Source organism: Rhodococcus qingshengii JCM 15477, assembly GCF_023221595.1.
Lineage (GTDB): Bacteria > Actinomycetota > Actinomycetes > Mycobacteriales > Mycobacteriaceae > Rhodococcus_F > Rhodococcus_F qingshengii.
This window is the reverse complement of the sequence record NZ_CP096563.1, coordinates 5,811,795-5,927,137: the sequence shown is the minus strand read 5'-3', so window position 1 is coordinate 5,927,137 and position 115,343 is coordinate 5,811,795. Positions and strand designations below refer to the sequence as shown.

102 protein-coding genes (2 of these 102 cut by a window edge) are annotated in these 115,343 nt (G+C 61.9%); 56 read left to right on the top strand and 46 right to left on the bottom strand.

All coding sequences use genetic code 11. The features are described 5' to 3' along the window. The 4 genes from M0639_RS27380 to M0639_RS27365 all read right to left on the bottom strand — a co-directional run. Window positions 1-461, bottom strand: partial view of a lipid-transfer protein gene (locus M0639_RS27380; RefSeq protein WP_020909545.1) — the beginning only. Its footprint begins 730 nt before the window's first position; only the first 461 of its 1,191 coding nucleotides appear in the window; the start codon lies at window positions 459-461; the stop codon falls past the left edge of the window. Beyond that, window positions 458-931 (bottom strand): Zn-ribbon domain-containing OB-fold protein, encoded by a 474-nt coding sequence (locus M0639_RS27375; protein WP_007730419.1) that lies wholly within the window; start codon window positions 929-931, stop codon window positions 458-460. Before M0639_RS27375 ends, M0639_RS27380 begins: the two co-directional genes overlap by 4 nt. Before the next feature lie 213 nt (window positions 932-1,144). Continuing rightward, window positions 1,145-2,872: an FAD-dependent oxidoreductase gene (locus M0639_RS27370; RefSeq protein WP_042921466.1), complete on the bottom strand. Its 1,728-nt coding sequence runs from the start codon at window positions 2,870-2,872 to the stop codon at window positions 1,145-1,147. Between the two features lie 33 nt (window positions 2,873-2,905). Further along, window positions 2,906-3,913 carry an AurF N-oxygenase family protein gene (locus tag M0639_RS27365; RefSeq protein ID WP_003943163.1) on the bottom strand — a complete coding sequence of 336 codons (1,008 nt, stop codon included), beginning with the start codon at window positions 3,911-3,913 and terminating at the stop codon, window positions 2,906-2,908. A gap of 277 nt (window positions 3,914-4,190) precedes the next feature. Here M0639_RS27365 and M0639_RS27360 point away from each other — a divergent pair, with 277 nt between their 5' ends. Beyond that, window positions 4,191-5,033 (top strand): SDR family oxidoreductase, encoded by an 843-nt coding sequence (locus tag M0639_RS27360; protein ID WP_371713755.1) that lies wholly within the window; start codon window positions 4,191-4,193, stop codon window positions 5,031-5,033. A gap of 111 nt (window positions 5,034-5,144) precedes the next feature. Here M0639_RS27360 and M0639_RS27355 read toward each other — a convergent pair whose 3' ends face one another. From M0639_RS27355 to lanKC, 3 genes are all read right to left on the bottom strand, one after another. Continuing rightward, window positions 5,145-6,383, bottom strand: coding sequence for an HNH endonuclease signature motif containing protein (locus tag M0639_RS27355; RefSeq protein WP_064075100.1), 1,239 nt, complete (start codon window positions 6,381-6,383; stop codon window positions 5,145-5,147). 62 nt (window positions 6,384-6,445) lie between these two features. After that, window positions 6,446-7,432 carry a hypothetical protein gene (locus tag M0639_RS27350; RefSeq protein ID WP_064233791.1) on the bottom strand — a complete coding sequence of 329 codons (987 nt, stop codon included), beginning with the start codon at window positions 7,430-7,432 and terminating at the stop codon, window positions 6,446-6,448. Window positions 7,433-7,858: 426 nt separating this feature from the next. Next, on the bottom strand, window positions 7,859-10,441 hold the full coding sequence (lanKC, locus tag M0639_RS27345; protein ID WP_064075043.1) for a class III lanthionine synthetase LanKC: 2,583 nt from the start codon (window positions 10,439-10,441) through the stop codon (window positions 7,859-7,861). Window positions 10,442-10,808: 367 nt separating this feature from the next. Here lanKC and M0639_RS27340 point away from each other — a divergent pair, with 367 nt between their 5' ends. From M0639_RS27340 to M0639_RS27330, 3 genes are read left to right on the top strand one after another with little or no spacing between them, the layout of a single operon-like run. After that, the gene (locus tag M0639_RS27340) at window positions 10,809-12,002 is read left to right on the top strand and encodes a thiolase family protein (RefSeq protein WP_030536138.1); all 1,194 of its coding nucleotides are present in this window, start codon (window positions 10,809-10,811) and stop codon (window positions 12,000-12,002) included. Window positions 12,003-12,030: 28 nt separating this feature from the next. Continuing rightward, window positions 12,031-12,792 (top strand): 3-hydroxyacyl-CoA dehydrogenase, encoded by a 762-nt coding sequence (locus M0639_RS27335; protein WP_003942978.1) that lies wholly within the window; start codon window positions 12,031-12,033, stop codon window positions 12,790-12,792. A gap of 13 nt (window positions 12,793-12,805) precedes the next feature. Further along, on the top strand, window positions 12,806-13,432 hold the full coding sequence (locus M0639_RS27330) for a TetR/AcrR family transcriptional regulator (RefSeq protein ID WP_054186993.1): 627 nt from the start codon (window positions 12,806-12,808) through the stop codon (window positions 13,430-13,432). An 86-nt stretch (window positions 13,433-13,518) separates the two neighbouring features. Here the strand turns inward: M0639_RS27330 and M0639_RS27325 are convergent, their stop codons facing one another. Together M0639_RS27325 and M0639_RS27320 are read right to left on the bottom strand one after the other, a co-directional pair. Further along, a complete protein-coding gene (locus tag M0639_RS27325; protein ID WP_003943212.1) occupies window positions 13,519-15,141 on the bottom strand; it encodes a long-chain fatty acid--CoA ligase in 1,623 nt (540 codons plus the stop codon). A gap of 101 nt (window positions 15,142-15,242) precedes the next feature. After that, on the bottom strand, window positions 15,243-16,928 hold the full coding sequence (locus tag M0639_RS27320) for a dihydroxyacetone kinase family protein (protein ID WP_064075042.1): 1,686 nt from the start codon (window positions 16,926-16,928) through the stop codon (window positions 15,243-15,245). A gap of 54 nt (window positions 16,929-16,982) precedes the next feature. On the opposite strand from M0639_RS27320, the gene M0639_RS27315 reads away from it, so the two are divergent. Further along, window positions 16,983-17,846 carry a patatin-like phospholipase family protein gene (locus M0639_RS27315; RefSeq protein ID WP_058038372.1) on the top strand — a complete coding sequence of 288 codons (864 nt, stop codon included), beginning with the start codon at window positions 16,983-16,985 and terminating at the stop codon, window positions 17,844-17,846. Continuing rightward, window positions 17,843-18,697: an LLM class flavin-dependent oxidoreductase gene (locus tag M0639_RS27310; protein WP_064075041.1), complete on the top strand. Its 855-nt coding sequence runs from the start codon at window positions 17,843-17,845 to the stop codon at window positions 18,695-18,697. The genes M0639_RS27315 and M0639_RS27310 overlap by 4 nt, the downstream gene beginning before the upstream one ends. Before the next feature lies 1 nt (window position 18,698). Here M0639_RS27310 and M0639_RS27305 read toward each other — a convergent pair whose 3' ends face one another. Further along, entirely contained in the window at window positions 18,699-19,709 is a 1,011-nt protein-coding gene (locus M0639_RS27305) for a threonine aldolase family protein (protein ID WP_064075040.1), read from the bottom strand. Window positions 19,710-20,044: 335 nt separating this feature from the next. On the opposite strand from M0639_RS27305, the gene M0639_RS27300 reads away from it, so the two are divergent. Both M0639_RS27300 and M0639_RS27295 read left to right on the top strand, forming a co-directional pair. Beyond that, window positions 20,045-20,575 (top strand): HNH endonuclease, encoded by a 531-nt coding sequence (locus M0639_RS27300; RefSeq protein ID WP_156525068.1) that lies wholly within the window; start codon window positions 20,045-20,047, stop codon window positions 20,573-20,575. Between the two features lie 19 nt (window positions 20,576-20,594). Beyond that, complete coding sequence (locus tag M0639_RS27295) at window positions 20,595-20,852, top strand: WhiB family transcriptional regulator (protein WP_064075039.1); 258 nt, start codon at window positions 20,595-20,597, stop codon at window positions 20,850-20,852. A 4-nt stretch (window positions 20,853-20,856) separates the two neighbouring features. On the opposite strand, the gene M0639_RS27290 is transcribed toward M0639_RS27295, so the two are convergent. The 7 genes from M0639_RS27290 to M0639_RS27260 all read right to left on the bottom strand — a co-directional run bounded on the left by M0639_RS27290 (window position 20,857) and on the right by M0639_RS27260 (window position 27,124). Continuing rightward, window positions 20,857-22,278: a DUF2252 domain-containing protein gene (locus M0639_RS27290; protein WP_064075038.1), complete on the bottom strand. Its 1,422-nt coding sequence runs from the start codon at window positions 22,276-22,278 to the stop codon at window positions 20,857-20,859. A gap of 80 nt (window positions 22,279-22,358) precedes the next feature. Continuing rightward, window positions 22,359-22,682 carry a DUF6292 family protein gene (locus M0639_RS27285; protein ID WP_003942947.1) on the bottom strand — a complete coding sequence of 108 codons (324 nt, stop codon included), beginning with the start codon at window positions 22,680-22,682 and terminating at the stop codon, window positions 22,359-22,361. A 69-nt stretch (window positions 22,683-22,751) separates the two neighbouring features. Further along, window positions 22,752-24,032, bottom strand: coding sequence for an NAD(P)/FAD-dependent oxidoreductase (locus tag M0639_RS27280; RefSeq protein WP_231915122.1), 1,281 nt, complete (start codon window positions 24,030-24,032; stop codon window positions 22,752-22,754). A 45-nt stretch (window positions 24,033-24,077) separates the two neighbouring features. Then, window positions 24,078-24,629 (bottom strand): acyl-CoA thioesterase, encoded by a 552-nt coding sequence (locus M0639_RS27275; protein WP_042451572.1) that lies wholly within the window; start codon window positions 24,627-24,629, stop codon window positions 24,078-24,080. Window positions 24,630-24,685: 56 nt separating this feature from the next. Then, on the bottom strand, window positions 24,686-25,489 hold the full coding sequence (locus M0639_RS27270; protein ID WP_064075037.1) for a class I SAM-dependent methyltransferase: 804 nt from the start codon (window positions 25,487-25,489) through the stop codon (window positions 24,686-24,688). Further along, window positions 25,486-26,142 (bottom strand): FadR/GntR family transcriptional regulator, encoded by a 657-nt coding sequence (locus M0639_RS27265; RefSeq protein ID WP_064075036.1) that lies wholly within the window; start codon window positions 26,140-26,142, stop codon window positions 25,486-25,488. Before M0639_RS27265 ends, M0639_RS27270 begins: the two co-directional genes overlap by 4 nt. A gap of 79 nt (window positions 26,143-26,221) precedes the next feature. Further along, complete coding sequence (locus M0639_RS27260) at window positions 26,222-27,124, bottom strand: Lrp/AsnC family transcriptional regulator (RefSeq protein WP_042921480.1); 903 nt, start codon at window positions 27,122-27,124, stop codon at window positions 26,222-26,224. 224 nt (window positions 27,125-27,348) lie between these two features. Here M0639_RS27260 and M0639_RS27255 point away from each other — a divergent pair, with 224 nt between their 5' ends. Then, on the top strand, window positions 27,349-29,064 hold the full coding sequence (locus tag M0639_RS27255) for an amidohydrolase (RefSeq protein WP_030536127.1): 1,716 nt from the start codon (window positions 27,349-27,351) through the stop codon (window positions 29,062-29,064). Continuing rightward, window positions 29,064-30,398, top strand: coding sequence for an MFS transporter (locus M0639_RS27250; protein WP_064075035.1), 1,335 nt, complete (start codon window positions 29,064-29,066; stop codon window positions 30,396-30,398). Before M0639_RS27255 ends, M0639_RS27250 begins: the two co-directional genes overlap by 1 nt. 112 nt (window positions 30,399-30,510) lie before the next feature. Here M0639_RS27250 and M0639_RS27245 read toward each other — a convergent pair whose 3' ends face one another. The 3 genes from M0639_RS27245 to M0639_RS27235 all read right to left on the bottom strand — a co-directional run bounded on the left by M0639_RS27245 (window position 30,511) and on the right by M0639_RS27235 (window position 33,216). After that, window positions 30,511-30,876 (bottom strand): hypothetical protein, encoded by a 366-nt coding sequence (locus M0639_RS27245; protein WP_007730475.1) that lies wholly within the window; start codon window positions 30,874-30,876, stop codon window positions 30,511-30,513. Between the two features lie 336 nt (window positions 30,877-31,212). Continuing rightward, window positions 31,213-32,079 (bottom strand): alpha/beta hydrolase family protein, encoded by an 867-nt coding sequence (locus M0639_RS27240; protein WP_225320177.1) that lies wholly within the window; start codon window positions 32,077-32,079, stop codon window positions 31,213-31,215. Between the two features lie 90 nt (window positions 32,080-32,169). Beyond that, the gene (locus M0639_RS27235; RefSeq protein ID WP_007730477.1) at window positions 32,170-33,216 is read right to left on the bottom strand and encodes a LacI family DNA-binding transcriptional regulator; all 1,047 of its coding nucleotides are present in this window, start codon (window positions 33,214-33,216) and stop codon (window positions 32,170-32,172) included. A gap of 248 nt (window positions 33,217-33,464) precedes the next feature. Between M0639_RS27235 and M0639_RS27230 the strand changes: the two genes are divergently transcribed. The 5 genes from M0639_RS27230 to M0639_RS34980 all read left to right on the top strand — a co-directional run bounded on the left by M0639_RS27230 (window position 33,465) and on the right by M0639_RS34980 (window position 38,688). Then, a complete protein-coding gene (locus tag M0639_RS27230) occupies window positions 33,465-34,919 on the top strand; it encodes an APC family permease (protein WP_064075034.1) in 1,455 nt (484 codons plus the stop codon). Continuing rightward, on the top strand, window positions 34,916-36,520 hold the full coding sequence (locus tag M0639_RS27225; RefSeq protein WP_064075033.1) for a N,N-dimethylformamidase beta subunit family domain-containing protein: 1,605 nt from the start codon (window positions 34,916-34,918) through the stop codon (window positions 36,518-36,520). The genes M0639_RS27230 and M0639_RS27225 overlap by 4 nt, the downstream gene beginning before the upstream one ends. A gap of 1 nt (window position 36,521) precedes the next feature. Continuing rightward, window positions 36,522-36,884 (top strand): cupin domain-containing protein, encoded by a 363-nt coding sequence (locus M0639_RS27220; protein WP_007730501.1) that lies wholly within the window; start codon window positions 36,522-36,524, stop codon window positions 36,882-36,884. Beyond that, window positions 36,881-38,326 (top strand): aminobutyraldehyde dehydrogenase, encoded by a 1,446-nt coding sequence (locus tag M0639_RS27215; protein ID WP_064075032.1) that lies wholly within the window; start codon window positions 36,881-36,883, stop codon window positions 38,324-38,326. The genes M0639_RS27220 and M0639_RS27215 overlap by 4 nt, the downstream gene beginning before the upstream one ends. Before the next feature lie 227 nt (window positions 38,327-38,553). Then, window positions 38,554-38,688 (top strand): hypothetical protein, encoded by a 135-nt coding sequence (locus M0639_RS34980; protein WP_257217603.1) that lies wholly within the window; start codon window positions 38,554-38,556, stop codon window positions 38,686-38,688. A gap of 14 nt (window positions 38,689-38,702) precedes the next feature. Here the strand turns inward: M0639_RS34980 and M0639_RS27210 are convergent, their stop codons facing one another. Next, window positions 38,703-39,356, bottom strand: a complete 654-nt coding sequence (locus M0639_RS27210; RefSeq protein WP_007730507.1) for a nucleoside/nucleotide kinase family protein — start codon at window positions 39,354-39,356, stop codon at window positions 38,703-38,705. 124 nt (window positions 39,357-39,480) lie between these two features. Between M0639_RS27210 and M0639_RS27205 the strand changes: the two genes are divergently transcribed. From M0639_RS27205 to M0639_RS27185, 5 genes are all read left to right on the top strand, one after another. Continuing rightward, window positions 39,481-40,074: a TetR/AcrR family transcriptional regulator gene (locus M0639_RS27205; protein WP_007730510.1), complete on the top strand. Its 594-nt coding sequence runs from the start codon at window positions 39,481-39,483 to the stop codon at window positions 40,072-40,074. A 45-nt stretch (window positions 40,075-40,119) separates the two neighbouring features. Beyond that, window positions 40,120-40,998 carry a crotonase/enoyl-CoA hydratase family protein gene (locus M0639_RS27200; RefSeq protein WP_223304467.1) on the top strand — a complete coding sequence of 293 codons (879 nt, stop codon included), beginning with the start codon at window positions 40,120-40,122 and terminating at the stop codon, window positions 40,996-40,998. Window positions 40,999-41,012: 14 nt separating this feature from the next. Beyond that, complete coding sequence (locus tag M0639_RS27195) at window positions 41,013-42,656, top strand: AMP-binding protein (protein ID WP_050656917.1); 1,644 nt, start codon at window positions 41,013-41,015, stop codon at window positions 42,654-42,656. 82 nt (window positions 42,657-42,738) lie between these two features. Beyond that, window positions 42,739-44,292, top strand: a complete 1,554-nt coding sequence (gene scpC, locus M0639_RS27190) for a succinyl-CoA:acetate CoA-transferase ScpC (RefSeq protein ID WP_007730514.1) — start codon at window positions 42,739-42,741, stop codon at window positions 44,290-44,292. A gap of 37 nt (window positions 44,293-44,329) precedes the next feature. After that, window positions 44,330-45,541: a PucR family transcriptional regulator gene (locus tag M0639_RS27185; RefSeq protein ID WP_042451559.1), complete on the top strand. Its 1,212-nt coding sequence runs from the start codon at window positions 44,330-44,332 to the stop codon at window positions 45,539-45,541. Here the strand turns inward: M0639_RS27185 and M0639_RS27180 are convergent, their stop codons facing one another. Continuing rightward, window positions 45,542-46,369, bottom strand: a complete 828-nt coding sequence (locus M0639_RS27180) for an SDR family oxidoreductase (RefSeq protein WP_003942902.1) — start codon at window positions 46,367-46,369, stop codon at window positions 45,542-45,544. A 164-nt stretch (window positions 46,370-46,533) separates the two neighbouring features. On the opposite strand from M0639_RS27180, the gene M0639_RS27175 reads away from it, so the two are divergent. Next, window positions 46,534-47,766, top strand: coding sequence for a PucR family transcriptional regulator (locus M0639_RS27175; RefSeq protein ID WP_042451555.1), 1,233 nt, complete (start codon window positions 46,534-46,536; stop codon window positions 47,764-47,766). A 4-nt stretch (window positions 47,767-47,770) separates the two neighbouring features. Here M0639_RS27175 and M0639_RS27170 read toward each other — a convergent pair whose 3' ends face one another. Beyond that, on the bottom strand, window positions 47,771-48,118 hold the full coding sequence (locus tag M0639_RS27170; protein WP_030536118.1) for a hypothetical protein: 348 nt from the start codon (window positions 48,116-48,118) through the stop codon (window positions 47,771-47,773). 225 nt (window positions 48,119-48,343) lie between these two features. On the opposite strand from M0639_RS27170, the gene M0639_RS27165 reads away from it, so the two are divergent. Next, the gene (locus tag M0639_RS27165) at window positions 48,344-49,429 is read left to right on the top strand and encodes a TerC family protein (protein WP_064075031.1); all 1,086 of its coding nucleotides are present in this window, start codon (window positions 48,344-48,346) and stop codon (window positions 49,427-49,429) included. Window positions 49,430-49,490: 61 nt separating this feature from the next. Here the strand turns inward: M0639_RS27165 and M0639_RS27160 are convergent, their stop codons facing one another. Next, window positions 49,491-50,537 carry an NADP-dependent oxidoreductase gene (locus tag M0639_RS27160; protein WP_042451682.1) on the bottom strand — a complete coding sequence of 349 codons (1,047 nt, stop codon included), beginning with the start codon at window positions 50,535-50,537 and terminating at the stop codon, window positions 49,491-49,493. A 373-nt stretch (window positions 50,538-50,910) separates the two neighbouring features. On the opposite strand from M0639_RS27160, the gene M0639_RS27155 reads away from it, so the two are divergent. Together M0639_RS27155 and M0639_RS27150 are read left to right on the top strand one after the other, a co-directional pair. Beyond that, window positions 50,911-52,176 carry a cytochrome P450 gene (locus M0639_RS27155; protein ID WP_064075030.1) on the top strand — a complete coding sequence of 422 codons (1,266 nt, stop codon included), beginning with the start codon at window positions 50,911-50,913 and terminating at the stop codon, window positions 52,174-52,176. A gap of 138 nt (window positions 52,177-52,314) precedes the next feature. Beyond that, entirely contained in the window at window positions 52,315-52,896 is a 582-nt protein-coding gene (locus M0639_RS27150; protein WP_050656919.1) for a PadR family transcriptional regulator, read from the top strand. Between the two features lie 121 nt (window positions 52,897-53,017). Here the strand turns inward: M0639_RS27150 and M0639_RS27145 are convergent, their stop codons facing one another. Then, a complete protein-coding gene (locus M0639_RS27145) occupies window positions 53,018-53,740 on the bottom strand; it encodes an IclR family transcriptional regulator (RefSeq protein WP_007730520.1) in 723 nt (240 codons plus the stop codon). Between the two features lie 280 nt (window positions 53,741-54,020). On the opposite strand from M0639_RS27145, the gene M0639_RS27140 reads away from it, so the two are divergent. Then, window positions 54,021-54,947: an alpha/beta hydrolase gene (locus M0639_RS27140; protein ID WP_030536114.1), complete on the top strand. Its 927-nt coding sequence runs from the start codon at window positions 54,021-54,023 to the stop codon at window positions 54,945-54,947. Window positions 54,948-54,952: 5 nt separating this feature from the next. Here M0639_RS27140 and M0639_RS27135 read toward each other — a convergent pair whose 3' ends face one another. Both M0639_RS27135 and M0639_RS27130 read right to left on the bottom strand, forming a co-directional pair. Further along, complete coding sequence (locus M0639_RS27135; RefSeq protein WP_030536113.1) at window positions 54,953-55,603, bottom strand: Dabb family protein; 651 nt, start codon at window positions 55,601-55,603, stop codon at window positions 54,953-54,955. Further along, entirely contained in the window at window positions 55,596-55,943 is a 348-nt protein-coding gene (locus M0639_RS27130; RefSeq protein ID WP_007730530.1) for a hypothetical protein, read from the bottom strand. Before M0639_RS27130 ends, M0639_RS27135 begins: the two co-directional genes overlap by 8 nt. A 241-nt stretch (window positions 55,944-56,184) precedes the next feature. Here M0639_RS27130 and M0639_RS27125 point away from each other — a divergent pair, with 241 nt between their 5' ends. Together M0639_RS27125 and M0639_RS27120 are read left to right on the top strand one after the other, a co-directional pair. Beyond that, window positions 56,185-57,072 carry an SDR family NAD(P)-dependent oxidoreductase gene (locus M0639_RS27125; protein WP_042921616.1) on the top strand — a complete coding sequence of 296 codons (888 nt, stop codon included), beginning with the start codon at window positions 56,185-56,187 and terminating at the stop codon, window positions 57,070-57,072. Window positions 57,073-57,119: 47 nt separating this feature from the next. Continuing rightward, window positions 57,120-57,983, top strand: coding sequence for an SDR family NAD(P)-dependent oxidoreductase (locus tag M0639_RS27120; RefSeq protein WP_064075097.1), 864 nt, complete (start codon window positions 57,120-57,122; stop codon window positions 57,981-57,983). A gap of 27 nt (window positions 57,984-58,010) precedes the next feature. On the opposite strand, the gene M0639_RS27115 is transcribed toward M0639_RS27120, so the two are convergent. The 3 genes from M0639_RS27115 to M0639_RS27105 form a co-directional block, all read right to left on the bottom strand. Next, window positions 58,011-59,507 carry an MFS transporter gene (locus tag M0639_RS27115; RefSeq protein ID WP_231915065.1) on the bottom strand — a complete coding sequence of 499 codons (1,497 nt, stop codon included), beginning with the start codon at window positions 59,505-59,507 and terminating at the stop codon, window positions 58,011-58,013. A gap of 154 nt (window positions 59,508-59,661) precedes the next feature. Next, window positions 59,662-61,125 carry a benzaldehyde dehydrogenase gene (locus tag M0639_RS27110; RefSeq protein ID WP_064075028.1) on the bottom strand — a complete coding sequence of 488 codons (1,464 nt, stop codon included), beginning with the start codon at window positions 61,123-61,125 and terminating at the stop codon, window positions 59,662-59,664. A 93-nt stretch (window positions 61,126-61,218) separates the two neighbouring features. Further along, window positions 61,219-62,109 carry a LysR family transcriptional regulator gene (locus M0639_RS27105; protein ID WP_058038355.1) on the bottom strand — a complete coding sequence of 297 codons (891 nt, stop codon included), beginning with the start codon at window positions 62,107-62,109 and terminating at the stop codon, window positions 61,219-61,221. A 124-nt stretch (window positions 62,110-62,233) separates the two neighbouring features. On the opposite strand from M0639_RS27105, the gene M0639_RS27100 reads away from it, so the two are divergent. From M0639_RS27100 to M0639_RS27085, 4 genes are all read left to right on the top strand, one after another. After that, window positions 62,234-63,601: an NAD(P)/FAD-dependent oxidoreductase gene (locus M0639_RS27100; RefSeq protein ID WP_003942969.1), complete on the top strand. Its 1,368-nt coding sequence runs from the start codon at window positions 62,234-62,236 to the stop codon at window positions 63,599-63,601. A 49-nt stretch (window positions 63,602-63,650) separates the two neighbouring features. After that, window positions 63,651-64,403: an IclR family transcriptional regulator gene (locus M0639_RS27095; RefSeq protein WP_003943227.1), complete on the top strand. Its 753-nt coding sequence runs from the start codon at window positions 63,651-63,653 to the stop codon at window positions 64,401-64,403. 98 nt (window positions 64,404-64,501) lie between these two features. Continuing rightward, window positions 64,502-65,692, top strand: a complete 1,191-nt coding sequence (locus tag M0639_RS27090) for a 4-hydroxybenzoate 3-monooxygenase (RefSeq protein WP_007730544.1) — start codon at window positions 64,502-64,504, stop codon at window positions 65,690-65,692. A gap of 322 nt (window positions 65,693-66,014) precedes the next feature. Next, window positions 66,015-66,884 (top strand): TIGR03619 family F420-dependent LLM class oxidoreductase, encoded by an 870-nt coding sequence (locus tag M0639_RS27085; RefSeq protein ID WP_050656934.1) that lies wholly within the window; start codon window positions 66,015-66,017, stop codon window positions 66,882-66,884. A gap of 44 nt (window positions 66,885-66,928) precedes the next feature. On the opposite strand, the gene M0639_RS27080 is transcribed toward M0639_RS27085, so the two are convergent. Further along, entirely contained in the window at window positions 66,929-68,251 is a 1,323-nt protein-coding gene (locus M0639_RS27080; protein ID WP_064075027.1) for a ClC family H(+)/Cl(-) exchange transporter, read from the bottom strand. A 114-nt stretch (window positions 68,252-68,365) separates the two neighbouring features. Next, a complete protein-coding gene (locus M0639_RS27075; protein WP_064075026.1) occupies window positions 68,366-68,986 on the bottom strand; it encodes a LysE/ArgO family amino acid transporter in 621 nt (206 codons plus the stop codon). 75 nt (window positions 68,987-69,061) lie between these two features. Between M0639_RS27075 and M0639_RS27070 the strand changes: the two genes are divergently transcribed. From M0639_RS27070 to M0639_RS27050, 5 genes are all read left to right on the top strand, one after another. Next, on the top strand, window positions 69,062-69,955 hold the full coding sequence (locus tag M0639_RS27070) for a LysR family transcriptional regulator ArgP (RefSeq protein ID WP_064075025.1): 894 nt from the start codon (window positions 69,062-69,064) through the stop codon (window positions 69,953-69,955). A 132-nt stretch (window positions 69,956-70,087) separates the two neighbouring features. Continuing rightward, on the top strand, window positions 70,088-71,560 hold the full coding sequence (locus tag M0639_RS27065; RefSeq protein ID WP_054826947.1) for a class I adenylate-forming enzyme family protein: 1,473 nt from the start codon (window positions 70,088-70,090) through the stop codon (window positions 71,558-71,560). An 85-nt stretch (window positions 71,561-71,645) separates the two neighbouring features. After that, window positions 71,646-73,493 (top strand): DUF3556 domain-containing protein, encoded by a 1,848-nt coding sequence (locus M0639_RS27060; protein ID WP_064075024.1) that lies wholly within the window; start codon window positions 71,646-71,648, stop codon window positions 73,491-73,493. Next, window positions 73,490-74,923, top strand: a complete 1,434-nt coding sequence (locus M0639_RS27055) for a phytoene desaturase family protein (RefSeq protein WP_030536102.1) — start codon at window positions 73,490-73,492, stop codon at window positions 74,921-74,923. The genes M0639_RS27060 and M0639_RS27055 overlap by 4 nt, the downstream gene beginning before the upstream one ends. 35 nt (window positions 74,924-74,958) lie before the next feature. Beyond that, on the top strand, window positions 74,959-76,248 hold the full coding sequence (locus M0639_RS27050) for a PucR family transcriptional regulator (protein WP_064075023.1): 1,290 nt from the start codon (window positions 74,959-74,961) through the stop codon (window positions 76,246-76,248). A gap of 107 nt (window positions 76,249-76,355) precedes the next feature. On the opposite strand, the gene M0639_RS27045 is transcribed toward M0639_RS27050, so the two are convergent. Next, the gene (locus M0639_RS27045; RefSeq protein ID WP_064075022.1) at window positions 76,356-77,660 is read right to left on the bottom strand and encodes an HNH endonuclease signature motif containing protein; all 1,305 of its coding nucleotides are present in this window, start codon (window positions 77,658-77,660) and stop codon (window positions 76,356-76,358) included. A gap of 116 nt (window positions 77,661-77,776) precedes the next feature. Between M0639_RS27045 and M0639_RS27040 the strand changes: the two genes are divergently transcribed. The 7 genes from M0639_RS27040 to M0639_RS27010 all read left to right on the top strand — a co-directional run bounded on the left by M0639_RS27040 (window position 77,777) and on the right by M0639_RS27010 (window position 89,268). Next, window positions 77,777-79,084: an SWIM zinc finger family protein gene (locus M0639_RS27040; RefSeq protein WP_064075021.1), complete on the top strand. Its 1,308-nt coding sequence runs from the start codon at window positions 77,777-77,779 to the stop codon at window positions 79,082-79,084. Further along, window positions 79,081-80,565 carry a DUF5691 domain-containing protein gene (locus tag M0639_RS27035; protein ID WP_064075020.1) on the top strand — a complete coding sequence of 495 codons (1,485 nt, stop codon included), beginning with the start codon at window positions 79,081-79,083 and terminating at the stop codon, window positions 80,563-80,565. The genes M0639_RS27040 and M0639_RS27035 overlap by 4 nt, the downstream gene beginning before the upstream one ends. Before the next feature lie 59 nt (window positions 80,566-80,624). Then, window positions 80,625-81,695 (top strand): ATP-binding protein, encoded by a 1,071-nt coding sequence (locus M0639_RS27030; RefSeq protein ID WP_031330719.1) that lies wholly within the window; start codon window positions 80,625-80,627, stop codon window positions 81,693-81,695. Then, entirely contained in the window at window positions 81,692-83,878 is a 2,187-nt protein-coding gene (locus tag M0639_RS27025; protein ID WP_064075019.1) for a DUF5682 family protein, read from the top strand. The genes M0639_RS27030 and M0639_RS27025 overlap by 4 nt, the downstream gene beginning before the upstream one ends. Then, entirely contained in the window at window positions 83,875-85,038 is a 1,164-nt protein-coding gene (locus M0639_RS27020; RefSeq protein ID WP_064075018.1) for a VWA domain-containing protein, read from the top strand. Before M0639_RS27025 ends, M0639_RS27020 begins: the two co-directional genes overlap by 4 nt. A 42-nt stretch (window positions 85,039-85,080) precedes the next feature. Beyond that, window positions 85,081-86,703, top strand: a complete 1,623-nt coding sequence (locus M0639_RS27015; protein ID WP_064075017.1) for an MFS transporter — start codon at window positions 85,081-85,083, stop codon at window positions 86,701-86,703. Between the two features lie 237 nt (window positions 86,704-86,940). Beyond that, on the top strand, window positions 86,941-89,268 hold the full coding sequence (locus M0639_RS27010; RefSeq protein WP_064075016.1) for a putative bifunctional diguanylate cyclase/phosphodiesterase: 2,328 nt from the start codon (window positions 86,941-86,943) through the stop codon (window positions 89,266-89,268). Between the two features lies 1 nt (window position 89,269). Here M0639_RS27010 and M0639_RS27005 read toward each other — a convergent pair whose 3' ends face one another. Together M0639_RS27005 and M0639_RS27000 are read right to left on the bottom strand one after the other, a co-directional pair. Then, window positions 89,270-90,394, bottom strand: a complete 1,125-nt coding sequence (locus M0639_RS27005) for a GGDEF domain-containing protein (RefSeq protein ID WP_063836244.1) — start codon at window positions 90,392-90,394, stop codon at window positions 89,270-89,272. A 121-nt stretch (window positions 90,395-90,515) separates the two neighbouring features. After that, a complete protein-coding gene (locus tag M0639_RS27000; protein WP_064075015.1) occupies window positions 90,516-91,955 on the bottom strand; it encodes an amino acid permease in 1,440 nt (479 codons plus the stop codon). A 178-nt stretch (window positions 91,956-92,133) separates the two neighbouring features. Between M0639_RS27000 and M0639_RS26995 the strand changes: the two genes are divergently transcribed. Further along, on the top strand, window positions 92,134-93,666 hold the full coding sequence (locus M0639_RS26995) for a PucR family transcriptional regulator (RefSeq protein ID WP_231915063.1): 1,533 nt from the start codon (window positions 92,134-92,136) through the stop codon (window positions 93,664-93,666). On the opposite strand, the gene M0639_RS26990 is transcribed toward M0639_RS26995, so the two are convergent. The 3 genes from M0639_RS26990 to M0639_RS26980 all read right to left on the bottom strand — a co-directional run bounded on the left by M0639_RS26990 (window position 93,642) and on the right by M0639_RS26980 (window position 97,373). After that, complete coding sequence (locus tag M0639_RS26990) at window positions 93,642-95,078, bottom strand: aldehyde dehydrogenase family protein (protein ID WP_064075013.1); 1,437 nt, start codon at window positions 95,076-95,078, stop codon at window positions 93,642-93,644. The two genes, M0639_RS26995 and M0639_RS26990, sit on opposite strands and share 25 nt — an antisense overlap. After that, complete coding sequence (gene gabT, locus M0639_RS26985) at window positions 95,075-96,448, bottom strand: 4-aminobutyrate--2-oxoglutarate transaminase (RefSeq protein WP_064075012.1); 1,374 nt, start codon at window positions 96,446-96,448, stop codon at window positions 95,075-95,077. The genes M0639_RS26990 and gabT overlap by 4 nt, the downstream gene beginning before the upstream one ends. A 118-nt stretch (window positions 96,449-96,566) precedes the next feature. Beyond that, on the bottom strand, window positions 96,567-97,373 hold the full coding sequence (locus M0639_RS26980) for an alpha/beta fold hydrolase (protein ID WP_064075011.1): 807 nt from the start codon (window positions 97,371-97,373) through the stop codon (window positions 96,567-96,569). A gap of 75 nt (window positions 97,374-97,448) precedes the next feature. Here M0639_RS26980 and M0639_RS26975 point away from each other — a divergent pair, with 75 nt between their 5' ends. Next, complete coding sequence (locus M0639_RS26975) at window positions 97,449-98,210, top strand: DUF2127 domain-containing protein (protein ID WP_064075010.1); 762 nt, start codon at window positions 97,449-97,451, stop codon at window positions 98,208-98,210. Here the strand turns inward: M0639_RS26975 and M0639_RS26970 are convergent. Next, window positions 98,194-99,333 carry a cation:proton antiporter gene (locus tag M0639_RS26970; protein WP_064075009.1) on the bottom strand — a complete coding sequence of 380 codons (1,140 nt, stop codon included), beginning with the start codon at window positions 99,331-99,333 and terminating at the stop codon, window positions 98,194-98,196. The two genes, M0639_RS26975 and M0639_RS26970, sit on opposite strands and share 17 nt — an antisense overlap. 7 nt (window positions 99,334-99,340) lie before the next feature. Next, window positions 99,341-99,802, bottom strand: coding sequence for a hypothetical protein (locus tag M0639_RS26965; protein WP_231915062.1), 462 nt, complete (start codon window positions 99,800-99,802; stop codon window positions 99,341-99,343). Between the two features lie 149 nt (window positions 99,803-99,951). On the opposite strand from M0639_RS26965, the gene M0639_RS26960 reads away from it, so the two are divergent. Both M0639_RS26960 and M0639_RS26955 read left to right on the top strand, forming a co-directional pair. Continuing rightward, window positions 99,952-100,398: a cupredoxin domain-containing protein gene (locus tag M0639_RS26960; RefSeq protein WP_054800577.1), complete on the top strand. Its 447-nt coding sequence runs from the start codon at window positions 99,952-99,954 to the stop codon at window positions 100,396-100,398. Between the two features lie 81 nt (window positions 100,399-100,479). Further along, window positions 100,480-102,270 carry a CocE/NonD family hydrolase gene (locus M0639_RS26955; protein WP_064075008.1) on the top strand — a complete coding sequence of 597 codons (1,791 nt, stop codon included), beginning with the start codon at window positions 100,480-100,482 and terminating at the stop codon, window positions 102,268-102,270. A 33-nt stretch (window positions 102,271-102,303) separates the two neighbouring features. Here the strand turns inward: M0639_RS26955 and paaI are convergent, their stop codons facing one another. From paaI to M0639_RS26935, 4 genes are all read right to left on the bottom strand, one after another. Then, the gene (paaI, locus tag M0639_RS26950; protein ID WP_047269444.1) at window positions 102,304-102,672 is read right to left on the bottom strand and encodes a hydroxyphenylacetyl-CoA thioesterase PaaI; all 369 of its coding nucleotides are present in this window, start codon (window positions 102,670-102,672) and stop codon (window positions 102,304-102,306) included. A gap of 66 nt (window positions 102,673-102,738) precedes the next feature. Further along, the gene (locus M0639_RS26945) at window positions 102,739-103,050 is read right to left on the bottom strand and encodes an EthD family reductase (protein WP_007730606.1); all 312 of its coding nucleotides are present in this window, start codon (window positions 103,048-103,050) and stop codon (window positions 102,739-102,741) included. 6 nt (window positions 103,051-103,056) lie between these two features. Then, window positions 103,057-105,099 carry a phenylacetic acid degradation bifunctional protein PaaZ gene (gene paaZ, locus M0639_RS26940; RefSeq protein ID WP_064075007.1) on the bottom strand — a complete coding sequence of 681 codons (2,043 nt, stop codon included), beginning with the start codon at window positions 105,097-105,099 and terminating at the stop codon, window positions 103,057-103,059. Window positions 105,100-105,187: 88 nt separating this feature from the next. Further along, on the bottom strand, window positions 105,188-105,799 hold the full coding sequence (locus tag M0639_RS26935; RefSeq protein ID WP_007730612.1) for a TetR/AcrR family transcriptional regulator: 612 nt from the start codon (window positions 105,797-105,799) through the stop codon (window positions 105,188-105,190). Window positions 105,800-105,906: 107 nt separating this feature from the next. On the opposite strand from M0639_RS26935, the gene M0639_RS26930 reads away from it, so the two are divergent. The 9 genes from M0639_RS26930 (at window position 105,907) to paaK (ending at window position 113,559) form a co-directional block, all read left to right on the top strand. Then, window positions 105,907-106,635, top strand: a complete 729-nt coding sequence (locus M0639_RS26930) for an enoyl-CoA hydratase/isomerase family protein (RefSeq protein ID WP_007730615.1) — start codon at window positions 105,907-105,909, stop codon at window positions 106,633-106,635. Continuing rightward, window positions 106,632-107,489, top strand: coding sequence for a 3-hydroxyacyl-CoA dehydrogenase family protein (locus tag M0639_RS26925; RefSeq protein WP_007730617.1), 858 nt, complete (start codon window positions 106,632-106,634; stop codon window positions 107,487-107,489). Before M0639_RS26930 ends, M0639_RS26925 begins: the two co-directional genes overlap by 4 nt. 27 nt (window positions 107,490-107,516) lie before the next feature. Next, window positions 107,517-108,302 (top strand): enoyl-CoA hydratase-related protein, encoded by a 786-nt coding sequence (locus M0639_RS26920; protein ID WP_029256503.1) that lies wholly within the window; start codon window positions 107,517-107,519, stop codon window positions 108,300-108,302. Between the two features lie 92 nt (window positions 108,303-108,394). Continuing rightward, entirely contained in the window at window positions 108,395-109,363 is a 969-nt protein-coding gene (paaA, locus tag M0639_RS26915; protein ID WP_007730621.1) for a 1,2-phenylacetyl-CoA epoxidase subunit PaaA, read from the top strand. Then, entirely contained in the window at window positions 109,360-109,677 is a 318-nt protein-coding gene (paaB, locus tag M0639_RS26910; protein WP_020909477.1) for a 1,2-phenylacetyl-CoA epoxidase subunit PaaB, read from the top strand. Before paaA ends, paaB begins: the two co-directional genes overlap by 4 nt. A gap of 28 nt (window positions 109,678-109,705) precedes the next feature. Further along, window positions 109,706-110,623 carry a 1,2-phenylacetyl-CoA epoxidase subunit PaaC gene (gene paaC, locus M0639_RS26905; protein ID WP_007730623.1) on the top strand — a complete coding sequence of 306 codons (918 nt, stop codon included), beginning with the start codon at window positions 109,706-109,708 and terminating at the stop codon, window positions 110,621-110,623. 50 nt (window positions 110,624-110,673) lie between these two features. Beyond that, entirely contained in the window at window positions 110,674-111,132 is a 459-nt protein-coding gene (gene paaD / locus M0639_RS26900; RefSeq protein ID WP_047269445.1) for a 1,2-phenylacetyl-CoA epoxidase subunit PaaD, read from the top strand. A 4-nt stretch (window positions 111,133-111,136) separates the two neighbouring features. Continuing rightward, a complete protein-coding gene (paaE, locus tag M0639_RS26895) occupies window positions 111,137-112,216 on the top strand; it encodes a 1,2-phenylacetyl-CoA epoxidase subunit PaaE (RefSeq protein WP_064075006.1) in 1,080 nt (359 codons plus the stop codon). Window positions 112,217-112,257: 41 nt separating this feature from the next. After that, on the top strand, window positions 112,258-113,559 hold the full coding sequence (gene paaK, locus M0639_RS26890; protein ID WP_064075005.1) for a phenylacetate--CoA ligase PaaK: 1,302 nt from the start codon (window positions 112,258-112,260) through the stop codon (window positions 113,557-113,559). A gap of 2 nt (window positions 113,560-113,561) precedes the next feature. On the opposite strand, the gene M0639_RS26885 is transcribed toward paaK, so the two are convergent. Further along, on the bottom strand, window positions 113,562-114,185 hold the full coding sequence (locus M0639_RS26885) for a LysE family translocator (RefSeq protein WP_042446415.1): 624 nt from the start codon (window positions 114,183-114,185) through the stop codon (window positions 113,562-113,564). Window positions 114,186-114,277: 92 nt separating this feature from the next. Continuing rightward, a protein-coding gene (locus M0639_RS26880; RefSeq protein ID WP_064075004.1) for a globin domain-containing protein crosses the window boundary here: on the bottom strand, window positions 114,278-115,343 show its 3' portion. It continues 128 nt past the right edge of the window; only the last 1,066 of its 1,194 coding nucleotides appear in the window; the start codon falls outside the window, past its right edge; it ends in the stop codon at window positions 114,278-114,280.

Below are 115,343 nucleotides of genomic sequence, written 5' to 3'. Positions count from 1 at the left end.
ATGCGACGACGCGCGTTGAGCGCGAAGTACGCCGGGTTGGTCATACCCATGAGGCGGAAGCGCAGCCAGTCCGGGTCGTCCCAACGCTCACCGGCGACGGGAGCGAGGAAGCCCTTCGGCGTGGTGTCGGCGCCGACGACCAGGGCAACTTCGCTGAGGCCGGCCAGGATTCGTGCGCGAGCGGTGTCGAGTGCCTGGGCTCCCGTCGCACACGCGGCGTACGACGTGGCGACGCGAGCGCCGTTCCAGCCGAGTGCCTGGGCGAAGGTGGCTCCGGCGACGTATCCGCCGTACCCGTTGCGGACGGTCTCGCCGCCGACGATGAAGTCGACATCCTGCCAATTCACACCCGAATCGGCGAGCGCGGCGCGAGCGGCCGCAACGCCGTATTTCACGAACGACTGCCCCCACTTGCCCCAGGGGTGCATACCGACACCGAGTACTGCGACGTCCTTGCTCATGACTGCAACTCCTGATCGGCGGCGACAGGCTTCCAGCGCCACGTCGTACGTACTCCGGTTTCGTCCGTGTACAGCGGCTCGACAACCAATTCGACGGTATTGCCGACCTTGAGATCGTCGACGCCGAATCCGTCGGCCACCTGGCCGAGGATGACGATGCCCTCGGGCAGTTCGACTGCTGCGAGAGCAAAAGGCTCGTACGGATCCGAGCGCGGGATGTACGGCGGCGGGGGCTGGTACTGCGCGTCGGTGTACGACCAGACAGTGCCGCGGCGGGAGAGTTCCACGTCGTCGAACTCCTCGCTGAAGCAGCTCGGGTTCTTGCAGAACGTCGCCTCACGAGGGAAGGAAATGGTGCCGCAGGATTGGCACTTCGTGCCGATCAGAGCAGGTTCGTCGCCGGTGGTGAACCAACCCTCTACTGCAGGCGTCACACTCCCGTTCGGCGCCGGCGTTGCAGTCTCGCTCATGCAATCCTCATCTGGTTGGCGAGCCTGATCCGGGGGGATCGTGGGCCCGCTGTGCCGCTTACTGGAACAGGTTGCAGTATTACACGATTTCGGCCGCTGACGGGCAAAAATTTTCGCTGAGTGGGACGCTGCCGGAACGCAGACGGCCCCGCCGGGCAGACGAGTCTGCAGGCGGGGCCGTGTGCGTGAAAGTAGCTGTTTACCTGTAGCGGATCAGCGAGCGCGAACGGGTCGACCGAATCGACGCGTCGGTTTCACCCGGGCCGCAGCGTCGAGGATGGAGGTGATCTCGACCTGATCCAGAACCTTTTCGCGGACACGGTCGTGCGCAGCGCCGCGTTCCAGTTCCGCCTTGTCGATGGCATGCCAGCCCTCGCGGTCGACGACGTCGGACTGTCGCGCCCGGACCAGACGATCGACTGCGGAGTCGTCGGCGACCGGGTTGGTCAGGCGTCCGTCGTTGAAGTCGTCGACGAGCATCCTGATCGTTTCCTGCGCGCAGGACTTGTTGGTGCCGATGAACCCACTCGGTCCGCGCTTGATCCAACCGGTCGCGTAGACCCCGGTGGCGGGATCACCGTTCGGAGCTTCGAGGACTCGGCCGTTCTCGTTCGGAATGACCGACGCACGCTCGTCGAACGGGACGCCGGGGATGGGCACTCCGCGGTAGCCGATCGAGGTGAGGACCAAGCCGGTATCGATGGTCTCAGTATCGCCGGTTGCTTCGATCTGCACGGTTCCGTTTGCGTCGACAAGAGCGTTGCGAGCGAACTCGATTCCGCTGACCTGATCGTCGCCGGTGATCGAGGTCGGCGTGAGCAGGTAGCGCAACGTGATGCGCTTGTTGCCGACGTCGACGTGATCGCGGTTCTTCAGGGCTTCGAGGAGACGCAACTTCTGCTCGACGGCATGCGGGAGTTCGCCGCGTTTTGCCAGTTCTTCGGTGGCCGAGTCGAGAACCATGTCGTCGGGTCCGACAGAGAGTTCGATGTCCGGCAGTGCCATCAGGCCGGTGAACTCGGGGACCGTGAACGCGGACTGCGCGATTCCGCGTCGACCCACGATGACAACTTCTTCGACGCGACTCTTCCGCAGAGCGGCGAGTGCGTGAGCGGAGATGTCGGTACCGGCCAACTTCTCGGGATCGGCCGTCAGAATGCGAGCGACGTCGAGCGCGACATTTCCGTTTCCGATGATGACCGCGCGGCGATGTGAGAGGTCGAAGACGTCGTCGGCGTGATCGGGGTGGCCGTTGTACCAGGCTACGAAGTCGGTGGCCGAGGCCGTGCCAGGCAGATCAGCGCCCGGAATGCCGAGACCACGGTCGGACGAAGCGCCGACTGCGTAGAGCACCGCATGGTGATTTTCGAGCAGTTCGCTGTGCGAGATGTGCTTGCCGATCTCGACGTTGAGGTAGAACTCGAAACCCTTTTGTGCGGCGATCTTGTCGAACAAGCGAGTGACCTGCTTGGTCTTCTGATGGTCCGGAGCAACGCCGGCGCGAACCAAGCCGTAAGGCACAGGAAGGCGATCGAAGACGTTGACCTGCACGTCAGGCTGAGTCAGCAACTCGTCCGCGGCGTACATCGCCGACGGTCCGGAACCGACGATCGCAACGCGCAACGGCGGTCGGCCCTTGTCGACGTGGGCTGCCGGGATGACCTTGGCGAGAAGCGGCCTGGGTCGCTCTTCCTTGTAGAAGTCCGCATTGATGGACAGGAAGACTCGCTGCGGGTCGGTCAGCTTCGACTCGGGGACGATGGCGTCGACCGGGCAGGCCGAGACGCATGCGCCACAGTCGACGCAGGCCTGCGGATCGATGTGCAGCATCTCGGCGGTGAGGAAGTCCGGCTCGTCCGGCGTCGGATGGATGCAGTTGACCGGGCAGGCGTAGACGCACGAGGCGTCGCTGCAACAGGACTGCGTGACTACGTGTGGCATGGCGCTATGAGTCCGATCTCGACTGTCCGGGAGCTACGCGGCGGCGTTGTGCGAGCTGCGGTGAGGTTCGCTACGGAAGCGTGATGCGCGGCCGTCCATCTTGCAGGCCTTCCACACCAGGCGCGAGGCACGGTTCATCAGACCGGTGTCGGTGGCCAGCATGCGGACGTCACCGAAGTAGTTGCGCAGGGTCTGGCGCGACTCGGGCAGATCCCAGAACAGGTCCTTCTTCACGGACTTCGGGATGTCGAACTGCTTCCAGAAGGACTTCGGCGGGATGACGATGGCGTCACAGAGAATGCGCATGACGATCGGGAACAGCAGCGAGAGGACGAACCGGTTCGGGCGTGACATCAGCGGGATGCGACGGCTCAGAAGCTTGTGCGCGAACGAGATATGACGCGCTTCCTCGGCTACGTGGATGGCCATGACCGACTGCATGATCGGGTGGATCTGGCCGCCGGCGCGCAGGATGCTCTTCTGAATGTGGTCGATCGGCTCTTCACCGGCGAGGACACCGACGAAGAACAGTTCGGGGAACGGACCCGCAGCGAGGGGGATGAAGGGTGCAAGCATCTTCATCGGACGGCTCATCCCGGGAGCGTCGGCACCGATGCGGTTGACCATCTCCTGGAACATCATCGTGTGGTTGCACTCTTCGACCGACTCGTGCGTGCAGTAGCGCGCCTCGGCCGAATCGTTGGGTAGTGAGAAGACGTACTGCATCATGCCGCGGATCAGAATGTTCTCGAACTGGAGACCGACCTTCGCGACATTGGCCTGGCGCCACATGCCGATTTCGATCTGCCTGGCCTCGGACTGCGACTGGTACCACGGGTGTGCACCCAGCGGGTCAGTCTCGGCCGGGAGGATCCAGCGGCGATCGTTCGGGACGACGGCAAACTCGGGGGAGTCCCAGTCGATGTCGAGGTACGGGTCGAAGTGCTTGTGCACCGAGCCCTCGGACAGGAGTCGAAGCGTCTCGTTGTACGAGTCGTCGGATGCTTCTCCGCGCTTGTCGAGCGGCGATGTGAGCGTCATGGCGTCTCCTCTTCGTTTCGGTCACCGCTGGTATTTCTCGCGGTGTTCGGTGGAATCGAGGGCCGGTTGTGTGATCGCTGGCACTCGGTCTGGATTTAATGTAACCCGAGGTATCAGGAAAAGCTAGTGGCAGATACTCCTGAATCCCGACGAATTCTTGACACGGCCGAAACGGCGCCATAACTTACTTTTGAGTAATTTCCGCGGTGCGTCCGAAGTGGGCTATTCAGGGACGGGTTCGCACCGAATCGCACGCGAAGATCGAACCGAGGCCGACGTGATCAGATCGATTCTCAGCAATCTTGCATTGAGACCGCCGACGCGTCTGCGCTCCCTTGTTCCGTCTCGCGGCGTCACGCTTTCCGACAAGACCATCGTCCTGACGGGAGCCTCGTCGGGGATCGGTGAGGCGACAGCTCATCTATTGGCTCGTCGGGGAGCCGAGATGATCCTGGTCGCGCGCGGTGAGGAAAACCTCGAACACGTACGGGACGAGATTCACCGCAGGGGAGGATGGGCACACATCGTGCCTGCGGACCTCTCCAGCGGTGAAGCCGTCGACGAACTCGCGGAGACGATCGCGGATCGATTCGGGTCGGTCGACATCCTCGTCAACAATGCGGGTCGCTCGATCCGGCGTACCGCGTTGGATTCGGTCGACCGATTCCATGACTACGAGCGCACCATGGCGCTGAACTACTTCGGGCCGACAAGACTGACGCTGCGGCTACTGCCCGCGATGCTCGAGGCGAAGTCCGGACACATCATCAACGTCGGAACCTGGGGAGTCACTGCGGGCGTGATGCCCAGGTTCAGCGCCTATCACGCGTCGAAGTCTGCTCTCAGTGCATTCGGCCGAAGCCTCGGCGCGGAATGTCACGGCACCGGTGTCGATGTCACCACAGTGCAATTCCCACTCATACGAACACCGATGATCGCGCCGACGGCGGATTACGTGAGCCAGCCGGCGCTGACGGCCGATCAAGCTGCATCGTGGATCTTGAGGGCGATCAATACGCGTCCCGTCGAGCTGTATCCGCGGTACGCGGGGCTGTTACGAGCGATTGACGTTGTATCCCCTTCTGCCACTGACGCTCTCGTGCGAAGGGCTGGGATCTGAGGGGCTGGGATTTGAGGGGTTGGGATTTGAGGGGTTGGGATCTGACCAGAAACGTGCACCAGCACCGGGGCATGGTTCGTCCCCGGTGCTGATGTATTCGATTGTCGCGATTCACGCCGCTGTGGGTGGGCTGTTCCCGCCGATCGGCTGTTGATACGGATCGATCGACATCGGTGGATAGAACACCGTCTTTCGATCCGGTCCGATCTCCACCCGCCATTCCGTGTGGTGCATCGTCCGGTGGTGATGACCGCACAACAAGATCAGGTTGTCGAGATCTGTTGGGCCACCATCGTTCCAGTGAACAATATGATGGGCATCGCACCACCCCGACGGAGTCCCGCACCCCGGAAACGCGCACCCGCCATCCCGGACGGCCAGTGCTCGCCTTTGCGGAACCGTCGCTGTTCTCGCTTCCTTGCCGCAGTCGAGCGGAACACCGTTCTCATCCAACAAAATTCGCGTCACGGTGCAGTCGCACGCCAACATCCGCGCGGTATCGATACTGATGGGGCCCACCCAATCCGTCCACGCGAAACCCAGTTCCTGAGTCGACGGCAAGAGGTCCTTCAACGCCTTGAGGTCCGTCATGTCTTTCGCGCTGGCGGTGACCGTGATGTGCGGTTTCACTCCGCCCTCGATCGGACCCAACCCCGCCCGCTCGTACCGGCGCAACAACTCGCAAAAGCCGTCCGCACGCCGTAGCGCCGGAGTGCGGGCGTCTTTGACGCCGTCTTTCTCCGGCGTCGGCGCAGACAGACTCGACAACAACGTGATCAACCGGGCCCCGTTGATCGCATCCAGATCACCCTTCACAGTGACCCGCCCGTACAAGCCTTTCGAGGCGTAGAACTCGTTACGTTCGGAATCCTCGCCGACCGGGACGCCGTCCTCGCGTTTTCCGTACTGCTTCTCGATCCGCCGAATCGCCGCCCGCACCGCATCGCAATCCGCAATGTTCTTCGACGCCAACGACAACAAAATCCCGCGAGCCTTGTCCACATCCGCCAGGGTCATGTTCTTCGGCGGATGCTGACAAAACGACGCCACCTGCCGCGCCTTCAACGCATCCACGTCACCGCGATGAAACGCATCCGCGACAACAGGTTCGAGCATCAACAACCGCGCCAACCCGACCAGCAGACTACACTCACCGATCTCCAAATTCGTCGAACCATGCAACCACTGCGCGATCGCCCGAAAACCCTTCCCGCCGAGAACTTCCCGGGAAAACATCTCCACGATCAACAACACCATCCGCGACTGCAACTCGTGCCGGGCGCGCACCAGATCGAGAACCTCGCTCTTGAGGCCCTCACCATCCAGTTGCCACGCATCCCGACTGTCCATGCCGAAAGCATAATCGAACAAAGTTTCGAACACAAGAGAATGTGGATCGAAAATTGCTGCTATCAAATCGATTTCGACATTTCGGACAGTCGGCTATAGGCGGGTCGCCGACGTAGTCCACGTGCGCCGACGAGTGCGAGCGCCACCATCAACCCGGAGCACAACAGCATCACGGCAGTCTCGATGAACTGAAACTGCCAGTACCGGCTCTGTGGGTGATAGATCACGGCATAGTGATCGATTCCCTGTTCTCGAAGGCAGTTGTCGACCTCGAGGTCTTGCTGCTTGCGATCGGAATTGTCTGAGCCCCAGCACATTGTGTAATCGGCGTCGATCATGTTGCCATCCGTATCGGCGAAGCCGGCATCGATGACCCACCTCGAGTCGAGATTTTCATACGGCGACGGTGGATATTCCGCTGCACGTGCCAGTCCGTCGATGGGTTGCACTTCAGTGTCGGGGGCCAAGTAATGCTCGCGCATCGTCGCGCTCAGTGCGACGGGCACGATCAAGAACGCGAGAAGAGTCATGACCATCGCGAAGACGGTGTTGCTGATGAGCAATGCGGCTGCGCTGCCGGTAGTCATTGCTAAAAAGGTGTAGGCGCCGACGACGATTCCCGTCGTCTGAAAATTGGGGAACTCCATCAAGGAAAACGAGGTGGCCTCATTTGTTGCCGCCTGTCCCCGGCCAAGCGTCTGGGTCCAGCCGAGCACCATGCCCAGGACTGCCATCGCAAGGGTGATGGGAACGAAGACCACCAGGACCCGCAAGAAGTACCATCGAACAAGGCTGGTGGACTCGAGAAAATCGAGGTGTTCGGGACCCTGCTCGAAGTCTCGGGCGAATGTGGTGACGCCGACCAGCATTCCTGAGGCGAACGGTAGTAGGAGTACGAGAAGCGTCGTCAAGGTGAGAGCGGTGTCGGCACGGCAACCGCCACCTCCGTCGTACCAGCGTGAGCAGATGTCGCCGAAGTCCCAACTCTCGCCCGAACGCTGAACGAACCAGCCCGAAAGTGCGGCTGTCAGGATCAGTAGGAATATCACCGCCGATGACCATACGATCTGCCCTCGGCATTGCCGCCAGGTCGCGCACATCATCGGCGAATGCAGCTCGGTGAAGTGTGTATGCGTCTCATGGTGAAACAATACTGTCCGTTTGACGATTCGCACTGATTGCGAAAGCCGATACCCCGGACTTGCTCCGAGGTATCGGCCTGAGGTCAGAGGCAGAAGAAACTGAGGGAACTGATTGCCGGTTCTGCTCGAGTTGGCCGGCATCTCCGACGTTGCCGGCGGCGACTGACAGATCTTGAAGGGAGAGAATAGCGTCCATTGTCATTTCCTTTGTTGATCGGCGTTCTTGCCGATGGATTTGATCGATCGAGTTTGCTTGCGGTGTTGATTTAATTCCAGGTTTTTCGCCTGGTACTTCTGTGCTCCAATCTGCCGTGGGTGATAACTTCCGAACAACTAGGCGATGTGGCAGTTCGACGCGCACATCAGTGGAAACGACTGTCGGGCAGTTGCCGATCGGGTATATCGGAGCAACGCCAGTATTCCTGCAGATCCGGTTGCCCAGTCTGTCGAGAGTCTCAGGTTCTGTTCACCTGGAAAGTGCAGGCCTCCTGCGTGATTGAGGCTGTGCAAGCCCAGAAGCTGAAACTGCTGTGCAAGCGTCTGTTCACAATCGGCGCCGGCGTATGGAGTCTTGGAGAGTTCGCTGAGAAACAGAATCAGCCCGGCTCGCCCGTTGAGTAGTCCGGCTTGGGCAGTGAATTCGACTGTGGCGGCGCGGGATATCGCACGCACCGCAGCTGCGTAACGCGGTTCGTCGACATGGCGCAGAAGTTGTAGAAGTACCAGGCCCACACCGACAGACCCGGATCCGAGATACGGCATCGTCCGGCGCTCCTCTCTCAGCTGCATCGACCCGTCAGGGCACATCGACATCACAGACAGATCGATGTCGACGAGCTGGCGTGCGTGTTCCAGCGATCGAGGATCACCACTCAGTTCGTAGTGGCGAGTCCAGAACAGTGCTTGTCCGCTCGGTCCCCGCATCAGCCCACCTCGGCCGGCCACTGCCCAAGGTGTTCCGCCGGCGTCGCGGACATGCAAGCGAGCAGCTGAAATTCGTTCGCGCAGAGTCTCGGTCACGACAGCGAGAGTGGGTGACACAGTCGGTCGTGAAACCGATTCCTCGAGTAGGAGGCAACCGATTCCGGAAAGGCCGCTGAAAAGGCTGGAGTCGATGTCGTCGAGTGGGGCTCGACGCAAAGTCTCGACCCACCTGTCGGCTGTCGAATGTCGCCCGTGATGCCGAAATGTATGCACCGCACCCGCGAGCCCGTCGAAGAAGCCGAACTTTGGTTGAGTATCCGAATCAACTTGATGTTCAGTCCATTCCAGAACTGACTCCAAGGTGTCTGCGGGAAGTACATCGGCGAGCAGGTTTCCGCACGAGCCGTGAGCAATGCCGTAGCCGTTCACTTCGAACTGGGCGATGTCACCGGGAAAGAGTCGATCAGGGCGGGAGAGATCAAGCGAGGCGAGGATGCCGCAGCGCAATAGAGCGGCCGTGCGTTGCAAGGTTTCGTTCGACGACGTGTCCCAACGATGCGGGCGATTCTCCGGCTCCGGCGCCTGTACGTCGAGCATCGAATAGAGCGAGGCACCGAAGGCACGAGGAAGATCGAATCGAGACACCGCATAGTCGATGAGTTCGGGAATCTTGTTGCGATCGAGAGGGAACAATGTCGTAAGTGGGACAAAGAGTCCCAGCTCGATGCATCCCAACGAGTATCGATCCGCCGCGATTCCTGTCAACTGTCGAGGTGCTGTGTATCCGGGGGCTCCGGTGGACCGGGGCGGATGCTCGTCGATGTTGTGGGCCATCTCGAAGTCGATGATCCGAATACCGGACGGTGAGCACATGACGTTGCCAGGGTGAAGATCGGCATGAACGATTCCGGCGTTGTGGAAGCTCTCGACTGCGGTAGTCAACTGTTGTGCAATGTCGAGTGCCCAGGTTCTGTATTCCGTTCGGGAACTGAGTGTCTGGTCCGCGCGTATCAGTGGGTGGCGGAGCGCAACTTCCTGATTCAGGGGAGTGCCGGCAGCGCGCTCGGTGACAAGGAAGTGGTGTCCCTCGCGCTCGAACAACCTGATCGCAGAAGGTGCGTACGGGTTGTCGGCAAGGTGAGTCAACTTGTCGTACTCGTTACGGATGCGGTCGATTGCGTACCGGCCGTTGGCGTCCGGGGCGGTAAAGGGACGGCCTTCTTTGATGACCAGATCGATGCCGGCGTCGTCGAACGCGGAGTAGATCCCCCCGCTGTTGCTGAAGTGCAGGGCTTCATTGATCGAATAGGGGAATTCGTCATGTGATTTCAGCTTGTCTTGCTGCGCGCGAACGAAGTCCGGGATTTGTACCCAGTCCGGAGTTCTGAAGGAAGTGCCGCGCACATCGGGTTCGAGCGATCCGTCAGGACGCCGAATTGCGGGGACGCGATCGCCGAATGAATCGTAGGTCTGCATGGGCAGATACGCGCCGTACCGTAAGTAGAGCGGTCCCCGGTTCCATCGCACATCGCTGAGGATGTACGGCCCGTCGGCACCGGTGACAAGCGTGTCTAGTTCGGTGATGACACGTTGTGTGGCAACACCATCCGCCGGATAGATCGTGATGAATTTTCCGCTGGAAGTTCGATTGGCCTGCTTGCTGTTGGACAACATGAGGTCTGCTGCCGTCCGAAGAAATTTGAACGGCACATGATTGTGACCGCAATACACGGAAACGGTATCGAGCAGCTCCTGCGCGTTGGCTCGGGTAGCGGAGCAGTGAATCTTCCATCCTTGTTCTGGCAGCAGACCGTCGGGCGGTTGGAAGTAGTTCCACGGTCCACTTTGGGGACCGCGCCGCCAGAGCGACCAATCCACCGACTTCGCGGGGATAAAGTGCTGGTCAGTTGATGTATCTGGTCGGGTGACCGTTCTGATTCGGTCGTAGAAATGCGGGTCGGCACGCGTGAAGGCAACGTATCGCAGGTCCACGCCAAACCTCCCGGTCAGTCCCCCTGCGGTTGTCATCGATTGGTGCCACGCCCCGAATCCCCTGTGGCTTGGATTGCTTGTGGCGGAAGGTTATCCGATTCCGGACATTTCGGGCGAAGATTGAAAACCTATCATTCGAAAGTACTAATGAAGGGTGTGGGCCAGGCGAGGTCACTGATCGCCCAGCTTATAGTCGGCCACATTTGTTTCGAGTTCGGAGGCGCCTCTTGACGAGGGGATCAAGTCGGTGGTAGTTCTTTAGCGAGCGCTAAGTCAGGGTGCTCCCTCGATCTCGGTCCGGTGCCCGGCGCCACGAAACTCGGGTGCCGGACCGCCCCAGCAATGCACGTCCTCGAAGGGAACGAAGATGACCAAGGCAGTGATCGTCGATGTAGTCCGGATCGCGTCCGGCAAGGGAAAGCCGGGCGGAGCACTGTCCGGGACGCACCCTGTCGAACTGATGGCCCACGTTCTGCGTTCCATCACCTCGCGAAACGGCCTCGACCCCGCCCTGGTGGACGACGTGATCGGCGGTTGCGTCGGCCAGGCCGGTGAGCAGGCGCTCAACATCACCCGCAGCGCGGTCCTGTCGGCAGGGTTCCCCGAGTCGGTACCCGCCACCACGATTGATCGCCAGTGCGGATCAAGTCAGCAAGCTGCGCACTTTGCGGCGCAGGGCGTGATCGCCGGGGCCTACGACATCGTGATCGCGGCAGGCGTCGAATCCATGAGTCGTGTCCCGATGGGTACCACGACGATGGGGAAGGACGCTTCCGGTCCGGGCGTCGCGGCTCGCTACCCCGAAGGCCTGGTCAACCAGGGAATCTCTGCAGAATTGATCGCCGCCAAGTGGAAGCTTGACCGCGACGCTCTCGACGCATTCTCCGCGCAGTCCCACCAGCGGGCAGCAGAGGCAGCGGCGAAGGGGCTCTTCGACAAGGAGATTCTGCCGATCTCGGTGACCAACGCCGCCGGTGAGACCGTCTCGCATATCGTCGACGAGACGGTTCGCGCGTCTACTACCGCCGAGGGACTCGCCGGTTTGAAGCCGTCGTTCTACTCGGAGAAGTACGCGCAGCGCTTCCCCGAGGCGCAGTGGTCGATCACTCCCGGTAACTCGTCGCCGCTCACCGACGGCGCGTCCGCAGCACTGATCATGAGCGAAGAAATGGCGTCGAAGCTGGGGCTGACGCCGCGAGCTCGTTTCCATTCCTTCTCCGTTGCGGGCGATGACCCGATCTTCATGCTCACCGCACCCATCCCAGCCACCCACAAGGTGCTCGCTCGCGCGGGTCTGAGCATCGACGACATCGACACCTACGAGGTCAACGAAGCCTTCGCTCCCGTTCCACTCGCCTGGGCTCACGAGTTCGGCGCCGACCCGGCAAAGCTCAACCCGTGGGGCGGCGCGATTGCACTCGGCCATGCCCTGGGGTCCTCGGGTACTCGTCTGCTGACCACGATGGTCAACCACCTCGAGGCCACCGGCGGACGCTACGGATTGCAGACCATGTGCGAGGGCGCCGGCATGGCCAACGCCACAATCATCGAACGCATCTGAAACACATAACCTTTCGAAAGGAACTCTCATGATCGTCAACGACAGCGTCGCCGTCGTCACCGGTGGAGCATCCGGCCTCGGCCTGGCTACGACCAAAGCCCTTCTTGCCGACGGTGCCAGCGTCGTCATTATCGACCTTCCGTCGTCCAACGGTGAAGCCATCGCCAAGGAACTTGGCGACCGGGTCCGCTTCGCGGCTGCAGACGTCACCGACGAGGCTGCGGTCACCGCGGCACTCGACGTGGCCGAGTCCCTCGGACCCCTGCGCGTGGCAGTCAACTGCGCCGGAATCGGCAACGCAGTCAAGACGGTCAGCAAGAAGGGCGCTTTCCCGCTCGACGCGTTCAAGAAGGTCATCGACGTCAATCTTATCGGCACCTTCAACGTCCTTCGTCTTGCTGCGGAACGTATTTCGAAGACCGAGCCGATCGACGGTGAACGCGGCGTCATCATCAACACCGCTTCGGTCGCAGCGTATGACGGCCAGATCGGGCAGGCTGCGTACTCCGCGTCGAAGGGTGGCGTCGTCGGTATGACGCTTCCCATCGCCCGTGACCTCGCGTCGCTGCTGATCCGCGTCAACACCATTGCACCCGGCTTGTTCAAGACCCCGTTGCTGGCCGGACTGCCCGAAGCAGCCCAGGCGTCGTTGGGTCAGCAGGTGCCTCACCCCTCTCGCCTGGGTGATCCCAGCGAGTACGGCGCGCTTGCTGCGCACATCGTTTCCAACCCCATGCTCAATGGTGAGACGATCCGCCTCGACGGTGCAATCCGTATGGCACCGCGGTAATTTCGGTTATCACATGACTGGCGAGGTGGAGTCGGTGAGCTCGGTGGCAGTGGACTGGAGGTCCTTCCCGCCGCTGGTGATGACCGACATCCTGACGGCTTCGCTCGAACTGTTCGACGAGAACGGTTACCACGGCACGACGGTGCGCCAGATTGCCAATCGTGTCGGGGTAACCGTTCCCGCGCTCTACTATCACCACGCGAACAAAGAGGCAGTTCTCGTCGCTTTGTTCGAGATCTCGATGAGTGAGCTGAATACCAGAACCGAAGCGGCAGAAGCGGAGGCCGGCGAAAATCCGGTACGACGCTTCGCCTTGGTGGTGGAGGCGATTGTTCTCTATATGACCCACCGGTCGCGGCATGCTGCGTTGGACACCGAGATCCGGCATGTCTCACCGGAAAGTCGAAGTCGGTACGCCGCCAGTCGTAAGCGGCTCGAGTTGCTGATGCGCAGGATCGTCGACGACGGTGTGGCATCGGGAGATTTCGCGGTCACCGATACCGAAGAGACCGTCCGGGCAATACTCGGTATGGCGCAGTCACTGCCGCGTTGGTTCCAGACCGGCGGTCCGATGTCACCGTCGCAATTGGCGCAGAAGTACGTCGACATCGCTTTTCACACGGTCGGCTATCGGCCGTAAAATGCATCGCTCGTGAACGAAGGTGGGCAACAGGTCGAAAATCTGTTGCCCACCTTCAGTATTCATACTTCGGCATTCACTCGGTGTCAGAGTCGCGTAACTTCGAGTCCACCCTCGTGGTAGTCGGCGCGAAGGCGCTTCTTGTCGAACTTGCCGACGCTCGTCTTCGGGACTTCCTGGACCACAGCCCAGTTCTCGGGCAGCTGCCACTTGGCAACCTTGTCCGAAAGGTACTGTTGCAGTTCGGACATGGTGGTTTCGGAACCAGCGCGAAGAACAACCGCAACCAACGGGCGCTCGTCCCACTTCTCGTCCGGTACGCCGATGACGGCAGCTTCGGTGACGTCGGGGTGACCCATGACGGCGTTCTCGAGGTCGACCGAGGAGATCCATTCGCCGCCGGACTTGATGATGTCCTTGGAGCGGTCGGACAGGCTCAGGAAGCCGTCGGCCGTGATGGATCCGACGTCGCCGGTCTTGAGCCAGCCGTCGTTGAACTTGTCTTCCGCGTCGACGCCGTAGTACGACCCGGTGATCCAGGGGCCGCGCACTTCGAGCTCGCCGACGGAAACGCCGTCGTGTGCAACAACTTTGCCGTCATCGTCGATGAGACGTGCCTCGACGGATGCCGGGAATCGCCCCTGGGAGTAGCGGTACTTCCACATCGCGTCGCCGGTGACACCGGCCGGCGGGCGGGCAACGGATCCGAGCGGGGAGGTTTCGGTCATGCCCCAGGCATGCAGGACCGAGACGTTGTGATCGGCTTCGAATGCGTGCATGAGGGCCGGCGGTACCGCGGACCCACCGATCAGAACCTCGCGCATCGAGGAGATGTCCTGCGGGTTCTGCTCGAGGTAGAGGTGCAGGCCCTGCCAGATGGTGGGGACGGCTGCGGCGAACGTCGGCTTCTCGCTGGCGATGATCGCAGCCAACGGGGCAGGCTGGAGGAAGCGGTCGGGCATGATCAGCGAAGCACCGATCATGAATGCGGCGTAGGGAAGTCCCCACGACATGGCGTGGAACTGAGGCACCACGGCGAGTGCACGATCGCCCTGCGCGAGGTTGGGGCCGTCGCTCATGCAGACCTGCATGGAGTGCAGGTAGATCGAACGGTGGGAGTAGACGACGCCCTTGGGGTCACCCGTGGTTCCGGACGTGTAACACATTGCGGCAGCGCTCAGTTCGTCGACCTCGGGCCAGTCGAACTCGGTGGGCTGATCGGCGATCAAGCCCTCGTAGGTGTGAACCTGCACTCCCTCGGGAGCTTCGAGTCCTGCAGTGGAGGAGCCGGTGACGACGATGTGCTTGACGGTGGTCAGCGACGGAAGCTGCGGAGAGAGAAGCGGAATCAGGGACGGGTCGACGATGATCACGCGGTCCTCGGCGTGATTGGCGACATGGATCAACTGCTCGGGGAACAGACGAATGTTCAGGGTGTGGAGCACAGCGCCCATCGAGGGGATCGCCAGGTACGCCTCGAGGTGCTCGGAGTTGTTCCACATGAACGTGGCGACTCGCTCGTCGCCCTCGACGCCGAGCCCGCGCAGGGCGTGCGCAAGCTGAGCACAGCGCTTGCCGACGTCAGCGTAGGACACACGGCGCGGGCCGGACTCGGTCCACGTGACAACCTCGGAGGCGCCGTGAACGGAGGCGCCGTGGCGGAGAAGTTGAGCAATGGAGAGGGGGGCGTCTTGCATGGTGCTCAGCATGGGCTGCTCCTGTGTGGTGTGTGAGACCGGTGCTTTTGCCCACGGGTCGTCACAAACGATGTGCTGTGGCTGCCAGATTAGTCACAGCCCCGAAGTGCTCGCTAGTGACCCACTGCACTGGCGAAGAACCACGCTATGAGTAGCGCTCCCGGATCGACTACTCCGCGAGCGGCTTCGCCCACATAACTTGCACGTCCGCGGTTTGCGAGCATGGTTTCGGTCGACTCCGCCCCGGCCGCTGCGGCTTCCGCTGCGCTCGCCAGCGCAGCATCTCGATCGGCTTCCGAGCTCACGGATTGCTCCAACGACTCGACCGCCGGAACTATCGCGTCGACCATCGTCTTGTCGCCGACGCGTGCGCCGCCGAGCGAGGTGATGTTGTCGAGTCCCGCTCGCGCTGCAGCCGCGATCGCGCCGAGGTCGAGTTCGGAGTCCGCCGAGTCTGCGGCAACGCGGAAGAAATGCCGGAACCAGATGCCGAACAATGCGCCGGAGGTGCCACCGGCGTGGCCGAGGTACGCCTGTGAGACTGCATCGAATATCGTTGCGGTGGAGTACGTGTCACGGATCGCCGAGATGTCGAGTTGATCCAGTGCGGCCACCATGTTGGTCCCGAAATCGCCGTCGCCCGCTCGTCGGTCGAGATCGGTCAGTGCCGGTTCCTGATCCAGTACCTTCTCGGCCCAGTCTGCAATCCAGCTTCCGACGAAGCTGCTTTCGGCGGTGCGTGAGGTGTCGGGTGTGAATGTGGGACCGAATGATTCGCGCGTGCCCATTCCGCTGTACTCACGCGCTATAGCATTCGGCCAGGCGGGCGCTTTTGTTGGTGCGTCCCATAATTCGAGGATTTCTTTGTCTGTGCGAACAAGGGTGATGGACGCGCCTGCCATGTTCAATGCAGTGACGAAGGTTCCGATCAGTGTCCGCTCGATGTGAATTCGCTGTTCGTCCAGATAATCTCCGAGTTCGGCGAACAGTAGTTGCAACTCCAGCGGGTGGGTGGCGCCGAGACCGTTGACGACGGCGATGACGCGGTCACCTTCGGCGAGACTCAGGGACTTGATGATCGGGTCCGTCAGCCGCCGCACCAATTCCGGTGCGGGCAGGGCGTCCACGCGTTCTGTGCCGCGTTCGCCGTGGATGCCGATACCGAGTTCCATCTGACCCGCCGGCAAGTCGAACGACGGCTCGTCAGCCCCCGGCAAAGTGCATGGGCGAAGGGCGACGGCCATGCTCCGAGCGGAGTGCGCGACGTGTTGTCCGATCCGGGTCACCTCGGCCAGGTCGTCGCCGCGGGCGGCGGATGCGCCGCAGACCTTCTCCACCACGATGGTTGCCGCAGTACCGCGTCGCCCCGGGCCACTGCCGTCTGCGCGTTCGGTCGCGACGTCGTCGTCGACCAGGACGACGTCCGTATCGATCTTGTCCTCGCGTAGCAACTCTCGGGCGATACCGAAGTTCATCACGTCGCCGGTGTAGTTCTTCACGATGTGAAGGACGCCGCCGCCGGCGTCGGCAGCCTTGGATCCCTCGTGGATCTGAAGTGCATTGGGTGAGCTGAAGACCAATCCGGGGCAGACGGCTGTGAGCATTCCTTCGCCGATGAATCCGGCGTGCATGGGTTCGTGGCCTGAACCGCCGCCGGAGACGAGCGCGACCCGTCCGCGGGGAAGTGGCCTTGCGCGTGTGAGGTACCCAGGGTCGGGATTCCACGCGATGTCGTCGGTGGATGCGGTCAACCCACGGAGTGCGTCGGGAACAAATGTCTTTGCGCTGCGCATGAACATCACTTCAGAGTAGGTCTAACGTCGACTTCGGGCACGGATCACGATCGACGAGAGGTGGACGGCGTGAAATTGGGGTTGGTACTTGCCGGTGGCGGCGTTGCGGGAATCGCCTGGGAAACAGGTTTTCTGTTGGGCCTTCAGGACAAATCACCGGACACTGCAGCTGCGCTGCTGACGGCGGACGTGTTGATCGGCACTTCCGCAGGTTCCACGGTGAGCGCTCAGATAGCGAGCGGCGTGACACTGCAAGAGCTTTTCGACGCACAAACAGCGGAGGCCACCGGGGAGCTCGACCCGAAGGTCGATGTCGAGGTACTCGGTCAGATGTTCGTCGACGCGATCGCAGGATCGCAGGACCGGGCCGAGCAGCTCCGTTTGCTCGGCGAAGCAGCGATGAGAGCCGATACCGTCGAACCTGCCGTGCGTCGCGCGGTCATCGAGGCGAGGCTGCCCAATCGGTTGTGGCCCGACCGGGAGTTGCGCATCCCGGCGATCAACGCACAGACCGGTGAGTTGAGGGTGTTCGGCAACGCTGACGGCGTAGAACTGATCGACGCAGTCGGAGCAAGTTGCGCCGTACCAGGGGTGTGGCCGGTAGTCGTGATCGAGGGCGAGCGGTACATGGACGGCGGAATGGCGAGTGGCTCGAATGTTCATCTGGCTGCCGACTGCGATGTGGTCGTGGTTCTTTCACCCGCAGCCGACCCCGCCCCGAATCTTCTGGGCGGCAGTCTACGAGAGGAAATCGACGTGATGACGCCCTTGCCCGTGCTGCCTGTCTTCGCCGACGACGCCGTCGTCGAAGCGATCGGAACGAACTCGCTTTCACCGACAACCAGGCGCCCCGCAGCCGAACTCGGCCGCGAACAGGGCCGTCGAACCGCCGACGAGATCGCCGCGTTTCTGGTGACGGCATGAGCGCCGCACGGATTGCCGTCGTCGTGCGCCCGGAGCAATCTCCGGAAGATCTGGTTCGACATGCCAGGTATGCAGACGAAGTCGGTATCGACGAGGTCTGGTTGTGGGAAGACTGCTTCTTCGGCGGAGGAATAGCCACTGCTGCAACTGTATTGGCTGAGACCGATCGCGTGGGTGTGGCGATCGGTGTGCTGCCGACGCCGATGCGCAACACCGCGATCACGGCGATGGAGATTTCAGCGCTGGCCAGAGTTCATCCGGATCGACTACGGGTTGGCTTCGGTCACGGCGTTCAGAGTTGGATGCGGCAGATCGGGGCCAAAGCCGAATCGCCGTTGACCCTCCTGCGGGAGCAGTTCGGAGCGGTGGAGCGGCTACTGGGCGGTGAGTCGGTGACGGTGTCCGGTCGATACGTGAATCTCACGGACGTCACGCTGGCGTGGCCACCGGAGAAGGTGCCGCAGTTGCTCGTCGGCGCCACGGGGCCAAAGACTTTGGCGCTCAGTGGCGAGTTGGCGCAGGGCACTGTGCTCTCGGGTGGGTCGACCCCGGACGGCGTGCGTCGGGCGATCGCTCACATCGGGGCGTCGGATCACGAGGTTGTCGTTTACGTCATCTGCGCTTTCGGTTCCGGCGGTCGCGAGCGCGCCCTTGCCGAGGCCGCAGCGTCCGGTAGCGAGTCGCCGGAGGATGCGATTGCCGCGGGCACCGCGGCCGAAGTCGCGGCAGCAGCACGGCGATGGGTGGCAGCAGGTGCAACCACCGTGGTACTCCAACCGACTGTTGACGAGCCGGATGTCCGCGAGTTCATTCGCTTTGTCGCGCAGGAGGTTCAACCCCTGGTGGCGTAGCTCAGAAGGTTACCCTGGACAGAACCGCGTCGATGTCGGCGGTGCTCACGTCGCGATGCGTCACGAACCGGACCTTCCCGGCAACAGTGACCGCGCCGACGTCGACAGCGGCGAGCTGAGCAACGGTGGCCGACGGATCAGCTGTCGCGGCCAGAACGATGTTGGTGGCAGGTTCGTCGACGGCCCAACCGCGTTCACGAAGCCCCGACGCGAGGCGCTGCGCGTTGTCGTGATCGTCGGAGAGGCGAGCTTGTGAGCGCAACGCGACGATGCCGGCTGCGGCCAGCACTCCGCCCTGACGAACGCCGCCACCGAGCATCTTGCGGATCCTTCGGGCTTCGGTGATCAATTCGGGTGATGCGGCGAGTATCGAGCCGACCGGCGCACCGAGTCCCTTACTCAGGCACACCTGAACGGTATCGGCGCCGGAAGTCAATTCGGTGGGCGAAACATCGAGTGCAACAGCGGCATTCCAGAGACGGGCGCCGTCGAGGTGAATCTTCAAGCCGCGTGATCGCGCTGCGTCGACCAGCTTCGTCCATTCGGTCGGATTCATGACGGCACCGCCGGCGAAGTTATGAGTGTTCTCGAGACAGAGCAGCGTGGTGTTCAACGCGAAGTACGGGCCGGGGGAGCCCGTCGCCTTCACGACCGTCTCGGGGGTGGGACGTCCGGGTCCGCCGTCGTGCGGCAACGCCATCGGCATTCCCTGGGCGAGCCAGGCCGCGGTGCCCAATTCGGAGCCCAAGACGTGAGAGTGTTCCGGTGCCAGGAACTGATCGCCGCGGTGAAGGTGCAGCATCAGCGCAATCAGGTTGCCCATCGATCCGCTCGGCACCCACAGTGCCGCCGGTAAACCCAGAGTGTGCGCCACCTCTTCCTCGAGCGCCGCCATGGTCGGGTCGTGATCGAGGACGTCGTCACCGACCTCGGCGTCGGCCATCGCCTTCCGCATCTCCGCATCAGGCTTGGTGACGGTGTCCGAGCGTAGGTCGATGTACGACGAAGTCATGGCTCATTCGATCAAGCCGCGTGTTCCGGCGTCAAACCGCGGTATTTCCAGGACGGCTCTTCCGGCCTGATAAATCGATATCGCTGAGGATGCCTTCCGTGTGATGATGAGCGTCGGCAATCGCCGGTGACGAGAACAAGAAGTGGAAGGGGACAGGCATGCGCGACTGGAAGCAAGCGTTGCACCTGCGCGGGCACTCACCCCGCGGTATTTCCCATCCCGCATTCGGGGAACAGAGCGGCGCTGGATATATGCCGTTCCCCATTTCTTGCATTTGCTCCTGACCCGTCTTCGTGTCCAGGAGTTTCACTCCTCGACACGAACTGAGAACTCTCATGCGGAACCCGAACCGCGCACTTGCTCACAGTTGGATGAACCGCGCCGTCCGGGTACTCAACGCCACGTACGAGTACCTCGGTGAAGTGAGCGCCGATCGTGCGGTCGTCCTGATCGCCACCGGTTCCGCGCAGTCCACCGAAGACGTGACCCCGATATTTCCGGTGCGCTCCAAGCACGTCGAAATCCCACTGCCGAGCACGATCCTGCTCGCCGAGTACGTGTACGTTGCTCACCGGGTGACGGTCACCGATTCCAGTCGGGCCACTTTTGCCGGTGTCTTCGATCGGGACGGTCGTCAATGTGCGTACTGCGCCGCCCGGGCAACGACCATCGACCATGTCCAGCCGCGGAGCCGTAACGGGCCCAACACGTGGGGAAATCTGGTGGCGTGCTGCAGTTCCTGCAATCAGCGCAAGGCGGATCGCACTCCGGCCGAGGCCGGTATGCGGCTGCTGTGGGAGCCGAAGGCACCTCGGCGCATCGAGAAAGTGCAGCAGAAGATCTGGCGCGAATTGAGTCGGACGTGACAGTCGAAGGGAGCCAGTGATGTGCGCTGACGAAATCTCCAATTTGGCTGAGCTTTTGCCGATCTCGGACGACCGGACGTGGTGGCAGGCGGAATGCCGAGGAGACCCCGAGCCGGACCGGTGGTTTCCCTTTCCGTCCGAGGGATACGACTACGCGACCGACGTGTGCAACAGGTGCCCGATTGTGGAATCGTGTCGTGAATTCGCCTCTGCCACTGGCCAGACCGGAATCTGGGGAGGAGTGAAGTTCGAGCAGGGCAGGATCGTCGCGGCGTGAGGGATCAGATTCCCGGCTCCGCGGCGATCGTACCGGCCGATACCGCCCGGCACAGAGCGTCGTGGTCACGTTCGGTTTGATCGGCGTAGAGCCGAGCGAACCGGGTGAGGGCGGTATCGACCGCGTCCGAGGTTCCCAGGTAACCGGAAATCAGTGACGCGCCGCTGGTTCGTGCATGCCCCTTGGCCAGTAGGCGGCCGCAGATCGCGACGTAATCGGTCAGCGCTGCGGCGTCGATATTGTTCAGGTCCACAGAACCTTTCATGTTCCGGAACTGACGGACGTAGTACTGGCGGTCGTCCACGGTGCACCAACCGAGCAGTGGATCACTGACCGTCTGGAGAGCTTGCTGGTATTCCGCGACGCGTCGTCCTTGATGGTCGTGCCAGGCCGAGTCACCGTGCACGAAGGGCGCAACTACGGATCGGCGAGCCTGTTTGAGCTGCAAGAAGAGGACGTCGTCCGGGATGCTCCCTTCGCACAGGGCGACATAGGCGCGCAGAGCGACACTCCCGACTCCGACAACCCGGTGCGCGGCGTCGATGACGTTGTATCCCGAGACGACTCGGCGCCAGTGTGGTGCAAGGGTTTCGAGATACTCGTCCAGACCCTCCAGGAGGAAGTCGGTGTCCTGCGGCGTGAGTCGTGTTGTGAGCGGCGGGTTCTCGACCAACTGGCGCCGTCCGTGATCCTCGACGGTGAACCGCGGCACCGCATGGTCACTCGTACGCCGCCGGGCGCGCTCCGCGGCGCGCCTGATCTCGGCCAGCAACCCAGGATCGGTGACGTGGTCGGTGAGTCCGTCGAGATCGACCCGGTCGAAGGAGCGATCGAACAGCGGACGCTCGGAGAGCTTCGCCAAGTGGAGGCGATACGCGGACACACACGAGGTTGTTGCTGTTTCGCATTGAGCTTCGGTGAGACCGTTCTGTCGACCGGCCACCCAGATGCTCGCAGCCAGCCTTCGTAGATCCCATTCCCAGGGGCCGGGATGTGCTTCGTCGAAATCGTTGAGGTCTATGACAAGTTCGCGTTCCGGAGATCCGTAGAACCCGAAGTTTCCGACGTGCGCATCTCCACAGATGACGGGAGTGATGCCGGTGGACGGCAGCTGCGCCATGTCCTCTGCCATCAATCCGGCGGTACCGCGCAGGAATCCGTATGGCGAAGCGACCATTCGCCCCACACGGATCGGAACCAACCAGTCGAGTCTTCCCTCGTGTGCCGTGTTGACCTGATCGACCGGGTCACGTCGATCGGATGGGGGCGTCCAGTCGCCGAGCGACGATCGCGCCACTCGCTTGCGCAGGCCTTTCCCGATCTTGCGACGCTCACTGCGCGGCGTCTGACGCGCCCGCAAAGTTGCCCTGCCGTCCGGTTCGTTCTCGAGAGCCAGCTGACCGGCAGGCCTGTTCAGCGGGTCCATGTCGGGCTCTCTTTCGTCGGGCGTGCGAAACTCGCGCTCGATCTTATGCCCGCCGGATTGTGCGCCGCGCGACGAGTTCCTTAACTACCCGCCTGGGCAATCAACTCGACAGCGCGGTCGGCGCACAGTTCAGGATCCGGCATTCTCCCGATACCGAGGCATTCGACAACGGCGAACGACGCATCCGGTGTGGTTTCCACGCCGAGCGCCCACCCGAAGTAGTGATTCCAGGCGAGTACGGCTCGGTGGCCACTGTGCTGCGGAATCTCGCTGCCCAGAACGAGTACTGCGTCGAACGCGGGGCCGTCGCACCAGATGACCGATTCGGCGAAGGTGGAGCTGGCGACGGCGACTACGTACCTGTGACAAGTCGATTCACTCGGAATGGCGATGTGTGCACGCATGGTCGCTCCTCCGGCTCGGTTGCGATCGGAGGGTTCCCCGTTGCCGGCGCCGAAAAAACGCTTGTCAGATTACGTCCCGGCCACAGATCTACGACGCAGACGGTGCCTGAGATGTTTTTGTGCTGCCCGCGCGACCGAGCGAGTCGAGAGATACTGTTCGGCCGGTATCAACCGGGAACCGAACAAGTAGAACCTTCGGGCTTCGTCGTGGTCGTGGGTGGCCGCGGAGATGAGCAGACGTTCGATCGCGGTGAACTTTCGCCCACCGGCGTAACCGCTCATGTAGTCGATGTGATTCGTCATACTTGCTCTGGCGCTACGGTATTCGGTCAATGCAGCGGTCACGTTCCGATGTGAGTCGAGTGTGTCTGCCGGCGTCTCCGTCAGCATGTGCGCGGTCGCATCGACCAGCATCTGAGCGGTCTCGAGTGCCCACGAGCATCCGATACCCCACAACGGGTCGTTGGTTGCCGCAGCGTCGCCGATGAGTGCGAACCCGTTACCTACGGGTTCGGTGAGGGTTGTGGAGAAGTGTTTGGTACCAACGATCTTCCCGACGATGTGCTCTCGCCGAACAAGCGGAGCGCCGGGTAATGCGTTGGCGTACTCGAGGAAAGCAGTAGACAGGTCGTCAGCGAACGAGCCGAGCTTGTCGAGGGCAGGGAAGACGACCAGCACGCTGATTCCGCCGTCGTTGGGGAGCAGATAGGCGACGTCGGGATCCATGAACCACGACAATGACGTTTCTCCGCCGGGTCGTTCGAGTCCGGAGAGTTGGGCGAAATAGCTGAAACGCCCGTTGGATGCAGTCACGGAGTCGCAACGAGCGGATCGTGCGACGGTCGAATCCTTGCCGTCCGCTCCGACGGTCAATCGTGCTTCGACAGTGAAGACCGAACCCTGTTCGGTGCCGTAGACGCCTGCAGTAGTGCCGTTCTCGGTCAGCAGTCCGGAAACGCGATACCCGAGAAGAAGGTCGACGTTCGGGTAGTCGTTCGCGAGTTGGCGCAGTAGGGGGTCGAGAGTTTCCCTTCGGACGTTGAACCCAGGTGGCGGTGAGTTCTCTGCCGCGTCAGGGGTGATCACTCCCCAAGGGGTCCAGAATGTCGGAACGGTTTCCACCATTCCCAGGGCGAGCAGTTTTTCCGTGGCGCCGAGTCGTTGCAAGATCGGGGCACCGCACGGTTGCAGGTGGTGAGTGCACAGGACTTTGTGCGCCCGGATGTCGGAGCGAGCGTCGAGAAGCGCTATCCGCAGACCTTGCTGGGCGTACATGATTGCGGCCGCGCATCCCGCGATGCTCGCGCCGACAATCACAACGTCATACTTTTCCCGTGCCTTCGAAGTCACTCGATCAGCTTAATGCATAAGGTTATAACTTAAATATGACTGGATTCAGTCATCGTGTTCGGGCGTTAAGTCCCGAACTGCGGCCCGGATGGACTGTTCACGAAGCTCGTTCTCTCTGCGCAGTTCACGACGCCGACGCCCGGCCTCGAATCGCTGCCTCGCGATTGTTCCGGTCGGCCGGAGTTGGGGTACCTCAGCCGGTTTCCCGTCGCTTCCCATCGCCACCATCGTGAAATAGCAACTATTGGTGTGTCGAGATTTTCCGAGAAGAATGTCTTCGGTTTCGACTCGAATTCCGATTTCCATCGAGGTGCGCCCGGTGTAATTGACGGAAGCGCTGAACGTGACGAGTTCGCCGACATGCACCGGTTCGCGGAACACCACACGATCCACCGACAGAGTCACGACGTAGGTCTGGGCATATCGACTCGCGCACGCATAGGCAACCTGGTCGAGAAACTTCAGAATCGTTCCGCCGTGCACGTTGCCCGAGAAGTTTGACATGTCCGGCGTCATGAGGACGGACATGGACAAGGTTTGTTTCGATGCTTGCTGCGAGGCTTGCTTCAATTCAGGTAGGGAGTTCGATTCAGACATCGAGCGGGCCTCTCCGGGTCGGTGGACGGTGAAGAGACCGTATCCGGCCAAGAGGGTTACCCGCGCGTTCGGAAGAGCGCGGTGTCAGAGTTCGGGACAGTGCCAACGTGGAGGATGTATTCGCTGGTGGCGACGGGTCCGGCCGCGCTCGACCTGAGATAGGGCTCGAGCGTCGAGCGGAGGTGCGCTGACATCGAAGCCCAATTCCCTGTGCTTCGAACGGCCTCGCGGAAGTTCTTCAACGCCGGTGCCTGGTCGCACAGTTCCTCGACGGGATCCGATCCGGCTGGTAGTTGCCACTCGAGCAGGTGGGAGGCCGAGCTCACCGACTCCAATCCGGCTGCTGCCTTGTCGAATTCGCTCGAGCTCGACCATGTCGTCGGTAGTGGTGTGATGCCATTCCACGCCGAGGCGGCCTCCCGGCGGAGTGCTGCTGCCCACCCGTTCTCCGACCACGTTGCGACGCAGATCTTTCCGCCTGGCCGGGTCACCCGCATCATCTCTGCGAGGGCGATCGCAGGGTTGGGACAGAAGATGATCCCGAAGATGCTGACACAGGCGTCGGCGCTCGAATCCGACCACGGCAGAGACTGTGCATCGCCGATCGTGAAAGTGGGTTCGGTAGTTCCGGGGCGAGGAATCCAGCGTTCGCGCGCGACCTCCAGCTGGCTGGCGGAGAGGTCGAGTGCGTGGACCGCGATCCCGGACTGGGCCGCCGGGAGCGTAAAGTTCCCCGTTCCGGCGCAGACGTCGTACGCCGTGCTCACGTGCCCGATCGAGCGCAGCGCCTCTGTCGATGCAGGTGAGAGTTGTTCGGCAAGAGGGGAATATGCCGCACCGTTCCAGTTTCCCCGATTCACGACAAGCTCCTTTCGACTGCGTCGATGACCGTATCGAGCGCTGCGCCTGCCGCACGCGCTGCTTCGCCGGGGTTGCGTTCCTCGATGGCAGCGATCAAGGGTCGGTGCTCGTCGATGTGGAAACCTGGACCGACACTGACGGCGGACAGCGAATCCGTCACGGCGGCAAGGACTCCCCGGTAGACGTCGATCAGTGCGGAATTGTGGGACGCCTCGACGATCGAAAGGTGCAAGGCCATGCCGGCTTCGGCAGTGAAGCCGCCGACGTGACCAGGGTGGGCGTTCCAGGCTGCGTGTATTCGCGCGAGATCTTCTCGGGTGCGGTGCTGCGCTGCAAGTCGCGCGGCTTCGACCTCGAGTCCGCGTCGCACGCTCAGTACGTCGAGAACGTCACCTCTGGCGAGCCTGCGCCCGAGTAATCCTTCGACCGGCGACGCCGCCATGACGTACACGCCGCCACCGTGGCGTACGGACAGAACTCCGGCGTGTGCAAGCGCCCGTACCGCTTCGCGCATGGTGTTTCGGGCGACTCCCAATTCTTCGACCAATGCGGTCTCCGGCGGGAGTTTCGATCCGACGGGCCATCGGCCGGTCGATATCGCCTCCTCGATCGCCGCAGCGACGATGTCTACCTTGCGTCCGGAGTCGGACATGTGTGCCACCTCGGGTAAGTGAGTCAATGACTTTGCCCGAGGTTAGCGTGCTCTCACGAGTGGGTCAATGACTTGGGAATTATCCGCGTACGTCCAGGCTGCGGGCGTAGTGCTCCTTGAAGACCTCGAGATGCGCCCAAGATTCCAAGCCGCTGACACCGTCGATGCCCCGGATTCGCTCGGACAGGGCATGGAGGTCGTTGGACGAGTTGGCGGCGACCGTTGCGATCACGTCGTATCGTCCGAGGGTCCGGGCGAGGAATTCGATTCCGGGCAGCGACTCGATCTCCGATACCGCGTTGTCGTCCCGTGAGCCCAGATTGACGCCGATGCCCATCGCCAGCGTTCGGCCACCACCTCGCCGCTTGACGACAGCGCCGACGCGCAGTGCCGTGCTCGCGATCAGATGATTGACCCGGTTGCGCACGGCGCTCGGCGACAGTCCGGTGTGTTCGGCCAGCTCGAGAAAGGGCATTCGCCCGTTGCGCTCGAGCAGTTCGATCAACGCGACATCTGTCGAGTCGAGTCGGATATCGGCTTGTAAAGCGGTCTCGGGCATGAAGATTCCCTTGATGACGTCGACGTAGACCAGCGTGCTCACGGATCGAACGCCACGTTGTGAGCGGAGTTCGGCGATGGCACGGTACAGATCGTCGTGACTGGGCACCCGAAGTTCCGCAATCACGTTGTACTGCCCGCTGACTGCCGAGATGTAGACGGCGGCCTCGGATGCGATCAACGCGTCCAGCACCGGGGTCATCGGTCCGGACACCGCGATCGAGACGTGTGCAAGCGCCTTCAGCCCGAGAAGTTCGGGGTGCGCGACGGCCACTACGGACACCGTTCCCGAGTCGAGTAGCGCCTGCACTCTGGTAGACACCGCCGCTCGTGGGGCGTCGACCGCCACGGACAGTTCGCGGTACGTCGCTCGCCCGTTGCGCTGAAGTGCGGCAATGAGCTTGGAATCGAGATCGACCGTCATGGTTGCCCCAACTTTTCCAGAGATTTTTCTGTATGAGCTTCCTATTAGAACAGTCGCATGTGGCCATGGATGATGTGGATAAGTGCAGAAATGCTCGAAAACTCATACAAAAAAGTTGTATACCGCCTGGTCTGAAACTTTGATGCATTGCATAGCTCCAGGTCAGGGCGTAGTTTTCGCTCAACACGCAGTGACCTGCACCACCATCTCGACGAAGGACCACCATGCGCAAGTTGCACACGCACGAAGCCTCGCCTCTCGACGCCACCGGCACGATCTTCACCGGCGCCAAGATCCACACCGTTGACGACAGCACGGTGGGAGCCGAAGCGTTCCTGGTGTTCGGAAACCGCTTTGCAGCGGTGGGAACGCTCGAGGAATGCCGCACGGAGGCGCGTCGGCTGAGCACTCGCACAACCGCGGTGGTCGAACTCGACGGCGCCACCGTCGTCCCCGGCTTCGTCGATCCACATGCACACCCGTTGATGTACGGGCAGATGCTCAGCTGGGTGGACTGTGGGCCGGAGAAGGCACATTCCATCCCCGGAATCATTGCGCTACTTCAGGAAGCGGCGCTCACAGCACCTGCGGGTGTCCCGATTCGTGGTTACGGCTACGAGCACCGCAACCTGATCGAAGGACGTCACCCGCTCAAGGAAGAGCTCGATCAGGTGGCCACCGATCGCGAGGTCTACCTCATGAACGCGAGCGGTCACGGCGGCGTCGTCAACTCCTTCACTTTCGACAAGCACGGTATCGACGCGAGCACCGAGAATCCGGCCGGTGGCGAGTTCTTCCGAGATGAAGACGGCGAACTCACCGGTGAGCTCTCCGACGCCGCGTGCAACATTCTCACCGGCGTCAACGGAGTGAAGGTCGGCCATCACGGCCCCAACTTCCATCTCGAGGACGAGCCGGAAGAGCACCTTCGCCAGCTGTCGGTCGCTCAGGACAAGTTCCTGGCCGGTGGCGTCACCACCATCGGTGACTGCCAGGTGACCCGGCGTGAATTCGACATGTACCTGCGTCTGGCCGAGCAGGATCAGCTCAAGACCCGCGTCAGCATGTACATGCTCAGCCACCTCCTCGATCACGTCATCGACACGGGAATGCACGGAGCCTTCGGCAATTCGCGGCTCGCGTTCGGCGGCATCAAGTTCTACGCCGACGGCACACTCGGAGGCTGGACCGCATACTTCCCCGACGGCTACGTGGGCGACCCGTGCCGCACCGGGCAGCTCTACCACGAGCCGGCGGACTACTCGGAGCTGATTGCCAAGGCACATTCGGTGGGTCTGCAGACCGCCACGCACGCTCAGTCACCGACCGCCATCGACATGGTGCTCGATGCCATCGAAGCTGCGCAGAAGGCTCACCCCGACGCCGACGCTCGTCACCGCATCGAGCATTGCGGACTCCCGACGGCCGAGCAGATCGCAAGGATGAACCTGGCCGGCGTCTACCCGGTGAACCAGCCACAGCACTACTACAACTGGGGCGAGGGCGTCACCGCTGCGATCGGCACTCCGGGCGAGCGGTTCAACCCGCTCGGCGAGTTCATCGCTGCCGAAGTTCCCGTGACCATCAGCTCCGACGCCCCCGTCGCAGAGCCGAAGCCGCTCGAAGCAATTCAGGCAGCCGTTACTCGTGTGACGCGTCAGGGCCATCAGCTCGGCTCCGATGCACTCCGCATCACCGCCGACCAGGCATTGCAGGCTCATACCCTCAACGGTGCGCGTGCGCTGGGCCGCGAAGCAGAGCTGGGCAGCATCTCGGTCGGCAAGCGGGCCGACTTCGTCATTCTGGGCGCGGATCCCCTCGAGGTTCCGGCCGACGCGATTGCGCAGATCGAGGTCCGAGAGACCTGGATCGACGGCGAACTCGCACATTCAGGTCATAACCACCTATTGTCGAGCACTTCGACCACCGAGGAAAAGTAATGAACCGAGAGCAACAGATCGTGAAGGCCCGCAAGGCGGGATTTGCAGCCTTCGTCGGTACAACTATCGAGTGGTACGACTTCTACGTGTATGCCACGGCAGCCGCCCTGGTGTTCGGTGACATCTTCTTCCCACCCGGAACCGACCGCCTGACCGGCGTTGCGGCGGCGTTCGCGACATACGCCGTCGGTTTCTTCGCTCGCCCGCTCGGCGGAATCGTGTTCGGCCATGTCGGTGACAAGATGGGCCGACGCACCGCATTGGTGGTGACTTTGACGCTGATGGGTGCAGGCACGTTCCTCATCGGCATGTTGCCCACTTACGCGTCGATCGGGTTCTGGGCGCCGTTACTGCTGGTACTGCTCCGCTTCGTCCAGGGCTTTGCCGTCGGCGGCGAATGGGGCGGCGCGGTCCTGATGGCCGTCGAGCATGCACCCGAGGACAAGAAGACCTTCTACGGCGGTTTCGCTCAGCTGGGCAACCCGGCCGGCGCGCTCCTGGCCACAGGTTTCTTCAGCATTCTCTCCACCTTCGGCGACGACGCTCTGCGCGAGTGGGCTTGGCGTCTGCCGTTCCTCTGCTCGGCGCTGCTGATTCTCGTCGGCTTGGTCGTTCGCCTGAAGGTCGAAGAGTCCCCGGTTTTCGAATCCGAGGTGAAGTCCGCGGACGTACCGGAAATGCTCCCGCTCAAGTACGCGCTGGTGACCAACTGGCGCCCGATCATCCTGGGCATCGGCATTCTGCCCGTCGCAGTCGGCGGCTACTACCTCGTGACGACCTTCATCACGGCATACGCAACCGACCCCGATGTCGGATTGTCGGAGACGTTGATTCTCAACGCCCTCAGTGTCGCTGCAGTGGTCGAATTGATCGCGACTCTCGGCGTGGCGTGGCTCGGCGACAAGGTGGGACGCGTCCGCGTCGTCATCTGGGGCCTTGCGGCAGTCGCGATTCTCGCAGCGCCGCAGTTCCTGGTGCTGAAGTCCGGATCCGTGTTCCTGATCTTCCTGACCTTCGCTGTCATGCGACTGGTGCTGGCGGCCACGTACGGCCCGATCGCCGCCGTCCTGTCACAGATGTTCAAGCCGCAGGCCCGCTACACGAGCATTTCGTTGGCGTACCAGGGCGCAGGCGCGATCTTCGGTGGGTTGTCTCCGCTGGTGTCGACGCTGATGTACAAGGCAACCGGCAGCATCTGGCCGGTCATCGCACTGCTGATCGGCATGTGCGTCCTGAGCATCGTCTGCCTGCTCTTCGCTCCTCAGCATGTGGACGAGGCGACCGATACCGAGGACGTCCGGCCGGACCTCAACAAGGAATCGGCTTCCGCCTGACTGCCGAGAGTCGGCTTCCGCCTGACAACTGAAAACACGACAGCCGGGGCAGTACACGATTTCCGTGTACTGCCCCAGCTGTCGTTTCAGGTCAGTTGTCGTTCAGCGCCGGTTACGCGCCGACGAGATGGCGATGAAAATGATCGCTGCGTCGGTGGGCCTGGCTGAGATTTCTGATCTCACGCAGCCAGAAGTGAGACGCCAGCGTGTTACTGCTTCCGTAACCAGTGCCGGACGTGTCTTCGTCGATCAGGGCGACAAGCGCTTTGATCAGGCTGGTGACCTTGAGGTTGTTGGTCTGAGAATGTCGGAGCAACAGCTCGGCGGCTTCGTCGGTGCTGCAACGGTAGAGGGTGCAGACGATTTCGATACCGCGCTCGCGGATCCGGCCCGAAGTAGTCGGGATCCGTAGACCGTTCGTCGAGTTGCTGTTCGTCTGGTTGTTCGTGTCGTCGGGGTGAATCATGGTGTTGATCAAGGTATTCCTTTGAACCGCAGGGTCTTTGGGCCCGTGCGGTGTGTAGCGCATGTTGATACTGGTGCAGTCGGTACGCGATTGGCGGCGGACTCCGTCGGAGCCTTCGGCCTGGTCAACAATCTGCGGGACTGATGAAAGTGCGTAGTGATCAAAGGCGCGGATTTGCACCGAACTGGAAGTCTGCCCCTGGAACGAATACTGGAACTGTTGTTCCGGGCGAAGCGACCGGCTGCCTGACTGACGGCTGCCCTCTGATAACCCCACCGTACGTCATCGTTGGAGTTTCAGCTAATTCTATTTCGAGCGGCTGAGAGCACTGTGGCCCGTATTACCTGCTCAAGAGGCATTTATGTGGCCGATTATTGCTTGCTTGGTGGTAGCCCAGGCGTCGGTCGTCGGGTTGCCGAACTCGCCGTGGCCGACGCCGGGAAGTTCGATCAGATCGACCACGTCGCCTGCTGCTCGGGCGGCACGGGCATAGCGCCGACTCTGTTCGACCGACACGACCTTGTCTCCGAGTCCGTGGATCACCGTGACGGGGAGGCCGGTGGGGAGGTGCTCGATCGGTGATGCGATGCGGTAGCGATCGGGATGATCGGTAGGCATGCCGCCCAGAAGATTTCGAACAAATCGATCTTTGCCCGCGGTTGCGGCGAGCGTCATGTCGAAGACGCCGGCCATGATCGTCGTCGAGCGAACCGGCACCGAGAGGTTTGGTTCCGGGGCGTCTGCACCCTGTTGGGATCGCGATGCGACCCAGGCGGCAAGTTGTCCACCCGCGGAGTAGCCGGCGATGTGTATACGGCTCAAATCCAGTCGCCCGGAGGCCTTTTCCTGAACGATGCCGGCCAGGGCGTTGGTGGCCGTAACGGTATCGGAGAGCGTGGTCGGCCAACCACCCTGACCGCCGACGCGTCTGTATTCGATGTTCCAGACCGCAATTCCGTACGGGGTCAGGGTTTTTGCCCACGCGCCCGCGTATTCGAGATTGCTCTTCTGGGCCCATCCACCGCCGTGAATGAGTACGACGACCGGCAGGTCACCGTCCGATCCTTCTGGAAGATACAGATCGCCGAAAGTGTCTGCGGCCGCGGCGTAGGCGATGCGGACCGGAGCGACGTCGCGGTCGAGGCCGGTCGCACTGCTGACAGATGCGAGGAGGGCGAGTGCACAGACCAGCACTACGGCGAGATACCCGGCCAAGCGGTCGCGGGAGCGGTGCGCGATGACCTGATTCCTCTCGGCAGGCGACGGACGATAATTCGGAAATCAGTCTATCGGTGCCAGGTGAATTTATGGTGTGAGCGAATGGGCCGTGCTCGCTCGCACGCGGAGTTCGCTACGCGTATAGCTCTGAACTGGGGGTTCGTCACCGTTGACCAGAGCCAACAGTGCATCTACGGCCGCTGCCGCCTGTTCTTGGGGGAAGAAGTCGAAGGCAGTGATCGGGGGCTGGGAAACCAGCAGGGCGGGTTCGTCACTGTCCTGTGCAATCAAGACGTCACCCGGAATCGACAGCCCGAGATCGAGGGCCGCTCGCGCCGCTGCCGGGGCGCAACCGAGAATCAACGACAGGATCGCGTCAGGCGGAGTCGAGGAGTCGAGGGCCTCGCGGGTGGCCGCATACGCGGCCCCGATGAGGCCTCCGACGGTGCTGGCGCCCGGAAACGACGTCAATTCCTCGCTGGTGCGTGGTGCCACCCCTCGGGCGCGGCACCACTCGAAGTAAGCGAAAGTCGTTGCGCGGGTCCACTCCGAATGCATTCCGGGAGTGAGGACGAAAATGTCCCTTGCGCCACGTTCGGCGAGGTGGTTCAGAAGAGTCTCCGTGGTGGAGACGAGGTCCGGTGAGGTGGAGTATCCGAATTGCCCGGATTGTCCAGGACCCACTGCGACAGAGGGGATTCCGATCTTCTGCAGAACCTCGACGCGCGGGTCGTCGACCATCGGGTCGACGACCAGTACGCCGTCCATCTCGATGCGCCGCAGTCCGTTCGGATCTTTCATCGACGGTAGTAGGAGGAGTGAGTGATCGGCGTGGAATGCAGCCTGGGTCGCGGCGGTCGCCACGCGCCCGTACCAGTCGAAATTGAGGTACTCGGCCGATGACAGTTGGTCGGGAGCGGGGAGCATCAGCCCGAGGGTGGCAGTCCGACCCGACCTGAGATTCTGGGCCGACCGATTGGCACGGTATCCAAGGCGGTCGGCAACCTCTTGAACCCGAGCGCGAGTGGCCGCGTCGACCCGGCCCTTGCCGTTGAGTGCATAGGAGACCGTGGACACCGCGACGCCGGCGGCGTTGGCGACATCACGAAGCGTCGGCGAAACAGGGGTAGCCACTGCGGATCGTTTCTACTCGTTGGTCGGTTTGTCTCCAGCCTATCGATCAATCGTTTCGGCATGTTGCGTGCACCGGTGAGGGGCACCTCAAAACAAAACGTCGAATCGTTTCAGCGCAGGTATTGACACTGATGAAACGATTCGGCACTCTCTTAGGAACACCGGGCGAACGTCGAGAGAAATTCGGGCGAACCTCGGGAAACCTGACCAGGCAGGCGCATACTTGCCTTAACTCGCGGAGCCTCCCCATGACCGAAAAAACCGACCCTCCCGGTGCAGGAACGCATTCTGAATCCGGTTCTCCCACGTCATCCTCGGGCCTGCGCGCCGGAACTATCAACAGCCGTCATCTGGTCTTCTTCGTCATCGCCGCAGCGGCGCCACTGACGATCCTGGTGGGATTCGCGCCACTGGGCCTGATGGTTTCCGGCGCTGCGCTTCCGGTGGGGTACGTCGTTCCCGGGATCGTCTATCTACTGTTCGCCGTCGGCTTCACGGCGATGAGCAGGCATATCCGCGGCGCGGGCGCGTTCTACGCCTACATCACCGAAGGGCTCGGAAAAACAGTCGGCGCAGGCGCCTCTGTGCTGGCTTACATCGGCTATCTCGGTGGCCAGATCGGATTCGTCGTCGCTTGCGGCATCTTTCTCTCGTCGACGATCGAGTTGTTCTTGGGAGTAACCGTTTCCGTCTACACCTGCGCATTGGCGGTCGCAGTTCTGGTCGTGGTGGTGGGATATCGCAGGGTCGATATCGGCGCGAAGGTGCTGGCCGTTTTGATGGCGCTCGAGCTCGGCGTCCTCGCAGTCTTCTGTGTGGCGGTTCTGTTGAAAGGCGGCCACGAAGGACTGTCGCTCGACAGTTTTTCGCCGTCGACCTTCATGACAGCCGGACTGGCGAGCGTCTTCGTGTTGACCTTCACCTCCTTCGTCGGTTTCGAGCAAACGGCGATCTACAGCGAGGAAGTTGTCGATTCCAAACGCACAGTGTCGCGTGCGACCTACACAGCAGTCACTGTTCTGGCTGTGGTCTACGCATTCTGTGCTTGGGTGATCGTGCAGGCCGTCGGCCCGAGTCGGATGGGCGACCTACTCGGCGGTGACCCGTCCGAGCTGATCTTCGATCTCAACAATGAATTTGCCGGCTCCATGATGACCGACGTGATGCATCTGTTGATCGTCACGAGCTTCTTCGCGGGTTGCCTTGCCCTCCACAATGCTTGCAGTCGCTATCTGCTCACCATGGGGCGCGCGAAAGTCTTTCCTGCCGCGCTTGCACGGGTTTCGCCGACCACTGGAACGCCGAGCGTCGCCGGAATCACACAAGGCGCACTGGTATTCGCGGCAATCGCCGGCTTTGCGCTGACGCCCGCAGACCCGTACACCCAAGTAGTCGTGTGGACGAATACACCAACGATCATCGGTGTGCTGGTGTTGCAGGTTCTCACTTCCGTCGCCGTGCTCAGGTTCTTCTCGCAGGATTCTCGCGGTGAAGGTCTGTGGCAGAGGTTGATTGCACCCTCGCTCGCTGCAGTGGCGTTGATCGTCGCGCTCGGATACCTCTTGATGAACATGAGTGACCTGACCGGGTTGACCACCGCGCAAAACTTCTTGTTGGCAGTGCCATTGCTGTTGGCTTTCGCATTCGGCATGGGACGCGGGATGCGCGTACGTGAACACTCGGTCGAGGAGTTGTCGGCATGAGCGAATACGCATGGTCGGTCCCCGGAGGGTTGGTCGAACGTCCCGGAATTGTTCCGGGCGCTCCCGAGATATGGGTCTATGCGGACAGGTTCTCGTACTTCGGTGGTGACACCGTCTCGATCCGAGTGCATACCACCGCAGAAGAATACGACCTCGAAATTGTTCGAGACGGCGCCCGGCCGCAACAGGTCGCGCAATACGTCGGTCTGCCGGGCAAGCAGCAGCAGACGCCTGCCGACGCGTACGCAGTGGGCTGCGACTGGTCGGAATCCCTTGCCGTCGAGATAGATCCGAAGTGGACGTCCGGCATGTACTTGGTTCTGGTCCGGATGCTCCACGAAGGGGTGACTATTGAGCGGGAGGGCTTCTTCGTCGTCAAGGCGCGCGAACCCGAGCATGCCGACTTCGTACTCATTCACACCACCAGCACGATGTTGGCCTACAACGACTGGGGTGGGGCAAACCACTACCGAGGTGTTCGGGACGGCTCCGGCGATGTGCCGACACCGATTTCCTCGACGCAGCGTCCCGTCGCGCGGGGGATGTTGCGCAAACCCGAGGGCGCAGCACGCAACATCCACACCGACACACCGGGAATCGGATGGATACCCCGTCACCCGCCGTACGAATGGGCGTGGGTGAACGGCTACTCGCGTCACCATGCGGACGCCTTCTGGGCCACTTACGAGAGGCCGTTCACGGTCTGGGCGGAAGAGCAGGGGTTCCGCGTCCACCACGTGACACAACACGATCTGCATAACGATCCGTCAGCGCTGCATGGATATTCATGCGCAGTTGTCGTCGGTCACGACGAGTACTGGTCCTGGGAGATGCGTGACCGCATAGATGATTTCGTCGAAGAGGGTGGTGGTCTGGCGCGATTCGGCGGGAACTTCCTGTGGCAGGTACGCCTCGAAAACGACGCACAAGTCTGTTACAAGAATCCGTTCGACGATCCGATGCGAGAAGTCGACCCGACCCGGGTGACGACGGCGTGGGATTCGCCCGAGGTTGCCCGACCGGGGGCGTGGACGATGGGATTGACCGGCATGGCCGGTGTCTACAATCGTTACGGTGCAACAACTCCCAGGTCTTCGGGCGGTTTCACGGTATACCGGCCGGATCATTGGGCGTTGAACGGAACCGACCTGTACTACGGAGACAACTTCGGGATCGCCCCGATCTGTGTTGCCGGATTCGAGATGGACGGCGTGGATTTCACGTTCCGGAAGGGCCAGCCGTATGCGACCGGCGTCGACGGCGCTCCCGAGGATCTGGAGATCATCGCGATGGCGCCGGCAGTTTCGGGTTCGCGGGACAAATGGAACGGGAAAGTTCCGATCGGTGCGCCTTTCGCCGAAGTGCAGGGAATCATCGAATGCTTCTATGGCAGTGAGCCTCCAGATCACCTTCGTGATCTCGAATACGGATCGGGAATGGTCGCCTGTCACAAGCGAGGTCTCGGCTCCGTGTTCAACGCAGGTTCCACCGAATGGGTGAACGGGCTGATCCATCACGATCCGTTCACCGAACGAATAACTGCAAACGTACTGAATCTGTTTGCTGCACGAATTTCCAGCTCCAACACGAAGGAAAAATGACATGAGTGTCAACGACATTCGAATGTTCGGGCCAGGGCAGGGGACGCGGTTCATCCCGGAATGGGGTGACGACGCGAGCCCGAACTGGTCGGAATCCGAATGGAGGTCGTTCGGAGATCCGAACGGGGAATACTTCGGCGGTGGTTGGGAAGGCGAGCCCGGCACGCTCTTGTGCGACCCGTATCCGTACGACGAGGTCTGCATCATGATCAGCGGCCGGGTGGCGCTGATCGACCTCGATGGAAACCGTCGCGAATTCTCCGCTGGGGAAGCATTTTTCGTGCCGCAGTCGTTTCGCGGTACCTGGGAGACGGTTGAGCCGTCGAAGAAGTTCTTCGTCGCGCTCCCCGGATCGCGCTCATGACGGTGGAAACTTCGATGACTGTCGCAGCGTTTGGTCACGTGATCAACGGAACGTGCGAGAGCCCGGCAGGTAGACTTTCCGTGCTGGTCGATCCGGTGACCGACAATGTATACGCCCGTGCTGCCGTCGGTTCCGCCGATGACGTCGACCGAGCCTGCCGTTCGTCCGAGAAGGCTGCGCGGTCCTGGCGCCGGTCCACCCCTGCGCGCCGTCAGGAGTTGCTGCTGGCCCTCGCGGACGCGCTGGAAGCAAACGCGAAATATTTCCTTGAGGTCGAATGCCGCAGTACCGGCAAGCCTCTCAGGCAGGTGCGAGACGACGAGATCCCGCAGTGTGTTGACTTTCTGCGGTACTTCGCTGGTATTGCCCGCTCTCTGCCGGGCGTTGCCGCAATGGAGTACACGGAGGGTGCTACGTCTTATGTCAGACGTGAACCCATTGGCGTGATCGGTGCGATCGCTCCTTGGAACTACCCGTTGATGATGGCGGTCTGGAAGATCGCGCCGGCACTCGCGACGGGAAACACCCTCGTGCTCAAGCCGGCCGAGGAGACGCCGGAAACCGCGGTGATGCTGGGAGTGCTTGCAGCGCAGATCTATCCGCCCGGGGTGTTGAACGTAGTGTGCGGCGATCGCGATACCGGAGCCGCGCTCGTCGCTCATCCGGTTCCTCGGATGATTGCGCTGACGGGATCGACGAGAGCGGGTATTTCGGTCGCAAAGGCCGCGTCGGAAGACGTCAAGCTGTTGCATCTCGAACTCGGAGGCAAGGCACCCGCCGTTGTTTTCGCCGACGCGGACCTCGACGGCGCAGTCGCGGGGATTGTTGCCGGGGCCTTTTACAACAGCGGTCAAGATTGCACCGCTGCGACGAGGATTCTCGTTCAAGAGGAGGTTGCGGAGGAGTTCACCGAGAAGTTGACGGCTGCGGCCGCGGACTTGAGGTTGGGCGGACCGGAATCGGGCGATTGTCTCGGCCCCCTGGTCAGCCGCGCTCACCGTGATCGAGTGGCGGAGTTGGTAGAGAGACGCTCAGCAAATACGAACGTATGTATTGGCGGGGGAAAGCCGGCTGGACCAGGGTTTTTCTATCTGCCGACTGTTATTTCCGGGGTGCAGCAGGAAGATGAGCTGGTCCAGGAAGAGATATTCGGGCCGGTTGTCACCGTACAGTCGTTCTCCACCGAGGCTGAAGCGATCGAACTTGCGAACGGGACCAAGTACGCTCTCGCGTCGAGCGTGTGGACGTCCGACCACGGCACCGCGATGAGGATGACGGCCGAACTGGATTTCGGCTGCGTCTGGGTGGGAGCCCACGGAATGCTCGCCGCTGAGATGCCTCACGGTGGCTTCGCCGGGTCGGGTTACGGCAAGGATCTGTCGGAGCTCGCACTGGCGGAGTACACGAGGGCCAAGCACGTCATGCATGTGACGAGCGTCTGACTCCTCGGCAATATCCAACGACGGCCATCTGCCCGCGCTGCGGGCCGGTGGCCGTCGTCGTGCCTCGGTGGACCTGCAAGCTGCTGTTTGAATATGTTGCAGTGCAACATGTTTAGAGAGAATTTTCGTTGATTCGGGCCGCGAATGCCGGTAAAGTGACGTGTGCAACATTGCGCACTTCGGCGCACATTCAACCCCACTTTCAGTTCTGACTCCAGGAGACTGCCATGGGTTCATCCGACACCGATCTCAAAGCGCTCGACAGCGTTATCACCGTCGCCGGTGCATTGGCGGCGATATTCGGCGGAATCGCCGGAGTTGCCGGGCTGGCCAATTTTCTCGGAACCGGCGGCGGTTCTTAGGTTTTCAGCTGACATCAGTGAGGCTCGGACCGTTCGATTCTGACGATCAGATCCGCGCGTGGCCTGACTGCGCTGATCAACTCGGCGTTCGGCTGATCTACCCGTTTCACCCACTCTGCAGCCGCTTCGGAACTCTTTCCGAAGCGGCTGTGGCGTTTCACCAAGCGCTTCGTCCGAGTTTCCTCCGGAACGTCGAGATACCAGACCTCGTCGAGTGCTGCTCGCACTTCCTGCCATCCACCACTGGGTAGGAGGAGATAGTTCCCCTCGGTGACTATCAGCGGTGTACATGGATCGACAGCCGTTGTGCTGCCTATTGATTCGTCGAACTCGCGATCGAAGACCGGAGCATAGACCGTCGAGTTCGAGGCTCGGAGTCGGCGTAGTAGAGCCGCGTAGCCGTCGACGTCGAAGGTGTCCGGTGCGCCTTTGCGTTCATGCCTGCCGAGTCGGTCGAGTTCCCGATTGGCAAGATGAAAACCGTCCATCTCGACGATGGAGCAACGAGAACCTAATTTCCGCACAATTGCCTGTGACACCGTCGACTTTCCGGCTCCCGGTGCGCCCGTGATGCCGAGGATTCTCCGACCGTCGTCGGTGATCAGGGAAGCAGCGCGTGAAGCAAGTTGGTCGAGCGTCAGCGAGACGGTCGGCGGTGAGGTCGTCACGTGTTGCTCCGATCAGTCCGAAGGGCCGGTGCATCGAGAGTACGCCGGAGGCTTTCGGCCATTGACAGTCTGAATGGACTGTGAAACTGTGATCCATGCCACTCGAGAAGTTGGAGGTGAGACCGTGACCCTGCGCGATGCGCAGCGCGAAGCGACGCGCCACCGGATTCTCGATGCGGCAACGGATTTACTGATAGCGGACGGTTATTCATCTCTGACGGCGCAGTCGGTGCAAACCGCTGCCGGAGTCAGTCGGGGCGCTCTGCTGCACCACTTTCCGAACATGCAGGAGCTCACTGCGGCGTTGGTGTCGAACATCGTCGTACGGAACGAGGTGGCGGTAAGAGCTGCCATGTCTCGGCAGGATTCGTCGGTTGACACGATCGAGAACTCGATCTCCGCTCTGTATTCGGCGTTGACTCAGCCGCCATTTCAAGCGGAACTCGAACTGTGGTCCGCAGCGCGGACGGATCCGGTGTTGGCCGAGGTGCTCCGGGAATCGGAGCGAATCGCCGGACGGGATCTGCGGCGAGTTGTCCACGATGCTTTCGGTCCCGAAATTGTTGCTTCCGAGAACTATTCGCAGATTGCAGATCTGACGGTGCTGATGCTCCGTGGTTTGGCGCTGTCCCGGGCAGTGCAGAAGAGCGACGCGTCTGCGCGTCGTTCGATCAGTCAATGGGCAGGCGTCGTTCGCCTGCTCCTCACCCAGAACTAGCGCAACTCGTTCCGAGCGAGGCGCGCTCTGTCGACAGGACCGATGATGACGGATTTTGCGACCCTGAAGTACGAGACGTCCGGTGGTAAAGCGTATATCACGCTCAACCGTCCCGATCGGCTCAACGCGATCGACGACCGGATGCCGTCGGACATTCGAAACGCGGTGGCAGCAGCCAATGACGACGACGAGGTCCGTGTGATCGTCTTGCAAGGTGCGGGCAAGGCGTTTTGTGCCGGGTACGACCTCAAGAAGTTTGCCGAAGGCGACCTTGACGGAAAGTGGAACCAGGGCCCGGTCTGGGACCCCATCAAGGACTTTCGCGGGATGAAGCAGAACACCGACGACTTCTTCACGCTCTGGCGATCGCTCAAGCCGACGATCTGCAAGGTTCAGGGATATGCGATTGCCGGTGGGAGTGACATCGCGCTGTCCTGCGACATGCTGATCATGGCCGACGACGCTCGCATCGGATACCCGCCTGCGCGTGTGTGGGGTTGCCCGACGACGGCGATGTGGGTGTACCGGCTCGGAGCCCAGCGTGCCAAGCGAATGCTGTTGACGGGAGACACCATTGACGGTGTCACTGCGGCTGACTGGGGATTGGCGCTCGAAGCGGTGCCGGCCGACGAATTGGACTCGGCGGTGGAAGCGTTGGCGGATCGCATCGCCGGTGTTCCGCTCAATCAGTTGGCCATGCAGAAGATGATGATCAACCAGGCGTACGACAACATGGGATTGCAAGGCACCCAGGTACTGGCAACCCTGTTCGACGGAATTACGCGTCACTCCCCGGAGGGGCGCTGGTTCAAGGATTTTGCCGAGCGCGACGGATTCCATGCCGCGGTTCAGTACCGCGATTCCGGACGCAAGATTCCAGACGGAGGCGGGCCGCTCCCCGCGTCCGACACCCCTCCTCGATAGAAAGTGGATGTGAGATGAGCAGTGTTCTCGAAACGTCGTACTTCCCCGCTGACGTGTCTGACCCGATAGAGGAGCAAACGGTGGGTGGGCTGCTGCGAGAGTGCGCCGCGGACTCGCCGAATCTGATTGCAATCAGAGAAGTGGTTCCGACGCAATCGCATTCGCTCTCCGGGGCGGCTGAAACCGATCGCACGTGGACCTTCGCGCAACTGCTGGACGAAGCGGAGGGGTGTGCGCACTACCTCTTGTCCCAGTTCGATCGCGGAGACAGGATCACCGTCTGGGCTCCGAACGTTCCGGAATGGATGATTCTGCAATACGGCGCCGCGCTCGCCGGGATGGTTCTGGTGACCGCCAATCCTGCGTTGGGTGCGGAGGAGCTGGCGTACGTCTTGTCGCAGTCCCAGTCTCGGGGGCTCTTCCACACCGGAAAGTTTCGCGGTGGCGATATGGCAGCGGTTGCATCCGAGGCGATTTCGATTTCGGGAGAAGAAGTTCTTGCAGTCAACTTCGAGGAGTGGGATCGCCAGGTTCGAGGTTGGGCGGGCGAACGGGGCGCTCTGCCCGAAGTCTCGCCTGACGACAATGCGCAGATCCAGTACACGTCGGGAACCACCGGAGTTCCCAAAGGTGCTCTGTTGCATCACCGCGGATTGGTCAACAATGCCGATTTTGTGAGTCGGAGAGGCCGATTCCCTGAGCGGGGTTCGGTTGTGTCGGCCATGCCGCTGTTCCACACCGCCGGGTGCGGCATCCTGGTTCTCGGCGCCGCGCAGCGAAGAATGTCCATCGGCCTGATCCAGTACTTCGATCCGACTGCGGTTCTCGATGCGGCGGAACGCTTTCACGCTGACGTGGTCAGTGGAGTGCCGACGATGCTGATCGCGATGATCAACGACGCCAGCTTCGCGAGCCGCGACTTCTCGGCCTGTTCGGTGGTCGTATCCGGCGGGTCGTCGGTCCCGCCCGAACTCGTCAGCACGGTGGAGTCGGCCTTCGGGGCGGGGTTCAGCATCGTCTACGGACAAACCGAGGCCAGCCCCGTCATCACACAGACCAGCCCGGCCGACACCCACGAAGACAAGTCGGAGACGGTCGGACTCGCGTTGCCGCAGGTCGAGGTGAAGATCTCCGACGTCGTGACCGGGGACAGCGTGCCGCTCGGCGAACAAGGCGAGATCTGCGCGCGCGGGTACCTCGTCATGACCGAGTACTTCCGTAATCCGGAGGCTTCGGCCGACACCGTGGACAAGGACGGTTGGTTGCATACCGGCGATTTGGGGACGATGGACGAACGTGGATACGTCCGGGTTACCGGCCGCCTCAAGGACATGATCATCCGCGGCGGTGAGAACATCTATCCGCGTGAGGTCGAGTCCGTGATCTTCACACATCCGAAGATTCTCGACGTGGCGGTCGTGGGTGTGCCCGACGAGGTGTGGGGTGAGCGAGTTGTCGCCGTCATCCGCTGGAAGGACGAGTCCGACCAACCGACCGCCGCTGAACTGGTCGAGTTCTGCACCGAGCGACTGGCGCGCCACAAGGCGCCCAAGGAGTGGTTCAGCGCGGAGGCGTTCCCACTGACAGGGTCGGGCAAGATCCAGAAATATCGAATTGCGAGCCTGGTCGGCGAAGGCGTGTACGGCGTCGTCAACTGATCGGTGCTCATAGCACGTCGGAGCGATTCTGTCTGGGTTATCCCCGTAAATCGCTTCGACGTGCCCTGTTTATCCTGGTGCCGTGAGTTCAACCTTCGGTGAGACCGGACACAACGCCACCTCCAACCGCATTCGCGCCACAGCGTTTGCGTCGAAGGTGATGTCCGCGTCCGACGCCGTGAAGTTCATCAACCCGGGCGACACCGTCGCGATCAGCGGTTTCGCAAGCGCCGGTACACCAAAGGTTGTCATTCCGGCCCTGGCCGAGCGCATTCACCGGACCCGCGGCAACGGATCGAACTTCACGATCAATCTCCTGACCGGCGCTTCTGTGTCCACCGAGACCGAAAGGCTGCTCGCGGAGGTCGACGGAATCGCGCTGCGCATGCCGTATCAGTCCGAGGCCACCGCACGTCGCCGGATCAACGACGGTCGTATGGACTACGTGGACATCCATCTCTCCCACGTGGCTCAGCAGGTGTGGGAGGGCTACTACGGCAACGTAGACGTCGCGGTGGTCGAGGTCGCCGGTATCACCGAATCAGGGGAATTGATTCCCTCCGCGTCGATTGGCAACAACAAGACCTGGCTGGACGTCGCCGACAGGGTCATCCTCGAAGTCAACTCGTGGGTGCCCGAGGCGATGGAAGGTATTCACGACGTCTATTACGGCACCGCGCTGCCGCCGCATCGCAAGCCGCTCGAGATCATTCGTGTCGAGGACCGGATCGGCCAGACCACGTTCCGAGTGGATCCCACGAAGGTTGTGGCCGTTGTCGAGACCAACTGCCGTGACAGCGCGAGCCCTCTCACTGCACCCGATGCCGTCAGTGAGGCGATCGCCGGCCACGTCCTGGAATTCTTCGACTTCGAGGTGCGCGCCGGACGGATGCCGGCCGATACGTTGCTTCCGCTGCAGGCGGGCATCGGCAATGTCGCCAACGCGGTGCTCGGAGGGCTCGATCGGGGGCCGTATCGCGGCCTGACCTGCTACTCCGAGGTCATCCAGGACGGGATGCTGAAGCTGATCAAGGACGGAACCGTCGCGCATGCGTCGTCGACGGCTTTGGCGCTCACCGAAGAGGGCATCGAAGAACTGACCGCGAACATCGACTTCTACCGCCACCACATCACGCTCCGTCCGCAGGAGATCAGCAACCACCCGGAGGTGGTGCGCAGGCTCGGAATCATCGCCATGAACGGCATGCTCGAGGCCGACATCTACGGCAACGTGAACTCGACGCACGTCATGGGGACGAAGATCATGAACGGAATCGGCGGCTCGGGGGACTTCGCCCGCAACGGCTACGTGTCCATGTTCCTGAGCCCGTCGACGGCCCGCGGCGGTGAGATCTCGGCGATCGTGCCGATGGTTCCGCACGTCGACCACACCGAGCACGACACTCAGGTGTTGGTGACCGAGCAGGGGTTGGCGGATCTGCGCGGTCTGTCGCCGCGGCGACGCGCGCGCCTGATCGTCGACAAGTGTGCTCACCCGGAATTCCGCCCACTGCTCCACGATTACATCGCTCGCGCCGACGCTCAACCGGGTGCGGGGCAGACGCCGCACATCCTGGGCGAGGCATTCTCGTTCCATCAGCGGTACATCGACACGGGTTCGATGCGCCTTTCGTGAAGCCAGGCAATGCTGCCGGCAGTGAGAGAATGCGAGGGTGAGCCGAACCGGGGTACCTGACGACGCCATACGCCGGGTTGCCGCGGCGGGGGCCGATGACGCCGGTGGCCTGCCCGTCGAACTGCTGGGTGATTTCCTCGACGTGCTCAGCGACGCTGTCTGTGAAGGGAAACCGCTGCAGCGTCGCCAGCTGCACCGCTTCCGCGCTCGCGGGGAAGAAGCAGCGCAGCAGGGTGTCGCCTTGCGAGCCCTGCTCGATCTGTATCTCTCCTCGGCCTGGCGTCTGTGGCGTGAACTGCCTGCTGTTATTGCGGCACAATCGGATCCGAATGCCGTCGTCGCGGCCGGCGAAGTGATGCTGCGTGCCGTCGACGATGCCGTCGCCGAACTGGCCGAAGGGTTTCAGTTGGCCAGACGTTCTCTGGTCCGCTCGCAGGTATCGGCACGCCGCGAGTTCGTCGACGACTTGTTGACGGGCGGCGCTGACGTCGTCGGATTGTTGGATCGCGCTTCAGGATTCGGTCTCCACCTCAGTGGTCCGCATGCCGTGGCGGTAGTGACCGCCGCCCGTGAGTTCACCGACGACAACCCTTTGGTGCGCGCCGTCGAACGTGCCGTTCTGGGTAGCAAGGGTGACGCCGACGCGTTGGTCGCCAGCAAGAGCGGCAAACTGGTGGTCGTTTTCGCGGCGCCGGATCGCGATGCCGTCGACCACGTGCTGGCAGGGATTCGGTCGGCTCTCGGACCGGGGACCGATGACGTTGGGCGAGTGCAGTTGCAGCGGCGTCCTTTGGACGGCACGTGGCAGATCGCTGTCGGGCGCCCTCGAACCACCGCTTCGGGCGTGGTGGCGTCGTACCGGGAGGCGCTGGACGCACTGGACCTGGCGCAGCGCCTGTCGTTGACCGCACCGATCATCGATGCTCGTGACCTGCTGGTCTACCGGGTTCTGGTCAACGACAGACCGGCGGTCACCGACCTGATCCACACCCTTCTCACACCGCTGCTCGAGGCGCGTGGTGGCGCTGGACCGATGATCGACACACTGCTCGCGTACTTTTCCGCCGGCGGCAATACGGCTAAGACCGCCCGAGACCTGCATTTGTCCGTCCGCGCCGTGACGTACCGGTTGGACCGCATCCGTGAACTCACCGGTCAGAACGTCAACGATCCCAACGACAGCTTCGCGCTCCACGCTGCCGTACTGGGTGCGAAGCTGCTCGACTGGCCGGCCACCGAGCTGACCTGATCAGCTTGCGCGGGCGCGTTCTTCGTAGGCAGCACGTGCCGCGGTGTCGACGTCGCCGAGAAACTGCGTCTCGACGCCGAACAGTCGGCTCAATGCCTCGTACGGCCGCCGGGGGAAGAAGCCCTGTGCCTGCACGAGCAGCCCGGACACCCGCGTAATACGTACGCGTGGACGCGGTTTGGTGATCAAGCCGACGACGGCTTCGGCGATTTCCTCCGGCTGAACCTCTCGGAATCCCTTCATTCCCGAAGTGCCCGAGGTGAGTTGGGTGTTGGTGAGCGTCGGCAGCACGGACGAGATGTGAACTCCGGTGCCACGAACTTCCTTGCGGACAGAATCGGTGAAGCCCAACACCGCATGCTTGGCGCCGCAGTACGTCGACAAACCGGGGCACGGGAGTTCGCCTGCAAGCGAAGCGATGTTGATGACGTGTCCACGTCCGCGCGGAAGCATCCGTCGCAATGCGAGCTTGGTTCCCGTGATCACGCCGAGGACGTCGATCTCGATGATGCGTCTGGTCACGGAGTCGTCCTCGTCGACGATCCGTCCGACCGGCATGATGCCCGCATTGTTGACCAGCACGTCGATCGGGCCGAGTTCACCTTCGACGGTGTCGAGGAAGTCGAAGAACGAGGCGGGGTCGGTGACGTCGAGGCGCCCGAACGTGCGGATGCCCAAATCCTTGGCTGCTCGCGCGAGAGTGGCTTCGTCGATGTCGCCGATCGCGACCGTCGCACCCAGGCTGATCAGCCGCTTCGCGGTGGCGTATCCGATGCCCCGGGCGCCGCCGGTGATGACCACTACCTGACCGTCGAAAGGTTTGTTCATTTACTCCAGCGTCTCCAAAGATAGGGGTTGGTTGCAGTGAGATGAATCTGCAGTGAGATGTGATTGTGGACCAGTCGAAACCGGGTTGCTAGGGCTTCTTGGCCGAAGTGAGACGATAGATTTGTGACTAAGTCACAATCAGGATGACAAGTCGGGGAGGCGCCATGGACACATCGGAGTTGGACGGCTGGATTGCAAATCTCGCGCCCATCTATCTCCAGCCGGAGGTGATCGACGGTTTCGTTCAACGCATCGACGACGCCATTGCGGTGGCCAATCCTGAAGTGGCGGGTGATCGGGAGCTACGACGCGATGTGGATGCGAGCACTGCGGCGCAGCTTCGCGTCATCGTGGCCGCGATCGCGGGCGGTTCCCAGGAGGTCACGCCGCCGCCGGAGTCGGTTGCGCTTGCACTCACCGTTGCCAGGCGCGGTATGGATCTTCGAGTCCTGCTCAAGATCTACGGTGCCGGACGCCTCGCGATGCTGGGCTTCGTCGACGAGTCGATAGAAGCACTTCCGATCGGTCCGGAACTCAAGCGCGCACTTCTGGTCCGAGTGTGGGGTTCGGCGATGAGATGGCTGGAAGTGACCACCGAATTGTTGGTGGCAACGTATGCGAAGGAGCGTGAGAGCTTGGCGCGCGGCGCTTTTGCGCGTCGGTCCGAGACGGTGCACGCGATTGTCGCAGGCGAAGCACTTCACTCCGATGAGGTGTCGCAGATTCTCGACTACCCGATGCGGCGCCACCACACTGCGTTTGTTCTCTGGACGGACGACACCGATCCGGCCGCCGACGTATTGGCCCGATTGGACTCGTATGCGCGTTCCTTTGTGGACGAGTCGAATGCCGAGCGCGTGCTGACGCTGCCTTCGGGGGCGCGCGAGGTGTGGTCGTGGGTCGCGCATTTCGACGACCATGAGTGGGCGGCGCTCGATCGTGCTCGGAATTCGGACCTCCGTGTCGCGGTGGGGGCCAGCGGTTACGGAATGGAAGGATTCGCGCGCAGTCACCGCGAGGCTCTCGCCGCGCAGCGCATCGCGGTCCGTTCGACGGGTTCGCCGGGGGTCACCGTCTACGAAGATGTTCAGGTTCCCTGTCTGCTCACCGAAGATCTGGACGAACTGCGTGCGTTGGTGGCCCGGGAATTGAAAGGACTCGCCGGCGCGGACGGTGTCACGACGCGTATCCGTGACACCGTTCGGGTCTATTACGAGAACAATTGCACTGCAGCCGCTACCGCCGTGGCGCTCGGTCTGCACAAGAACACCGTGCGGTATCGACTCGATCAGGCCGAAAAGCTGTTAGACCGCAGCGTGGACCAGCGTCGGCTGCCAACAGAGTTGGCGCTCATCGCGCTGGAGAGCTACGGAGCCGCCCTCCTGGCGAACCCGTGACTCGCTACTGCATGTCGTCGAGCCCGGGGAGCGAATAGCCGGAGCTGTCATCCCAATCGGCGGGGGTGTCGTCGAGTGAAACGTCCCAGTCTGCGTCGGGCACCGCTCGCCGGAGTTCGGTCAGAGCGTTGAACCAGTAGACGAGCGAAGGAATTACCTCGGTCGGGTCGCTCGAGATCTTTGTCGAACCGTTGAGCAGAGTGTCGGGGATATCCGACGGATAGAGGTCCAGGACCTCGTAGTCGAACGGAAATTCGTCGTTGTGGACGGCGATGAGTCGGTCGACTTCGGCCTTCTCGTCGTCGGTCAGCGGTGTGGTGCGGACGGCGGAGTAGTACAACGAGGTGCTCATGCTTGCCAGGCTAGAACAAGATGCCGTCCAGCGGCGGTTTCGGACGCAACACCCTCAGATTGCATGGTTTCGGCAATTTCAGGTGTGAAAGTCGTCGATATTTCGACCGGGATGGATAGAAGTCGGCAAGGAACACTGGAGAAGACGGCGAGACGGCCGTCCGAACCCAGTGAAGGAGCTCCCCGTGACCGCAGTCATCAGTGCCATTCGGGTAGGTGGTCAGCGATGAACGTTCCCATGTGGGCGTGGGCCGCGTTCGCCGCAGTCATCGTCGTCATGTTGCTCATCGACCTGCTCGCCCACCGCGGCGCGCACGTCATCGGCTTCAAGGAAGCGGCCTGGTGGAGTGCACTCTGGGTCGGTTTGTCTCTCGTATTCGCGGTGGTCGTCACCCTGACCTTGGGGGTGAACTCGGGCGTCGAATTCACCACGGCCTGGCTGTTGGAGAAGAGCCTCTCCGTCGACAACCTCTTCGTGTTCGCCCTGATCTTCGGTTACTTCAAGGTGCCCCGTGAATACCAGCACCGCGTGTTGTTCTTCGGTGTCATCGGCGCCCTGATCTTCCGCGGTATCTTCCTCGCCGCCGGCGTTGCCGTGGTCAGCAAGTTCACGGCCGTGCTGTTCGTCTTCGCCGCCATCCTGCTCTACAGCGCCTACAAGCTGCTCAAGGACGACGACGAGAACTTCGATCCGGGAACCTCGCTGGCGGTTCGCTTGCTGCGCAAGATCATGCCGGTCCGTGAGGAATACGCAGGAACCAAGTTCTTCGTCAAGGAAGCCGGAAAGCGCGTCGCAACACCACTGTTCGCCGTCGTCGTCGCCATCGAAGCTGCCGACCTCGTGTTCGCAGTCGACAGTGTCCCGGCAGTGCTGGCAGTGAGTGACGATCCATTCATCGTGTACTCCAGCAACGCGTTTGCGATCTTGGGTCTGCGTGCCCTGTACTTCCTGCTCTCGGGCCTGCTCGAGAAGTTCCACTACCTGTCCAAGGGTCTGTCGATCATCCTCGCCTTCATCGGCGTGAAGCTGATCATGCAGGCCAGCCACAAGGTGATCAGCACGTCGATCCCCGAGATTCCCTCACTGGTCAGCCTCGCGGTGATCATCGTGGTGTTGGCAGGCTCGATCATCCTGAGTCTCAAGAAGCCGCTACCGGAAGAGCCTGAGGCCGAAGAGGTTGCGACCGGTGATGCACCGATCGACCTCGAGAAGTCAGGTCCTGACGGCAGCATCGAGAAATCCGGCGTCCAGCTCGCAACCGGCGAGCGCGACGACGATGACGACAAGGTAGATGCTCGGCCCAGAGGCTGACGCCTGATCGGCTGAACGAATCGAAAAGGGAGACCACACAACGACGTGTGGTCTCCCTTTGTCAAATCATCACCAACTGCTTCCCCCGGTTGTGCCCCGAAAGCTGCCCGATCAAGGCCGCTGGGGCATTTTCGATGCCCTCGGTGACATCGTTGCGGTAGCGCAGTCCACCTTCGGCGATTCGAGCGGACGCCCACGCCCGGTACTCCGGGTACCGGTCGTAGTGGTCGTAGCAGATGAACCCTTCGATGCGTAGACGTTTGCGTAGTACAGGGCGTAGGGGAGGCCCGACTTCGCTTTCATCCTGGTTGTATTCGCTGATCATTCCGCACACGACGACCCTTCCGAAATCGGCCATGCGATCGAAAACCGCTCGCGTGATCGAGCCTCCGACGTTGTCGAAATAGACGTCGACGCCCTTCGGACACAATTCGTCCAACTGCTCGCCGATGTTCGCCGTCTTCCTATCTATGCAGGCGTCGAACCCCAATTCCTCCACAACGTATTCGGTCTTCTCACCCCCGGCGATTCCGATCACCCGGGCGCCCGCCAGCTTCGCGATTTGGCCTGCAACCATGCCGACTGCTCCGCCGGCCGCCGAAACCACGACTGTGTCTCGCTCTCGGACGTCGGCGACCAACCGCATTCCGCAGTGTGCGACAAATCCTGGCTGTCCTAGAATTCCGAGTTCATCTCCTAGGGAAGCTCGATTCTCCCTCGGTATGCGGTCCAGGGCAGCGCCTTTGATTGTGTGATAAACCTGCCAGTGCGTGCCGCCTCGAACCAAATCACCTGCCGCAAAGTCAGGATGCCGCGAAGAAATCACTTCGCCGACTGCGATGCCGTCCAAACCGGAGTGCGCAGGCACTACTCCAGCCAAGACGACGTCGCCGATACCGGCAACAGCTCCCAACGGCCCGGGGGCAGAGCTGGTGGACGGTAGGCGTCTTCGTATCGCCGGATCGATCGAAAGATAGTGGGCGCGGAACAGAACTTCGCCGTCCGCGGGCGGCCGGATCGGGACCTCGTCGATCCGAAAATCTTCTACGACAGGCAAGCCGCGGGGAGCTCGAACGACTCGCACAGCGCGGTTCACATATTCGGTCATGCGCAATTTCCAATCTGCTTCGACACCGGTTCGCATCACTTCTCGGGACGATTGCCCGGAATTGATCTCGCCGCCTTACTGATTCACGGCGAAGACGTCTGGGAATTCTGTCCTCGAGCAGCAAGGAGCGCACCTTCCCGCCCGCTCAGTGAGAATGTGGCAACCCGACGTCCGGAGCGCGACTTCATTTCCCATACAGCGGGCGGTTTGTTGGTTGCCTCGTAGTCCGACTGTGAAGCTCTGCGCAGTTCAGTTCAGTTCAGCGCAGCGCTGACGCTCGTCACCAGTGGTATTCGGCTGTGGATTTTTACGAGGGCGTCAATGATCTGCCAGATCTTGTGTGAGTGATTTTGTCGAGGACGAGAGGTTGACTATGACTTCGCCGGTGGGTTCGGAGCGTGCGGTTCATGACACAACGGATTGGCTCAGAACGGGATTGGTCGATCCAACGGAGCCAGGCTTCCTGTCCGATCCGTACGCGCGGTACGCGATTGCGCGAGAAGTTGCTCCGGTACAACAGCATTCGAATGGCGTATACATGCTTTTCGCCTACGACGACGTGAAACGCGCACTGGCGGACAAGTCGCTGAGTTCGTCGGAACAGTATGCACTCGAGGCACCGCGCAATATGCGGATCAAGGCGGCCGGTGGCAGCGACGCCTACTTGTTGCGCCCATCGTTGTCGAAGCTGGATCCACCGGACCATCTGGCATTGCGCAAGCTACTGGCGCGCCCGTTCACGCCCAGGGCAATCAAGCGTTACGACGCGCGGGCGAAGGAAATCGTCGACGAGTTGCTTGCCGATCATGGACGGGGCTCCGAGATCGAGCTGGTGACGGAAGTTGCTCATCCGCTACCGATTCGCCTTGTCTGCGAAATTTTCGGTATCCCCGTACCTGCCGACACCGATACGATGTTCGAGTGGACCCGTAAGGGACTCAACCTACTCGATCCGTTTCTGACTGCCGAGCAGACCAGCGACTACATTTCCGCTCAGCGTGATTTCTCGGCACACCTTCAGGACGTTATCGCTTGGAAGCGCAACAATCTTGGCGACGACATCCTGTCGGACTTCATCTCCGCCGGCGACGAAGGCGAGATAATCGGGCCGGATCAAGTTGCCGCTACCGTGCAGACTTTGGTCATCGCCGGACTGGACACCACAGTCAATCAGGTCGGTCTCACCATGAATGCACTTATGGGCCATCGTGATCAGTGGGAACGACTCGTCGACGACAGGGCACTGCTCGATCACGCGGTAGAAGAAGTCCTGCGCTATGAGCCGACGGCGCAGTTGATGATTCGCATTGCTCCCGAGGATTACGCGGTGGGAGATGCGGTGATTCCGGCCGGAAATCACATTGTGACGTGGCTGGCGTCGGCAAATCGCGATGAAACTCGATTCGGTCCGAACGCGGACAGATTGGACTGGTCGAGGTCAAATATCCGGGACCACATCACGTTCGGTCACGGTGCGCACGCTTGCCTCGGTGCGTGGTTGGCCCGGCTGGAGATCAAGACCATCCTGAAGGCGTTGATCGACAAAGCGCCGAAGACCGAGCTCGTCGACGGTGGAGTGACGTGGGGTGGCACGGCCTTTATCCGCGGTGTCTCCGAACTGCGATTGAACCTTTTCTGATTGCACGAATTCGTGAACAGACCACTCGGTGGGCAAGTCGGTGTCAGATGGTCGACGTCTTGTTAGTCTGGGCCGGTGCCTGATCCCGCAACTGCGTGTTACCCGGCATTGCCCGCGACAAGTTGGGCAGTGCTGGGAATGCTCACATTCGGAGAAGAACTCAGTGGCAGCGATCTGAAAAGCTGGGCCGACTGGAGCATCGGGTTCTATTACTGGAGCCCGTCGGTGAGCCAGGTCTATACCGAGCTCAAAAAGCTGGAAACGCTGGGATTCGTCAGTTCGCGGGAGGTTTCGGAGTCGGGTGGGCGTCGTCGACGAGTGTTCACGATAACCGAATCCGGTATCGAGGCTCTCAGATCATGGTCACGCCGATCGGAGATCGAAACCCCCGTTCTCAAACATGGAGTGATGTTGAGACTGTGGGTCGGCCACCTCAACGACCCCGATCAGCTCAAGTCGATAGTGCTCGATCACATCGACAACCTCGAGGCAAAGAAGCTCAAGGCAATCGAACACGCCGATAACTCGGAGAATGAACCCGCCTGGGCATTTACCGAGATGAGTCTGCGATGGATAGGCCGCCATTTTCAGATGGAGATCGACCTCGCCGCTCAGTTGCTCGATGACATCGATGAGGCCGCCGCTCGATTCGCGCAAGGCGACGCCAACGCTCTCGGCTTGCCGCAGCCCGTCAATGCCGGTAGTTGGAAGTTGATCTGAGCGTGCGGAGGTACAACTCCCCAGATTCTGCCCCACGCCAATAGAATTGTGCTGTCGAGGTTTTCGTGCCCAGTCTTCGTGCTTAGTCTTCGTGCCTAGTCTTCGTGCCTAGTCTTCGTGTCTACTGAGCTCGCATGCTTTCGGTGGTCCGGACGCCCGCATTTCGCCACAGGGAAGCGGCTGTTTCCCGAAGAAGCCCGGTGAGAGGCGAGTTTCGCTCGTCGAGCGGCATTTGTCGGAGCGGTCCGCAGATCGACAGCGCGGAGGTCGCGACGCCGATCGGGCCGATCGGAGTGGCGATCGTGCCGAATCCGTCGATCGGCGTGTCACGGCCGTATCCCACGCCGGTTTTTCGGACCTCGTCGGCCGCCTCTCCTCGCTCGTTGTTGAAGGTGTGGAGGACCCTGCCGACGAGAGTTCCGTCTGCGCGCGTGCTGAAACCGATCCGATTCGGAATCATGCTGGCGAAACGACCTGCCATGTGGGCGCGGCACACCACATTTGAGCCGTCGAGAATCGTCATCTCGACGATCAGTCCGGTACGCCGGTGCAATTCGTACAGGTGCGGATGCGCAGCTGAGTGAAGTCTGTCCTGGTACACGGCCAACGAGCCGAGTTCCACGAGCCGCAACCCGAGCGTGTAATCGCGGCCGCTGCGGTGCAGCCACCGAAGTTGGACCAGATGGTCGAGTATGCGGTGGGCTGAAGACCTTGGAAGCCCGGTTCGTCGGACAATCTCGGCGAGGGTGAGACGATCTCGACCGCCGAACGCATCCAGTAGCAGAGAGACTCGGTCGAGGAAGGCGTTCGGCGTTGCGGGATCGACCTCGAGCTGGAGCGACATGTGTTCCCTCTGCTATCCCGTAGTCAAGTTGGACAACTGCCCTGGACAAGGCTATTTCGATTAGGAATGATGACATGTTTTTTCTGCTTTGTGAAGAAGGCCACCCTGTGGATCGGACGCCTCCGGTGCTCGTCGGCGGAAACGGACCACTGATCGGGAGAGCGGGTTCCTTGCTTGGTGGTGGGCGATCTACGTTGACGTGATCACACGCCAAGTGGACAAACGCGGATGCCGGCGCAGACGTAGCGCCACCCGCCGGGCTGAGAGACCAGGAGACGATATGACGATTCAAGCGGAAGTCACCACGATGCTCGCAACCCTCAACGCTGGATTCCCGGATGTCACCAGTGTCCCGCCGTCGGAGCTACGAACTCTGATTCGGAACCGACGTGCGCCGCTGACGGGTCTTCCCGACATGCTTTCAGTCGAGAATCACGTAATCGACGGTCCCGGTGGAGATCTGGCAATTCGCGTCTTTCGTCCGCATGGAACCTCGAACGACGTTCCTCTCGTGGTCTTCGCTCACGGGGGCGGTTTCGTGTTCTGCGATCTGGACAGTCACGACGAATTCTGTCGATCGATGGCGCAGGGAGTCGGCGCAGTAGTGGTTGCCGTCGACTATCGGTTGGCGCCGGAGCATCCGGCACCGGCAGCCCACGACGACGTCTACGCCGCGGCGGCGTGGGCCAGCGAGCATGCTGCCGAATACGGTTCCGACGCAGGTAAAATCGCACTTGTGGGCGACAGTGCGGGAGGGAACCTCGCGGCGACCGTGGCTATTGCCGCTCGGGATCGGGGTGGTCCGGAAATCGCCCTTCAGGTTCTCATCTACCCCGTGATCGACGACGACTTCGAAACCGAGTCGTATCGGCTCTACGGCACGGGTCACTACAACACCACCGCAGCGATGGAATGGTACTGGCAGCAGTACGCGCCTGAAGGTCGCGACGACGCCCGTGTGATTCCTACGCGTGCGGAGACGCTCGCCGGTCTTCCGTCTGCTGTCGTCGTGACAGCCGAACTCGATCCGCCGTGTTCGTCAGGTGACGCGTATGCGCAGATGCTCGCGACGGCTGGCGTTTCGGTGCGCCATCATCGCTTCGAAGGATTGTTCCACGGCTTCCTCACTATCCCGTCTTTGTCGCTGACCGAGCCTGCGCGACAGAAGCTTTGGGCGATGACGCGCGAGGCGCTCGGTAGCGAGTAGGCAGATCACTTCACTGTCAGGAGTCTCTCGGTGAGATTGCCGAACGTGTGACAGATTCTGTCGTGGACCACGGCCTCGGGACATTCGGGGTCGAACCACCGGTCCACCACTGCCCAGTGAATCGGATGATCGAGGTACTGGGTCTGCAGTGAGCCGAGGTCGGTGAACTCCTGCTCCCAGACATGAGTCCATGGTGTGTGCCCGATTGCTGCGTCGACTCGGCTGAGACGCCAGGCGCAGATCGACGAGATATGGGTAGGCATCCTGAGCAGATCCCGTTCGAATTCCTCGAGTACGTCCTGGGGTGTGCTGGGGGATACCCGGATGAACAGCGCTCGGTACACCTGACCGGCGGCTTCGGCGCCGGAACGTCCCGTGGTCCCGGACGAGTACTCGGCACCGTGGAAGTGGTCGACGGCGGCGCAGCGCAGGCTGTCGTCGACCGCATCTCGGGCTGTCTGCCAAGCCATCTCGTCTTCGAACTGAAGATGGACGATCAGATCTCCGCCGTTGATGACGCCGGGAAGTGTCGTACAGACGAGACGACGCAGCGCGTTCGACGATTCGGCAACTGCGGCAATGTTCTTCACTGCAGCGGTCCACTCGTCGGCGCCCGCCCCGTTGGCGGCGTGCACGACTCTTGTCACGTTATACATTGCTCAGTCCTTCGATGTCCTTTGCTGCGGCGGCCATGGAGCGACTCCGTTCGATTATGAGCGGAGCCATTGCATCCCACCACTGCCTGAGGGTGGAGTCTCTGCGGCCCTGGCGCGTCATCGACCACCAGCCGGCCGTGCCGTCGACCGTCCAGGTGACGGTCAAGGTGTTCGGGTCTTGATCGCACCACAACGGAGGGCTGACGAGTACGTCGGCGAGTGTCATGCCGCGACGCTGTGCACTCGGCAAATACTGGTCGAGTAGCGCGTCGACGAACTGTCGACCGCATCCCGGTTTCGTGACTATCCGATCGATCACGTAGAGCGTTTCATCTGCCATTGGTGAAGATTACTTTCCCCTAACCCGTTGTGATGCTTTCGATCTCACACAGCGGGAGATAGCGAATTTGGTCATGTGCCCGGCATTTCGACACCTCCCGTCAGGCGGGAATCGTTGCTGTGCAACAGAATCGGATGATGCAACATGGCGGACAACGATTGCGTGAAATGCAGTCGAACTCAGGTCGAACACATACGTCATGTGTTCGATGTCGTGAAGTGGAAGAGCCTTGGAGGAGTAGTTGAATCACTCGCTGGTAGGGAAGACCGCGCTGGTGACCGGGAGCAGTCGAGGCATCGGCAGGGCGATCGCCAGGCGACTGGCGGCAGAGGGGGCAACCGTGGTCGTCACCGCACGGTCGACTCGGCCTACCGCGGCAGTCCGTGCCGACAGTAATGTCGTCATCGGCGGTACGTTGTCCGAGACCGTCGAGATGATCGAGTCGCAACACGGTCGTGCACTTGCCATTCCGGCCGATCTCGAGGATTCCGAGGCTCGCGACGGATTGATCGAGAAGGTCGTCTCGCGGACCGGAGGTATCGACATCCTCGTGAACAATGCCGGGTTTGCCGACTACGCGCCGATCGAGAAGATGTCGCTGGCGACGTTCGATCGGACCCTCGACCACTACATTCGCGCGCCGTTCGCCCTGTCGAAGGCAGCCATCCCCTACATGCGAGAGCGCGGCGCAGGCTGGATCGTGAACATCGGTTCCTCGACGGGACTGAATCCGATCAGGCCCTTCCGCGACTACAACAAGACGTCGGGTGACGTGATTTACGCGTCGATGAAGGCAGCACTGCACAGGTTCACACAGGGCCTCGCCGCGGAGGTGCTGGACGACAATATCGCGGTCAACTCGGTGGGACCTTCCACTGCGATCTCGACTCCCGGCGCCGACGCACTCATTCCGGATGGATACGAAACCGAGCCCGTCGAGTATCTTGCCGAGACGGTACTGGCCATGTGTTCTCTTCCCGCGGCCGAGCGGACCGGCCTTGTAGCGTTCAGTCTTCATTTTCCCTGGTATCAGGATCTGGTCGTGAAGGCGCTCGACGGGCAAGGGCTGATGCCCAGACGTGAGCCACCGACGTGGTGCAATCCCAACATTCTGCCCGAAGGAATCTGAAGTCTTTGTCGAGCAATAGTTTCGGCGACACAACCCGAGGAGTGGAGATGTCCCACGCTGAACGCCGGTTCGGTACCGGCACGGCCGTCGTGACCGGTGCGGGGGCCGGTATCGGTGCAGGGTTCGCCCGTCACCTTGCGCGGCTGGGAATGACGGTGGTCGTTGCCGACATCGACGAGGCGCGTGCGTCGCTCGTCGCCGAGGACATTCGCACGGCCGGTGGGAGAGCTGACGTTCATGGAGTGGACGTAGCGGATGCCGATGCCGTGAAGAGGATGGCGGACAATGTGTTCGATCGTCACGGCAGCGTCGAGTTGCTGGTCAACAATGCCGGAGTGGAGACGGCCGGGTTGCTGTGGGAAGTCAGTGGTGCGCGGTGGAGACGGTTGATGGAGATCAACGTCGACGGCGTCTTCTATTGCCTTCGTGCTTTCGTGCCATTGATGTTGAAGGTGGGTAAGCCGGCGTGTGTGGCCAATCTGTCTTCTGTCGGCGGGATCAACAGCGCCGCGGTGCAAGGACCGTACATCGTCAGTAAGTTCGCGGTGCTGGCGATGACCGAGAGCTTGCACCAAGATCTGTCGTTGGTCGACTCTCCGATTCAGGTCAGTGCTGTTGTTCCACACTCGATCCGGAGTGAGATCTTTCGTGCGGCCCAGCGTGACGCGCCGACTACGAACGTCACGGCAAACGCTGTCTTCGATGCAATGCAACAGGCGAACGTCGAATCCGGACTCGACCCGCTCGATGCCGCCGAGCACATGACCGAAGCAATAGCGCGTGGGGACTTCTGGGTGTTCTCCGACGACGACGCGTGTCGGCAGTTCACCGACCGCCGAGCCGCTCAGCTTCGAGACCTGCTACCTCCCGCCGATCCTCGCACAATGCTCACACGCATGGGCATCTCGTGAATGCGGAGCTGTTCGGAGCAGGCCTGTTCACGCGCTGCCGTTGACAGACGTCGACGCACTCTTGGGGAGGCCTGACCAACCCACCAGGCCGACCAGAGCGAAAGCTACGGCGGCAGTGACGAAGGTGACGGTGAAGGCGGATTCGCTGGGCAGAGCGGATACGCCCTCTGGCAGGTTCGCGATGGTCATCGAGGCGAGAATCGTAGTCACCACTGCACTGCCCATGGCGCTGCCGGTGGAACGGGAGATCGAGTTGATGCCGTTGGCTATTCCACTCTGGTGTCGCGGAACGCTCGACATGATGATCGCGGGCATGGCCGCGTAGCCCAGGCTCACGGCGGCGCCGATCACGATGCCGGCACCGATGACCGACGCGGTGTGCGTGTGGTCGTACGCGAGCCAGGCGAACGGCACCGCACCACAGATGGCGGTGAGTCCCAGGACGAAGCGTGGCCCACGCACTCTGATGAGCCGCCCACCGATCGGTGCTGCGATCAGCGAGGCAATCGCACCCGGCAGCAGGAATTCCACCGACGCACGCAGAATGCTGGCGTCGAATCCGTATCCCGTGAGGGCGTGGGGAAGCTGCACGAGATAGGAGATGCCCAGGAAGTTGGCGAACATTCCGAAGCCCAGCATGACCCCCGCCAGATTCGCCATCATCACGGGCCGGTGGACGAACATTCGCATGTCGACCAGTGGTTCGTCGACGATCTTCTCGATCCAGACCCAGACTGCGAACATCACGATCGAGCCCAGGAAAACACCGATGGTCACGGGTGAGAACCAACCCCATTGGTGGCCTTGCGAAATCGACAACAGGAGCAGAAGGAGTGCAGCGCCCAGGCTCAGCGCGCCGATGACGTCGACGCGCCCGCCGCTCTTGTGCTTGGTTGCCGGAACCAGCGTGATGACGGCGACGAGGGCAAGCAACGCGAACCCGGTGGCCATCCAGAAGGCGTTGCGGTAGTCGGCATCCGGAGCCGATGTGAGAAGTCCGGTGGCCACGAGGGCGAGCCCGCTGCCGAATGCGAGAGTTCCGCTGACCAATGCCATCGCGCCGGGAAGCTTGTGTGGGCGGACCTCTTCGCGCAGGACCGACAGAGCCAGCGGGAAGATGGCGGTGGCGGTCCCCTGGAGGACGCGTCCGAGGATGAGAAGTGGCAGGTTGTGTGCCAGTGCGGCGACGATCGAACCGATGACCATGACGACCAGAACGCCGACCAGCGTGCGCTTCTTGCCGTGCTGATCGCCGTAGCGGCCCAACAGGGGAGTGAAAACGGCGGCCGACAGCAACGTCGCCGTCGTCACCCAACTGATGCCGGCCGCGGATGCGCCCAGATCGGACTGAATACGCCCCAAAATCGGGACGGGCAGTGTCTGCATCATCGAGACGATCATCGCGGCCAGGCTGAGCGCCCCGATGATGACGGCCTCGCGGCGCGGCGATGTTACGACGGGTACATCCGGGGTGTCGTGGACCGTTGGCTGCGCAGCGCTGTCGGTCGTCACTGAATTCGTCAAGTGGGTCCTTCTCGGGAATTACAAGAGAAATTGCTTAATGTGCCGAAGTAATTTTCTCTGGATGGTAAGTCCGCGAGATCGATCCCGTCAATGCTGGTCAGTGAGCCCCTGGGGTCAGCTCGGTGTATTCAGGACCAACTCGGCGTGTTCCGGACTAGAAGGGGTAGACCGGGAGTGCGCTCTGCGCAGTCACCCACTGCGTTTCGGTGAAGGCGTCGAGGTTTGCGCCGATACCGCCGACGCGGCCAACGTTACCCGAAGACGCCATACCGCCGAACGGGATGACTGCTTCGTCGCCGACGGTCTGATCGTTGATGTGTACGAGGCCGGTGGGGATCTGTTGAGCGAGTTCGAGTCCGCGCATGGCGTCGGAGGTCAGAATGCCCAGTGACAGTCCGTACTCGGAATCGTTGGCTATGGTGATGGCCTGTTCGACGGTGGCGAAGGAGGTGACCGGTGCGACTGGCCCGAAGACTTCGTCGGCGAATGCCGGCGCGGTGAGTGGGGTGTCGGCCAGCACGGTGGGCCGGTAGAAGAGATCCTCGTAGGTGCCACCGGCCGCCAGTTTTGCTCCGGCCGCGATGCTTCCGGTGACCAGGGAGTGGATGTGGTCGCGTTGTTTGGCGTCGATGATGGGTCCGAGTGCGACCTGACCGGTGAACGGGTCGCCTACCGGAAGCTTGTCGGCGCGTTCGGCAAGGAGTGCGGTGTAGTCGGCGGCGATACTTTCGTGGACGAGCTGGCGGCCGGTGGTCATGCAGATCTGCCCCTGGTGCATGAAGGATCCGAAAGCGCCTACAGATGCGGCCTTTTCGAGGTCGACGTCGTCCATGACGATCAGTGCGTTGTTTCCCCCGAGTTCGAGGTGTGCTCGTTTGAGATGGCGGCCCGCCAGTTCACCGACAGCGCGTCCTGCCCGGGTCGACCCGGTGAATGCGATGACGCGAACGCTCGGATGAACCACGATTGCCTCACCGGCGTCAGCGCCACCCGGCAGCATGCCGAACACTCCGGCAGGCAAACCGGCTTCTTCGAAGATGCGGGCAAGAACCACACCGCCACAGATCGCCGTGCGCGGATCAGGCTTGAGGATCACCGAATTGCCCAGTGCCAGTGCGGGAGCGACTGCACGGATCGACAGAATGATCGGGAAGTTGAACGGTGCGATGACGCCGACGGTGCCGACGGGGACGCGACGAGAGAAGCTCAGCCGCGGTTGCTCCGAGCGCAGCACCTCGCCGACGGGGTGTGCGGCCAAAGCTGCTGCGTTGTAGCACTCTTCGGCAGCGGTGTGGGTTTCCAGTCCGGCTTTGGCGGGAATGCTGCCGGCCTCGCGGATTACCCATTCGCCGATTTCGTCGGCGTACTGTTCGAACAGTTGACCGGCGCGGCGTAGAACGGCGGCTCGTTCGGTGTACGGCCTTGCTGCCCAATCCTTCTGAGCTGCAGCAGCTTTTGTTGCAGCGGCTGCCACGTCGTCTGGTGTTGCCATGCCGACCGTCGTCAACTGCTTGCCGGTGGCCGGTTCGACGACAATACGATCGTCGGCGCTACCGCGAACCCATTCGCCGTCGAAGATCTTCGATTCCCACACAGGTTCGCTCAGCAAACGCGTCATGGCCGCTCCTCGGTAAAGGGATGCAACCGCGCGCCGCATCACATGGTTGTGGACCACGTTGCTCCGTGAGGGGAGTCGATCGCCATCGCACTTTCACTCAGTGAAAGACGGATTCATGGCGTCCTTGAGCGCTTGGATCAGATCGGCGAACTCGGTCGAGTGGGTGGCGCCGCTGCGGGTCACTCCCGAGACGGGAATTCGCAAGCGGCCGTTCGATTCTCGCATGAAGCTGATGCCGGCGCGTGGAGATTCGCCTGCGGTGATCGAATACAGCAGGGTCCAGGCGCGCGGGTTGGTGATCACGTCCAGCGTGGCTGTGTGATCGCTCGGAATTGCTGGGCCCAGTTGGACGCGTCGATCTATCTCGCGGAACGCGTCCTCGACCACCTTGTGAATGAGCACCTGGCTTTGGCGCGGCGGCAGGAGCAGGGGGTATGCGGCCAGATCATTGAGGTCGACGCTTTGCTGGCCGGCCAGGGGGTGCCGGCTCGACATTACGACCAGCAGATCTTCGACGCCGAGATCCAAGGGTTCGAGTCCGGGGCGGTCGACGCCGCCGCGAATCAGCGCGATGTCGGCGTCACCGGAGGCCACGGCGTCCATGCGGTGGGCAAAACTCTTGATGACGAACTCGACGTCCAGGTCCGGATGAAGTTCGCGCACGTGTGCGATGGCGTCCAGCGTCTGAGCGGCGAAGCTCATGTTTCCGGTGATCCGGATCCGGGCTCGTGGGTCGCGTGCGACGGAGTATGCCATCGTTTCGAGGCTGAGGACTTGCTGCGCGATGGGCACGAGTCGCGATCCTGCCGGGGCAAGGCGAACGGCTCGGGTCGAGCGTTCGAAGAGTGTCGCGCCAAGCTCCTTCTCCAGTCGGGCGACCTGATGGCTGATCGCCGACTGCGAGATGAAGCAGCGCTCGGCAGCGCGACTGAAGCTCAGTTCCTCGCTCACGACGAGGAAGTACTTGAGTTGGCGGAAGTCCATGAGGACAGCTTACTTATGAGCAATCGAGATAACAGTCTTGCGAATACTCCAGCTAGCTGGACCCGACCCATGATCAGTCCATACCGTAATAGTCATACTTTCAATTTGGTTGAGGAGATTTGTTGTGGATAGAACAGCTGCGGGTCGCGCTGACATCGACGCGACTGGACACGAGCAGACTCAGGTAGTCATCGTCGGTTCGGGATTCGGAGCCCTCGCCGCGGCCAAGACCCTCGCGAAGTCCAAGACGCCGTTCGTCCTCATCTCCGCCACCACCGAGCACCTCTTCCAGCCGCTGCTCTACCAGGTGGCGACGGGCGTTCTGTCGGCAGGCGAAGTTGCTCCGCCCATCCGCACGATCCTGCAGAAGTACCCCAACGCCGACGTGCGTCTCGGTCGCGTCGTCGAGGTCAACGCCGAAGAGAACACCGTCGTCTACGAGGCTTCGGGCACCCGCCACACTCTCGGATACCGCTCGCTCATCGCAGCCACCGGTGCCACCCAGGCGTACTTCGGTCATGACGAGTTCGAAAAGGTCACCTACAAGCTCAAGACCGTCGAGGATGCCGAGGTCCTGCGTAAGCAGATCCTGCGTTGCTTCGAAGAGGCTCACACCACCAACGACGCGCTGGTTCGCCGCAACCTGCTCAGCTTCGTTGTCGTCGGTGCAGGCGCGACCGGCGTCGAGCTCGCCGGACAGATCAAGGAACTGGCGCGTCGCTACTTCGCCAAGTCCATCAACAACATCAGCGCCGACGAGGTCACGGTCACCATGGTCGAGGGCGCGGGCGTTGCGCTTCCGGCCTTCGGCGGCAAGCTCAGTGAGTACACACAGGCCTCGCTCGAGAAGTCGGGTGTCGAGGTTGTTCTCAACACCATGGTCACCGCCATCGACGAGCACGGTGTCACCGTCTCTTCGGCAAAGACCAAGGAAGAGAAGCGCATCGACGCCGAGACCGTCATCTGGTCGGCCGGTGTTCGAGCCAACGACTTCGCCGCAGTGCTCGGCGAGGCGACCGGTTGTGAGAGTGACCGTGCAGGTCGTCTGCTCATCAATCCGGACTTGACCGTCGGCGGGTTCGCCAACGTCTTTGCCATCGGCGACATGACTTCGCTGAACGGTCTGCCGGGTCAGTCGCCCGTTGCAATGCAGGGTGGCCGTCACGCAGCGAAGACTGTGAACGGAAAGGTCAAGGCCGGAACGCCTTTCAAATACTTCGACAAGGGCAGCATGTCGATCATCAGCCGATTCAGCGCTGTGTGTCGCGTCCGCAAGGTCGAGTTCAAGGGCACGATCGCCTGGTTCATGTGGCTGGCCGTGCACGTGATGTATCTGGTGGGCTTCCGCAACCGGTATGTCGCTGTGATGTCGTGGTTCGGTTCGTTCATCGGTCACCGTCGTCCGCACTTCCACTACGCGCAGGAGCCGATGAAGATCGAGGCCACGCCGCCGGTGACCGAACGCGAACCGGAATTGGCGCACTCCGCGTAGCTCCGCACCGCCTGAACACGTTTCGCCTGATGTCAGTCACACTGTGTGAATGGCATCAGGCGAGCGTTCGTTGATCGGCCGGGCATTTATCGTGCTCGGTGCCTTCGACGCGAAATCGCCGCGGTTGACGCAGTCGGAGATCAGTCGTCGCAGCGGTTTGCCTCTGCCCACCGTCCACCGACTGTGTGGGCAGTTGGTGGCTGAGGGCGCACTCGAGCGTCGGAGTGACGGCAAGTACCAGGTCGGAGTCCGGTTGTGGGAGATCGGCGCTCTTGCTCCCGGCGCTCACGGCCTACGGCAGGTGGCGTTGCCGTTCCTCGAGGACCTGTACGAGGTCACCCGAGAGAACGTGCAGTTGGTCGTTCGTGAGGGCACCGAGGCTCTGTACCTCGAGCGCTTGTCCTCGCGTAGCGCCGTCACCGTGGTCGGCCGTGCCGGCGGAAGATTGCCGTTGCACGCGTCCAGCGGTGGATTGATTCTCCTCGCGCACGGCGGAACCGAGCTTCTCGACGACGTCCTTCGCGCCGGCCTCGAGTCGTTCACTCCCAAAACCATTACTTCCGAGCGGATTTTGCGAGCAACTCTCGACGAGATCAGGCGCGCCGGATTCGTGGTCTGTCGTGAGTATCTGAACGTCGGAACCCTTGCCGTCGCCGCTCCTGTCCGCGAAGCCGGGGGCAGTGTCGTGGCAGCGGTCTCGACAGTTGTTCCGGTGGAGCAGGATCCGGCTCCTTTACTGCCGGCGTTGGTCGCGGCCGCCCGTGGAATATCACGCGGGCTTGGTAGCGGTGGGTTTCGATAGCTCGTTTCGGTCTTTCACTGAGTGAAATTGCAGCTGTTCAGAGGAGTGATCGTGGTCGAGGGTGGTCTCAATCGTCACTCACCTCAGGAGCTCTCTGTATGTCTTCTTCACGCACCCAGGTCGGAATCGTCGGTGGTGGTCCCGCCGGGTTGATGCTCTCGCATCTGTTGCATCTGAAGGGAATCGATTCGGTTGTCCTGGAATGCCGCACCCGCGAAGAGGTAGAAGGCACCATTCGTGCCGGCGTGCTCGAACAGAACACGGTTGATCTCATGGTCGAGACCGGACTCGGTGATCGACTGAAGCGGGAGGGCCTCGAACATCACGGAATCGAGTTGCGATTCGGTGGACGAGGGCACCGAATCGCGTTCGACGAACTGACCGACGGGCGAGCAGTCACGGTGTATCCGCAACACGAGGTGCTCAAGGATCTGATCGCGCGGCGTCTCGCTGACGGCGGGGACATTCGATTCGGAGTGTCCGACGCGCAAGTACACGATCACGAATCGGATCGCCCGAGTATCACTTTTGTCGACTCGGACGGAAATGATCAGAAGCTCGAGTGCGCCCTGGTGGCCGGTTGCGACGGTTCACGCACCGGAACGCGAAAGCTGATTCCCGAACCGTCGATCCGAACAGATCATTTCCGCCAGTATCCCTTCGCGTGGTTCGGCATCCTGGCCGAGGCGCCGCCGTCGTCCGAAGAACTGATCTATGCCAACCATGAGCGCGGGTTTGCACTGATCAGCACACGGACGCCCGAGGTACAGCGTCATTACCTTCAGGTCGATCCGGACGACTCCGTGGACAACTGGTCCGACGATCGAATCTGGGACGAGCTGCACATGCGCGTCGACGGTGAGGGGGCGGAGATCAAGGACGGCAGGATCTTTCAGAAGTCGATCCTCCAGTTCCGCAGCTTCGTGTGTGAGCCGATGCAGCACGGCAACCTGTTTCTTGCAGGGGATGCGGCGCACACCGTGCCGCCGACCGGCGCGAAGGGAATGAATCTCGCGATCGCCGACGTCTACGCACTGGCGAAGGCAATGGACGGTTTCTTCACCTCGTCCGACCGAAAGATGCTGGACGGGTACACCGAAACGGTGTTGCCGCGTGTGTGGCGGACGCAGCACTTCTCGTGGTGGATGTCGTCGATGCTCCATCGCTTGCCAGACGACAGCGGTTTCGGGCATCGCCGACAGTTGGCCGAATTGGACATGGTCACGCGTTCGGTGGCCGGACGAACGCTGATCGCCGAGAACTACGTCGGAACTCCCTTGCATCAGTAGGCCGATTCGCAGGTTGCACGGTGCGAAATCAGGGGGAGTGGGGTGCCAGGTGTCACCAGGACCCCGAAGTTCTTGGTATGTGTCCGCCTGGCGGGAAGCCGCCGAGCCGAAGTAGCGGGAGCTTTGTAACCTCGAACACGTCCTTGTCCAACCGAGGGTGGCTGATGCTTCGACCGCACTGCGGGGGAGTTGTCGTATGACTGAGCGTTGCAAGAAGTGACTGTTCAGGATCCACTGTCTCCCAAGCCGATCGGTGCGAACCGACTTCGAGCTCATCGAGGCACTTCAGTCGCTCCGGTCAACTGAACAGAGGGATCTTCCGATGAAGTTCAGCCTCGCCGTGGCGATGATTCCCCTCTCTCAACTCGTTGCACTTGCGAAAGTGGCCGAAGAATGCGGCTTTTCTTCGATCACGATGCCCGACTCACTGTTCTTTCCCGAGCGGGGCGCTACCGGGTATCCGTATACCGCTGACGGTGTGCGGATGTGGGACGTGAAGACACCATTTGTAGACCCCATGATTGCCGCGGCCTTCATGGGACCCGGAACGTCGAAGATTCGCTTTTATCCGCAGGTGCTCGAGCTCAGCTCACGCAATCCTCTGCTGCTGGCAAGCCAGGTGGGGTCGGTCGCGAATTTGACAGGAGGCCGCTTCGGTCTCGGGGTCGGTGTGGGCTGGGCGCCAGAGGAATTCGAGTGGTGCGGCGCTTCCCCCAAGGATCGAGGCCCGCGAGTCGACGAGATGCTCGAGGTACTGCGACTGGTTCTAGGCGGCGGTATGGTCGAACATCACGGCAAGTTCTTCGACTTCGACAGGCTGCAGATGAGCCCGGCGCCGGTCGATCCCGTCCCCATCTACATCGGAGGACATTCCGCGGCCGCATTGCGCCGTGCAGCGCGAGTGGGTGACGGTTGGACCTCGGCTACAGTCTCTTTCGCTGATCTGCAAGCTCTCATCGCGAGGATCGGCGTCCTGCGGGTCGAGTACGGGCGCGCCGAGTCCCCGTTCGAAATTCAGGCCGTCTGCGCCGATCGCTTCGGTCTCGACGGCTCCCTGGAACTGGCCGATAGCGGAGTGACGGAATCGATCGTCATTCCTTGGGCCATGTACGGGCTCGGGTTCGACTGCGACCTGGAAGCGAAGAAAGATGCGGTACGCAGGTTCTCCGAGGAAGTCATCTGCAAATTCTGAAATTCACGTAGCGCGCCCGTGCTGCAATGACCCGTGTGCGGGGATCAATCCGTATGCGGGCGTTGCGGCTCCAACATCCGTTCGCGCAGACTGTCGTAGATAGGTGCCGACCCTGCCGACGTGGTGACGAATACCGCTGCCGCAGTGGCAGCGAGCATCGGGACCAGCGTCGACGTCACCGCGGTCATCTCGACCACGATCACGATGCCGGTGAACGGTGCGCGTACTACGGCGCCGAAGAAGGCAGCCATACCGACGGTGGCCATGGTGACCGTGAGCCCGGCGTCCACTCCGGGCACGAAGCTCGACAGTCCGGTGAAGATCGACCCCCAGAGCGCGCCGAGAGCGAGTAAGGGAGCGAACAGTCCGCCGGGAGTTCCAGCGGCATACGAGAGCGGGCCGGTGAAGAACCGAACCACCAAGTACAGCAGCAGGATCGGCAGTACGAAGGTCCTTCCGCCGACGATCATCTGTGCAAGAACGTCGCCGCCCCCACTGGCCAACGGGTCGAGGAACAGCGTCAGGCCGATGACGGCGCCGATCGTTGCGCCGATGACAGTCGGTGGGATCTTGTCGAGCCGTGCCACGATGTCGAGTAGTCCTAGAATCAGGCGGTTGTACGCAATACCCAGTAGCCCCGTGAGGATTCCGAAGACGACGAACAGTGGCAAGAATGCGAGTTGCGGTGTCGGGACGGTGCCGACCTCGAAATCGGGTTGATCACCGATGACGATCCGTGCACAGCCCACCGCCACTGAAACACCGAAAAGCGTTGGCAGCACGGTGCGCAGCCGGAACGAGTGCGTCACCTCCTCGCAGACGAACAGTGCTCCCGCGATCGGCGCGTTGAATGCGACAGCGAGTCCTGCTCCGGCCGTGGATGTTTGCAGCATGGCGACGTCGGGTTCGGTAAGGCGGGCTCGCCGTCCCGCTTCTGCTCCGATCGCCGCACCCATGTGCACGGTGGGGCCTTCACGGCCGAGAACCAGACCGGAGCCGATCGCCAAGAGGCCGCCGATGAATCTGGCGGGCACGAGATTGACTCCCGGCGGTTTCGCTTCACCGCGGGACACCGCCTCGACGTGCTGGATGCCGCTTCCCTTTGCGAGGGGCACTCGTCTGACGATCAGTACGGCAAGTACCGTGCACAGGGCCACCAGGAGGACCGGCACGAGCCACCCGACGTACGGAACGTGATGCGCCCAGTTCACGATCGCCTGACGAAGTTCGTCGGCCCTGATCAGACACCAACGGAACGCGCCGCCGACAAATCCGACCCCGACGCCGGCGACCGCAGCGAGTAGACACAGCAAACCCAGTCCGCGGAGGGAGTCCCGCGGTTCGGTGCCGCCATCGTCCTCGGTCATCGTGATCAGCCCTACCTGATGGTCACAACTCGCGACAGGTGAATTGAGCTTCCTCACCTTGGACGGTAACCCATCGCGCTACCCGCAGGGTCGGATCGAGGTTGTGCAGCCTGGTCACAATTCGACAAGCAGGCTGATTCCGAGAACTGCCATCATCACGGCGATCAGAGCATCGAGAACCCGCCACGCGTTGGGTTTCGCAAAAAGCGGCGTCAGCAGACGTGCGCCGTAACCGAGGGCGCCGAACCAGACCGCACTTGCCGTGATGGCACCGGCTGCAAACCACCAACGTCCGATCTCGCCGCGACCGTTGGCGATAGAACCCATGAGCACGACGGTGTCGAGGTACACGTGTGGATTGAGCCAGGTGAGGGCCAGTGCCATCGTGACGGCGGCAATCCTCGACCCGTTGCCATGTCGATCCGGTGCCAACGTCTGGGGGTGAAGTGCCCGCTTGGCGGCGAAGATCGCATAGCTGAGGAGGAAAACGGCGCCGGCGATACGAACGAACGTGATCATCGACGGTGCGTGTTCGAGGAGGGTCCCGATTCCGCCGACGCCCGCGAGGATCAGAATTGCGTCTGACAACGCGCACACTGCGACGATCGGGAGTACGTGCGATCGCGTCAGACCTTGGCGAAGAACAAACGCATTCTGGGCGCCGATTGCGACGATCAATGACAGTCCGACTCCGAAACCGACGAGGGCCGACGCAGGGTCGTTGGTGCTGAGCATGTTGTCGAGCCTGCCGCGCAGATATCATTCAGTCCAGCTAATGATTCTAAGGACACATCAGAGTAGCTTCAGATTATGTTGGATTTCGAGCAACTGAGGGCATTGCACGCCGCGGTCGACGAGGGAACCTTCGAGGCGGCGGCGCGGAAACTACACATCACGCCTTCGGCGGTCAGCCAACGAATCAAAGGTCTCGAGACCTCGGTTGGCCGGATCCTGGTGCAGCGCACCAAACCCATCCAGGTCACCGATTCCGGGAGAGAAGTCCTGCGTCTTGCACGTCAGATAGACGCTTTGTCGCGTGACACCGTGCGAGAGCTCGGCCTTGAAAATGGTTCAGGGATGTTTGCGCGTGTCTCGATCGCGGTCAATGCCGATTCGCTGTCCACCTGGGTTCTCGGGGCCCTCGCGGAGTTCACGCAAGAAGTCAGTTTCGATTTTCATCTCGACGATCAAGACCACACCACCGAACTGCTGCGCGACGGTTCGGTCATGGCTGCCGTCACGTCTGTTGCGTCACCGATTCAAGGGTGTACCTCCAGTCGGTTGGGCATCATGCGGTATCGGCCGATGGCGAGTGCAGAGTTCTGCCGTCGTTGGTTCGCAGACGGTGTCACGGCCGAATCCCTTTCGGAGGCGCCGCTGGTTGTGTTCAATCGCAAGGATCTACTGCAGGATCGGTACCTCGATCAAAAGGTCGGCCACCCCGCCGATCCGCCCCGTCATCTTGTTCCTTCATCGGCAGACTTCGCGGACGCCGTCAGGCGGGGATACGGCTGGGGATTGATACCGGACCTGCAGCGCGGCGACGACGATCGCTCCGGCGTGCTGATCGGATTCGATCCGGACTTCGTGGACGACGTTCCGCTGTACTGGCAGCAGTGGAAACTGTCGTCACCTGTCTTGCGCCGGATCTCCGAGGTGGTGACCAGACGCGCCCACGAGGTGTTGCATCAGCCGTCGAACTGATGCATACCGTACGTGTGGTGTTGTGCTCAGGGAACAAAGAACCTGGACAAGTTGATCCCCTGGGACCGTTTCTTCGGCCGCAGGACGCCGATAGTGTTTTGAGTCACACACGAATGAAAGGTGCTGACTCTCGTGGCGAACATCGGATATCTGGCTTGGGATCTTGCAGAGAAGTACGGGCAGAAGCCGTGCTTGCGGGACGACCACGTCGAACTCACGTATGAAGAGTTCGCAGATCGCACGGAAGCTGTTGCCGCGCAATTGGCCGGACTCGGAATCGGCCTCGGTGACGTGGTGGCGATCATGCTGCCCAATCGCGTCGAGTTGCTGATCGCGATCATGGCTGCCTGGCGCATCGGTGCTGCGGCTACACCCATCAATCCGATGTTCACCGCGAACGAAGCGGACTACCAGATCGCGGACTCCGGGGCCGAGTTGGTCATCACCGCCACTGCCGACGCACCCTCGGGCGGCCGAGCAGTGCTGGCCGTCGAGGATCTGGCGACAGTGCCGCCGACCGATCCCCGACCCGGAATCGATGTTGCAGCAGACGATCTGGCGTTGCTCATCTACACCAGCGGCTCCACCGGACGGCCCAAGGGAGTGATGCTGACTCATGCCAACCTGCAGTTCATGGCTTCGTCGATGGGCAAGAACATCGGTGTTACCGGCGCGGATCACTGCCTGCTGATTCTGCCGCTGTTCCATGTCAACGCGATCTGCGTCAGCGTCTTGACGCCCTTACTTGTCGGCGGACAGGTGAGTGTCACCGGGAAGTTCTCGGTTTCGAGATTCTTCGACGACGTCGCGCGGCTTCGCCCCACGTATTTCTCGGCGGTGCCGGCAATCTACGCGATGCTGACCTCACAGCCGGAAGACCCTTCGATCGACACGTCGTCCTTGAGGTTTGCCGTGTGCGGTGCGGCGCCGATCAGCAAGGAACTCCTCGAACGCGCTGAGCAGCGTTTCGGTTTCGTGATCGTGGAAGGTTACGGACTCACCGAGGGGACCTGTGCGTCGGCCTGCAATCCTGTGGACGGCGTGCGCAAACTCGGTACGGTCGGCCCGGCGTTGCCCGGCCAGCAGATTTCCATTCTTGCCGAGGACGGAACCTTTGCGCCCGCCGGGACTGCCGGAGAGGTGGTCATCAAGGGTGGCAACGTGATGCGTGGCTATCTGGGTAAGCCGGAGGAAACTGCGAAGACCGTCAAGGATGGTTGGTTGCATACCGGTGACGTCGGAGTCCTCGACGAGGACGGCTACCTGACCCTGGTCGATCGCATCAAGGACATGATCATCCGTGGGGGAGAGAACATCTACCCCAAGGAGATCGAAAATTCGCTCGCTACACATCCTTCCGTGCTCGAGGCAGCCGTCATCGGCGCTCCGCACCAGGTCTACGGAGAGGTGCCAGTTGCCTATGTCGTTGCCTACCCCGATGCACCCGTCACCGAAGACGAACTGCTCGAACATGTCACGGCCTTGCTCACCCGAGTAAAGGTGCCAGTGGCGATCTACGTCGTCGATGCGCTTCCCCGAAACCCGGTGGGCAAGATCGACAAACCTGGAATGAGACGAGCTTTGAGCGCAACTCCCGCTCACTAGTCACTTCCCCGTAATACCAGCACAGCTCGACGACGTCCGTCGAGTCGATCCGTCATGCCCACATTCCGTATTTCAGGAGCACATCATGGGATTCAAAGAAGGAAACTTCCCTCCCGTCGATCCGGCAACGTTCATGGACAAGCCGTTTCTCGAGCGTCTGCGTGACATGTCCACGCACTGGGTGGATTACGGCTTCGGTACGCCGAAGATGGTCCACACCGTCTACATCATGAAACTGTTGTTCCTCTACCTGGCAGCTGGAACAGCCGTTGCCACTTTGACTTCCGGCCTCTCGTGGTTCGACATCGGATCGTGGTGGAACCAGCCGATCGTCTACCAGAAACTCATCATCTGGACGATGATGCTCGAGATGCTGGGCTTGGCAGGATCCTGGGGACCGCTCGCCGGCCACTTCAAGCCGATGACCGGTGGAGTTCTCTACTGGCTCCGCCCCGGCACCATTCGTCTGCCACCGTGGCCGGGCAAAGTGCCGCTCACCTCGGGTGACACCCGCACGGTGTTCGACGTCTTCATCTATGCCGCCGCAGTCGCCAATCTCCTTGTTGCCGCTGTTCTCCCCGGTGTTCACACCACAGGAATCGACTCGGCAATCGCTGACAATGCCGGACTGGTGCGTCCGACGGTCTTGTACTCCTTCCTGGTACTCATGGTGATTCTCGGGTTGCGGGACAAGGTGCCCTTCATCGCTGCCCGTAGTGAGCAGTACCTGCCGGCGATCTTCTTCTTCACATTCCTGCCGTTCGTCGACATGATCCTGGCGCTCAAACTGCTGATCGTCATGGTGTGGATCGGTGCCGGCGTCTCGAAGTTCGGTCGCCATTTCTCGCTGGTGGTTCCTCCGATGCTCAGCAATACCCCGTGGATCCCGTCGAAGAAGATCAAGCGCGCCCACTACCGGAATTTCCCGGAGGATCTGCGGCCTTCACACCTGGGCGGCGGCGTCGCACACGTGGCCGGAACGATGGTCGAAATCGTCACCCCGTTGATACTGCTGTTCTCGACGAACAAGACCCTCACGATCCTCGCCGTGATCCTCATGGTCGGATTCCATCTGTTCATCGCGTCGACCTTCCCGCTTGCCGTCCCACTCGAATGGAATCTTCTGTTCGCCTATGCCTCGGTCTTCCTGTTCCTGGGATTCCCGGCATGGGACGGCTACGGACTCGGCGCCATGTCCTCACCGTGGATCACCGCGGGAATTGTTGCAGCCCTTGCCTTCTTCCCCATTCTCGGAAACCTTCGACCGGATCTGGTGTCCTTCCTGCCGTCGATGCGTCAGTACGCCGGCAACTGGGCATCCGCGACGTGGGCATTCGCGCCGGGCGCTGAAGCCAAGATCGACCAGTTCATCAAGCGTCCGTCGCCGGATACGCGCAATCAGTTGATGACGATGTACCCCGAAGATGTGTCCGATGTCGTTCTGCATCAGCTGTTGGGCTGGCGTTCCATGCACAGCCAGGGGCGTGCGCTGTTCTCTCTGATGATCAGGCACCTCGGCGACGACATCAACACGTACTCACTGCGGGAAGCAGAGTTCATGTGCAACTCCATCGTCGCCTTCAACTTCGGTGACGGGCACCTGCACGACGCGAAGTTGATCGCAGCCATTCAGCGTCGCTGCAATTTCGCACCCGGTGAGTTCCTGGTGACCTGGATCGAATCGCAGCCCATCCACAAGGGAACGCAGGAGTACCAGGTGATCGATGCCGCTCTCGGTGTCATCGAACGAGGTACTTTCAAGGTCGCCGACGCAGTCGCCGAACAGCCGTGGTTGCCGAACGGGCCCATTCCGTTCGACGTTCAGTGGACACTGGACGTACGGGCCGACCGCGCGGCAACGGATCCGCAGGTTGTCTCCGAACCGAAGATGCGTACGAGGGTCAGCGGTAGCGAGCAAGAGGTGAGTAAGTGACAAAGGCCGTAGTCGTCGGCAGCGGGCCCAATGGGCTCGCTGCCGCGGTACACCTCGCACGTAGCGGTGTGGACGTGCAGGTGCTCGAGGCTGCCGACCAGATCGGCGGAGGCACCCGCTCCGGTCCGATCGACGTGCCGGGGTTGATCCATGATCACTGCTCGGCGTTTCACCCGATGGGTATCGGCTCGCCGTACCTGTCCAAGCTGGACCTCGAGCGATACGGGCTGATCTGGAGATGGGCAGAGGTGGACTGCGCGCATCCGCTCGACAACGGGGACGCCGGGGTCCTGTACCGCTCGCTGGAGCAGACGGCTGCGGGGCTCGGCGCTGACGGGCCTCGATGGCAACGCATGTTCGGTGACTTGTCGACTGGGTTCGATGCGCTGGCGTCCGATCTGATGCGCCCGATCGTCAATGTTCCGCACCATCCGCTGCGGCTCGCAGCTTTCGGTCCGCGAGCGCTGCTTCCGGCAACGGTGACCGCCAAACTGTGGAAGACGGACAAGGGGAAGGCGCTGTTCGGCGGGGTTGCCGCACACGCCTTCTATCCACTCAACCGTCCGGCCACCTCGGCGGTGGGATTGATGATCACTGCTGCTGGTCACCGCTACGGTTGGCCGGTTGCCGAGGGAGGTTCGCGGTCGATCACCGACGCGATGGCTGCGATGCTCCTCGATCACGGCGGCAAGATCGACACCGGCGTTCGGGTTCGTACGGCCTCCGAGATTCCGGACGCCGATGTTGTTCTGCTGGATGTCAATCCGGGGGGTGCGCTCGAAATTCTGGGCGATCGACTCCCTGGTCGAGTGGCGAGGGCCTATCGAAAGTTCAAGCAGGCTCCCGGAGCATTCAAGGTCGATTTTGCGATCGAAGGTCATGTGCCGTGGACCAATCCGGACTGTGCTCGGGCCGGAACTGTCCATCTGGCAGGTGGTTTCGACGAAATCGTGGCCGCTGAGCGTGAGACGAATTCAGGCCGTATGCCGGACCGGCCGTTCGTGCTCCTAGGTCAGCAATACCTGGCTGATCCCACCCGATCCGCCGGGAACGTTCATCCTCTGTATGCCTATGCGCACGTGCCTCACGGTTACGCCGGCGACGCTACGGAGGCGATCATCCGTCAGATCGAGAGGTTTGCGCCAGGATTCCGGGAGCAGATCGTCGCGACGTCGAGCAGTGGTACAGCTGACCTGGCAGAGGACAATCCGAATCAGGTAGGCGGCGACATCATCGGAGGTGCCAACACCGAACTGCAGGTTGTCTTGCGTCCGCGCGTCGCAGTCGATCCGTACAGCACGGGGATCGCGGGCACTTACCTGTGCTCGGCCTCGACCCCGCCGGGTGCCGGAGCACATGGAATGTGCGGGTACAACGCAGCCGAATCGGCTCTGAAGTACCTGCGACGAAAGGGTGCGGAAGTTCTGTGAGTAGTCCATCGCACAAGGAGCGAGGCGCCGGTGCGATGCGGCGCCTCGCCCGAGTGCCTGCAGCCGCGGAGCCGGAAGTGCTTGCGGTGGTTGCCGAGTTGGCACGACGACTCGACGAGCGCAGCGCCGACATCGCGCGTGAGATGGCCTTCATGATGGCTCACGAAATCGACCAATTGGATGCAGACGCCAAATTGCTCGAAATGCTCGAGGCCAGCGTGCAGGGAAACATCACGACGATCATCCACGTATTGGCCAACGACATTCCGATCGATCATCTCCAACCCACCACTGCTGCAGTGGAATACGCGCTGCGTCTGGCGCAGCGGGATGTCCCGTCCAACTCCCTTGTCCGGGCCTATCACATGGGCCAAGGCGATCTGATGCGGATCTGTCACGACGAGATCAGCACACTGGATATTCCGGCGCGACTCACTTTGGCTGTCCTGAAACACACTTCGGACGTGGTCTACAGCTACATCGACTGGATCACGCTCTACGTCTTCGACGCGTACGAGCGGGAACGCAGTCGATGGATGGCAGCGCAGGGAAACCTCCATTCGGCCGCAATCCACGCCCTCCTGTCCGGCACCAACGCAGATACCGCTGCTTTCGAAGCGGAGACCGGGTACCGCCTCGGTCAGAACCACGTCGCCCTGGTGGTCTGGTCGACGTGGGATGCCGACGTCATGGGCATCAATACGCTGGACCGACTCGTACGTGATCTCGGCGCAGCGGCGGGAGCGGACAAGCCGCCGATCATCACCGCCATCGATCGACGCACGGTGTGGGCGTGGCTGCCGTTCGGTCGCCGGGTGCCTGCGCCGGATCCGGAGTTTCTCGCGGCGGCAGTGCCGTTGGACGGCGGGGCGCGGGTGGCAATCGGACTGCCGGGGTCAGGGGTCGACGGTTTCAAACGGTCCCACGAACAGGCAACCGCCGCCTATTCGGTTGCTGCCGTCCCGGATACACCGCAGCGACCTGTGGTGAGCTTCGGAGACCGCGGCGTCGCTGTGGTCTCACTTCTGTCCGAGAACATCGATTCGACGAAGTCATGGGTCTGGGAGGTGCTTGGCCCGTTGGCGGAAGATACGCCCTCTGCTGCATCCTTGCGGACGACGTTGAGTGTGTACTTTGCACATGGTGAAAGTCATCTGCACACTGCCAATCACATGAATCTGCACCGGAATACGGTGAAGTATCGCATCAACAAGGCGCTCGGCGATCCAGTTGCTGCCGGCCGAGACAAGTTGGATCTTGCTCTGGCCCTGCAGGTTTGTGAGTTGTTGGGTAGATCGGTCTTGCGCCCCGCGCGAACGTCGTGAGTTGTGGAAAGTTGTGGACGCGACACGGCCTGTGGGCTCCGTATCGGGGTTTGATGTCCGATGCGGAGCCTGGCCGTGTTCTGTTGTCGCCAAAGAGGTTTGACCCCTCAGGTTTTGAAGGTGGTGTTCGCCGGCCTGGGTTGCTGCCCGGGGTCGATCGAGGGCGGCGGGATGAACCAGGGTTTGTTGTCGGCGCCGATTCGGATTTCCCATTTCCCGACGAACCCTGATTTCCGGTGCATCAGTCGGTGATGTGAACGGCACAGCAGGACCAGGTTGTTCATCACCGTCGGGCCACCGTTCGCCCAGTGCCGGATATGGTGCGCATCCGTCCAGGCGGGCACGCACGTGCAGCCGGGGAAGGCGCAGCCTCTGTCTCGGGCGATCAACGCCACTCGCTGTTCGGCGTTGACCAACCTCTTTCCTGGTTTCGCATCGAGCGGTGCGCCGTGATCGTCGAGCAGAACGGTCGAGAGGAAACAATCACACCCGAGAAGTCGGGTCTGCGACACCGAGAGCGGCCCCAGCCACGGCATGTGCCCGACATCAAGATCCGACACAGCCACTCCACCACCATCGGGCGAGGGTGTGGCGGCGCAGTCTCGATACTCCGCCAAATCACGGGCGTTGATGTGCACGTTCACATGCGGACGCTGACCACCATCGGTACCAGTCTTGGCGCAATCGAGATAACGCCGGATCAGTTCGGTGAACCCGTCCGCCGTGCGTTTCGCCGCCGACCGAGCATCCGGCGTCCCATCCGGTGCCGGGGTCGGCATCGTCAGATTCGACAACGCCGACAACAGCATTTCACCGGTCAGGGCATCGAAATCGCCGCGCACCACCACTCGACCGTTCAATGTCGAGACGATCCGCAACTCGTTGAGATCGACATCCTCGGCGGGCGGGATCTCATCCGATTCGAACAACCGCTCCAAGGTCGCGATCACGTTCCGCACTTTCGTCGTCGTCGCTTCCACACCCGACGCAGCCGCCAACAACAAATCGATGCACTTCGGTAGCGCCTCCTCCGGCATCCCCTTCGGCGGTGACTCACAGAACGCCACGATCAACACGGCATGATCGAACGAGCAATCCCCGCCATCGAACCGAGCCGCCACCGCCGGAAACGGCCGCAAAGCTGCACCCAACGCGGCGATCTTTTTCCCGTCCCGAACCTGCAACATGGTGTTCGCCGCCAACCACGAACCGACCCCGCGGCTGGCGATCACCTGATCATCCGGGCGCATCGAGAGTTCGTCGACCACTGCCACCCGCACAGCCTCGAGACGAAGAATCTCCGCGCTCGCCGACACCGCAGCCGCACGTAACTCAGCAGCCGACAACTGCCACAGACGTCCGCGTAACCCCACCGCAGAACCCGAAACCACGTCCGACAACAAGACACTCATTGAATCCCCCGATCCCCTCCCCAAATCATACTCGAACATGCGTTCGAGTCAAGGGGTTATTCACCAACGAATCGGCCTGACTCTGTGATGTCAGCGGGTTGTCATACTGTGGTCGAGTGACTTCGCCGTGGACAGCTGGGCAGGTGGCGTCGGTAGCTCCGGACGCCGCATCGCTGGCCGCTGCGCGCAAGTTGGCTGGTTCGTGGAGCCATGCCGGCAACAGGGGTCTCGCGCTCTGGGGGCTGTGTCAGGGCAGCGGCTCGAAGCCGTATCAAGCAGTGGTCGACCTGAGGGGCCCTGCATACAAGTGCTCGTGCCCCAGTCGAAAGTTTCCGTGCAAACATGCTCTGGGGCTGTTGGTGGAATGGTCGGAAGGGCGTGTGCCGTCGGCGGACGAGCCCGCCGACTTCGCGGCAGAGTGGTTGTTGCGCCGCGAGGAGAAGGCCGAGACCCGCGGCGAAAGGGCTGAGACCGGCGACGAGGCTCCCAAGAGGGCTCCCGACCCGGCGACAGCGCAGAAGCGCGCCGACCGCGTTGCGAGCGGTCTCGTCGAATTGGACCTGTGGATCACCGATCAGATCCGCAGTGGTCTGGCAGCGATGGACACATCCTGGGCGGGCTTCGACGCAGTAGCTGCTCGAATGGTGGATGCTCAGGCGCCTGGTGTCGCAGGCACACTTCGAGCCTTGGCGGGCACCGTTGCGTCTACCGAGAACTGGCCTGAGAAAGTCCTCGACGAGTTGGCTCGGTTGCACCTGCTGGTTGCTGCGCATCAGAAGCTGTCCGAGTTGCCGGAAGATCTTGCCGATTCGGTGAAAGCACACGTCGGCTATCCGGTCTCAACCGAGAGTGTGATGGAATCGATTCCGGTGAAAGAGAACTGGATGATTCTCGGTTCCGGGATCACCGAGGAGAAGCGACTGTTCACCCGAACGGTGTGGATGCTCGGCAGGAATTCGAAGCGGTGGGCCATGCTGCTCGACTTCTCCCACGGGTCACCCAATTTTGCCACCGAAACGCCGCCAGTCGGGTTTCTGCTCAACGCCGATGTTCATTTCTATCCCGGTGCCGCGGCATTGCGGGCGCGGATAGGGGTCACGCACGGAGAACCGGAGCCCTTCACAACCATGCCGTTCGGAAGCATCGACACTGCGTTGCAGCAGTTTACCGATGCCCTCGCCGCGGATCCATGGTTGCGCTCGTGGCCGGCAGTGATCAGTTCGGTGGTCCCGTCGTTCGTCGACGGATCATGGTTTGTCGTCGACGAATCGGGCACAGCGCTTCGGGCAGAGGGTGATTCGGATCTTCTGTGGAAGTTGCTCGGCATTTCCGGCGGTTACCCGGTCACAGTCTGCGGAACGTGGAACGCGCTGGCTCTTACTCCGATCTCGGTTTTCACGGGAGGGCAGGTGATCGTGCTGTGAGTACATTGATCTCAGCGGCGCTCCTTGGGACAGCCAGAACAGCAACAACATTCGAGGAGCTGCCGGCTGAAGTGCGTGGCTACGCTCGCGAACTCGACGGCGATCCTGCCGAGATGCTTCTCGCAGGAGCAGCGTTGGAGAGGGCGTACCGCCGTGGCGGTGCGGGCTCCACCACGGCGGCGGTGCCGACATCTGCGCCAGACGATGTTCGATTCACGCTGCCGGAATCCTCATCGGCGCATCTGCTGTCGATGCTCGCGGCCAAGGCGACCTTGCTCGACGAATGGTTCGCAGTCGCGTTGGAGCACAATTACCGTGCGCCTGATCATCTGGTCGCCGAGTTGCTTTCCTTTGCACGTGCAAGTGAAGCTCACCGGGAGAGCATCCTGCAGATGGTCGGCGAGCGTGGTCGATGGCTTGCCGCGCAAAACCCCGAGTGGAGCAAACTCGTCCGAACCAGGGATGCCAACCCGGACGTGTGGCGTCACGGAAGTTCGTCGCAGCGCACACAGTGGCTGATGGACACTCGTCGAACAGATCCCGCGCTGGCGTTGGCCGAACTCCGAAAGTCCTGGGCCACCGAGCGGGGCGAACAGAAGGCTGCCTTCGTCGCGGCGCTGGCAAACGGACTGAGCGCGGATGATCAACCATTGTTGGAGGAAGCCCTCGACGACCGTCGCAAGGACGTGCGACGCGCGGCAGTGGAAGTACTCGGACAACTCCCCGAATCGGAGTTCGGGGAGAGAATGGCTGCTCGGGTTCGGAAATGGGTGCGGGTGGAAAGGAAACTCGTTCGGTCCACGCTCGTCATCGTCCCGCCTGAGGAAGTCGATTCAGCGGCGAGGCGAGACGGCATCGAAGACCGGCCGAATCCACACACCGACTATCGTGCCGAGTATGTGCGTCAGGCGATCAGTTCTGCGCCGTTGTCTCTGTGGAACAACATGATCGGTGGACCAGGCAAGGTCTTGGGGATGAGCGTTGACGAAAGCTGGGAGCCGATCCTTCACGACGCGTGGTCCACCGCCGCAGTCGCGCAGAACAATACGGAATGGGCGCTGGAACTCTTTCGTATGCGCGGCACCGCCACCGATCGACGCGTGCTCCCGTTGGTGCCGGCCAAGGCGCTGGCTGATCTGTTGAGGTCCGGAAACGGCGACGCCAATGTTCTGCACCCGGGCCGGGCAGCGATCTACGACGCTCTGCGAGGTCCATGGCCCGAGGACATCACCCGGGCAGTGGTGGCCCAGTGGGAACGAGTTGCGGCCAGACGTGCCGACGGAGGCGCCAAGGCCGGCGAATTCTCACGCTACAAGTACGTCGCATCGCTGCGCCTGGCCGAGACTCGATTTCCTTACAGCGCAGTAACTTTGCTGGAGCGTGCTGCGGAACGTGCACGTGACCCGGACTGGCGGCAGACCTTCGCCAGAACTGCCAGTGCCATCACCCACCGCAAGACTCTGCTCGAGGAGCTCAAGTGACTGACAGCGTAACCGTGCCCACCACGGAACCGGAAAAGCTCGCGCAACCGGCAAAGCTGATGCGGCCCCACGCAGAGCAGGAGTACGCGCTCGAACTCGAAGCACTGGCCGCGCAGGACACCCGTCCGCGTCCACCGTCGTGGAACTTGTCGCCCTGGGCCGTCGTGACGTATCTGTTGGGTGGCACTCTCGACGACGGAACCGTCATTTCGCCGAAGTACGTCGGTCCACGGCGGTTGATGGAAGTGGCCGTCGCAACTCTTGCCACCGACCGGGCGCTACTGCTGTTGGGGGTTCCCGGTACGGCCAAGACCTGGGTCTCCGAACACCTTTCGGCCGCAATCTCGGGTGCGTCGACGCTCCTGGTTCAAGGCACGTCGGGTACGCCCGAGGAAGCTATCCGCTACGGCTGGAACTACGCACGTCTTCTCTCCGAGGGGCCGACCGCCGGTGCGCTGGTGCCTTCTCCCGTGATGACGGCGATGGAAACCGGGAAGATCGCCCGCGTTGAAGAGTTGACGCGTATCCCGGCCGACGTGCAGGACGCCCTCATCACCATTCTCTCCGAGAAGACGTTGCCGGTGCCGGAGCTGGGCATCGAGGTGCAGGCAGCCAAGGGCTTCAACCTGATCGCTACCGCCAACGATCGCGATCGCGGTGTCAACGACCTGTCGTCCGCACTGCGTCGACGGTTCAATACCGTAGTCCTCCCTTTGCCGGCCAGCGAGGAAGACGAGGTGGCCATCGTGGCACGTCGAGTCGAACAGCTGGGCGCAGCACTGGAATTGCCGACAACCCCCGCAGCAGCCGAGGAAATTCGCCGGGTCGTCACCGTGTTCCGGGAACTGCGATCAGGCACGACCACCGACGGCCGCACCAAGTTGAAGTCCCCGTCCGGAACTCTGTCGACGGCGGAGGCGATCTCGGTGGTCACCAACGGTTTGGCGTTGTCTGCGCATTTCGGGGACGGCGTACTGCGGGCATCCGACGTCGCTGCCGGAATCCTGGGCTCGGTGATCAAGGATCCGGTCGCAGACAAGGTGGTGTGGAACGAGTACCTCGAGGCAGTAGTGCGTGAACGCGGCGAGTGGTCCGACTTCTACCGGGCGTGCCGCGAGGTCACCGGGTGACCATCGTGATTCCGGACCTGCGTGTCCGGGTCTTCGGTATCCGTCACCACGGCCCGGGATCTGCTCGTTCGGTTCGGCAGGGCCTGGAAGAGTTCTCGCCTGACGTCGTCCTGATCGAAGGGCCTTCGGACGCAGACCCGTTGGTGATGCTGGCGGCGTCGGAATCGATGGAACCACCGATTGCGTTGCTCGCGTACGCCACTGGCGAACCGTCGAAGGCGGCATTCTGGCCGTTTGCGGTGTTCTCACCCGAATGGCAAGCGCTGCAGTGGGCTGCGAAGAACGGTGTGCAGGCACGGTTCTGCGATCTGCCCGCCTTCAACGTGTTGGCGGATCAGGGGATTCGTACTGTCCGCGAGGGCGATCCTCTGTCGGAACTGGCCGCGGCCGCGGGTTTCGACGATACCGAACGCTGGTGGGATTCGGTGATCGAATCTAGCTCGGGCGCAGATTCTTTCGATGCGATCACCGAGGCGATGGAGGCGCTGCGTGAGACAGTGCCGATCGACGAGGAGACAGCGCATCGCGAAGCGTATATGCGTCAGGTGCTGCGAAAGACGTTGAAAGATGGCGCTGAGCGGGTAGCGGTCGTCTGCGGAGCCTGGCACGCGCCGGCGTTGGTCGGAGCCTTGGGGCCGGCGGCACCCGATGCTCGCATCCTCAAAGGAATGTCCAAGGTCAAGACCTCGCTGACGTGGGTTCCCTGGACTCACTCACGCCTGGCGTCGGCATCGGGTTACGGCGCCGGAATCACCTCGCCGGGTTGGTATCACCACCTGTTCACCGCGAACGACAAGACGATCACGCGGTGGCTCACCAAAGTTGCGCGGGTGCTCAGGGACGAGGACCTTCCGATCTCGAGTGCTCACGTCATCGAAGCTGTCCGGTTGGCAGATACGTTGGCGGCACTGCGTTCTCGACCCTTGGCGGGATTGTCGGAGGTCACCGAGGCAACGAGGTCGGTGATGTGCGACGGGAACGACGTTCTTCTGGATCTGATCACGCGAAGATTGGTTGTGGGCGAAGCGCTGGGCGCGGTGCCCGAGGAAACTCCGACAGTCCCACTCGAAGCAGACCTGCGCGCACGCTCGAAGACCTTGCGGCTCAAACAACAAGCGGGAGCAAAGACTCTCGATCTGGACCTGCGACGCGATATCGACGTCGAGCGTTCCCAGTTCCTGCACCGACTGGGGATACTCGAGATCGATTGGGGAACCCCGGCCGACAGTGAGGTCCGTTCCACCGGAACGTTCCGGGAGACTTGGGCGCTGCAATGGAAGCCCGAATTTTCGGTCTCGGTGATCGAGGCGTCGCTGTGGGGCACGACGGTGGTTGCAGCGGCAACATCACGTGTCGTCTCGAAGATCAACGAGCCGGACATCACTCTCGCGTCACTGATCGGACTACTGGAGAACTCGCTCCTGGCAAACCTGCCGGCAGCGTTGTCCGCTGTGCTGGAAAGTGTGAAAACGGTGGCGGCACTAGATCATGACGTGTCGCACCTGATGGCGGCGCTGCCCACGCTGACGCGAACGCTGCGGTACGGCGATGTGCGCGGAACCGACGTGTCTGCCTTGGTCGACGTCGCCGACAGCCTGTTGATCCGCATTTGCACCGGCCTCGCAGTCGCCGTCACGGGCCTGGACGATCCCAGTGCCGAGGAGTTTCGCGAACACCTCGACAAGGTTCACTCGGCAGTCATGGTTCGTGACGATCGCGATGCGAGCGCACGGTGGCTGCAGGCCATGGCCGGCGTGATCGACCGTGACGACGTCAACGGATTACTCGTCGGACGGTTGGTGCGGCTACTGCGCGACAGCGGTTCGATCACGGAAACCGCTGCAGCCCAGCGCTTGTCTCGGGCCCTGTCCGTGGGAAGCACGCCGACCGGCAAAGCCGGGTGGGTCGACGGGTTTCTCGGTGGAGGAGGGCTTGTGCTCGTTCACGATCGAGCGTTGCTCACGCTGATCGACACGTGGGTTCGCCAACTTCGTGAGCAGGACTTCATCGACACGCTTCCACTGCTTCGACGTACGTTCGGAGCGTTCGAGGCGGGGGAGCGTCGAGCGATCGGTCAGGCGGTCAGAGGCGGCCGACGCGTCGAAACGACAGTGGAGACCGATGCTCGACGCGGCAGAGCGGCAATGGCGGTCGTTGCGGACATCTTGGGGGTGGGCGCATGAGCGACGACGATCAGCGCCTTCGACGCTGGAGACTGATGCTCGGGGAATCCGCCGAAGAATCGACGGGTGGGCTGGGCCAACCGGGCGAGCGTCGAATGGATGCAGCTCTTGCCGCACTCTACGATTCGTCCGGCCCGACCAAGGGGCGACGCCGCTCAGCCGGATTGGGGGCGTCGGCTCCGTCCGTCGCCAGATGGCTCGGCGATATCCGGACGTACTTTCCCAGCACGGTGGTGCAGGTGATGCAGAAGGACGCGATCGACCGACTGGGTTTGGCGCAGTTGCTGCTCGAACCGGAACTGCTCGATGCCGTCGAGCCCGATGTGCATCTGGTCGGGACGCTGCTGAGCCTCAACCAGGTCATGCCGGAGGCCAGCAAGGCAACTGCTCGAATGGTCGTCGGCAAGGTGGTTCGGGAAGTCGAAGAGCGAATCGCGAAGAAAACGAAGGCCGCGGTGACCGGGGCACTCAATCGTTCGGCCAGAACGTCGAATCCGAAGTTGCGTGACATCGACTGGGACCGAACCATCCGAGCAAATCTGTCGCACTACCTTCCGGAGTATCGAACCGTCGTCCCCGAGCGGCTCGTCGGATACGGCCGTAAGTCGAAATCCGTGCAGCGCGACGTAGTCCTGGCGATCGACCAATCGGGTTCGATGGCGTCCAGCGTCGTCTACGCATCCGTGTTCGGCGCGGTGTTGGCGTCGATGCAGGCGCTGAAGACTTCGCTCGTGGTTTTCGACACTGCCGTCGTCGACCTGACGGACAAACTGTCCGACCCAGTCGACGTCCTTTTCGGGACCCAACTTGGTGGGGGCACGGACATCAACCGCGCAATCGCGTACAGCCAGTCACTGATCTCGCGTCCTGCCGAGTCGATGTTCGTTCTGATCTCGGACCTCTACGAGGGCGGTATTCGCAACGAGATGTTGCGCCGCATGGCCGCCATGAAGAACTCCGGCGTTCAAGTCGTGGTTCTACTGGCACTCTCGGACGACGGGGCACCGTCGTTCGATCACGACAATGCAGCGTCGCTGAGTGCCCTCGGGATTCCCGCGTTTGCGTGCACGCCGGACAAGTTTCCGGAACTGCTGGCGGTGGCTCTGGAACGCGGGGACGTGTCGGCTTGGGCGGATCAGCTCAGCCTCGAACAGCACTGACCGGTCTGCTTCGAGAACCTGAACACCGGGTACACCCGCACGATGGGTGACGGACAGGTTGCTGGTTCGACGACGCAGGCGGGTTCAGGACTGGTTCTCACGGTGTTGGCATCCAGCCAATTCCTGATGACCTTGGACAGTTCGGTCATGAATGTTTCGATGGCAACCGTCGCCGAGGACGTCGGCACGAGCATCACCGGTATTCAAACCGCGATCACGCTGTACACCCTGGTCATGGCGACGCTGATGATCACGGGCAGCAAGCTGGGGTCGATGATGGGTCGTCGCCGGGCCTTCGCGCTCGGCCTGATCATCTACGGCGCAGGTTCTCTGACAACGGCGCTCGCTCCCAATCTTGCGGTCCTGCTGATCGGATGGTCGTTCCTCGAAGGCGTCGGTGCGGCACTCATCATGCCCGCGATCGTCGCGCTCGTCGCCACCAACTTTCCGGCGCAGAAGCGCCCGGCTGCCTACGGTCTGGTCGCTGCCGCCGGCGCGATGGCCGTGGCGGTCGGGCCGCTGATCGGCGGCGCCGCGACGACATTTGCGTCATGGCGTTACGTGTTCGTCGGCGAAGTCGTGATCGTTGTCCTGATCTTGCTGGTGCTGAGCAAGGTGGTCGACGTCCCACCGTCGAAGTCGCGCCTCGACTACGTCGGATCGATCTTGTCCGTGGTCGGGCTGGGCATGATCGTCTTCGGCGTACTGCGCTCGAGCGAGTGGGGTTGGGTGCAGGCCAAACCCGACGGACCGCAGTTGGTCGGGCTTTCCCCGGTGGTGTGGCTGCTGATCGCCGGGCTCCTGGTCGTGTACGGATTCCTGCGCTGGGAGGGACGCCTGGCCGCTGCGGGGAAGGAGCCGTTGCTTGATCCGGCGATGCTGCGAAACCGCGAGCTCAGTGGCGGGCTGTCGATGTTCTTCGCGCAGTTTCTGGTCCAGGCGGGCGTGTTCTTCGCGGTCCCGTTGTTCTTGTCCGTAGTTCTGGAGCTCAGTGCCCTGGAGACGGGAGTTCGCATCCTGCCGTTGTCGGCGGCGCTCGTCGTGGCGGCGATCGGTATTCCGAAGCTACGGCCTACCGCGAACCCGCGACGCGTGGTCCGAGTCGGATTGTTGGTCATGGTCGTCGGCATTCTGATGCTCGTTGCAGGCATGGACCCCGGCGCCAATGCGGCGATCGTGATGATTCCCATGCTGTTCATGGGTTTCGGCTTGGGGTGCCTGTCTTCGCAGCTCGGAGCCGTCACGGTGTCCTCGGTCCCGGACGAGCGCAGCACCGAGGTCGGCGGGTTGCAGAACACTGCCACGAACCTGGGCGCCTCATTGGGAACCGCGCTGATCGGGTCTGTTCTCATCGCCACTCTCACGAGTTCTGCGATTGCCGGGATCGAAGACAACCCGGCAGTTCCGGCCTCGGTGCAGCAGCAAGCGAGCACCGACCTGGCCTCGGGCGTGCCGTTCCTTTCGACGACGCAACTTCGATCAGCTCTCGGTGACGCCGGCGTCACCGAGGCGACGGCGGACGCGATCGTGGATGTGAACGAAGACGCCAGGCTGGACGCGTTGCGTGTCGCCTTTGCCGTGGCTGCGCTGCTCGCGATCGCAGCGTTGTTCCCGACCGCTCGAATCCCCCGCGTCGCGGTCGGCGACAAACGTGGTTCGAGCTAAGAATCAGCAATCGCGGATCGACCTGGACGATCGACGGAACGACCTCTGGATATAGTGATCTGCGCACAATCGATTCGTCAGATGGCTACCGTTGTGAAGGAAACAAGCAGCGAGTCTGAAACACTGACGTTTCACCGGATAAGGGTTCGGTGGGGAGCCAGGGGAGGTTCGGATGGCCAGGCGAGCGGATTCGACGCCCGCTGATGGCGCCTGCGCAGATGTCGGGATGCCTCGCTGATGAGCCGTCCGAGTCGATTGGGCAGGCAAGATCCTGCTTCGGAGGCCGACTGCAACAGCCTGTTTCGCCGTCAGATAGACGAAGCTGCAGCCGTCGCGCCGTTCGCCAATCTTGCGTACATGGCGAGTTTGGTCGTGATTCTGACCTACACCGTTCCGCCTGGACGTCAGACGCTCAGGTGGTTGGGTGGCGCCCTCATCTTTCTCGTCCTCGCGAATTCGATCCGAGTATGGATTCCCCTTCGCTGGCGACCGTCGAAGCACACCCCGCGCTACGACTACGTGGGTCTGCTCGTCGAAGTGATCGTGGTCGCGACCCTCGACGTCACACTTTTCGCTCTGCTCTTTCACGACATGGACGTCTTCCGCGACTTGGTTCTGATCGCGACGATGGCCGGGATCATGGGCGCCGGGACCGTGACGTTCTCGAGTCTGAGATCGGTGAGCCTGACCTGGATCTACATTCACGGCCTCGGCGTCTTCACTGTTCTCGTCGTCCACGCCGAACCCCACTTTCGAATACTTGCGATTCAGTTGTGCATCTACATGTTTGCGCTCACCGTAGGAGCGGTCTATCTGTCGGCCTCTTTCCAGAGACGTTGTCTCGCAGAGTTTCAGGCGGAATCCGAGCGTCAGACTGTGGCGTTGTTGCTCGACGGATTCGAGGGCGGTTCCCGCGACTGGCTGTGGGAATGCGACACCAACGGCCGGTTCTCCCATACCTCGGCACGTCTCGCCGAGGTCGCAGGTATGACGGTGGACGAGTTGCAGCAACTCACCTTCGGGCAACTCCTCACCAGACTCCAGATCGCAGCGAGTCCGGAGGGGCGTGCGGCCGCGGCCCAGATGATCGACAAACTCGAATCGAGTGCTCCCTTCCGGGACACCGTCGTGCCGGTGCATGTCGACGGTAGGCGACGCTGGTGGTCTCTTTCCGGCAATCCACGGGTCCTCGAATCCGGCGTGATTCTGGGTTGGCGCGGTGTCGGTTCCGACATCACGGAGAGGTATGTCCACGAGCAGGAGATCCTTCGCCTTGCGGCCACCGACTCGTTGACCGGGTTGCCGAACCGTCGTGCGTTCGGAGTGGCACTCGAGGAAGCGATCGATTCCCGCGCGCCGGAGAAGCAGGTTCTCGTCGGGATTCTCGACCTCGACAACTTCAAATCGGTGAACGACACCCTTGGTCATCCGATCGGGGACCAATTACTTCTCGAAGTCACGAAACGCCTTCGCGACGTGATCGGTTCGGACATGTGCTCGCGGATGGGCGGTGACGAATTCGGGCTGATCGTCTGTACGTCTTCGCGCGACGATCCCGGTGTGATCTTCGATCGGTACCTGGAAGTGCTGCACGAACCATTCTTCGTCGAAGGCAATCGGATCGAAGTGCGGGCCACGATCGGTTACTCGAGCGCGCCCGAGGATTCGACGGACGCCGACGGATTGGTGATGCTGGCGGATCTGGCTCTGTACGAAGCGAAGTCGACGGGGCGCAATCGAGTGGGCAAGTTCTCACCGCTGCTGCGGGCGAGGGCATCGGCGCGGGCGACGGCGTTGCACGAGCTGGACAGAGGGATCGAGGAAGGGCAGTTCGATCTCCATTACCAGCCTCAGGTCGACACTCAGACCGGTGAAGTGGTGGCCTTCGAGGCTCTTCTTCGGTGGAACCATCCCAGCCGCGGCCTCATCGGGCCCAGCCAGTTCATCTCGGTGGCGGAGGAAACCGGAATGATCATTCCCCTCGGCGCGCAGGCAATGGCGATGGCGACCGCCGCTGCTGCGGGGTGGCCGACCGGAATTGGCGTCTCGGTCAACGTTTCACCAGTGCAGTTGGTGTCGCGAGAGTTCGGTGCGATGGTGAAGAAAGCGCTGACGGATTCGGGCTTGCCTCCGCAACTGCTGCAGCTCGAAATCACCGAGACAGGTGTTGTGGACGATCGCGCGATCCGGGATCTCTACAAGCTGCGTGAGCTCGGGGTTACCGTCGCACTCGACGATTTCGGCACCGGCTATTCGTCCTTCGCCACGCTCCAGAGACTTCCAATCGACGTTCTCAAGATCGATCGAATGCTGGTCACCGACTCGGACGATCCGAAGATGTCCGTGGTGAAGTCCATTGTCGAATTGGCCGCGGCCCTCGGTATGAAATCGTTGGCCGAGGGCGTGGAGACCATCGAGCAGTTCCGCCGCGTCCAGTGGGTCGGGTGTGACCTGGTCCAGGGGTACCACATCAGCAAGGCTCTGACCGCTGAGCGCGTCGATGTGTATCTTGCCGCGACGGACACGGAAACCGGGCGCAGCGTCCACCCACTTACGTGGCTGTGAATCAGATCTGAGCCGAGCGGATCGTATTACCGCCTGCCGCCTTCGCTTGATACATCATCGAATCCGCGACATTTGTCGCCGCCAGGATTGCGGAAGCACCGCCGCTCCACGCCTTCGATTCGGCGGTCATCATCACCGCTCCGACGCTCACCGTTGTGGGGATCGCGTCGGAACAATCCGACAGCGCCGCGTTTATCCCTTCGATCAACAGGGTTGTCGATTCGGGATCGCCGGCGATGACGGCCAGGTATTCTTCCCCGCCGGTTCGAGCGATGACTCCGCGTTCGCCGAGATGTGTGCTCAATCGGTTCGCGGTTCTCCTGATGACATGATCGCCTTCGGCATGACCGTGAAGATCATTCACCGTTTTGAATTTGTCGATATCGACGACGATGAAGGCGAGAGATGAAGAATCGTCTCGGGCGCTCTCGAAGAGATCGCCGACTGCCCCTTCCAGCCCCCGACGGTTGAACAGTCCAGTGAGGGGATCCCGGTCCGAATACTGGGCATCGCGGTAGAGAGTGCGCCAAGTCAGGTGCGCAAAAATGGGAACGAGAGTGACAGCTCCGAAAAGAACGGTGCCGCGGGCCAGAAGCGTCGTGATATCGACGTCGCCTTCCATATATGCAAGAACGAAAACGGTAGTCGTGACGGTCGTCGACCAAACGACATGAGCGACAAGCCACTTTGCGCTGACAAAAAGCGTCGCAAAGGTTCCGGTGACCGCAAAGACGATGCAACCGAACGTCCCGGACGAGCGATCCGGCACCAGGAGGACGGCAGCCGCGATCCCGAGATCTGCGAATATTCCGAATGCAAGCAACCCCCGGCGTCCGGGAAACGGTTGTGTGAACCAGCATGCGGCGATTCCCACACACGTACAGATCATGAAAATCGAAAGAGCTTTGCCGGGTGTGGTCGGCGGCGTATCCGGACCGATCAATTTGTAGAAAGCGGACAGTCCGAAGATGATCGTCATCATTCCGAGCAAGGTTCGGAAGATCGGAATGATTGCCCGGCCGGACCTCTGGTGCTTTATCCACTCGTAGTCGTGTGGTTCGTTGAACCATTCGTGAAGTGTTCGCCAAGAACTGTGCCCCTCGGAGGCGATGACAGGGCTCGGCATGCTGTCCATTTTGCCTTGAATTTAGGTAAAGAGAAAATCTATGTTCGACCGCTTCCATCGGATCGGCTCTTTTCGGGGAAGAGGTTCAATTATCGAGTCGAGCGCTTACTCGATGCTTGTTTCAAGCCTTCTTCGAACTGCTGTGTGCGTTGTTCGAGGCGGTCGCGAACGATCCGACTTTTCGCGTACGAGACTTTCTCACGCCGCAAGCGGCGAGGATGACCCCCAGCGCGACCAGGCTTTGGACGAATTCCGCGCGCGTGGGTTCGTTGAGACCCATTCCCACCAGGATCACGAGAATCAGACCAGTGACCACTATCGGCAGGCCGGGATACAACCAGACACGGAATTTCAGAATCTCGGGGCTTTCGCGTTCCCATCGGCGTCGGAGGCGTAGTTCGGATACACAGATCAGGATGTAAACGAACAAGCAGATTGCGCCCGACGAATTCACGAGGAACAAGAAAATCGTATCCGGCCAGATGTAGCCGGCCGCGATACAGAAGTACCCGGCCACGGTGCAGGCGAGTACGCCCTTCACCGGCACGCCGCGGCTGTTGGTCCGTGTCATCCAGGCCGGCGCGTCGTTGTAGACGGAGAGTGCGAAGAGCATCCGTGACGCCGTGTACAGGCCGGAATTGAGGCAGGACAGCACCGCGACCAGAACCACGAGATTGAGAATGTCGGCGGCGCCGGGAATTCCGAGCAGGTCGAGTGCGGAGATGAACGGAGAATCGCCGACGACGAACGAATCCCACGGCAGCATCGTCACGAGGAGGAAGGTGGCGACAACGAAGAAGGCGAGAATGCGGAAGACGACCGTGTTCGTGGCCCGCCTGATCGCTCCGGCAGGTTCGGCGGATTCCGCTGCGGCGATCGTGACAAGCTCGGCTCCGGTCATGGAGAAGATCACGGCGACAACGCCCACCAGTACGGGGGTGAAGCCGTTCGGCAGAAATCCTCCGTGGCCGGTCAGATTGCTGAAATCGACTTCACTGCCGGGCCAGATGCCGAAGACGAACAGACTGCCGAGCACGATGAAGCCGATGATGACGGCGACCTTGATACCCGCAAACCAGTACTCGGCCTCGCCGAAGTTGCTGACGGAGAGAAGATTGACCCCGGTCATCACCAACAGGAGTGCCGCTGACATGAGCCAGAGCGGGACACCATGGATCCACCGGGAGAGCAAGGTTGCTCCGACGACGGATTCGATGCCGACGACGATCACCCAGAAATACCAGTAGAGCCAGCCTGTGGTGAAACCCGCCCAGTCGCCCAACGCCATGCGGGCGTATTCGGTGAACGATCCCGTACACGGCTTGGCCACGGCCATTTCGCCGAGCATGCGCATCACCAGGAACACGATGATGCCGCAGATCGCGCACGTGATGACTGCGCCGGGGCCGGCCTGGTTGATGATTCCGCTCAGCCCGACGAAGAAACCGGCGCCGATGACGCCGCCCATGGAAAGCATGGTCAGGTGGCGCTTCTTCAAGCCTGTTTTGAGTGTCGAATGAACGCTGGCGGCTTCGGCTGTTTCGGTGCTGCTGTCGGGCATCTGGGCTCAGCTCCTATTGCATGACGCGATCAGTTCTTTCGGAGAGACGCTAAGCTCATCGTGTGATCCAGAACATGGACTTGATGTACAAATCTGAACTGGAAACTGTCAGTTCTGTCCACTGCCCATTTATCCACTGCCTTTCTATTCACTGCCTTCGGAGGTTCCGGTAATGCCGATGACTGTCCGGCGCCTGGCGGCCACCACCTCGCTCGGCCTCACGATCGTTGCCGGTCACGACGACGTGGATCTGTCGATCAGCTGGGCGCACGCAATCGAATTGCAGGATCCGACCCGTTGGCTCGCCGGTGGAGAGCTTGTCATGACGACGGGGCTGCATCTACCGCGTTCGGCGACAAAGCAATACGAGTACGTCGAGCGCATCGCGCAGACCGGTGCGGTGGCACTGGCGTTCGACACCGGCACCGTGCACGATAGGGTGCCGGACGCGATCATCAGGGCCGGCGACGAACTGGGTTTTGCCGTGCTTTCCGTCGCCAAGGAGACGCCGTTCATCGCCATTTCGCGGGCCGTGATCGACGAACTGACCGCCGACCAGATACGAACGGTGCAGGCGGTGGTCGACGCGCAGGAGAAGTTGGCGCGTGCCCTGCTCGACGGGGTGCCGGCTCTGATCACTGCCCTGGGTCGAGCCGTTCACGCAGCAGTCTGTGTTCTCGATCGGGACGGCGCGGTGCTGGCTCTGACGGAAGGTGCGAGTTCGTCTCTGCCCGAACGCATCAGGGAGCGATCAGGTAAGGAGCGCAGCCGGATCGTGGTGGACGACGACGGTCACCTGGCCATTCACCGCCTTGCTGTGAGCGGCACGCTGGCCGTGGCGTCCGAGGCCGCCTTGGATCAGTCCGAGCGATTGTTGGTGGGCCACACGGTGTCGCTGTTGACCATCGAGCTTGCCAAGCCGTTGCGGGTTGTCGATGCCGAACAGCGGCTGAGGTTGGCCGTTACGACGATGGTGCGCCAGGCCGGCGGTGACGTCGACGAAAGTCTGTTGCGGTACTTCGGATTCGAATCCGAAACCACGGTGGTGGCAACCGCCTTGACCGATGTCGGACCTTTGCTTGCGGCCACCGACATCACTTCAGCGGCCCTGGAAGAAGAGTCGGTGCCGTACCTGTTGGCCCCGCTGACTGACGGAACCGGTGTGTGGTTCGTCGTGAAAAGTGAAGTTGCGGAGAAGGTCACACGCAGTGTGTATGCGAGAGTACGGGAGAATTCACGCCGGAGTATCAACGGTGGAATCGGTGGGGTCCGGCCGATGAGCGGTGTTGCGGCCAGTCTGCGCGAGGCCGTCTCTGCTGCCAAAGTGGGGCAGGTCGAAGGACACACGCTCGTTCCGTTCTCAGAACTCGGGACTTTCAGTCTCTTGTTGAGTGTGCAGTCGAGCGAAGTTCTGCAGTCGATCGCGGCCGGTGGTCTCGGTGTGCTGGAAGGCTACGACGCCGAGAACGGTTCCCGTCTGGTGGACTCGATCGAAGCGTTCCTGCACCACAATGGTCAATGGGAGTCCGCTGCAGCGCAATTGGGTGTTCACCGGCACACGCTGCGTAACCGCATGGACAAGGCTGCCGAGTTGATCGGCCGAGATCTCGATTCCGCCCACACCCGGTCCGAGTTGTGGATCGCACTCAAAGCTCGTGAACTGCTGCAGGCGGAATCGAATTCAGATCACGCTCGGCCGCCCCTGAGATAGACGGTGGTGGTGTGAGTGAAGAACTCTCGTGCCGCGTCGCCTTGTTCCTTGGGCCCGTATCCACTCCTCTTCGCACCGCCGAAAGGTACGTGGGGATCAGCGCCCGCCGATTCCGAATTGACGTGCAGGATCCCCACGTCCAGATCGTCGACACCGGCAAGTGCACTGGTCAGGTCTTGCGTGAACAATGCTGCGGACAAACCGAATTCGCCCTCGTTCGCCAAGCGGAATGCGTCTGCGGTTGTTGCTGCCCGCTGCACCGCCAGTACCGGGCCGAAGAGTTCCTCGAACCACAGTTCGGTGCTCGACGGTAGTTCCAGCACTGTCGGTTGGACGTAGTAGCCCGACTGCGGCGCTTCGGCGGTGGCCACAACCCTGGCGCCGCCGTCGACGGCTCGATTGATCCCCTCGATGATCGACTGCTGCGCGTATGCGCTGACCACGGGACCTGTCGTGACGTCGGGATCGAGTGGATCTCCGACTCTCAGTTGCTTGACTTCAACGGTCAGCCTGGCCAGGAATTCCTCGGCGATGGATTCATGGAGCACCAGACGTGAAGTGGCCGTGCATTTCTGGCCGCTTGACCGAAATGCGCCCAGCATCACCTGCTCGACCGCAAGCTCGAGATCTGCGTCGGCAAGTACGACGGCTGCGTTCTTTCCACCCATTTCCGCCTGTACCGGAATTCCGCGCGCCGCAGCAGATCCCGCGATCTTTCGGCCGACGCCGGTGGAACCGGTGAAGGTGACGGCGTCGAGGTCCGGGTGATCGACCAGCGCTTCACCGGCCGCGCTGTCGGCGAGGATCATGTTCAGGACTCCGTCGGGTAGGCCCGCTTCGGTCAGTGCCTGCGCGAGACGGAAGGCCAGAAGGGGCACCGCGGCAGCCGGTTTCCAGACGACGGTGTTTCCGTACACCAAGGCAGGCGCAATCTTCCATGCCGGGATCGCGATCGGGAAGTTGAACGGCGTGACGACGCCTACCACGCCGAGAGGTTTGCGAGTGACGAGAATCTGCTCGCTGCTACGTGGGGAGGAATACACCGTTCCGGTCTCGCGGTCGGCGGCGTTGCCGTAGTAACGCAGAATCTGCGCTGCGCGGCGCACCTCTCCGATACCCTCGGCCAGCGTTTTCCCTTCTTCGCGGGTGAGTTCTTCGCCCCAGGCCTCAGCGTTGGATTCGATGATTTCCGCTGCGCGAGTGAGGTATGCGCCGCGTGCGGACATCGGCAGGCGGGCCCAGTCATTCGCGGCGATGCGGGCGACGCGAACACCGGTCGCCATTTCGGAGGCACCGGCGCGGCCTCCGGTGGCGACAACCTCGTCGGGACGGGCCGGGTTGGTGTCCGTCAGTGTGCCGTCGCTGCCCGTGACCCAAGCTCCGCCGATCAAGCTGCGCACTGCGACGCTCATCGGACTGCGGCCACAGCGTCGCGAAGAATACCGAGTCCTTCGGTCAGCAACTCGTCGGAGATGCTCAGCGGTGGGAGGAAACGGACGACGTTTCCATAGGTGCCGGCGGTGAGCATAAGGAGACCGTGCGTGTGGGCGTAGCTGACGATCTGGGCGACGGCCTCGCGATTCGGAGCCTTGTCCTCGTCGTGGACGAGTTCGATTGCAATCATGGCGCCGCGTCCACGAATGTCGCCGATTATGTCTGTGTCCGAAGCGATTTCGGACAAACCTGTGGTCAGAATGTCGCCGATGTCCTTGGCGCGGTCGAGGAGCCCTTCCATCTCGATCGTCTCGAAAACTGCCAGGGCGGCCTCGCAGGCAACGGGATTGCCGCTGTACGTACCGCCGATACCACCGGGATGCGCGGCGTCCATGACGTCGGCACGGCCGGTCACGGCGGCGAGTGGCATTCCGCCGGCGAGACCTTTTGCGGTTGTGATGATGTCGGGGACGAAGTCCTCACTCTCGCTGGCGAACCAGGCTCCGGTTCGTGCGATACCGGTCTGGACCTCGTCCGCGACGACGAGAATGCCGCGCTCACGGCAGAATTCCGAGATTCGCTTCAGGAATCCCGGAGCGGGAACGATGAAACCGCCCTCACCCTGAATCGGTTCCACGACCACAGCGGCTACCGATTCGGCGCCGATCTGAGTGTCGATCGCAAGACGGAACTGGGCGAATGCTTCGTCGGCCGCGTTTTCGGGGCCGCTCGGCCAACGGTAGGGGTATGCCATCGGAACCCGGTAGACCTCTGGTGCGAACGGGCCGAATGTGGCCTTGTACGGCTGGTTCTTGGCTGTCATCGTCATGGTCATCAACGTGCGACCGTGGAATGCGTGGTCGAAGACGACAACTGCCGGGCGACCGGTGGCGGCACGTGCGTATTTCACGGCGTTCTCGAGCGCTTCGCTGCCGGTGTTGAACAGCGCTGTTCGCTTCTCGTGATCTCCCGGGGTCAGGCGGTTGAGCGCTTCGCAGACCTCGAGGTACCCCTCGTAGGGGTTTGCGAGGAAACACGTATGGGTGAACTGACCGAGCTGGCGCGTGGTGCGTTCGACCACGCGCGGCGCACTGTTTCCGACGGTGGTCACGGCGATGCCGCTGCCGAAGTCGATGAACGAGTTGTCGTCGACGTCGACGACAACTCCTCCGCCCGCTGCGGCAACGTAAATGCTGGATCCGCTGGTCAGCCCGGCCGGTAGTGCGGCGCTCCGGCGCTTTGCCAAAGCGCGCGAGTTGGGGCCGGGCACTTCGGTGACGAGGCGTCGTATCTGGGGAAGGGTCGGTCCACCGATGCACGTTTCCGTGCCGTGCTCGAGAATGGTCATCGCAGTGCCTCCAGTCGTTTTCCGAACTGTAGGACGGCGATGAATGATCCGGACATGGCCGGATTGTCGAGTGGCTTCTATCTCATAGGACGCCGCGTCCAGCAGATTGTCCAGCAGGTTACTGTGCGAAACTGCCGAGGAATCGTTGCAACAGTGGGTTGTACACCTCAGGGGCTTCCCAGAACGCTGCATGCCCCACACCGGGAATCACGTGATACGTGCCCTCCCAGAGATTCGCGAAGGTCAACGACGCGACATACGACGTGTTCACGAACGGGTCCTCGGCGCCGTCGATCACCGCGAGAGGCACAGACGCCGTTGCAACCAGAGCCTTCTGATCCGATTCGCGGCCGGCGCCGAATGCGTCGAACATGATCTTGCGAGCGCGCCCGTCCGTGCGTATCGCGGCGTCGAGGGCAGCCTGCTCGAAGGGAACGGCGGTCATTCGTGCGTAGAGTTCGGCTTCTTGCGCGGTGATGACCTCGGTGCCGCCGATGGACAATCCGTCGCCGGCATTGAAGGCGTCGCCGAGCGTCTCGGGATTTGCCGGCGGCGTACCGGTGATGACGATTCCGGTGAGCCCGGGGAATTTCGCGATCAACTCGAGAGCGATGTGTCCGCCGAGCGACCAGCCGACGACAACGGCTCTTTCGACGCCGAGTTCGGTCAGAACATCGACGACGGCGTCGGCGTAACCGTTCTGCGTGTATGCGGCTTCGGGATCGCTGGCGTCCTCGGAGTCGCCGTGGCCGAGTAGGTCCAGAGTGATCATGCGGTAGTCGCCGGCCCAGTCGGCGTCGACCTGATGACGGAAGATGGAGCGGCTGGCCGAGTTCCCGTGGATGAAGACAACCGGAAAACCGTCGGTGGCACTGTCGTCGACTGCCATGACGCCATGCCGGGTTTCGATCTTGGTGGTTGTCATCGGAATCCTCATCGTTCGAAGTGCACGGTCAGCGGGTATCCACGCTACCGGGCATATGCGGCATAGAGTTCACCCGTGGACTTCGCATTGCGCTCGTGCAGTTGGCACGGTCACGAGACCTACGCTCCGGACGAACCGGAACTGCGGGATCGACTACATGTGGATACTGCGGTGGGTCAGGCGTGGCGGTGCCTACGTTGCGGCAACTTCGTCCCGGGAGCGCCCCGAGCATCGGGACCGGCGGACGCCGCCCCCGAGGTTCCGCGGGGGAGGCTGCTTCGCGACCGGTTGATCATGCGACTTCTCGCCACCGAGAGAATGTTCCGCGCTCTGGGTTTGGTTCTTCTGGCGATCGGTGTGTTCGAACTGAGATCGTCGAAGGGTCGCGCCGAGGACGCCTTCGAGAACGAATTGCCGTTGATCAGGCCACTTGCCCGTCAATTGGGCTGGAACATCGACGATTCCAAACTGGTCCATCACATCGAGCAGGCGTTTTCGTTGTCCGCTACGACGCTCACCTGGATCGCAGTCGGGCTGTTGGTCTACGCCGGCCTTCAAGTGATCGAGGCAGTCGGCCTGTGGATGGTCGAACGCTGGGGCGAGTACTTCGCGGTGGTGGCGACCAGCTTGTTCCTGCCCCTCGAAATCTACGAATTGACCGAGAAGATCACGTGGTTGAGGGCCGGGTTGCTGCTGGTGAACATCGCTGCCGTCGTATGGCTGATCTGGAGCAAGCGACTCTTCGGTGTCCGCGGCGGCGGCGCGTCGTATCACGCCGAACATTCGGAGGAGAGCTTGCTGACGGTGGAGAGGGCCGCGGTCAAGCAGGCTTCGTGAGACCAGCTTTCGACGCGGCAGCACCCGCCAGCGTTGCTGCACCGATCGTGATCATGGCGGCGAGGAGGATGGCTGCGGGTTCACCGTCGCCCATCACCCCCAATTGAGTGCCCACCGTAACTGCGGCAACCGGTACTCCCAGTTGCGCGGCGGACAGCACGCCGAGAGGGAGCGGGAGACCGAGGGCGCGTATCGCGGCGTGAACCACGAGAGTTGCTCCGCCCAAGACCAATCCGAGCCAGATGGCGGACGGATGGGTGACGAGGTCGCGCAGATTGATCGCCGCTCCCAACCAGACGAAGAAGAGGGGAGCGAAGAAGCCGTCGGTGATGGCGAAGAGCTGTTTGGCGAGGCGGCGGGGTTCACCGATCGCGGCAAGAACGAGCCCGAAGGCGAAGCCCGCGAGCATGATCGACACGTGAGTGCTCGACGCCAGCGCTGCCAGAGAAAAGAGGATCACCAGATTGATCCGGAGTTCGAGTGCAAACTTTCGTTTCTCCGAGAATTTGTGGAGCCTTCGCCAATGGCCGGACCGGTGGAAGGCTCGCAGTACGAAGAACAAGGCAACCGCACACGCCGCCACAGCCAGTGCGCCGACACCGGCACGAGGGGCATTGTCCGGATCGATCACCAAAGGCAGCGCGACAATGCAGACGGTGTCCGCGATCGCGACCTGGGCAGTCATCTGCAGAACCGAGGTTCCACCGAGCCCCAGCGAATCGACGATGGGGAGAATCAACGCCGCGGACGACGACGCGATCAGGACCGCGTACAGCGCGGCGTGACCGGTGCCGAATGCCGTCGCCGCACCGTAGCCGGCAACAACCGACAGGAGCCCGACGACAACCGAGCGAACGGCACCCTTGCCGATTGCCGCACGGACTGCCGGATCGCGGACCGGGACGTGCGAGCCGGCCACCATCATCGTGAGCGCGAACCCGATATCGGCCAGGAAGGTGAAAGTCCGGTCGGAAGAGTCCAGCAGCCCGAAACCGGTGACACCGAAGACGACGCCCGCGGCAAGTTCGCCGACCACCACGGGGACATGCCAACTGGCGCGAGCGCCGAGCAGCGGGCCGAGAATGCCGGCCAGCGCGACGAGGGCAAGGATGCCGAAGGTCATCGACGACCTACGACGTCACTGTCGAGGGAGCGATCTTTGCAGGGATGCCGGTGTTCTCGTCCACGTGGTAGCTCGCACAGACACGGTGGTAGCCGTCGGCGATCTGCGCCGGTACTCCGGCGCGGAAGTCTCCCTGCACCAGCAGGATCGGAGACAGCGCGATCCCCTTGCGGATCTTCTTCAGGTCCGCGGCAACGTGCGGGTTGTCGACAGGCAGCAGGGGTAGCCCGGCAGCCCGCAGGATGTCCTTGGCCTTCTTCGAGACCAGCGTCGCCGTCTTGAGGGCGTACACGAGAGCTTGGACCTGGACCGGCGTCGCGCCCAACTGGAGGTAATCGCGGGCTGCCGGGTAGTCGTGCTCGTCCGGCAGGTCCTTCCAGAGAACGGCAGGAGCCTTCTCGGCTACCTTCGGCTCTGCTGTCTTGGGAGCCTTCGGCTGGGCTGCCTTCGACGTTTTGATCTTGGCCATCTGTGCTGTGTCCTTCAGTGTCGGTCCGCGAGCGGAGCTGGTGCAGAAATCGTGCACCATCAGCGCCGCAGGCACCACATCGGAGCTGTTTGGCCCCCTAGACGGCGGGTAATCAGCAGACTGCGGGGGAACGAGCAGGAGGCGAAGCAATGAAGCGGATTCTCGCAGTGCTCGCAGCGCTGATCCTGGCGGTGTTCGCACTGACCGCGTGCAGTGACAACAACGATTCGTCGGACAACGATTCGGCCGATCACGACGGCATGGCGATGACCAGTATGCCGATGACCAGCATGCCGACCAGTATGTCGATGCCGAGCATGCCTCTGGGTATGTCGGCGCCGGGAGCGTCGTCGATGGGAATCGTGATCAGCGGCTTCGAGTACTCGACACCGGAGTCGGTGATGCCCGGTCAGGTACTGACCATTCAGAACAACGACACCGTCGAACACTCGGTCACGTCCGATACGGCAGGACTGTTCAGTGAGGACATCGAGGCCGGCGAGACGGAAACCATCACGGTGCCGAACGAGCCGGGAACGTACACGTTCCACTGCACCTATCATCCGAGCATGCACGGCACCTTGACGGTGAAGTAGAGGTCGGCTCGGTCTGGCGTGACTTTCGCGAGAAAAAGTTGGGGGCACGCGCCGGATTGACCTGGTGGAGAACAGATCCGGGTGTACGGTTTTCAGGTGCGCCGGAGAACAGCGATCAGTGTCGTCACGCTCGTGGTTTGCGCCCTCGGCTTTTCGCCGCCGGCGCTCGCGGATTCACCGAACGGCTCGTATTCGTCACAGCTGCTGTACTTCTCGGTCGATGTCGGGCCTGAACTCTCGACGCCGTGCACCGTCGTCGGTGAACTCTTTGTTCCCGATGGTGTCGACGCTGACAACCCAGCTCCCGCAATCCTGACCACCAACGGGTTCGGCGGTTCGTACAAGGACCAGATTCCTGCCCTGCAGAACTTCGCCGAGAACGGGTATGTCGGACTGACGTATTCGGGATTGGGTTTCGGCGGCACGAGTTGCAAGATCACACTCGACTCTCCCGCATACGACGGTATCGCCGCTTCCCAGTTGGTCAGCTTCCTCGGCGGCCAAGAAGGGATTGCCTTCACGGATCAGGCTCTGACGCAGCCCTATCCGGCGCTCACCGCGGTGGTTCAGGACTCCGTCGATCACACCGGTGCACCGTCGACGAACGACCCGCGGGTCGGAATGACGGGTGGTTCCTACGGCGGCGGGATTCAATTCGCCGCCGCGAGTGTCGATCCCCGTATCGACACGATCATCCCCATGATCACCTGGAACGATCTCTCGTATTCCTTGGCGCCCAACAGCACGGGAATCATCTCCGGTGTGTCGACAGCGGAGCCGGGAGCCGCGAAGGTGCTCTTTGCATCGCTGCTCTTCGGCGCGGGCATCGCGAATCCCGGTGTGGACGGTTACATCGCAGATCCCGCACGGCTACCCGGCTGCCCGAACTACGTCCCTTACATGTGCAACGCGATCGCCGAGGCGGTGGTGACCGGCGACATCGGACCGCAAGTAGTGAGTGAGCTCCGAGCGTCGTCGGTCTCGTCGTTCGTCGACCGGATCAACATTCCGGTACTGCTTGCTCAGGGGCAACAGGACACCCTGTTCGATCTGAACGAGGCAACCGCGACTTACGACGCGCTGAAGGATCGTGGCGTCGATGCCAAGATGATCTGGCATTCGTGGGGGCACAGCCACTTGGCCGCTGCGCCGGGCGAGTTCAGCTTCTCCGCACCCGACGAGGATACCCAGTACGAGACCGGTCGCTTCATGGACTGGTTCGATCACTACCTCAAGGACGAGAACACCGAGACCGGCCCGGAATTCGCGTATTTCCGCAACTGGATCGACTACGAAGGAAACGCGGCACCGGCCTACGCGACGTCCGACACCGTCGATGTCGGGACCGCTCGCGCCTTCCATCTGTCCGCTGACGGGGGACTGCTACCGGACGGCACGCCGGTGATACCGGGTTCGAAGACGATCGTCACCGCACCGGCTGGGCTGCCGACGGGCGTAGAGCCACTCAATATCAATCCGGCCGGAAACATTCCGAATGCACAGATTCCGGGAACCGAGGCGCTCTGGACCACTGCGCCGATGACCGAGGCGATGGACGTGGTGGGAGCTCCCACTGTGACGCTGCGTGTTGCGGCGCCCGGACAGCCGGTGGTGTTCGCGAAACTCTACGACGTGGCTCCGGACGGAACTTCCTCGCTGATCAACGGACTCATCGCGCCCATACGCATCAGTGACCCGTCGCAGCCGGTGCCGGTGACGATGCCGGCGATAGTGCACCGATTCGAGCCAGGGCATTCCGTGCGTCTCGCGATCACCGGTGGCGACATCAGTTTCCGTGGGGGACTGCAAGGTATGCCGGTGACGATCTTTGCCGACGGTTCCGGCCCCCTCGAACTTCCCGTCGTGGGCTGATACACCGTGGGCTGATACACCGTGGGCTGAATTTCAGCGGGTGATGGTTCGACTGTCGCCGCGGAACTCGGCCACGACGGCGTCGCCATTGCGAACGGTCACGTCGTAGATCCCACTTCGGCCGCCTCGAGCCTTCTCGGTGGCGACCGCGGTCAAGGTGTCGCCCAGACGGGTCGGACGCAGAAATCTGATGTCCGCGCGCGCTGCAACGGCTGAATCCTCGTAGCCGTTGCAGGCGAGCGCAAACGCGGTGTCCGCGAGCAGGAAAACATAACCGCCGTGTGTGATTCCGTGACCGTTCACCATGGTTTCGCCCACGGTGACGGTCACGGTTGCGCTACCGGGCGCCAGCTCGGAAATCTCGATACCGAGTGCCTGCGATGCCTGGTCCGCGTCGAACATCTCTCTGGCGGTGATGCTTCCTGTACTCACGAGACAACTCCTGTGTGATCGGGAAATTGCAGGGGTCTAGAGGACCGAGACAACTTCCTGGACATACATGTCGACCGTGCCGGTGGCAAAGTTTGCGACATCTTTTCCAGCGGCGCCCATCTCCGGGGACTTCAGGCCGCTCTGCATAGTCTCGAGATCGGGAAACTCGAGGTTGGCGACGGCATAGAAGACTGGATCGGAGCCGTCCAGCGTCGAGCACTTGCTGAACGTGAAGTCCGAGAGCCCTGGCACTGCGCTGGCGAGCGGGACGTGGATCTCGTTGTAGTACTTGTCGAAAGCCTCCGGATCGGTGGGGCGTCCGTAACACACTGCTACTCGATAGGTCATGTGCTTTCAATTCCCTTCGGGGCGAGTCTTGGCTACCAGAGTCAGGACGTCGTATGTCGCGACCGGATCGTTGTCCTGGTTCGTCACCACGGCGTCCCAACGAACCTCACCGTAGTCGGCGCTGCTGCGAGGTGTGATGGTCTTGGCTGTGAGGGTGACCGTCAGGCTGTCCTCGGCTTTGACCGGAGTCAGGAACCTGAGGCTGTCCACGCCGAAGTTCGCGAGAACCGGGCCGGGAGCCGGGTCGACGAACAGGCCCGCAGCGAGTGAGACAACAAGATAGCCGTGCGCGACGATGCCGCCGAAGAGTGGATTCGCCGCAGCGGCCACCGGATCGGTGTGAGCGTAGAAGGTGTCACCGGTGAACTCTGCAAAATGATCGATGTCTGCGAGTGTGACCTGGCGCGGACCGCCGACAACAGTGTCACCGATCTTCAACTCGGCGAGACTCTTTCGGAATGGATGTTCGGATCCGGTCGTGCGCTGCGATCCGGTGAACCAGCGCTCGCCGACTGCGGTGAGGACGTCGGGTGTGCCCTGTACGGCGGTCCGCTGCATGTGGTGCAGAACTCCGCGGATGCCACCCAGCTCCTCACCGCCGCCGGCACGGCCGGGACCGCCGTGTACGAGGACTGGAAGGGGAGAGCCGTGGCCGGTGGATTCCTTGGCGTCGTCGCGGTTCAGCACGAGCACTCTGCCGTGAAAAGCTGCGAGACCCAGCACCAGTCGACGTGCGATGTCGCTGTCGGCAGTGACCACCGAGGCGACGAGGCTTCCCTCGCCACGGGCCGCGAGTTCGATCGCATGATCGATGCCGTCGTATCCGATGACGGTGCTGACGGGTCCGAAGGCCTCCAGTTCGTGTACCTCGTGCGCATTCTCTTCCGCCCGGAGAAGGACTGGGGAAAGGAAGGCTCCTGACTGGCCGTCGGCACCGACCACGTCGACGTTGTCCGGGTCTCCGAATACGATAGTTGCCGACTTCGTCAGACCGCGAATGGATTTCAAGACCTCGTCACGCTGTTCGATGCTGGCGAGAGCTCCCATAGTGACGCCATCAGCATCGGGGTGTCCCACGACCACTTTGTTCAGTCGCTCGGATGCGGCATCGACAACGGCGTCGACCAGCGAGAGCGGGACCAGGGCGCGCCGGATCGCCGTGCACTTCTGGCCCGCCTTGACCGTCATCTCGGTGACGAGTTGTTTGACGTACAAATCGAATTCGGGCGTTCCTGGTACGGCGTCCTCGCCGAGGATCGACGCGTTGAGTGAATCGGCTTCGGCATTGAAATGGACACCCTTGCCGACGACGTTCGGGTGAGCACGCAGCGTTGCTGCGGTGTCGGCGGATCCGGTGAATGCCACTGAGTCCTGCCCGCCGAGGTGATCGAGGAGGCCGCGTGCACTACCGGAGAGCAGTTGGACGGAACCCTCTGGGAGCAAGCCTGACTCGATGATGCGCCGGAAGACGAGTTCGGTGAGATATGCCGTGGAACTGGCAGGTTTGACGATGGACGGCACCCCCGCGATGAATGCCGGTGCCAGCTTCTCCAGGAACCCCCACACCGGGAAATTGAAGGCGTTGATCTGCACGGCGACGCCGCGACGTGATGTATAGATGTGTTGCCCGAGGAAGGTTCCGCCCTTGCCGAGAGGCTCGACGTTTCCGTCCAGAAAGACTGTGCTGTCGGGCAATTCGCGCCGAGCCTTGCTCGCGTAGCTCAGCAGGGTCCCGAATCCGCCGTCGATGTCCACCCCGGAATCTCGCGTCGTCGCGCCGGTGGCAGTGGAGAGTGTGTAGAACTCGGCTTTTCCTGCCATCAACGTGAGGGCAAGAGCCTTGAGCGCACCGGCACGTTCGTGGAAGGTCATCGCGGACAGTGCAGGCCCGCCGACCTCGCGTGCGTACGTAACCATCTCGGCGAGGTCGATGCCGGTTGCGGAGATCCGGGCCACCTCCGATCCGTCCACTGCGCTCGGCAACGGGGTACCTGCGTCCGGTGCGGCGTACCACTGACCGGCCACATAGCTTTCCAACAGTCTGCTCACGACAACTCCATCTCACCGTACGTTCGGTCGGTAATTACGATCGCCCGGTAACGCCGCGTTGTCAAGGATTCGGCAGAACTGCCTGGAGTCAGGCCTTGCGAAGTCCGTCGAAAGTGACGGCGACGACCGCGTCGGCGATGTCGGAGACGGACTCACCCGCTCGGGGTTTGTACCACTCGATCAGTGAGTTGACGGTGCCGAACATCAGCTTGCTGGCGAGGGCTGGTTCGATGTCCGGGCGCAAGTCTCCCTCCGCTGCGGCGGACGCGACGAGACCTCCGACGAAGTTGTCGAATTCGCGCCGACGAGCTAGCGCGGCGCGCTCGACCGTCGTGTTGCCGCGGACGCGCAGGAGCAGGGTGACGTATGGAAGCTCTGCGACCAGCACCTCTACGCTGCGCCGGACCAGGTATTCGAGCCGGTCGATGTACGGACCGGTGGTGGCGCCCTCTTCGGTCGTGACCGCAAACAGGGCGTTGAGTGCACGCGAAAGGGCGAGTTCGAGAAGTTCTGACTTTCCGGACACATGGTGGTAGATCGAGGACTTCGTGATGCCGAGTTTCTTGGCGAGCACCTCCATGCTGGCGCCGTCGTAGCCCTTGTCGTTGAACACCTTCACGGCCACGGCCAGGAGCGAATCGAGGTCGTAGCCGGGACGTCCGGGGAGGCCGGTGCGTCGAGTGGGGCGTGCCGTAGTCATGTCCCCATCTTCTCAGTTCGGGCAAAGCTGTGCACCATCCTCGTTCTCACCCTTGCCAAACGACCGAATGTTCGGTTACTAATGGAGAAGAGCGAGAAGGAGCGAATGTGAACACCCTGCACGTGGACGAGCGCGAGGATCGCGTCGTGGTCACCCTCGACAGGCCCGCGCAACGCAATGCGATCAACGCGGAAATGATCGACGAACTGCATCAGGTTTGTGGACGCCTCGAACGGGATCCGAAGCTGCTCCTGCTTGCGGGGCGCGGCGACCACTTCGCAGGCGGCGCTGACATCGCGGAGCTCCGAGAGCGCGGACGAGAGGAAGCGTTCGCGGGTATCAACCGCACTCTGTTCGACCGAATCGGAAAGCTCCCGCTTCCCACCGTGGCCGCCGTGAGCGGCTACGCGCTCGGCGGTGGGGCAGAGTTGACCTACGCCTGCGACATTCGCATCGCGACAACGACGGCGGTCTTCGGGAATCCGGAGCCCAATCTCGGCATAATGGCAGCCGCCGGCGCCAGCTATCGACTGCCGAAGCTCGTCGGCGTCTCGATCGCGAAGCAGGTGCTCCTCGGTGCCAGGAACCTCGACGCCGAGCAGGCGCTACGAGCGGGCCTGGTTGTCGAGGTAACCGAACCGAACTGCCACGTCGACGCAGCGCATCGGCTGCTCGACCGCATTTCCCGACTGTCCCCGCTGGCACTGCGATTGACCAAGATCATCGTCGATGCGCCGGGATCGCATCCGTTTGCCGACGACATCGCCCAGGCCGTCCTGTTCGAGAGTTCGGACAAGCGCGATCGCATGACGGCCTTCCTGGAGAAGAAATCATGACTGAAGCAGTTGCACCGAAGACCGTCGGAGTCATCGGCGGTGGACGCATGGGTGCGGGTATCGCCCAGGTGTTCGCCAGTCTCGGCGGGGCGGTCACCATCGCGGAGAGTGGCGACACCGCGGCCGCGTTGCAGCGTGTTTCCGCCGGCCTCGACAGAGCTCACGAGCGAGGGAAACTCGACGACCAGGACCCCGCGACGGTGCTGGCGCGCGTGAGCACCGTGGACGCAGTGACCTCGTTGCCACCGTCGCTCGACCTGATCGTCGAGGCGGTCCCGGAAATTGCGGCCCTCAAGGTCGAGGTGCTCGCCGCTGCGGAAACCGTTGCCGGAGAAAGCACCGTGATCGCCAGCAACACCAGTTCCATGTCGATCGCCGAACTCGGCGCAGCGCTGACGGATCCGGGCCGGTTCATCGGTATGCACTTCTTCAATCCAGTCCCGGCGTCGCTGTTGGTCGAGATCGTCCGGGCGCCTCAGACCCGCCCCGAGGTTGTCGACTCGGTACGAGCATGGGTGTCGATGCTCGGCAAAGCCGAGGTGCTCGTCAACGACTCACCTGGTTTTGCAACCAGCCGACTTGGTGTCGGTCTCGGGCTCGAAGCCATCCGCATGCTCGAAGAGGGTGTGGCGGACGCGGAATCGATCGACCGAGCAATGGAATTGGGGTATCGGCATCCGATGGGCCCGCTGCGTTCGACAGATCTGGTCGGGTTGGATGTGCGCCTGGCGATCGCCGAACACCTCGCGAGCACGCTCGGTGATCGATTTGCACCTCCAGCACTGCTGCGAGAGAAGGTGGCTCGCGGCGAGTTGGGGCGCAAGACGGGACAGGGTTTTCACACATGGAGCTGAACCGAACTGCCTGCGAAAGGAACATCGATGACTGACGTGATTCGCTTGGAGATCGAGCGAGGTTTGGCGACAATCACTCTCGACCGACCCAAGGCCGCCAATGCCGTCAACGGCGAAATGAAGTCTCAGCTGCTCGAAGCGTTGCTGCAGGTTCACGCGGACGCAGAGGTTCGAGCGGTGTTGATTCTCGCCGAAGGCAAGAACTTCTGCGTCGGTCAGGATCTGGGCGAGCACGCCGCAGCGTTGGATGCTGATCCGGCGCACGCGATGGATACCGTCGAGGCGCACTACAACCCCATCGTCACGGCGCTGTCGACGCTCTCTGTCCCGGTGGTGGTGGGTATCGGCGGAGCCTGCGTCGGGGCCGGGTTGGGAATCGCGTTGGCCGGAGACATCCGTGTCGTGGGGGCTCGCGCGAGCTTTGCGACGGCATTCACCGGCATCGGTCTGGCCAGTGACTCCGGGCTCAGTCATGCGCTCGTGCACGCGCTCGGACCTAGCCGCGCCAGTGGCCTGATGTTGCTCGGCGACAAGTTCGACGCGCAGAGCGCGCTGGAGTGGGGCTTGGTTCATCGCGTGGTGGCCGACGAGGACGTCGCAGCTGAGGCTCGGGTACTCGCGCGTCGGCTTGCCGACGGACCCACCGCGGCCTTCGCCCACGTGAAATCGCTGATCCGTGCCGTTGCTCCTGGGCTTTCCCAGACGCTGGCGGCCGAGGCGAACGCACAGGTGGAGCTGGGTTCCACGGCAGATCATCGAGGCGCAGTCACGGCTTTCCTGTCGAAGCAGAAGCCGGTTTTCGAGGGCCGCTGATTTCTGGTGCGGCGAAAGATTCTCTTGTGTGCTGGGACACCTCGGTGCATACTAGTTACCAACCGATCATTCGGTAATAAAAGGTAGGTACGATGACCAACGTGGAAGCTCCACAAGACCTGCAGAACCTGTTCGACGAGACGATCGCGGCAGACCAGCGCATCGAGCCTCGCGACTGGATGCCGGACGGCTACCGCAAGACTCTGATCCGTCAGGTTGCCCAGCATGCGCACTCCGAAATCATCGGAATGCAGCCCGAGGGAAACTGGCTCACCCGTGCGCCTTCGTTGCGACGCAAGGCGATCCTGATGGCGAAGGTCCAGGACGAAGCCGGGCACGGTCTGTATCTCTACTCCGCGGCCGAGACGCTCGGTGCCGATCGTGGCGATCTGACCACCAAACTGATCGAGGGAAAGCAGAAGTACTCCTCGATCTTCAACTATCCGACGCTGACATACGCCGACGTGGGTGTGATCGGCTGGCTGGTCGACGGAGCTGCCATCTGCAATCAGGTTCCGCTGTGCCGCAGCTCCTTCGGGCCGTATGCGCGCGCGATGATCCGTGTGTGCAAGGAGGAATCGTTCCATCAGCGGCAAGGCTTCGAGCTGTTGGCGACGATGATGCGCGGCACGGAAGCTCAACGGGCAATGGTGCAGGAAGCCGTCGACCGATGGTGGTGGCCCGCTCTGATGATGTTCGGACCGCCGGACGACGAATCGCCGAACACCGAGCAGTCGATGAAGTGGCGCATCAAGCGGCACACGAACGACGAACTGCGGCAACGATTCGTGGACATGTCGATACCGCAGGCCGAGATACTCGGTGTGACCTTCCCTGATCCCGACCTGCGCTGGAACCCCGAGCGTGGCGCACACGATTTCGGCGAGCCGGACTGGAGCGAATTCATGGACGTGGTCCGCGGCAACGGAGCGGCGAGCGTCGAGCGGATCACCAATCGGAAAGCCGCACACGACAACGGGGCCTGGGTTCGCGACGCCGCGTACGCCTTTGCACAGCGCGAGAGACTCGCGCACGATCGCACGACTGGGGAAACATCATGAGCGAGAACGATCAGGTACAGGGCGATCAGGTGCGGGGCGAATGGCCTTTGTACGAGGTATTTCTGAGGGGAAAGCGCGGACTGAACCACGTGCACGTCGGATCCCTGCGCGCGGCAGACGACCAGATGGCGTTACGCCACGCGCGCGACGTCTACACCAGACGTAACGAAGGCGTGAGTATCTGGGTCGTGCCATCCGCGAAAATCGTGGCTTCGAGTCCGGCAGAAAAGGATCCGTTCTTCGCGCCGAGCGGCGACAAGGTCTACCGGCACCCGACTTTCTACGACATCCCGGACTCCGTTCCGCACATGTGAGAATCACTTCGACTTCGAGGACCAACAGATGAACGATCACGACAGTGCCTACGACGGCCTGGTCGACGGTGACGGCCACGGTCAGTGGGCGTTCGGAACGAGCTTCGACGACCCCCTCGCCGGCGTCGACACCACGGTGCCAGGCGATGTCGATCTCGGTGCGCTGGCGCGCTACTGCCTCATGCTCGGCGACGACGCGCTCGTCAGTTCGCAGCGACTCGCCGAATGGTCGACGCGGGCACCGGAACTCGAAGAAGAGGTAGCTCTCGCCAACGTCGGCCTGGACTTGATCGGGCAGGCCAGGCTGCTGCTGGCTCGCGCGGCAGCAGCCGATTCCACTGTGGTTCCGTTCATCTCCGATACGTCACCGGTGCCGGCTGAAGATGCGCTTGCCTTCTTTCGTGATCAGTTCGGTTTCCGCAACGTGAGACTGGTGGAACTCGCCAACGGCGACTTCGCGCACACGGTCGTTCGGCTACTCGTGTTCTCGACCTGGCGGCTGGCGCTGTTCGATCGGCTGCGCATGTCGCGCGATCCGGTTCTCGCAGCTGTGGCGAACAAGGGCGTCAAGGAACTGACCTATCACCGCGACTACGCGGCAAGATGGGTCGTCACCTTGGGCGCCGGCACGGCAGAATCCAAGCGTCGGACGGCCGACGCCTTGCTCGAGATCTTCCCGTTCGTGGACGAACTCTTTGTTCCCACTCAGGACGAACTCGTCTTGGCAGAAGTTGGCGTCGGAGTGGACCCGCGTACTGTTCGGCCGGAGTTCGACGCTGTTCTTGCCCAGGTCCTCCATGCAGCCGAAATGGAAGAGCCCCCTTCGCGTTTCTCCGGTTTCGTCGGCGGCCGCGGCGGGCGTGCCGGACTGCACACCGGGGCACTGGGGCTACTTCTCGCCGAAATGCAGAGCGTCGCTCGGGAGCATCCGGAAGGGGTGTGGTGACCGTGACTGCCGCTACCGTCTGTTCCGCGCAGGAGATCGTCGCCTCGGTGATGGATCCGGAGATGCCACTGTTGACCTTGGCCGATCTCGGCGTCATCCGATCGGTCGACGTCGAAGCGAACTTGGTCTGTGTGACAATCACTCCCACCTATTCCGGGTGTCCGGCGATGGCGACGATGCGAGACGACATCGAGCACAAGCTGACCGACGCGGGGTACGGCAGCGTCCAGATCAAGACTCAACTGTCGCCGCCTTGGAGTTCGGATTGGATCAGCGAAGAGGGGCTCGCGAAACTTCGGACGGCCGGGTACTCGGTGCCGGGGGCCGCGCCGCGTCGCACCTCCGGCCCGATCGCCTTGACCTTGACGGCCAAGCCGCGCGACATCCTGTGCCCCCAGTGCGGTTCGGCAAACACCAGACTGAGTTCGGAATTCGGTGCGACCCTGTGCAAGGCGCTCTATCGCTGCCTCGACTGCCTCGAGCCGTTCGATCACGTGAAGGAGATCTGAACAGATGAGTACCGCAACGACGAACCGGAACAAACCATTTCACCCGTTGACGGTCGCCGGTGTCGAATCACTGTGCGACGACGCAGTTGCCGTCACCTTCGACGTGCCTGCCGATATCGCCGATCAATTCGACTTCGGCGCCGGGCAGTCACTGACACTGCGGCGGATGATCGACGGCGTCGAACACCGTCGCTCCTACTCGATCTGTGCACCGGTAGGGGCGTCTCCACGGGTGGGGGTTCGCGAAGTAGCAGACGGACTCTTCTCCTCCTGGTTGGTGCGAGACGTCAAGGCCGGGGATCGAATCGACGTCCAGGGCCCATCTGGCAATTTTGTCGCCGATCCGGCATTGGGTGGACGGCACGTTCTGATCGCGGCGGGCTCCGGAATCACGCCCATGTTGTCCATCGCTGCAACACTGCTGGTGAACCCCGAGGCCGATGTCACCCTGCTGTACGGGAACAGGCGCACCCGTTCGGTCATGTTTGCCGAAGAAATCGCCGACCTGAAGGACCGGTACGGTGCACGCCTGGACGTTATTCATGTTCTCTCTCGCGAGCCGCGCGAGGTCGAGTTGTTCTCGGGCCGTCTCGACGCCGACCGGTTGCGCGAGATCTTCATCTCTCTCGTTCCGTGCGACCAGGTCGACGGCTTCTGGTTGTGTGGTCCGTTCGGGATGGTCAACGACGCCCAGGAAGTACTGGCCGGCTTGGGAATTGCCAAGGATCGCATCCATCACGAGCTGTTCTACGTCGACGACGTCGCTCCGCCGGTTGCAGTGCATCGTGAGCCCGGAATTGTGGGACCAGGCAGCGAGGTCACCATCACGCTCGACGGTCGATCGACCACCGCGACACTTCCGCGAGACCAGTCGATTCTCGATGCAGCGGAACAGTACCGATCGGATCTGCCCTTCGCGTGCAAGGGCGGGGTCTGTGGAACGTGTCGCGCCAAGGTCACCTGCGGTGACGTCGAGATGCGCAGGAACTACGCACTCGAAGACTACGAAGTCGACGCGGGTTTCGTACTGACCTGCCAGACCTTCCCTGTCGGTGAACAGATAACAGTCGATTTCGACGCCTGACCGCCCGCACAGCGCCCTCACTGAGCCCACCGGAGACAATCATGACCGAACTCGTCACTGCTACATCGCAAGACATCGAATTTGCCAGTCGGGAACGCATTTCGACGCTCCAACTCGAGCGGATGCGATGGTCCCTGATGCACGCGTACACCAATGTTCCGCACTACCGCAAAGCTTTCGACGACGCCGGCGTCCACCCGAGCGACTTGAAGGATCTGAGCGATCTCGCGAAGTTCCCCTTCACCACCAAAGCGGATCTACGTGAGAACTATCCGTTCAAGATGTTTGCGGTGCCCCAGGACCGGGTCTCGCGAATTCACGCGTCCTCGGGGACCACCGGTCGCCCGACGGTGGTGGGGTACACGAGCAACGACCTGAACAACTGGGCCGATCTCATCGCGCGCAGTCTCTCGGCCGGCGGCGTGCGGTCTTCGGACAAGGTTCACGTGGCTTACGGGTACGGTCTGTTCACCGGTGGATTGGGAGCACACTACGGTGCGGAGCGCTTGGGCTGCACGGTCATTCCCATGTCCGGTGGCATGACCGAGCGGCAGATTCAACTGATCGAGGACTTCGAACCCGACGCCATCATGGTGACTCCGTCGTACATGTTGACCATCGTGGATGCGATGATCAAGAAAGGCATCGATCCCTCGAAGACCTCACTGAGGGTGGGAGTTTTCGGAGCGGAGCCGTGGACCGAACAGATGCGTACCGAGCTGGAACAGCAACTCGACATGCATGCGGTCGACATCTACGGACTCTCCGAGATCATGGGCCCGGGTGTGGCAATGGAATGTGTGGAAACCAAAGACGGGCTCCATATCTGGGAAGACCACTTCTACCCGGAGATCATCGATCCGGTCACGGGCGAAGTGCTGCCGGACGGTGAAGAAGGTGAGCTGGTTTTCACCTCTCTCACCAAGGAAGCGCTGCCCATCATTCGCTACCGAACCAGGGACCTGACCCGACTGTTGCCGGGTACGGCGCGCTCGATGCGTCGGATGCAGAAGGTCACCGGCCGGACCGACGACATGATCATCCTGCGTGGGGTCAATCTGTTCCCCACACAGATCGAAGAGCTGATCTTGACCGTCCCCGCCCTGGCACCCCAATTCCAGTGTGTGCTGGAGCGTCCGGATCGGATGGATACTCTGACAGTGCGCGTCGAGGCTCGCCCTGACGCGGCGATTTCCGATCATGCGGCAGCGTCTTCGGCGTTGCAGAAGCTGGTGAAGAACAAGATCGGTGTCACGGTCGAGGTGAGCGTTCTCGAACCCGGCGGTCTCGAACGCTCGATCGGCAAAGCGCGTCGTCTGATCGACCAACGTCCGAAGGACTGAAACTACTCCAGGGCCATGCGGGTGGCGAAGATTCCGAGAATGCCACCAGCTAGCCATTTCTGAGCCCGCATCCACACCGGACGCGCCATGAGGAAGGTCGACACGGCTGCCGCACAGCACACGATCAACGCGTTGACGGTGACTGCGACCAGGATCTGCACGCCGCCGAGTACGAGTGCCTGTTGCCAGACCGGACCCGCAGTGGGATCGACGAACTGGGGGATCAGGGCCGCGTACATCAGCGCAATCTTGGGATTGAGCAGATTGGTGGTCAACCCCATCCCGAACAGACGGCCGCTACCGTGGCGGTCGACCTCGCCCACCTCGAAAGCGGACTTCCCACCTGGTCGGAGTGTCGACCAGGCGAGATAGGCCAGGTACAGGGCACCACCGATTTTCACCGCGGTGAACACCGTTGGTACGGCGAAGAGAACCGCCGTCAGCCCTGCACACGTGGCGGCGAGGTAGACCAGGAAACCGGTTGCGACTCCGCCGAGCGAGATCAAACCCGCCCGGCGGCCCTGGCTGATGCTGCGGGACACCAGATAGATCATGTTGGGGCCCGGTGTCAGAACCATCGCCAGGGCGATCAGCGCGACTCCCGTCATCGACGCTGACGTGATCATGTCGGTCTCCCACTACTCGATGCGTATGTTTCGTCGAGTACACAAGGGTTTGCAGTCGCGCGCCAAGGTCCAGTTCGCAGGCAGTGGTCCGCTCAGGTGTTGGCCCAGCTGTCGGGCCCGAAGACCTCGTAGTGGATATTCTGTGCCGGGACGTCCCTTTCGAGCAACGATGCGCGCATCGCCAACATGAACGGCATCGGCCCGCAAAGGAAGGCTTGGGTATCGGGCTCCACTGCAATACCTTGCAAATCCGCCCGTCCTTCGTGAACCGATCCGAACGCAACGTGCGTGCCGAGATCCTCGTACCAACGGTGCAGGGTTGCGGCGGGGATCTGGTCGACGAGTGTGCTGAGTTCTGCGCGGTGCGCGTGATCCGCAATGGATCGATCCGCATGGATGACAGATACCGAACGGTCAGCGCCGGTGTCCACGAGATGATTGAGCATCCCGATCATCGGTGTGCAACCGATTCCGGCCGACGCGAGCAGGAGCGGTGAGTTGTCGTCCGGCATGGTGAGATCGCCGAAAGGTGTGGTGACGGAGAGTTCTTGACCTTCGAATACGTTGTTGTAGAGGAAGTTCGACACTTCGCCATCGGGAGTTCCGGAGATTCGCTTGACGCTGATCCGCCAGTCTGCGCTGCTCGGTATCGAACACAGGCTGTATTGACGGATCTGGCGGGCGCCGTCGGGCAGCGTAACCCCGACCGAAAGGTACTGTCCGGGAGCGAAGGTGGGGAGTGCGCTACCGTCGAGCGACGTGAGCGTCAGTGAGACGGTGTCGGCGGACTGAAGAACTCGTTCGCTGATCCTTACCGTGCGCCAGACGTCACCGGCGTCGACGCCGGCGAGTTGGTAGAGGCCTCGCTCCATCGTGATGAGGGTTTCCGCCATCAGCCAGTAGACTTCGTCCCAGGCTGCTGCGACGTCGGGAGTGACTGCATCGCCGAGTATTTCGACGATCGCGGCAAAGAGGTGTTCGTGCACGATTGCGTACTGGTCGGGAGTGATTCCCAGCGACGCATGCTTGTGCGCGATGCGTGAGAGTATGAGATCGACCTTGGCGCTGTCCGGCTCGAGCTGAAGCGTCGCGAATGCCGCGATGGCGCCGGCGAGAGCCTTCTGCTGTTCGCCCTGTTTCTGATTGCCGCGATTGAAC

What these genes read in the sequence shown, in the direction of transcription:
- paaI (WP_047269444.1), bottom strand. Translation starts at nt 102,672, where the DNA reads ATGTTCGACGCGGACCAGGCATCGCAGGCACTCGGTATCGAGATTTCC.
- M0639_RS27095 (WP_003943227.1), top strand. Translation starts at nt 63,651, where the DNA reads ATGGCATCAGGCGAGCGTTCGTTGATCGGCCGGGCATTTATCGTGCTC.
- M0639_RS26885 (WP_042446415.1), bottom strand. Translation starts at nt 114,185, where the DNA reads ATGATCACGTCAGCGTCGATGACGGGAGTCGCGCTGATCGCCCTGGCG.
- M0639_RS27325 (WP_003943212.1), bottom strand. Translation starts at nt 15,141, where the DNA reads ATGCTGAGCACCATGCAAGACGCCCCCCTCTCCATTGCTCAACTTCTC.
- M0639_RS27195 (WP_050656917.1), top strand. Translation starts at nt 41,013, where the DNA reads ATGAGCAGTGTTCTCGAAACGTCGTACTTCCCCGCTGACGTGTCTGAC.
- M0639_RS27060 (WP_064075024.1), top strand. Translation starts at nt 71,646, where the DNA reads ATGGGATTCAAAGAAGGAAACTTCCCTCCCGTCGATCCGGCAACGTTC.
- M0639_RS27330 (WP_054186993.1), top strand. Translation starts at nt 12,806, where the DNA reads ATGACTGGCGAGGTGGAGTCGGTGAGCTCGGTGGCAGTGGACTGGAGG.
- paaC (WP_007730623.1), top strand. Translation starts at nt 109,706, where the DNA reads ATGAACGATCACGACAGTGCCTACGACGGCCTGGTCGACGGTGACGGC.
- M0639_RS27320 (WP_064075042.1), bottom strand. Translation starts at nt 16,928, where the DNA reads ATGTTCATGCGCAGCGCAAAGACATTTGTTCCCGACGCACTCCGTGGG.
- M0639_RS27120 (WP_064075097.1), top strand. Translation starts at nt 57,120, where the DNA reads ATGTCCCACGCTGAACGCCGGTTCGGTACCGGCACGGCCGTCGTGACC.
- M0639_RS27070 (WP_064075025.1), top strand. Translation starts at nt 69,062, where the DNA reads ATGTTGGATTTCGAGCAACTGAGGGCATTGCACGCCGCGGTCGACGAG.
- M0639_RS27110 (WP_064075028.1), bottom strand. Translation starts at nt 61,125, where the DNA reads ATGACGCGTTTGCTGAGCGAACCTGTGTGGGAATCGAAGATCTTCGAC.
- paaE (WP_064075006.1), top strand. Translation starts at nt 111,137, where the DNA reads ATGAGTACCGCAACGACGAACCGGAACAAACCATTTCACCCGTTGACG.
- M0639_RS27375 (WP_007730419.1), bottom strand. Translation starts at nt 931, where the DNA reads ATGAGCGAGACTGCAACGCCGGCGCCGAACGGGAGTGTGACGCCTGCA.
- M0639_RS27000 (WP_064075015.1), bottom strand. Translation starts at nt 91,955, where the DNA reads ATGCCCGACAGCAGCACCGAAACAGCCGAAGCCGCCAGCGTTCATTCG.
- M0639_RS27265 (WP_064075036.1), bottom strand. Translation starts at nt 26,142, where the DNA reads ATGTCCGACTCCGGACGCAAGGTAGACATCGTCGCTGCGGCGATCGAG.
- M0639_RS26970 (WP_064075009.1), bottom strand. Translation starts at nt 99,333, where the DNA reads ATGACCTTCGGCATCCTTGCCCTCGTCGCGCTGGCCGGCATTCTCGGC.
- paaD (WP_047269445.1), top strand. Translation starts at nt 110,674, where the DNA reads ATGGATCCGGAGATGCCACTGTTGACCTTGGCCGATCTCGGCGTCATC.
- M0639_RS27140 (WP_030536114.1), top strand. Translation starts at nt 54,021, where the DNA reads ATGACGATTCAAGCGGAAGTCACCACGATGCTCGCAACCCTCAACGCT.
- M0639_RS27010 (WP_064075016.1), top strand. Translation starts at nt 86,941, where the DNA reads ATGAGCCGTCCGAGTCGATTGGGCAGGCAAGATCCTGCTTCGGAGGCC.
- M0639_RS27160 (WP_042451682.1), bottom strand. Translation starts at nt 50,537, where the DNA reads ATGACCGAATATGTGAACCGCGCTGTGCGAGTCGTTCGAGCTCCCCGC.
- M0639_RS27220 (WP_007730501.1), top strand. Translation starts at nt 36,522, where the DNA reads ATGAGTGTCAACGACATTCGAATGTTCGGGCCAGGGCAGGGGACGCGG.
- M0639_RS27150 (WP_050656919.1), top strand. Translation starts at nt 52,315, where the DNA reads ATGCTCACATTCGGAGAAGAACTCAGTGGCAGCGATCTGAAAAGCTGG.
- paaK (WP_064075005.1), top strand. Translation starts at nt 112,258, where the DNA reads ATGACCGAACTCGTCACTGCTACATCGCAAGACATCGAATTTGCCAGT.
- M0639_RS27085 (WP_050656934.1), top strand. Translation starts at nt 66,015, where the DNA reads ATGAAGTTCAGCCTCGCCGTGGCGATGATTCCCCTCTCTCAACTCGTT.
- M0639_RS27275 (WP_042451572.1), bottom strand. Translation starts at nt 24,629, where the DNA reads ATGTCTGAATCGAACTCCCTACCTGAATTGAAGCAAGCCTCGCAGCAA.
- M0639_RS26995 (WP_231915063.1), top strand. Translation starts at nt 92,134, where the DNA reads ATGACTGTCCGGCGCCTGGCGGCCACCACCTCGCTCGGCCTCACGATC.
- gabT (WP_064075012.1), bottom strand. Translation starts at nt 96,448, where the DNA reads ATGACCATTCTCGAGCACGGCACGGAAACGTGCATCGGTGGACCGACC.
- M0639_RS27260 (WP_042921480.1), bottom strand. Translation starts at nt 27,124, where the DNA reads ATGACGGTCGATCTCGATTCCAAGCTCATTGCCGCACTTCAGCGCAAC.
- M0639_RS27105 (WP_058038355.1), bottom strand. Translation starts at nt 62,109, where the DNA reads ATGGACTTCCGCCAACTCAAGTACTTCCTCGTCGTGAGCGAGGAACTG.
- M0639_RS27305 (WP_064075040.1), bottom strand. Translation starts at nt 19,709, where the DNA reads ATGACTTCGTCGTACATCGACCTACGCTCGGACACCGTCACCAAGCCT.
- M0639_RS27020 (WP_064075018.1), top strand. Translation starts at nt 83,875, where the DNA reads ATGAGCGACGACGATCAGCGCCTTCGACGCTGGAGACTGATGCTCGGG.
- paaA (WP_007730621.1), top strand. Translation starts at nt 108,395, where the DNA reads ATGACCAACGTGGAAGCTCCACAAGACCTGCAGAACCTGTTCGACGAG.
- M0639_RS27030 (WP_031330719.1), top strand. Translation starts at nt 80,625, where the DNA reads ATGCGGCCCCACGCAGAGCAGGAGTACGCGCTCGAACTCGAAGCACTG.
- M0639_RS27175 (WP_042451555.1), top strand. Translation starts at nt 46,534, where the DNA reads ATGGACACATCGGAGTTGGACGGCTGGATTGCAAATCTCGCGCCCATC.
- M0639_RS27090 (WP_007730544.1), top strand. Translation starts at nt 64,502, where the DNA reads ATGTCTTCTTCACGCACCCAGGTCGGAATCGTCGGTGGTGGTCCCGCC.
- M0639_RS27335 (WP_003942978.1), top strand. Translation starts at nt 12,031, where the DNA reads ATGATCGTCAACGACAGCGTCGCCGTCGTCACCGGTGGAGCATCCGGC.
- M0639_RS27075 (WP_064075026.1), bottom strand. Translation starts at nt 68,986, where the DNA reads ATGCTCAGCACCAACGACCCTGCGTCGGCCCTCGTCGGTTTCGGAGTC.
- M0639_RS26925 (WP_007730617.1), top strand. Translation starts at nt 106,632, where the DNA reads ATGACTGAAGCAGTTGCACCGAAGACCGTCGGAGTCATCGGCGGTGGA.
- M0639_RS26980 (WP_064075011.1), bottom strand. Translation starts at nt 97,373, where the DNA reads ATGACAACCACCAAGATCGAAACCCGGCATGGCGTCATGGCAGTCGAC.
- M0639_RS27135 (WP_030536113.1), bottom strand. Translation starts at nt 55,603, where the DNA reads ATGTATAACGTGACAAGAGTCGTGCACGCCGCCAACGGGGCGGGCGCC.
- M0639_RS26920 (WP_029256503.1), top strand. Translation starts at nt 107,517, where the DNA reads ATGACTGACGTGATTCGCTTGGAGATCGAGCGAGGTTTGGCGACAATC.
- M0639_RS27165 (WP_064075031.1), top strand. Translation starts at nt 48,344, where the DNA reads ATGAACGTTCCCATGTGGGCGTGGGCCGCGTTCGCCGCAGTCATCGTC.
- M0639_RS27365 (WP_003943163.1), bottom strand. Translation starts at nt 3,913, where the DNA reads ATGACGCTCACATCGCCGCTCGACAAGCGCGGAGAAGCATCCGACGAC.
- M0639_RS27130 (WP_007730530.1), bottom strand. Translation starts at nt 55,943, where the DNA reads ATGGCAGATGAAACGCTCTACGTGATCGATCGGATAGTCACGAAACCG.
- M0639_RS26960 (WP_054800577.1), top strand. Translation starts at nt 99,952, where the DNA reads ATGAAGCGGATTCTCGCAGTGCTCGCAGCGCTGATCCTGGCGGTGTTC.
- M0639_RS27285 (WP_003942947.1), bottom strand. Translation starts at nt 22,682, where the DNA reads ATGCGTGCACACATCGCCATTCCGAGTGAATCGACTTGTCACAGGTAC.
- M0639_RS27250 (WP_064075035.1), top strand. Translation starts at nt 29,064, where the DNA reads ATGAACCGAGAGCAACAGATCGTGAAGGCCCGCAAGGCGGGATTTGCA.
- M0639_RS34980 (WP_257217603.1), top strand. Translation starts at nt 38,554, where the DNA reads ATGGGTTCATCCGACACCGATCTCAAAGCGCTCGACAGCGTTATCACC.
- M0639_RS26945 (WP_007730606.1), bottom strand. Translation starts at nt 103,050, where the DNA reads ATGACCTATCGAGTAGCAGTGTGTTACGGACGCCCCACCGATCCGGAG.
- M0639_RS26965 (WP_231915062.1), bottom strand. Translation starts at nt 99,802, where the DNA reads ATGGCCAAGATCAAAACGTCGAAGGCAGCCCAGCCGAAGGCTCCCAAG.
- M0639_RS27045 (WP_064075022.1), bottom strand. Translation starts at nt 77,660, where the DNA reads ATGAGTGTCTTGTTGTCGGACGTGGTTTCGGGTTCTGCGGTGGGGTTA.
- M0639_RS27290 (WP_064075038.1), bottom strand. Translation starts at nt 22,278, where the DNA reads ATGGACCCGCTGAACAGGCCTGCCGGTCAGCTGGCTCTCGAGAACGAA.
- M0639_RS27155 (WP_064075030.1), top strand. Translation starts at nt 50,911, where the DNA reads ATGACTTCGCCGGTGGGTTCGGAGCGTGCGGTTCATGACACAACGGAT.
- M0639_RS27005 (WP_063836244.1), bottom strand. Translation starts at nt 90,394, where the DNA reads ATGCCGAGCCCTGTCATCGCCTCCGAGGGGCACAGTTCTTGGCGAACA.
- M0639_RS27015 (WP_064075017.1), top strand. Translation starts at nt 85,081, where the DNA reads ATGGGTGACGGACAGGTTGCTGGTTCGACGACGCAGGCGGGTTCAGGA.
- M0639_RS27050 (WP_064075023.1), top strand. Translation starts at nt 74,959, where the DNA reads ATGCGGCGCCTCGCCCGAGTGCCTGCAGCCGCGGAGCCGGAAGTGCTT.
- M0639_RS27080 (WP_064075027.1), bottom strand. Translation starts at nt 68,251, where the DNA reads ATGACCGAGGACGATGGCGGCACCGAACCGCGGGACTCCCTCCGCGGA.
- M0639_RS27230 (WP_064075034.1), top strand. Translation starts at nt 33,465, where the DNA reads ATGACCGAAAAAACCGACCCTCCCGGTGCAGGAACGCATTCTGAATCC.
- M0639_RS27170 (WP_030536118.1), bottom strand. Translation starts at nt 48,118, where the DNA reads ATGAGCACCTCGTTGTACTACTCCGCCGTCCGCACCACACCGCTGACC.
- M0639_RS27145 (WP_007730520.1), bottom strand. Translation starts at nt 53,740, where the DNA reads ATGTCGCTCCAGCTCGAGGTCGATCCCGCAACGCCGAACGCCTTCCTC.
- M0639_RS27215 (WP_064075032.1), top strand. Translation starts at nt 36,881, where the DNA reads ATGACGGTGGAAACTTCGATGACTGTCGCAGCGTTTGGTCACGTGATC.
- M0639_RS27355 (WP_064075100.1), bottom strand. Translation starts at nt 6,383, where the DNA reads ATGGACAGTCGGGATGCGTGGCAACTGGATGGTGAGGGCCTCAAGAGC.
- M0639_RS27225 (WP_064075033.1), top strand. Translation starts at nt 34,916, where the DNA reads ATGAGCGAATACGCATGGTCGGTCCCCGGAGGGTTGGTCGAACGTCCC.
- M0639_RS27340 (WP_030536138.1), top strand. Translation starts at nt 10,809, where the DNA reads ATGACCAAGGCAGTGATCGTCGATGTAGTCCGGATCGCGTCCGGCAAG.
- paaB (WP_020909477.1), top strand. Translation starts at nt 109,360, where the DNA reads ATGAGCGAGAACGATCAGGTACAGGGCGATCAGGTGCGGGGCGAATGG.
- M0639_RS26990 (WP_064075013.1), bottom strand. Translation starts at nt 95,078, where the DNA reads ATGAGCGTCGCAGTGCGCAGCTTGATCGGCGGAGCTTGGGTCACGGGC.
- M0639_RS27370 (WP_042921466.1), bottom strand. Translation starts at nt 2,872, where the DNA reads ATGCCACACGTAGTCACGCAGTCCTGTTGCAGCGACGCCTCGTGCGTC.
- M0639_RS27310 (WP_064075041.1), top strand. Translation starts at nt 17,843, where the DNA reads ATGAGCGCCGCACGGATTGCCGTCGTCGTGCGCCCGGAGCAATCTCCG.
- M0639_RS27300 (WP_156525068.1), top strand. Translation starts at nt 20,045, where the DNA reads ATGCGGAACCCGAACCGCGCACTTGCTCACAGTTGGATGAACCGCGCC.
- M0639_RS27200 (WP_223304467.1), top strand. Translation starts at nt 40,120, where the DNA reads ATGACGGATTTTGCGACCCTGAAGTACGAGACGTCCGGTGGTAAAGCG.
- M0639_RS27255 (WP_030536127.1), top strand. Translation starts at nt 27,349, where the DNA reads ATGCGCAAGTTGCACACGCACGAAGCCTCGCCTCTCGACGCCACCGGC.
- M0639_RS27180 (WP_003942902.1), bottom strand. Translation starts at nt 46,369, where the DNA reads ATGAACAAACCTTTCGACGGTCAGGTAGTGGTCATCACCGGCGGCGCC.
- M0639_RS26935 (WP_007730612.1), bottom strand. Translation starts at nt 105,799, where the DNA reads ATGACTACGGCACGCCCCACTCGACGCACCGGCCTCCCCGGACGTCCC.
- M0639_RS27295 (WP_064075039.1), top strand. Translation starts at nt 20,595, where the DNA reads ATGTGCGCTGACGAAATCTCCAATTTGGCTGAGCTTTTGCCGATCTCG.